The 115343-nt window shown below is 38.6% G+C and carries 102 protein-coding genes, 1 pseudogene and 1 riboswitch (2 of these 104 running past the window's edge); of the genes and pseudogenes, 74 read left to right on the top strand and 29 right to left on the bottom strand.

Annotated elements, in window-relative coordinates:
• From IGJ14_RS07085 to IGJ14_RS07025, 13 genes are all read left to right on the top strand, one after another.
• Window positions 1–369: the 3' end of a LytR/AlgR family response regulator transcription factor gene (locus IGJ14_RS07085; RefSeq protein ID WP_066025052.1), read on the top strand. It extends 384 nt beyond the left edge of the window; 369 of the gene's 753 nt are visible here — the last part of the coding sequence; its start codon lies off the left edge, out of view; the stop codon is at window positions 367–369.
• A 102-nt stretch (window positions 370–471) separates the two neighbouring features.
• A complete protein-coding gene (locus tag IGJ14_RS07080; protein ID WP_065096370.1) occupies window positions 472–1038 on the top strand; it encodes an accessory gene regulator B family protein in 567 nt (188 codons plus the stop codon).
• A 2-nt stretch (window positions 1039–1040) separates the two neighbouring features.
• Complete coding sequence (locus IGJ14_RS07075; RefSeq protein ID WP_010735382.1) at window positions 1041–1205, top strand: cyclic lactone autoinducer peptide; 165 nt, start codon at window positions 1041–1043, stop codon at window positions 1203–1205.
• A gap of 695 nt (window positions 1206–1900) precedes the next feature.
• Complete coding sequence (gene amaP, locus IGJ14_RS07070; protein WP_019724484.1) at window positions 1901–2467, top strand: alkaline shock response membrane anchor protein AmaP; 567 nt, start codon at window positions 1901–1903, stop codon at window positions 2465–2467.
• 12 nt (window positions 2468–2479) lie between these two features.
• Complete coding sequence (locus tag IGJ14_RS07065) at window positions 2480–2668, top strand: DUF2273 domain-containing protein (RefSeq protein WP_065096371.1); 189 nt, start codon at window positions 2480–2482, stop codon at window positions 2666–2668.
• Window positions 2669–2680: 12 nt separating this feature from the next.
• Complete coding sequence (locus IGJ14_RS07060; RefSeq protein WP_019724584.1) at window positions 2681–3235, top strand: Asp23/Gls24 family envelope stress response protein; 555 nt, start codon at window positions 2681–2683, stop codon at window positions 3233–3235.
• A gap of 34 nt (window positions 3236–3269) precedes the next feature.
• The gene (locus IGJ14_RS07055) at window positions 3270–3512 is read left to right on the top strand and encodes a GlsB/YeaQ/YmgE family stress response membrane protein (protein ID WP_010735387.1); all 243 of its coding nucleotides are present in this window, start codon (window positions 3270–3272) and stop codon (window positions 3510–3512) included.
• A 551-nt stretch (window positions 3513–4063) separates the two neighbouring features.
• Window positions 4064–5134 carry an ABC transporter ATP-binding protein gene (locus IGJ14_RS07050; protein WP_430608460.1) on the top strand — a complete coding sequence of 357 codons (1071 nt, stop codon included), beginning with the start codon at window positions 4064–4066 and terminating at the stop codon, window positions 5132–5134.
• Window positions 5134–6021: a carbohydrate ABC transporter permease gene (locus IGJ14_RS07045; protein ID WP_019724472.1), complete on the top strand. Its 888-nt coding sequence runs from the start codon at window positions 5134–5136 to the stop codon at window positions 6019–6021. The genes IGJ14_RS07050 and IGJ14_RS07045 overlap by 1 nt, the downstream gene beginning before the upstream one ends.
• On the top strand, window positions 6018–6836 hold the full coding sequence (locus IGJ14_RS07040) for a carbohydrate ABC transporter permease (RefSeq protein ID WP_065096374.1): 819 nt from the start codon (window positions 6018–6020) through the stop codon (window positions 6834–6836). The genes IGJ14_RS07045 and IGJ14_RS07040 overlap by 4 nt, the downstream gene beginning before the upstream one ends.
• Complete coding sequence (locus tag IGJ14_RS07035; RefSeq protein ID WP_019724212.1) at window positions 6820–8100, top strand: MBL fold metallo-hydrolase; 1281 nt, start codon at window positions 6820–6822, stop codon at window positions 8098–8100. Before IGJ14_RS07040 ends, IGJ14_RS07035 begins: the two co-directional genes overlap by 17 nt.
• 17 nt (window positions 8101–8117) lie before the next feature.
• Window positions 8118–9401, top strand: a complete 1284-nt coding sequence (locus IGJ14_RS07030; RefSeq protein ID WP_430608457.1) for an extracellular solute-binding protein — start codon at window positions 8118–8120, stop codon at window positions 9399–9401.
• A gap of 22 nt (window positions 9402–9423) precedes the next feature.
• Window positions 9424–10977, top strand: coding sequence for a bifunctional metallophosphatase/5'-nucleotidase (locus tag IGJ14_RS07025; protein WP_430608455.1), 1554 nt, complete (start codon window positions 9424–9426; stop codon window positions 10975–10977).
• A 79-nt stretch (window positions 10978–11056) separates the two neighbouring features.
• On the opposite strand, the gene IGJ14_RS07020 is transcribed toward IGJ14_RS07025, so the two are convergent.
• On the bottom strand, window positions 11057–11824 hold the full coding sequence (locus tag IGJ14_RS07020; RefSeq protein ID WP_104776657.1) for an ankyrin repeat domain-containing protein: 768 nt from the start codon (window positions 11822–11824) through the stop codon (window positions 11057–11059).
• Window positions 11825–12261: 437 nt separating this feature from the next.
• On the opposite strand from IGJ14_RS07020, the gene IGJ14_RS07015 reads away from it, so the two are divergent.
• From IGJ14_RS07015 to IGJ14_RS06995, 5 genes are all read left to right on the top strand, one after another.
• Window positions 12262–13605 carry a lytic polysaccharide monooxygenase gene (locus IGJ14_RS07015; RefSeq protein ID WP_104776656.1) on the top strand — a complete coding sequence of 448 codons (1344 nt, stop codon included), beginning with the start codon at window positions 12262–12264 and terminating at the stop codon, window positions 13603–13605.
• Between the two features lie 149 nt (window positions 13606–13754).
• The gene (locus IGJ14_RS07010; protein WP_104776655.1) at window positions 13755–14369 is read left to right on the top strand and encodes a flavin reductase family protein; all 615 of its coding nucleotides are present in this window, start codon (window positions 13755–13757) and stop codon (window positions 14367–14369) included.
• Window positions 14370–14534: 165 nt separating this feature from the next.
• A riboswitch (M-box (ykoK) riboswitch) is annotated at window positions 14535–14701 on the top strand.
• 319 nt (window positions 14702–15020) lie between these two features.
• The gene (locus IGJ14_RS07005; RefSeq protein ID WP_104776654.1) at window positions 15021–15902 is read left to right on the top strand and encodes an LCP family protein; all 882 of its coding nucleotides are present in this window, start codon (window positions 15021–15023) and stop codon (window positions 15900–15902) included.
• Between the two features lie 175 nt (window positions 15903–16077).
• Window positions 16078–18111 (top strand): penicillin-binding transpeptidase domain-containing protein, encoded by a 2034-nt coding sequence (locus tag IGJ14_RS07000; RefSeq protein ID WP_430608452.1) that lies wholly within the window; start codon window positions 16078–16080, stop codon window positions 18109–18111.
• Between the two features lie 102 nt (window positions 18112–18213).
• Window positions 18214–18498, top strand: coding sequence for a hypothetical protein (locus tag IGJ14_RS06995; protein ID WP_019724042.1), 285 nt, complete (start codon window positions 18214–18216; stop codon window positions 18496–18498).
• A 68-nt stretch (window positions 18499–18566) separates the two neighbouring features.
• On the opposite strand, the gene IGJ14_RS06990 is transcribed toward IGJ14_RS06995, so the two are convergent.
• The 4 genes from IGJ14_RS06990 to IGJ14_RS06975 form a co-directional block, all read right to left on the bottom strand.
• A complete protein-coding gene (locus IGJ14_RS06990) occupies window positions 18567–19718 on the bottom strand; it encodes a cation:proton antiporter (protein WP_019724041.1) in 1152 nt (383 codons plus the stop codon).
• A gap of 174 nt (window positions 19719–19892) precedes the next feature.
• Window positions 19893–20420, bottom strand: coding sequence for a DUF308 domain-containing protein (locus tag IGJ14_RS06985; RefSeq protein WP_019724040.1), 528 nt, complete (start codon window positions 20418–20420; stop codon window positions 19893–19895).
• Between the two features lie 69 nt (window positions 20421–20489).
• Window positions 20490–20840 carry a DUF2200 domain-containing protein gene (locus IGJ14_RS06980; RefSeq protein WP_019724039.1) on the bottom strand — a complete coding sequence of 117 codons (351 nt, stop codon included), beginning with the start codon at window positions 20838–20840 and terminating at the stop codon, window positions 20490–20492.
• A 143-nt stretch (window positions 20841–20983) separates the two neighbouring features.
• Window positions 20984–22516: a helix-turn-helix domain-containing protein gene (locus IGJ14_RS06975; RefSeq protein ID WP_108144123.1), complete on the bottom strand. Its 1533-nt coding sequence runs from the start codon at window positions 22514–22516 to the stop codon at window positions 20984–20986.
• 129 nt (window positions 22517–22645) lie between these two features.
• Here IGJ14_RS06975 and IGJ14_RS06970 point away from each other — a divergent pair, with 129 nt between their 5' ends.
• Window positions 22646–24154: an LPXTG cell wall anchor domain-containing protein gene (locus IGJ14_RS06970; RefSeq protein ID WP_108144122.1), complete on the top strand. Its 1509-nt coding sequence runs from the start codon at window positions 22646–22648 to the stop codon at window positions 24152–24154.
• A gap of 69 nt (window positions 24155–24223) precedes the next feature.
• On the opposite strand, the gene bsh is transcribed toward IGJ14_RS06970, so the two are convergent.
• The 5 genes from bsh to IGJ14_RS06945 form a co-directional block, all read right to left on the bottom strand.
• Window positions 24224–25198, bottom strand: coding sequence for a choloylglycine hydrolase (gene bsh / locus IGJ14_RS06965; protein WP_019723927.1), 975 nt, complete (start codon window positions 25196–25198; stop codon window positions 24224–24226).
• A gap of 116 nt (window positions 25199–25314) precedes the next feature.
• The gene (locus IGJ14_RS06960; protein ID WP_019723926.1) at window positions 25315–25755 is read right to left on the bottom strand and encodes a MarR family winged helix-turn-helix transcriptional regulator; all 441 of its coding nucleotides are present in this window, start codon (window positions 25753–25755) and stop codon (window positions 25315–25317) included.
• Window positions 25756–25810: 55 nt separating this feature from the next.
• On the bottom strand, window positions 25811–26221 hold the full coding sequence (locus IGJ14_RS06955) for an organic hydroperoxide resistance protein (protein ID WP_019723925.1): 411 nt from the start codon (window positions 26219–26221) through the stop codon (window positions 25811–25813).
• Window positions 26222–26384: 163 nt separating this feature from the next.
• The gene (locus tag IGJ14_RS06950; protein WP_019723924.1) at window positions 26385–27233 is read right to left on the bottom strand and encodes a YitT family protein; all 849 of its coding nucleotides are present in this window, start codon (window positions 27231–27233) and stop codon (window positions 26385–26387) included.
• 237 nt (window positions 27234–27470) lie between these two features.
• Window positions 27471–27830, bottom strand: a complete 360-nt coding sequence (locus tag IGJ14_RS06945) for a PaaI family thioesterase (RefSeq protein ID WP_019723923.1) — start codon at window positions 27828–27830, stop codon at window positions 27471–27473.
• Between the two features lie 121 nt (window positions 27831–27951).
• On the opposite strand from IGJ14_RS06945, the gene menB reads away from it, so the two are divergent.
• From menB to IGJ14_RS06855, 18 genes are all read left to right on the top strand, one after another.
• Window positions 27952–28767, top strand: coding sequence for a 1,4-dihydroxy-2-naphthoyl-CoA synthase (gene menB / locus IGJ14_RS06940; RefSeq protein ID WP_010735416.1), 816 nt, complete (start codon window positions 27952–27954; stop codon window positions 28765–28767).
• Window positions 28742–30226: an o-succinylbenzoate--CoA ligase gene (menE, locus tag IGJ14_RS06935; protein WP_195339291.1), complete on the top strand. Its 1485-nt coding sequence runs from the start codon at window positions 28742–28744 to the stop codon at window positions 30224–30226. The genes menB and menE overlap by 26 nt, the downstream gene beginning before the upstream one ends.
• On the top strand, window positions 30207–31565 hold the full coding sequence (locus tag IGJ14_RS06930; RefSeq protein ID WP_430608447.1) for an isochorismate synthase: 1359 nt from the start codon (window positions 30207–30209) through the stop codon (window positions 31563–31565). The genes menE and IGJ14_RS06930 overlap by 20 nt, the downstream gene beginning before the upstream one ends.
• Complete coding sequence (gene menD, locus IGJ14_RS06925; RefSeq protein WP_195339285.1) at window positions 31562–33271, top strand: 2-succinyl-5-enolpyruvyl-6-hydroxy-3-cyclohexene-1-carboxylic-acid synthase; 1710 nt, start codon at window positions 31562–31564, stop codon at window positions 33269–33271. Before IGJ14_RS06930 ends, menD begins: the two co-directional genes overlap by 4 nt.
• Window positions 33271–34107, top strand: coding sequence for a 2-succinyl-6-hydroxy-2,4-cyclohexadiene-1-carboxylate synthase (menH, locus tag IGJ14_RS06920; RefSeq protein WP_195339284.1), 837 nt, complete (start codon window positions 33271–33273; stop codon window positions 34105–34107). The genes menD and menH overlap by 1 nt, the downstream gene beginning before the upstream one ends.
• Window positions 34098–35210: an o-succinylbenzoate synthase gene (gene menC / locus IGJ14_RS06915; protein ID WP_195339289.1), complete on the top strand. Its 1113-nt coding sequence runs from the start codon at window positions 34098–34100 to the stop codon at window positions 35208–35210. The genes menH and menC overlap by 10 nt, the downstream gene beginning before the upstream one ends.
• 158 nt (window positions 35211–35368) lie before the next feature.
• Complete coding sequence (locus IGJ14_RS06910; RefSeq protein ID WP_019723258.1) at window positions 35369–37135, top strand: glycoside hydrolase family 13 protein; 1767 nt, start codon at window positions 35369–35371, stop codon at window positions 37133–37135.
• A 98-nt stretch (window positions 37136–37233) separates the two neighbouring features.
• Window positions 37234–38493: an extracellular solute-binding protein gene (locus IGJ14_RS06905; RefSeq protein WP_065095839.1), complete on the top strand. Its 1260-nt coding sequence runs from the start codon at window positions 37234–37236 to the stop codon at window positions 38491–38493.
• A 144-nt stretch (window positions 38494–38637) separates the two neighbouring features.
• Window positions 38638–39936 carry a carbohydrate ABC transporter permease gene (locus IGJ14_RS06900; protein WP_010735424.1) on the top strand — a complete coding sequence of 433 codons (1299 nt, stop codon included), beginning with the start codon at window positions 38638–38640 and terminating at the stop codon, window positions 39934–39936.
• Window positions 39937–39938: 2 nt separating this feature from the next.
• Entirely contained in the window at window positions 39939–40790 is an 852-nt protein-coding gene (locus IGJ14_RS06895) for a sugar ABC transporter permease (RefSeq protein WP_010735425.1), read from the top strand.
• A gap of 12 nt (window positions 40791–40802) precedes the next feature.
• Window positions 40803–41624 carry a maltodextrose utilization protein MalA gene (locus IGJ14_RS06890; protein ID WP_195339283.1) on the top strand — a complete coding sequence of 274 codons (822 nt, stop codon included), beginning with the start codon at window positions 40803–40805 and terminating at the stop codon, window positions 41622–41624.
• Window positions 41625–41800: 176 nt separating this feature from the next.
• Window positions 41801–42967 (top strand): SAM-dependent methyltransferase, encoded by a 1167-nt coding sequence (locus IGJ14_RS06885; protein WP_195339282.1) that lies wholly within the window; start codon window positions 41801–41803, stop codon window positions 42965–42967.
• A gap of 180 nt (window positions 42968–43147) precedes the next feature.
• On the top strand, window positions 43148–43789 hold the full coding sequence (locus tag IGJ14_RS06880; protein ID WP_430608443.1) for a PepSY domain-containing protein: 642 nt from the start codon (window positions 43148–43150) through the stop codon (window positions 43787–43789).
• 83 nt (window positions 43790–43872) lie between these two features.
• Window positions 43873–44814, top strand: a complete 942-nt coding sequence (locus tag IGJ14_RS06875) for a dihydroorotate oxidase (protein WP_195339280.1) — start codon at window positions 43873–43875, stop codon at window positions 44812–44814.
• A 146-nt stretch (window positions 44815–44960) separates the two neighbouring features.
• Complete coding sequence (locus tag IGJ14_RS06870; protein ID WP_195339279.1) at window positions 44961–46418, top strand: amidase; 1458 nt, start codon at window positions 44961–44963, stop codon at window positions 46416–46418.
• A 266-nt stretch (window positions 46419–46684) separates the two neighbouring features.
• Complete coding sequence (locus tag IGJ14_RS06865) at window positions 46685–47374, top strand: hypothetical protein (protein ID WP_066025015.1); 690 nt, start codon at window positions 46685–46687, stop codon at window positions 47372–47374.
• 7 nt (window positions 47375–47381) lie between these two features.
• On the top strand, window positions 47382–48344 hold the full coding sequence (locus IGJ14_RS06860; RefSeq protein WP_065095832.1) for a sce7725 family protein: 963 nt from the start codon (window positions 47382–47384) through the stop codon (window positions 48342–48344).
• A 13-nt stretch (window positions 48345–48357) separates the two neighbouring features.
• The gene (locus IGJ14_RS06855) at window positions 48358–48864 is read left to right on the top strand and encodes a GNAT family N-acetyltransferase (RefSeq protein ID WP_195339278.1); all 507 of its coding nucleotides are present in this window, start codon (window positions 48358–48360) and stop codon (window positions 48862–48864) included.
• A 30-nt stretch (window positions 48865–48894) separates the two neighbouring features.
• On the opposite strand, the gene IGJ14_RS06850 is transcribed toward IGJ14_RS06855, so the two are convergent.
• Together IGJ14_RS06850 and IGJ14_RS06845 are read right to left on the bottom strand one after the other, a co-directional pair.
• Window positions 48895–49455: a guanylate kinase gene (locus IGJ14_RS06850; protein ID WP_195339277.1), complete on the bottom strand. Its 561-nt coding sequence runs from the start codon at window positions 49453–49455 to the stop codon at window positions 48895–48897.
• A gap of 169 nt (window positions 49456–49624) precedes the next feature.
• Complete coding sequence (locus IGJ14_RS06845; protein ID WP_065095829.1) at window positions 49625–50806, bottom strand: NupC/NupG family nucleoside CNT transporter; 1182 nt, start codon at window positions 50804–50806, stop codon at window positions 49625–49627.
• Between the two features lie 136 nt (window positions 50807–50942).
• Between IGJ14_RS06845 and IGJ14_RS06840 the strand changes: the two genes are divergently transcribed.
• Window positions 50943–51077 carry a hypothetical protein gene (locus tag IGJ14_RS06840; protein WP_019724499.1) on the top strand — a complete coding sequence of 45 codons (135 nt, stop codon included), beginning with the start codon at window positions 50943–50945 and terminating at the stop codon, window positions 51075–51077.
• A gap of 138 nt (window positions 51078–51215) precedes the next feature.
• Here IGJ14_RS06840 and IGJ14_RS06835 read toward each other — a convergent pair whose 3' ends face one another.
• Window positions 51216–52718 (bottom strand): DUF1846 domain-containing protein, encoded by a 1503-nt coding sequence (locus IGJ14_RS06835; protein ID WP_010735436.1) that lies wholly within the window; start codon window positions 52716–52718, stop codon window positions 51216–51218.
• A 159-nt stretch (window positions 52719–52877) separates the two neighbouring features.
• Here IGJ14_RS06835 and IGJ14_RS06830 point away from each other — a divergent pair, with 159 nt between their 5' ends.
• The 12 genes from IGJ14_RS06830 to IGJ14_RS06775 all read left to right on the top strand — a co-directional run bounded on the left by IGJ14_RS06830 (window position 52878) and on the right by IGJ14_RS06775 (window position 65630).
• Window positions 52878–53069, top strand: a complete 192-nt coding sequence (locus IGJ14_RS06830) for a hypothetical protein (RefSeq protein WP_010735437.1) — start codon at window positions 52878–52880, stop codon at window positions 53067–53069.
• A 191-nt stretch (window positions 53070–53260) separates the two neighbouring features.
• Window positions 53261–54139 (top strand): hypothetical protein, encoded by an 879-nt coding sequence (locus IGJ14_RS06825; RefSeq protein ID WP_019723217.1) that lies wholly within the window; start codon window positions 53261–53263, stop codon window positions 54137–54139.
• Window positions 54139–55215 carry a hypothetical protein gene (locus IGJ14_RS06820; protein ID WP_019723216.1) on the top strand — a complete coding sequence of 359 codons (1077 nt, stop codon included), beginning with the start codon at window positions 54139–54141 and terminating at the stop codon, window positions 55213–55215. Before IGJ14_RS06825 ends, IGJ14_RS06820 begins: the two co-directional genes overlap by 1 nt.
• A gap of 116 nt (window positions 55216–55331) precedes the next feature.
• A complete protein-coding gene (locus tag IGJ14_RS06815) occupies window positions 55332–55724 on the top strand; it encodes a DUF4430 domain-containing protein (protein ID WP_019723215.1) in 393 nt (130 codons plus the stop codon).
• Between the two features lie 30 nt (window positions 55725–55754).
• Window positions 55755–56729, top strand: coding sequence for a cation diffusion facilitator family transporter (locus IGJ14_RS06810; RefSeq protein WP_019723214.1), 975 nt, complete (start codon window positions 55755–55757; stop codon window positions 56727–56729).
• A gap of 267 nt (window positions 56730–56996) precedes the next feature.
• Window positions 56997–57776 carry an AzlC family ABC transporter permease gene (locus tag IGJ14_RS06805; RefSeq protein WP_019723213.1) on the top strand — a complete coding sequence of 260 codons (780 nt, stop codon included), beginning with the start codon at window positions 56997–56999 and terminating at the stop codon, window positions 57774–57776.
• On the top strand, window positions 57769–58086 hold the full coding sequence (locus tag IGJ14_RS06800; RefSeq protein ID WP_019723212.1) for an AzlD domain-containing protein: 318 nt from the start codon (window positions 57769–57771) through the stop codon (window positions 58084–58086). The genes IGJ14_RS06805 and IGJ14_RS06800 overlap by 8 nt, the downstream gene beginning before the upstream one ends.
• 128 nt (window positions 58087–58214) lie before the next feature.
• Entirely contained in the window at window positions 58215–59807 is a 1593-nt protein-coding gene (locus IGJ14_RS06795) for a polysaccharide biosynthesis protein (protein WP_019723211.1), read from the top strand.
• A gap of 264 nt (window positions 59808–60071) precedes the next feature.
• Window positions 60072–60920, top strand: coding sequence for a DegV family protein (locus tag IGJ14_RS06790; RefSeq protein WP_019723210.1), 849 nt, complete (start codon window positions 60072–60074; stop codon window positions 60918–60920).
• Between the two features lie 155 nt (window positions 60921–61075).
• The gene (locus IGJ14_RS06785; protein WP_019723209.1) at window positions 61076–61555 is read left to right on the top strand and encodes a DUF6530 family protein; all 480 of its coding nucleotides are present in this window, start codon (window positions 61076–61078) and stop codon (window positions 61553–61555) included.
• A gap of 22 nt (window positions 61556–61577) precedes the next feature.
• Window positions 61578–63809 carry an AAA family ATPase gene (locus IGJ14_RS06780; RefSeq protein ID WP_195339275.1) on the top strand — a complete coding sequence of 744 codons (2232 nt, stop codon included), beginning with the start codon at window positions 61578–61580 and terminating at the stop codon, window positions 63807–63809.
• Between the two features lie 180 nt (window positions 63810–63989).
• Complete coding sequence (locus IGJ14_RS06775; protein WP_195339274.1) at window positions 63990–65630, top strand: glycoside hydrolase family 13 protein; 1641 nt, start codon at window positions 63990–63992, stop codon at window positions 65628–65630.
• Between the two features lie 64 nt (window positions 65631–65694).
• Here the strand turns inward: IGJ14_RS06775 and IGJ14_RS06770 are convergent, their stop codons facing one another.
• From IGJ14_RS06770 to IGJ14_RS06755, 4 genes are all read right to left on the bottom strand, one after another.
• Window positions 65695–66243 (bottom strand): TIGR01440 family protein, encoded by a 549-nt coding sequence (locus IGJ14_RS06770; protein WP_029594172.1) that lies wholly within the window; start codon window positions 66241–66243, stop codon window positions 65695–65697.
• Window positions 66244–66259: 16 nt separating this feature from the next.
• The gene (locus IGJ14_RS06765) at window positions 66260–66757 is read right to left on the bottom strand and encodes an ECF transporter S component (protein WP_065095821.1); all 498 of its coding nucleotides are present in this window, start codon (window positions 66755–66757) and stop codon (window positions 66260–66262) included.
• Window positions 66747–67553, bottom strand: coding sequence for a bifunctional hydroxymethylpyrimidine kinase/phosphomethylpyrimidine kinase (locus IGJ14_RS06760; protein ID WP_019723946.1), 807 nt, complete (start codon window positions 67551–67553; stop codon window positions 66747–66749). The genes IGJ14_RS06765 and IGJ14_RS06760 overlap by 11 nt, the downstream gene beginning before the upstream one ends.
• Window positions 67554–67729: 176 nt before the next feature.
• Window positions 67730–69259 (bottom strand): AMP-binding protein, encoded by a 1530-nt coding sequence (locus IGJ14_RS06755; protein ID WP_430608435.1) that lies wholly within the window; start codon window positions 69257–69259, stop codon window positions 67730–67732.
• Between the two features lie 505 nt (window positions 69260–69764).
• On the opposite strand from IGJ14_RS06755, the gene IGJ14_RS06750 reads away from it, so the two are divergent.
• Window positions 69765–79061: a QWxxN domain gene (locus tag IGJ14_RS06750; protein WP_195475959.1), complete on the top strand. Its 9297-nt coding sequence runs from the start codon at window positions 69765–69767 to the stop codon at window positions 79059–79061.
• A 254-nt stretch (window positions 79062–79315) separates the two neighbouring features.
• On the opposite strand, the gene IGJ14_RS06745 is transcribed toward IGJ14_RS06750, so the two are convergent.
• The 3 genes from IGJ14_RS06745 to IGJ14_RS06735 form a co-directional block, all read right to left on the bottom strand.
• Window positions 79316–80314 carry a tyrosine-type recombinase/integrase gene (locus tag IGJ14_RS06745; RefSeq protein ID WP_066025005.1) on the bottom strand — a complete coding sequence of 333 codons (999 nt, stop codon included), beginning with the start codon at window positions 80312–80314 and terminating at the stop codon, window positions 79316–79318.
• 248 nt (window positions 80315–80562) lie between these two features.
• Window positions 80563–81873 (bottom strand): sensor histidine kinase, encoded by a 1311-nt coding sequence (locus tag IGJ14_RS06740; protein ID WP_066025004.1) that lies wholly within the window; start codon window positions 81871–81873, stop codon window positions 80563–80565.
• A gap of 4 nt (window positions 81874–81877) precedes the next feature.
• Window positions 81878–82552 carry a response regulator transcription factor gene (locus IGJ14_RS06735; RefSeq protein WP_195339272.1) on the bottom strand — a complete coding sequence of 225 codons (675 nt, stop codon included), beginning with the start codon at window positions 82550–82552 and terminating at the stop codon, window positions 81878–81880.
• Between the two features lie 141 nt (window positions 82553–82693).
• On the opposite strand from IGJ14_RS06735, the gene IGJ14_RS06730 reads away from it, so the two are divergent.
• The 7 genes from IGJ14_RS06730 (at window position 82694) to IGJ14_RS06700 (ending at window position 89454) form a co-directional block, all read left to right on the top strand.
• The gene (locus IGJ14_RS06730) at window positions 82694–83419 is read left to right on the top strand and encodes a polyphosphate polymerase domain-containing protein (RefSeq protein ID WP_019723345.1); all 726 of its coding nucleotides are present in this window, start codon (window positions 82694–82696) and stop codon (window positions 83417–83419) included.
• Window positions 83409–84083, top strand: coding sequence for a DUF4956 domain-containing protein (locus tag IGJ14_RS06725; protein WP_019723346.1), 675 nt, complete (start codon window positions 83409–83411; stop codon window positions 84081–84083). The genes IGJ14_RS06730 and IGJ14_RS06725 overlap by 11 nt, the downstream gene beginning before the upstream one ends.
• Before the next feature lie 13 nt (window positions 84084–84096).
• Window positions 84097–85941, top strand: a complete 1845-nt coding sequence (locus IGJ14_RS06720) for a carbohydrate-binding domain-containing protein (RefSeq protein WP_019723347.1) — start codon at window positions 84097–84099, stop codon at window positions 85939–85941.
• Window positions 85942–86224: 283 nt separating this feature from the next.
• The gene (locus tag IGJ14_RS06715; RefSeq protein ID WP_019723348.1) at window positions 86225–87298 is read left to right on the top strand and encodes an ABC transporter permease; all 1074 of its coding nucleotides are present in this window, start codon (window positions 86225–86227) and stop codon (window positions 87296–87298) included.
• A gap of 7 nt (window positions 87299–87305) precedes the next feature.
• Window positions 87306–87986, top strand: coding sequence for an ABC transporter ATP-binding protein (locus IGJ14_RS06710; protein ID WP_019723349.1), 681 nt, complete (start codon window positions 87306–87308; stop codon window positions 87984–87986).
• Between the two features lie 18 nt (window positions 87987–88004).
• Window positions 88005–88616, top strand: a complete 612-nt coding sequence (locus IGJ14_RS06705; protein WP_019723350.1) for a TetR family transcriptional regulator — start codon at window positions 88005–88007, stop codon at window positions 88614–88616.
• Window positions 88617–88875: 259 nt separating this feature from the next.
• Window positions 88876–89454: a histidine phosphatase family protein gene (locus tag IGJ14_RS06700; protein WP_019723351.1), complete on the top strand. Its 579-nt coding sequence runs from the start codon at window positions 88876–88878 to the stop codon at window positions 89452–89454.
• A 97-nt stretch (window positions 89455–89551) separates the two neighbouring features.
• On the opposite strand, the gene IGJ14_RS06695 is transcribed toward IGJ14_RS06700, so the two are convergent.
• A complete protein-coding gene (locus IGJ14_RS06695; RefSeq protein ID WP_019723352.1) occupies window positions 89552–90424 on the bottom strand; it encodes a MurR/RpiR family transcriptional regulator in 873 nt (290 codons plus the stop codon).
• 213 nt (window positions 90425–90637) lie between these two features.
• Here IGJ14_RS06695 and IGJ14_RS06690 point away from each other — a divergent pair, with 213 nt between their 5' ends.
• The 12 genes from IGJ14_RS06690 to IGJ14_RS06635 all read left to right on the top strand — a co-directional run bounded on the left by IGJ14_RS06690 (window position 90638) and on the right by IGJ14_RS06635 (window position 102296).
• Window positions 90638–91675: a Gfo/Idh/MocA family oxidoreductase gene (locus tag IGJ14_RS06690; protein WP_019723353.1), complete on the top strand. Its 1038-nt coding sequence runs from the start codon at window positions 90638–90640 to the stop codon at window positions 91673–91675.
• A gap of 215 nt (window positions 91676–91890) precedes the next feature.
• On the top strand, window positions 91891–92934 hold the full coding sequence (locus tag IGJ14_RS06685) for a LacI family DNA-binding transcriptional regulator (RefSeq protein ID WP_195339271.1): 1044 nt from the start codon (window positions 91891–91893) through the stop codon (window positions 92932–92934).
• 147 nt (window positions 92935–93081) lie between these two features.
• Window positions 93082–94416, top strand: coding sequence for a PTS sugar transporter subunit IIC (locus IGJ14_RS06680; RefSeq protein ID WP_019724024.1), 1335 nt, complete (start codon window positions 93082–93084; stop codon window positions 94414–94416).
• A gap of 12 nt (window positions 94417–94428) precedes the next feature.
• Window positions 94429–94866: a DUF3284 domain-containing protein gene (locus IGJ14_RS06675; protein ID WP_019724025.1), complete on the top strand. Its 438-nt coding sequence runs from the start codon at window positions 94429–94431 to the stop codon at window positions 94864–94866.
• 92 nt (window positions 94867–94958) lie between these two features.
• Entirely contained in the window at window positions 94959–97205 is a 2247-nt protein-coding gene (locus IGJ14_RS06670; protein ID WP_019724026.1) for an alpha-galactosidase, read from the top strand.
• On the top strand, window positions 97202–99250 hold the full coding sequence (locus IGJ14_RS06665) for a beta-galactosidase (RefSeq protein ID WP_195339270.1): 2049 nt from the start codon (window positions 97202–97204) through the stop codon (window positions 99248–99250). The genes IGJ14_RS06670 and IGJ14_RS06665 overlap by 4 nt, the downstream gene beginning before the upstream one ends.
• 83 nt (window positions 99251–99333) lie before the next feature.
• Window positions 99334–99627 carry a hypothetical protein gene (locus IGJ14_RS06660; RefSeq protein ID WP_010735475.1) on the top strand — a complete coding sequence of 98 codons (294 nt, stop codon included), beginning with the start codon at window positions 99334–99336 and terminating at the stop codon, window positions 99625–99627.
• Between the two features lie 162 nt (window positions 99628–99789).
• The gene (locus IGJ14_RS06655; protein WP_019724541.1) at window positions 99790–99981 is read left to right on the top strand and encodes a hypothetical protein; all 192 of its coding nucleotides are present in this window, start codon (window positions 99790–99792) and stop codon (window positions 99979–99981) included.
• A gap of 35 nt (window positions 99982–100016) precedes the next feature.
• Complete coding sequence (locus tag IGJ14_RS06650; RefSeq protein ID WP_019724540.1) at window positions 100017–100361, top strand: hypothetical protein; 345 nt, start codon at window positions 100017–100019, stop codon at window positions 100359–100361.
• A complete protein-coding gene (locus tag IGJ14_RS06645) occupies window positions 100358–100882 on the top strand; it encodes a hypothetical protein (RefSeq protein WP_195339269.1) in 525 nt (174 codons plus the stop codon). Before IGJ14_RS06650 ends, IGJ14_RS06645 begins: the two co-directional genes overlap by 4 nt.
• A gap of 114 nt (window positions 100883–100996) precedes the next feature.
• On the top strand, window positions 100997–101941 hold the full coding sequence (locus IGJ14_RS06640) for an L-lactate dehydrogenase (RefSeq protein WP_019724600.1): 945 nt from the start codon (window positions 100997–100999) through the stop codon (window positions 101939–101941).
• A gap of 115 nt (window positions 101942–102056) precedes the next feature.
• Window positions 102057–102296: a hypothetical protein gene (locus IGJ14_RS06635; protein ID WP_010735480.1), complete on the top strand. Its 240-nt coding sequence runs from the start codon at window positions 102057–102059 to the stop codon at window positions 102294–102296.
• Window positions 102297–102371: 75 nt separating this feature from the next.
• On the opposite strand, the gene IGJ14_RS06630 is transcribed toward IGJ14_RS06635, so the two are convergent.
• Together IGJ14_RS06630 and IGJ14_RS06625 are read right to left on the bottom strand one after the other, a co-directional pair.
• Window positions 102372–102545 carry a hypothetical protein gene (locus tag IGJ14_RS06630; RefSeq protein WP_010735481.1) on the bottom strand — a complete coding sequence of 58 codons (174 nt, stop codon included), beginning with the start codon at window positions 102543–102545 and terminating at the stop codon, window positions 102372–102374.
• A 745-nt stretch (window positions 102546–103290) separates the two neighbouring features.
• Window positions 103291–105830, bottom strand: a pseudogene (locus IGJ14_RS06625) (cation-translocating P-type ATPase).
• A gap of 261 nt (window positions 105831–106091) precedes the next feature.
• Between IGJ14_RS06625 and IGJ14_RS06620 the strand changes: the two are divergent.
• Window positions 106092–106580 (top strand): GNAT family N-acetyltransferase, encoded by a 489-nt coding sequence (locus IGJ14_RS06620; RefSeq protein ID WP_019723858.1) that lies wholly within the window; start codon window positions 106092–106094, stop codon window positions 106578–106580.
• Between the two features lie 37 nt (window positions 106581–106617).
• On the opposite strand, the gene IGJ14_RS06615 is transcribed toward IGJ14_RS06620, so the two are convergent.
• Together IGJ14_RS06615 and IGJ14_RS06610 are read right to left on the bottom strand one after the other, a co-directional pair.
• On the bottom strand, window positions 106618–106932 hold the full coding sequence (locus IGJ14_RS06615; RefSeq protein ID WP_010735484.1) for a hypothetical protein: 315 nt from the start codon (window positions 106930–106932) through the stop codon (window positions 106618–106620).
• Window positions 106933–107008: 76 nt separating this feature from the next.
• Entirely contained in the window at window positions 107009–109180 is a 2172-nt protein-coding gene (locus tag IGJ14_RS06610) for a DNA topoisomerase 3 (RefSeq protein WP_430608427.1), read from the bottom strand.
• Between the two features lie 418 nt (window positions 109181–109598).
• Here IGJ14_RS06610 and IGJ14_RS06605 point away from each other — a divergent pair, with 418 nt between their 5' ends.
• Window positions 109599–111479 (top strand): RNase A-like domain-containing protein, encoded by a 1881-nt coding sequence (locus IGJ14_RS06605; protein ID WP_195339267.1) that lies wholly within the window; start codon window positions 109599–109601, stop codon window positions 111477–111479.
• Between the two features lie 70 nt (window positions 111480–111549).
• Here the strand turns inward: IGJ14_RS06605 and IGJ14_RS06600 are convergent, their stop codons facing one another.
• A complete protein-coding gene (locus IGJ14_RS06600; protein ID WP_019722813.1) occupies window positions 111550–112131 on the bottom strand; it encodes a hypothetical protein in 582 nt (193 codons plus the stop codon).
• Window positions 112132–112145: 14 nt separating this feature from the next.
• The gene (locus tag IGJ14_RS06595; protein ID WP_019722814.1) at window positions 112146–112712 is read right to left on the bottom strand and encodes a hypothetical protein; all 567 of its coding nucleotides are present in this window, start codon (window positions 112710–112712) and stop codon (window positions 112146–112148) included.
• Between the two features lie 393 nt (window positions 112713–113105).
• Between IGJ14_RS06595 and IGJ14_RS06590 the strand changes: the two genes are divergently transcribed.
• Entirely contained in the window at window positions 113106–113723 is a 618-nt protein-coding gene (locus IGJ14_RS06590; RefSeq protein WP_019722815.1) for a hypothetical protein, read from the top strand.
• 17 nt (window positions 113724–113740) lie between these two features.
• Window positions 113741–114358, top strand: a complete 618-nt coding sequence (locus tag IGJ14_RS06585) for a hypothetical protein (RefSeq protein ID WP_019722816.1) — start codon at window positions 113741–113743, stop codon at window positions 114356–114358.
• Here the strand turns inward: IGJ14_RS06585 and IGJ14_RS06580 are convergent.
• Entirely contained in the window at window positions 114336–114809 is a 474-nt protein-coding gene (locus IGJ14_RS06580; protein ID WP_430608425.1) for a hypothetical protein, read from the bottom strand. The two genes, IGJ14_RS06585 and IGJ14_RS06580, sit on opposite strands and share 23 nt — an antisense overlap.
• Window positions 114810–114863: 54 nt before the next feature.
• On the bottom strand, window positions 114864–115343 hold the 3' portion of the coding sequence (locus IGJ14_RS06575) for a hypothetical protein (RefSeq protein ID WP_019722818.1). It continues 99 nt past the right edge of the window; 480 of the gene's 579 nt are visible here — the last part of the coding sequence; the start codon falls outside the window, past its right edge; its stop codon occupies window positions 114864–114866.

Raw genomic sequence — 115343 nt, 5'->3', positions numbered from 1 at the left:
ATCGAACGCTATATGAATACTGCGTTGTCTACCAGGGAACAGATCTGGCTAAAAAGCGGTGCCGTCGATGTAAAATTATATGTGGATGAAATCCTCTTTTTTAGTTCAAGTCCAACACCACATAAATTGATCGTACACTTGGACAATCGCATGATTGAGTATGCGGGGAAAATCAAAGAAATCGAAAAATTAAGTGATTCTTTGTGTCGCTGTCACCAATCGTTTGTCGTCAATTTGGCAAATATAGCAGAAATCAATAAAAAAGAGCGAAAAGTGATCATGACGAACGGGGAAGAATGTTTAGTCTCTACCAGATATTTAAAAAAATTAGCCACTCGCTTTGAAAATGAGTTTTCGCCCAAAGCATAAATGCATCGATTTTTGCACTTTTGACAAAAAAAGAAGCACTTTTGATAAAATAATCCATAGATTTGTAAAATAGGTATAATAAACTGCGAAGGAGCGTGAAAGATGACTGAAGAGTACATTTCAATAGAGGAAAAATTATCAAAGAAAATAAGTGGACATTTCGCTTCACAATTAGGACTTTCACCGATTGAACAAGCAAAGGTGGAATATGGGTTATCGATCCTATTTGTTGATCTGTTCAAGATGATCGTGATGTATGGGATCGCGTTTCTCTTACATATCGTAGGAGCAGTATTCATCACACATCTTGTATTCATCTCAGTTCGTTTTACAACAAAAGGATTTCACGCAAGTAACAGTGCTGTTTGTACAATACTGAGTGTACTTTTCTTAGTTGTTTTACCTTGGATCGCCGCTTCGATTGATTTTGAACTGACTCGTCCTTGGTTTATTCTCGGAATCCTAGTCGTTGGTTTGGGTATATTCGTGAAAGAGAGAACGATCAATCAAGCAAAAGGACCCTTCCAATTAAGAAAAACGTTTCTTATCATTCTGTTCATCACAACGATCGGCTTGCTTTTACCTAGTGACAGTATTCGTACATATCTCTTGTTAGGTCTAGCAATTGCTACATTGTTGATGTTTATTAAAAATAAAGGGGTAGAATAAATATGTTAACAAGTCTAAAAACAAAAAAATTACAAATGATGCAAGTCATCTCAACAATGGCGATTGCTATCGCAACTTATGCAATGGGAACGATCGGTGCAGACTGCACATTCGTTATCTACGAACCAAAAATGCCTGAAGCATTAAAAAATGAAATGAATAAATAAAAATAAAACAGCGATTTAGGAAAAATCTAAATCGCTGTTTTATTTTTTGATGTACATTCCAATTTATTTCTTTCGATAATTTTGTAGCAGAAGAACGAATAAAAAGAAAAACAACGATTCCCACAACGTAGTTGTCCAGCTAAATTCTTTTGACACCCCAAAAAATAGATTGCCAGCATTGGAAACAATCAAGTAAATAATCGTTATTATAAATGCGTATATGGATTTTTTTAACATATGACACCTCTTTCTAAGAATAATAGCTTAACTAAATCAAATGACTATTATTCTAACATTTTCCTTCAACTTATTATAAAATACTTTAATGCTTTTTGAAAAGGGTATCATCCTTTATAATAAAAGATTAAAACATTTAGTTCGAAAATGGAAAACTATAGTTGCTAGTTATGTTTTGTCATTTATATTTTTTATTTTGTAATATAAATGAGCATTATCTTTGCAATTTTTAATCTTGAATACTATTCTTGTAGTATAGCCAGCAAGAAACAATGGAAGTTATATAATAATTGTTTCTGTTATTTAAGATTTCTGTGAGGGAAGAAGTACCAAAGTTATTTTGAGCCTACACTTTTTGGTAGCGCTTACTAATAGAAGGTATTTTGCAGTTTCCTCAAGGGGTGGACTTGTTGGTCAGGTGTTTAAAACAGAAAAATAAGATAATTAGGAGGTGGAAAATGAATAAGGGGGTAAAGATCATCGGTGTAATTGTAAGCATAGTATTACTTTCAGTACTTTTGGTCATCGCTCTAGTTAATGCACCATATGTCTTACCTGAACAATTGGAACGTTTTCGCTTTTTTACGATAACAAATTATTATATGCAACAATATATTTTCTGGGCTGCTGTCGTATTTGCAATTGTTGTCGTTCTCATCTTATTATTTGTTCTTTTCTATCCAAAATCGAAAGGAACTTTCGTATTAAAGCACAAAGATGGAAAATTGACGTTGGATAAAAAAGCAATTGAAGGACTTACTCGTTCATATTTACATGAAGAAGAGTTCATTCAATCACCAAAAGTCAAAGTACGATCAACAAAACAGAAAATCAATATTCATGTAAAAGGCGATCTAAAACGTACTTCTTCTCTGATTGGCAAAACAGAAATGTTGATGCAAGAAGTCAGAGATCAAGTAGCCAATGTCCTTGGTTCAGAACAAGAGATCAAAGTAGCTGTCAATTACAGTAGTTATCAAGAAGAAAAAGAACATGAAGACAACCAGCACTCACGAGTAGAATAGGAGGGCACACAAATGAAAGAATTCTTTTCACTATATAAGCTCCCTATTATCTTTGGGGGTCTTGGCTTACTATTAGCCGTTTTATGGTTAACAGTTGGATTTTTCAAAACTCTTTTAATACTGATCATGACCGCTATTGGTGTGGGTATTGGTTTTTATTTAAAAGAAACAAGATTATTAGATGAATATTTCAAATCATAGGAGGAATTTAATATGGAAAACAAAGATTTCAAAAACGTGAACACTACTACAGGTACAAATCCAGTTGCTGATACTGCAGCAAAAGGTGAATTGACTTATGAAGACAAAGTCATTCAAAAAATCATTGGTTACGCATTGAAAGACGTTGACGGTTTGTTGACTCTTGACGGTGGATTTTTCTCAAACATTGCTGAAAAATTAGTTAACACAGATAACGTAACTGCTGGAATCAATGCAGAAGTTGGTAAAAAACAAGTAGCTGTTGATTTAGATGTAGTTGTTGAATATGGAAAAGATATCGAAAACATTTACGATCAAATCAAAGAATTGATCAGCACAGAAGTAAATGAAATGACTCATCTTGATGTTATCGAAGTAAACGTAAATGTTGTTGACATCAAAACTCAAGCAGAATACGAAAAAGATCAAGAAACAGTTCAAGATAAAGTAACTGATGCAGCAAAATCAACTGGTCAATTTGCTTCAAAACAAACTGACAAAGCAAAATCAGCTGTTGGTAAAGGTGCGCAAAAAGTAAAAGAAAACAATGAACCACGCGTACAATAAACTTAATTTTTTAGAATTTTAGGAGGAAATAATCATGGGATTTATTTGGTCATTAATCGTTGGTGGTATTATCGGAGCAATTGCAGGAGCAATCACAAATAAAGGATCTTCAATGGGCATCATTGCGAATGTAATCGCAGGTCTAGTTGGATCAGCTATTGGTCAAGCACTATTAGGTACTTGGGGTCCAGTGATTGGTGGAATGGCAATCGTACCATCACTTATCGGAGCAATCATTTTAGTATTGATCGTTTCATTCTTTGCACGTAAACTTTAAGCAAAGCGTGCTTTCTCAAATCATAGTATTTGAGAGAAAGAAACAGATGGACTGAACAATTTAACCGACCACAGAGAGTAGTAATACATACTCTCTGTGATCGGTTTATTTTTTTACATATTTCCCAAGAACGATCATTCTTTTTTTATTATGTTTTCTAGCTGTCACCTAAATAGTATACTATATAAATAATATGTAAACTAAAGTTTTTTTGATATTAAAAAAATAACTAAATGTTTTATTTATAGTAACTTTGAATGTTTAACTGATAGACAAGTGTTATTTCTAGTCTTGGTGTTGAATTTTGCTATAGATAAAGCTTTTTTTCTTTGTTATCCTTTTATTGAAATATTACATAAAAGAGTTTCGCTTGCTCTATTTTATAACACTTATTCAATGTTCTATGGAACAAAAACAAATAAACAAGTAGTTAAGAATATTTTCAAGATATTTACAAATAATATATGTAATCTAAATATTCGAACGTTAAGATGAAGATATGAAAGAAAACAACTGTCATAAAAAATATAAGGAAGAGCGGAGGGTCACTTATGATTGAGGTGATCGGATTACAGAAAACTTTTGATAATGGCTTTGAAGCATTGAAAAAAGTTGATTTTTCGATAAAAAAAGGAGAACTTGTTTGTCTTTTAGGTCCTAGTGGCTGTGGTAAATCGACGATGTTGAACCTCATCGCAGGACTGTTACAGCCTACAGATGGAGATATTCGCTTTAATGGAGAATCGATCATCAAAACGGAGCCAAAAGACCGAAATATCGGATTTGTTTTTCAAAATTACGCGTTGTACCCACACATGACTGTCTTAGAGAATATTATGTTTCCTTTGTTAGTTGGAGATAACAAAAAGAAAAAAGCCGAGGCAAAAGTCATTGCTGAGAAATATATGGAATTAACGAATATCCAAGAGTTGCAGAATAAGAAACCTGGAACTTTATCTGGTGGGCAACAGCAACGTGTAGCGATTACAAGAGCATTAGTGCAAGAACCAGAAGTCTTATTATTGGATGAACCTTTAAGTAATCTAGATGCTCGACTACGCTTGAAGATTCGCGAAGAAATTCGAAGGTTAGTGAAGGAAGTCGGGATCACGACGATTTTTGTCACCCATGATCAAGAAGAAGCTCTATCGATCAGTGACAAAATCATCTTATTGGAAGATGGTAAGATACAACAAGAAGATGATCCTCAAAATCTCTATTTAGAGCCAGAAAATTTATTCGTTGCAAAATTCATCGGTAATCCGATCATTAATTTTTTACCAATCGAAGTCATCAGTGATAGGGTCAAACATGCGTCGTTTGACTTACCGCTCAGTCGGTTTCTTGATCAGCGTTTCAAAGAATTGATGACAGATGGAAAATACTACTTAGGTATACGTCCGGAAGATATCTTACCAAGTGATAAGGGTCCCTTGAAAGGGAATATTCAAAGTGTTGAGTTGATTGGTCGAGAACGAATTTTACACTTTGAACTTGCTGGGGAACGAATAAAGTCGATCGTGCGTGTAGAAAATGAAATCAGTGAAGGAACTGTGATCACCTTTGACTTGGCCTATCATAAAGTGTTCATATTCCGCCTTGATGGAGAGAGGATCTATTGATGGTAAAGAAAAATTATAACTCTGAAAATCAACTAAAAGCTTGGTATTTTTTACTTCCAGCATTACTTGCAATTTTCGTATTCAATATCTATCCGCTTTTTCGTGCTTTTTTTATGAGTTTTCAAAAAGGGACATTGATCAATCCTCGCTTTGCAGGATTTGAGAATTACCAACGTCTGTTTAGTGATCCAGTATTTTTTCGCGCATTGAAAAATACTGCGTTCTACAGTTTCACCGTCGTACCGATTGCTTTGATCCTTTCACTAGGGATTGCGTGGGTGATTTTTGAAAAAGTAAAGTATAAATCATTTTTTGAAGCGATTTTTTTTATGCCTTATGTTACGAGTACGATTGCGATCGGTATTGTTTTTCGCTATTTTTTCAACGGGTCATACGGGCTCATCAATTATTTACTCGAGTTCGTTGGGCTTCCACGAGTGAACTGGTTAGATAGTGTTTCAATGAGTATGCCCACTTTGATCATCTTTGGTATTTGGACAAGTCTAGCTTTCAATATCATCATATTATTAGCGGGATTACGTAATATCGAGAAAGAGCATTACAAGATCGCGAAGATGTTTGGCGCAAATGAATGGGAGATTTTTGTGAAGATCACACTACCACAATTGCTGCCTACACTTACGTTTCTCCTAACAGTCAATCTGATTGGCGCGTTTAAAATCTATACGCAAGTCTACGCACTATTTGGGGGTCAAGCAGGGATTGCTAAAAGTGCGATGACCGCAGTGTTTTACATTTATGATAAGTTCCATGTTGCAGGTAGACCAGGTCTAGCTATGGCAGCGACACTTGTTTTATTCTTGCTTATTCTGAGTATTACTTTCTTCCAACAGTTGATTTTGAAGAAGGTGGGGAGACAAAGATGAAAAAAATGGTTACGTTGCTCTCACTTTTATTTTTGACAATATTAGGAATCATTACTGTGTTTCCATTTATCTATATGATACTCGGTGGATTGATGACGTATCGAGAAGCAACAAGTATTCCACCAACTGTCTTACCTGAATCTTTTCAATGGGTGAATTATTTCTCAGTATTCGAAAAAGCGCCATTTGTCCAGTATTTCATCAACACGGCATTTGTATCATTAGTGACTACATTGGCAACAGTCATCACTTCACTGTTTGCAGCGTTTGCTTTAGCGACATTGGAATTTCGATACAAGAAAATCGTGATGCTAGGATTGATTTCTTTGTTGATGATTCCTTACGAGTCGATCATTTTTACGAACTATAATACGATTGCACGTTTAGGCTTGTTGAACTCTTACACTGCTTTGATCTTGCCGTTTTTGACGAGTATTTTTTATATTTATTATTTGACTAATTACTTGAAAAGTATTTCGCGTTCTTTTTATCAAGCAGCTAAGATCGATGGAGCTTCTGACATGGAATATATCAAAAAGATCCTTATTCCTATGTCCAAGCCAGCACTGGTCACAGTAGGGATTTTGACCTTCATTTCGAGTTGGAACTCCTTTTTATGGCCGTTATTGGTCACTAATGACAAAAGATTTCGATTATTGAACAACGGCTTGTCGGCATTTACCAGCGAAAGTGGCAGTGACGTTCACTTACAATTAGCAGCGGCCACCTTGACCGTATTACCAATCGTGCTTATTTACTTTATTTTTAGAAAAGAAATCATCCGAGGAGTGGCAAAAAATGGGATCAAAGGCTAATCAAAAAACCAGCATTACCTTTCACAGTGGACTTTTGACAATTGGTGGGACAGTCATTGAAGTTGCTTACGGCGACGATAGAATCTTTTTTGACTTTGGGACAGAATATCATCCTGAGATCAAATTGCCAAACGAAGAGCTATCGACTTTACTAGATGTGGGATTTATTCCAGCAATCGACATTTATGATCCACGATTGACCACGAACAAGAAGGAATCTAATTTTGTAAATACCGCAGTATTCTTATCGCATGTTCACTTGGACCATACAAAAATGATCAATTATCTTGATCCAGAGATCCCATTATATACATTGGAACCGACCAAAAATTTATTGGAGACCTTAAATCGTAACGGGACATTCTTGTTGCCTTCACCTTATATAGAAGGAAATACACGAACGATCAGAACGATTGCGCCTTGTCAGGATCTTCACATCGGCGAATTGATGATTCGTTTGTTTCCTGTGGATCATGATGCATATGGTGCAGCAGCCTTTCTTATCGAGACGCCAACTGCCTTGATTGCTTATTCTGGTGACCTTCGGCTACATGGATTTGATCGCCATTTAACAGAGGAATTCTGTGAAGCGGCACAGAAAGTCGATGTATTGATGCTTGAAGGAGTGAGTATTAGTTTCCCAGAGAACGAGAAGAAAAATGAGATATCACCAGACAGCGAACGAGCGTTAACGGAGCAACTGGTCAAGTTGATCCAAGAAAACGAGAATCGTCAATTGACTTTCAATTTTTATCCAGCGAACATCAAACGCTGGGAAGCTTTGATCGATGCTTCCCCACGACGAGTAGTTGTCGAAGCAGAAATGGCTTTGCTTTTACAAGAAGTCGCTAAACGAGAAGTTCCTTATTACTACGCTGAGAAGAAAGAGCGGATCGGTACATTAGACCCCCAACTTGAGTATTCTTACGAAACTTTATTAGCAGATTCGACGGATTATTTCTGGCAATTTGTTGGTGAAGTTGATTCATTACAAAAAGGAGGTCTGTATATACACAGTGATGCCCAACCATTAGGCGAGTTTGATCCACAGTACGCGATTTTTAGAGGAGCTTTTGAAAAGCAACAAGTGGAATTTAAGCAGTCATCATTATCAGGTCATGCAAAACCAGCGGATCTAGCAGAAATCATCGATCGGATAAAACCTGCTACGTTGGTCCCCATCCATACATTAAAACCTGAAAGCATGCACAATCCATATGGAAGCAGAGTATTAGTAAAAAGAGGCGAAACCATTCAACTATAATTGGAGGAAGATGAAAAATGAAATGGACAACTATTAGTAAGTTTTTGGTAGCATCAGCAGCTGTAATGACTTTAGGCGCTTGTGGGAACACTGGCTCGAATGCCTCTTCATCTAGTGAAGAAATCGTCACTGATTTAACAGAAGAGACGACGATCACTTTTTGGCACGCAATGAATGGTGCGCAAGAAACAGCGTTACAAAAAATGACCGATGATTTTGTCAAAGCAAACCCAAATATCAAAGTCGAATTACAAAATCAAGCCCAATATTCTGATCTACAAGCAAAGATCAATGCTACTCTTCCATCAGCAGGAGATCTTCCAACAATCACTCAGGCCTATCCTGGTTGGTTATATAACGCGGCTCAAGATGAGATGCTCGTCGATCTACAACCTTTGATCGATAATGACACGATTGGTTGGCAAGACCAAGAAGAGATTCGTAGCTCTTTGATGGATGGCGCCAAGATCGATGATGTCCAGTATGGTATTCCTTTTAATAAATCGACTGAAATGCTCTTTTATAACAAAGATATGTTGGAAAAATATGATGTCGCTGTGCCAACGACATTCGCTGAACTCAAAGAAGCATCCCAAAAGATTTATGAAGCAACGGATGGCGAAGTTGTAGGTGCCGGCTTTGATTCTTTGAACAACTATTATACGATCGGTATGGAAAACAAAGGGGTTGAATTTAACAAAGAGTTAGATTTGACCAGTGACAAATCAAAAGAATTGATCAACTATTACGCGGAGGGTGTCAAAGATGGATACTTCCGGATCGCGGGATCAGACAACTATTTATCAGGGCCTTTTGCCAATCAAAAAGTAGCTATGTTTATCGGATCGATTGCAGGAGAAGGATATGTGAAGAAAGATACGGAAGGTGTATTTACGTATGATGTTGCTCCACGCCCTGAAAAAATCAATTTACAACAAGGAACGGATCTCTACATGTTCAGTAGTGCCACACCAGAAGAACGGACAGCTGCATTTTTATATATGAAATTCTTATCAGAGCCAGAAAACCAATTGTATTGGGCAACCATGACTGGTTACATGCCAACGATCGAATCAGTATTAGAAAGTGATGACTACAAAAATTCATCGGAAACAAAAGTCCCACGACAGTTAGAAGAGGCAACGAAAGAATTGTTCTCGATTCCAGTCGTGGAGAATAGTGACAATGCGTTCAACGAAATGCGTACGATCATGGAGAATATATTAGCTAACACAAATCAAGATACAGATCAATTGATCACAGATTCAGTACCCCAGTTAGAAGATGCTTGGAACCAATAAAAACGACTGAGAGGGTGAAATAATGGAAGTAACGATCCTTGCAACAAGTGACATGCACGGCTACGTTCTGCCGACGAATTATGCCAATGACTTAGAACAACCATTTGGTGTGGCGAAGGTAGCTGGAAAAGTGAAGGAATTAAGAGAAGCAGCGAGCGGTCCGGTATTCATGATTGAGAACGGTGACTTTATCCAAGGTTCGCCACTAAGTTATTTTGTTGCAAAACAACCGGAGTATTCTGTCTCGACGTTAACAAAGCTTCTAAACGGCATGAACTATGATGTTGGTGTATTAGGGAACCATGAATTCAACTATGGCTGGTCATACTTGAATGAAGCAATCCAATCCTATGATTTCCCAATAGTCGTAGCCAATATGTTAAGGAAGAATCAACAGGAATCGGTGTTACCTCCGTATCAGATCATTGAGAAACAAGGGATCAAAGTGGCGGTCTTGGGACTAGTGACCCAGTATATCCCAAACTGGGAAAATCCAGAAACAATCAAGGATCTTCACTTTGTGTCGGCTGTGGAAACGGCCAAAAAGTACGTGCCACTATTACGTGAGTTAGCAGATTTAGTCGTCGTTGCATACCATGGTGGTTTTGAAAAAGATCTAACAACAAACGAGCCGACTGAAGCAATGACTGGTGAAAACGAAGGAAGTCAATTGTTACAAGAAGTACCTGGGATCGATGCGTTAGTCACAGGGCATCAACATCGTGAAATTGCTGAAGTCGTTAATGGTGTACCAGTGATCCAACCAGGATATCGTGGGGCTTTTGTAGGAGCAATCAAACTAACTGTCAAAAAGCAAGATAACAAGTTTATCATCTTAGACCACTCATGTAAACTTTATCCAACGAAAGAGGCTTCTCCAGATCCTATCGTTCTTGAACAAGTTGCCCCGGTTTCAAAAGCATTAGATGTGTGGCTGGACCAACCAGTGGGAGAAGTACTGGGCGATTTAAGGATCATTGATCCTATGGCAGCTAGGGTCAATGAACATCCGTATATTGAATTGATCAATCGAATACAGATGGATGCGACTGGGGCAGAGATTTCAGGAACAGCTTTATTCAATAATGAAGTGACTGGATTCCCACAATCTGTCAGTATGCGTCATATTCTTACGAATTATATTTACCCGAATACACTGGCTGTTGTACGTGTGACTGGACAAGAGCTGAAAGCAGCGCTCGAACAAACGGCTGGTTACTTAACGGCAACCGATGAAGGAATTACGTTTGACCAAAAGTATATCCAGCCCAAACCTCAATATTATAATTATGATATGTATGAAGGAATCAATTACACGATCGATTTAAACCAACCAATCGGGCACCGCGTGACACGCTTTGAAAAAGAAGGGGAACCGATTCCCTTAGATAAGTCACTAGAAGTGGTGATCAATCAATATCGAGCAGTAGGCGGTGGAAATTATAAGATGTTTTCAGCGGAGAAGATCGTTAAAGAATGTCCGATCGATATGACAGAATTGATTGCCGAATATTTCAAACGAAAAAAAGTAATTGAAGCAAAAGTGGATCATAATTTCATTGTGATTGGAAAATAAAACGAATAATAGCATGAAAAATCTCCTTCGAATGAGTGTACGTCGCTTTCGGAGGAGATTTTCAGCATTTATATGCATGTTAAGATTTAGTCAGTTGTGCCAATAACTCAGTATAGCCTAGTTCTCTTGCGTAATCTTCTGCGGTTTTTCCTTGATTGTCACGTAACGTTTTGTCTGCCCCATGATTCAACAGTTCTTGAACGATTTGTTGATAGATTTCAGATCCATCTCGTAAGGCAACTGCTTCGATCAATGCGGTATAACCATAATTATTTTGATGATCGATGTCCACACGTGCGTCGGTTAATAGAAGTTTCACATTATCTAAATGGCCTTTTTCAGCTGCTGGAATCAAAGCATTACCACCAAAACGATTGACGATTTCTTGATTTGGTTCACGATGTTCCAACATATAAGATAGAATCTCTGTTTTCCCTTGTGCTCCAGCATAAAGGTAAGGGCTGTCCTGGATCATATCTTGGATGTCGATTGACGCACCGTGATCAATCAGAAGTTTGGCGATCTCGACAAAATCATGATGTGTGGCAATTAGTAAAGGTGTTTCGCCTTTGTCATTTTGTTCATCGATTGAATACTCTGTTTGTAAAATATCCTCAACTTTCTTTCGATCGTTGGCTTCAACTGCGGCTAATAAACTGCCAGATGGGTAACTCACAAGCGATTCCTCCGTTTCTTCGATTAAATGATCGGTTTGTTCAGTGGTTGTTTTTTCAACAGTAGAACTAGTGCTTTTCGTTTGTTCAGGAATAGGCATCTGCTGTGGCTCTTCACAACCCGTTATTAAAAACAATGAAACTGCAAAGGGCACGATCAGCCAAGCTCTCATAAATACGACCCCCTTTCTATCATCATATGATGAAGCAATCAATACCGCAAATGAATGAACTTACACTAGTAAAAGAATAAGGAATCGGTTGTTATTACACTTGAAGTTATAGTTTTTTTTATAAAAAAGAAATAACGGTAATTAATTAATTCTAATCCTGTAAATTTATAATAAAAAAATTAAGAATAAAAAATGATATTTTTTTAAAAAAGTTCAATACTAGGGTGCATCCATAAAATATTGTTTACACAACATTTTGTACGGTACTTTAACAAATTTTTCGTGTTTTTTTATTACCTTGCTTGCGGTAATTGCTGGTTAGATTTAATCTTATCTGTCTGTTATTCTTAATTTAAGATAACAAAAGCAAATACATAATATACATTTTTTCGAAAAGTTGATGTTATCTATATTAATCGTTAATTACGGAGGGAAACATGAAAAAACAAATTTTAGGAACCATTTTATGCTCAAGTATTTTATTTGGAGCAAGTCTAGCTATTGGTGGGAATGAAGCATCTGCACACGGATATGTACAGTCTCCTATCAGTCGTGGGTACCAAGGACATTTAGACAGAGACACAAACTGGAATGCTGCTTTCCAAAAATATGGAGCGGTTATCAACGAACCTCAATCTTTAGAAGCCTTAAAAGGATACCCTCAAGCTGGACCAGCTGATGGACAAATTGCATCAGCAGGTGGTTCACTTGGTGATTTCAATCTTGATCAACAAACTTCATCACTTTGGACAAAACAATCGATTGATCAAGGAGCAAACTTATTTACATGGCGCTATACTGTTGGACATGCAACAACAAAATGGCATTATTACATGACAAAAGCAGATTGGAATCCAAACGATAAATTAGAACGTTCTGATTTTGAATTGATTGGTACGATCAACCATAATGGAACACCAGCAACAACGACACCACACGCAATCAACGTACCAAGTGATCGTTTAGGTTACCATGTGATTTTAGCTGTTTGGGATGTAGCGGATACAGCTAATGCATTCTACAACGTGATTGATGTTGATGTGAAAGGTGATTCAGCTATTCCTGTGAAACCACAAGCACCTCAAAATGTACGTGCTGCAAATGTGACTGCTTCTTCTGTAGAATTAGCATGGAATGGCCAAGCCAATACTGTATCATACAACGTTTACCGTGACGGTGAATTAGTTGGAAATACAAATGATCCAGAATTTAAAGATGCAGGACTAAATGAAGAAACAACATACAACTATGAGATCGAAGCAGTTAGCCAAACTGGATTGACATCTGACAAAACAGCGATTTCAGTAACAACTAGAGCGACAACTGCTGAAGAAAAACCAACTGCTCCTAAAAACTTACATTCAATGGGTGAAACGACTTCAAGTGTGTCATTGATGTGGGGAGCTTCAACCCATACACAAGGTATCAAACAATATGATATCTATCGTAATGGTCAGTTAGTGGCTTCAACGCCATCTACTAGCTACACAGATGAAAACTTGGCTTCTGGCACAACATACTCATACGTGGTACGTGCAATCAGCACAACAGACGAAGTTTCAGATGCAAGTAACACTTTATCAGTGACAACGAAACAAGATGAAACAATCGAAGGAATCCGTGAATGGAAAGTAGGTACAATGGCTTCACCAGAACGTTATTCTATGAATGAAGAAGTAAGACACAATGGAAGAGTCTATATCACTATTGTTCCACATTTCAACTTTGGTGATGTTACTTGGGCACCTGACCAAGCACCAACATTATTCCGTTTGAAATAATCAATTTGACACTCAGCGCATGAAACTGCGCTGGGTGTTTTTTTGTGAATAAAGGTTGCAATAAGAACGTTTAGTTGACAATGAAGGAGATTGTCCGATACCATGACTATCATCAGGAATGATCATTCAACCAGAAAGTAGGAAAGCAAATGTTCAAACGAGTACCTTCAGAGTTAACAGAAAGAGAAAATTATAAACTGTTGATTGGCTCAGTTATCCCCCGACCGGTGGCAGTGGTTGCGACAAGGTCTTCAAAAAGAGTGACCAATGTAGCACCATTTAGTTACTTTAATATCGTCAGTTCCAATCCGCCGATACTTTCTTTAGCTATCCAAAGAAAAAACGGGGAATGGAAAGATACGGCAAAAAATCTTCTCGAAACAAAAGAAGCCGTGATCCATGTTCTAGACGAAAGAATACTTGTAGATGCGAATCAGACAGCTGCTAGCTTATCAAGCGAAGAAAGTGAATTGACCTTGACTTCTTTCAGCGTTTCCAAATCTGATACCATCGATGTTCCAAGGATCAATGAAGCTAGTATAGCTTTTGAGACCACACTCTATCAACATGTACCAATCAAAAAAGGCGAAGAAACAACAGCTGATTTATTTTTATTAGAAATAGCTGCTTATCAGATGAGTGAAAGTGTCTACGATGAACAAACAGGCTACATCGATCCTAAAAGTTTACAGCCAATCAGTCGCTTAGCTGGAAACGACTATGGGAAGCTTGGTGAGATTATTTCAATGTTACGCCCGAAATAATTGCACTGTGGACGAACTCGTTTTTCTAAAGACAAAAGAAGTTTCCTTACTTGTCATCAAGTCTTAAAATTTATTAAGTAAAGTTTAATTTAGTTATTTTATTCTTTTTTTTATTGATTATCGATTTGAAGAGGAATAAGATGGATTTTGTAAAAATCAAATAAGTACTAACCTTGTTAGGTGAGGCTCCTATACAAACATAGGCTATTGCTCAGAAACGTCGAAAGACGCCAATGGGTCAAACAGGAATTGTCGGATTAAGGCTTTTTCAAATAGCTAAGAATGCGTTCTTTACGTTGTATAGTGCTAAAACTCGGACGATGAGATGATGCCAGGTCAGAAATCTTGTTCGAAAAGGTTTCTGACCTTTTCTTATGCTTTCTATTTCTTTTTACCTCGCTTTACCTAACTTGTGTCTGGATGAGAAAGGGGGATGCGTTGGAAAAGCTATTTGATTTTATCACTAGAGGTATTCATTTCATTACAAAGAATGCCGAACGAAATAAAACAGAGAGACAAACAAAAAAGGTCGACGAGTTGCAGCTCAATCGACCCAAAGACATGTAAGAGAATATACTCTTTACTTGATTCATCATAATAGACAAAGGTCCTCGTTTCAAGTAGAAGAGTTTGAAAGGAAGAGGCAACTGAATGAAACCATTTCAAAAAATCGTATTAAGTATCTTGTTAGTGCTTGCAATGGTCATTGGCTTTTTTTCTTTTGAATTTATCCAAGGGTTCTCCTCAGTGAAACAATCTGCAACAGTTGAGAAAGTCGATGCACAAGATGTTCCATCGATCATCAATGTAGCATTGATTGGTTCTGATGCACGATCAAAAGAAGAAAATGGTCGTTCTGATTCTTTGATGGTCGCCCAATATGATCAGAAGACGAAACAAGCAAAATTGATTTCTATCATGAGAGATTCTTACGTCTCTATTCCTGGTTATGGAATGAATAAGATCAATGCCGCATATTCTTATGGTGGTATCGACTTATTGGACCAAACCTTACAAGATAATTTCAAGTTAGAGACCCCTTATTATGCAAGTATTACGTTTCAAGATTTTGTTGATTGTATCGATGAATTGTTTCCAGATGGTGTGACGATCGATGCAGAAAAAGATTTGGATTTAGATGGGGTAGCTATCAAAAAAGGAAAGCAAACAATGGACGGAAATACCTTGCTGCAATATGCTCGTTTTCGTGAAGACGAAGAAGGTGATTTTGGACGGATCCGTAGACAACAACAAGTCGTTGAGGCGGTAGCCAGTCAATTGAAAGATGTCACATCGATCATCAAATTACCCAAGGCGATCGGCAAACTTTTAGGTAGTATCCAAACCAATCTACCGGAAAGCGTACTGTTAGATTGTGGGTTAGATTTCCTAGATGACGAGAAGAAAATCGATACATTGTCCGTGCCCGTTGATAAAAGTTGGGACTTCAATGATCATACACCAGCTGGTAGTGTCTTGGAAATCGACTTGACTAAAAATCAGCAAGCGATACACGAGTTTTTGGACAAATAACCATATAACCCTATTGATAAACCAGTTCCTAAAACGAACTGGTTTATTTTGATTAAAAAAAAGTTAACATAAGAACAGTACTGGTTAAGAATCATTTGGGCTGCTGTTCTATTTCCTCTTCTATGTGTTAGAATATCTTTGATTCGTACTTTTAATAAAGAGAGGTATTCAAAACATGAAGAGGAGTGGCAGACAAAAGAAAAAATCGACCGGCATCTATATCGGAGCGGGAATCGTCGTCTTGCTTGCAGCAGCTGGTGGTGGCTTCTTTTATTATCAACACGTTCAGGAACAACAAGCAGTAAAAGCTGGAGAACAAACGATTGAAGGATTTATTGACTCCCTGAATCAGGAAAATTATGAAGAAGCGGTAAAATCACTTCAAGTAGAGAAGGATAGTGATCTTACTGAACAAGATATTTTGGAAAAATATCAAAACATTTATGGTGCAGCAGAGATCAGAGGGATCAAACTCTCAGACTTATCCGTGACAAAAAAAGCGAATGATACGTATGAGTTTACGTATAAAGCTAAAATGAATACGACGCTAGGTGAATTGAAAGACTTAGCATATGAAGGAACCTTGTCCAAAGAGGGAGACCAAACCAAAATCAATTGGCAACCTAATTTGATTTTTCCGCAAATGGAAGGACAAGATAAAGTCAGCTTGAGTACAGATGTAGCGTCACGTGGCGAAATCTTGGACCGTAATAAACAGCCGTTAGCGACAACTGGGAAATTAAAACAATTAGGTGTCGTACCTGCGAAATTAGGTGAGGGTGAGGAAAAATCAGCGAATATCAAAGCAATCGCTGAAGCATTCGATTTGACGGAAGCCAGTATAGAACAAGCGATTTCTCAAGGTTGGGTCCAACCGGATTACTTTGTTCCTTTAAAAATCATTGATGGGGAAACATTAGAACTTCCCAATGGAGCAACGATCCAAGAAGTTGACGGTCGTTATTATCCACTAGGGGAAGCCGCTGCCCAATTGATTGGATACGTAGGAGATATCACCGCAGAAGACATTGAGAAAAATCCTGAGTTGAGTAGCACAGGAAAAATCGGGCGTTCAGGCTTAGAAATGGCTTACGACAAAGAATTAAGAGGTACGAATGGCGGGAAGTTAAGTGTCACAGATGAAGAAGGAAATGAAAAAGCTGTCTTACTCCAACATGAAGTGAAAAATGGACAGGATATCCAGTTGACGATCGATGCCAATGCGCAAAAAACGGCCTTCGATAGCTTAGATGGAAAAACAGGTTCTACTGTGGCGACAGCCCCTAAATCTGGAGATTTGTTGGCACTTGTCAGTTCACCTAGCTATGACCCAAATAAAATGACGAACGGTATTTCCCAAGACGATTACAAAGCATATGAAGAAGACCCAAATCGTCCATTTATCAGTCGTTTTGCCACAGGTTATGCGCCGGGTTCAACATTCAAAATGATCACCGCAGCCATCGGTTTAGATAATGGCACATTGAATCCAGATGAAGTCTTGACGATCAATGGATTGAAGTGGCAGAAAGATAGCTCTTGGGGTTCTTACCAAGTGACGCGTGTGAGTGATGTACCACAAGTCAACTTGAAAAATGCTTTAGTTTATTCTGATAATATCTATATGGCACAAGAAACATTGAAAATGGGGGAAGAAGCCTTTAGAAAAGGACTTAATCAATTTATTTTTGGTGAAGATCTTGATTTACCGATCCAAATGAATCCTGCGCAGATCTCAAATGAAGACTCATTCAATTCGGAGATTTTGTTGGCAGATACAGGATATGGACAAGGACAATTGTTGATCAATCCGATCCAACAAGCAACGATGTATAGTGTTTTTGCAAATAATGGTAGTTTAGTCTATCCACGACTAGTCATGGATCAGGAAACAAAAGATAAGAAAAATGTTGTCAGTGAATCAAGTGTCCAAACGATTTTGCCGGATTTAGTCGATGTCGTGCAAGATCCGAACGGAACTGCACACTCGTTAGCTGCACTTGGCATTCCGCTTGCAGCAAAAACTGGCACAGCTGAAATCAAAGAAAAGCAAGATGAAAAAGGACAAGAAAACAGTTTCCTTTATGCAATCAATCCTCAGACAAATGGCTACTTAGTGATCAGCATGTTAGAAAACAAAGAAGAAGGCGATTCTGCCACTAATCGAGCGCCTGCTTTATTACAATATTTGAACCAAAATTACCAATAAATATAGAGTTTGAAATCGGATACAAAACTATTGGTTATTTTCCTTTTCTAGTGATACACTAGTCTATAGAAACGAGTGTAAATAACAAGAGGAGGAGATAAGATGACTGATGTTCCAAGAGCAGTAAAAGCGGAGATGGCAGCTAGCATGTTGAAGATCCAATTTGATAATGGTGAAATGAGATATTTAAAATCACATTTAGCAAAAGAACATGCAGAAGCTTTTTCGATGAAAAATGGCAAGAGAAAGAATAGTTTATTGGCTTCACAAACAACCTGGGTAGGCTCGACTATTGAAATTCAACCAGATGGCACTCTTGTTCTGAATGAAAATGATTATTACTCTCCAGAAGAGTTATGGAACGATAGCAAAGAGCATATTATTTGATCAAAAATAGAGCCTTTCTATTAGATTCGAGAAATCTAATAGAAAGGCTCTATTTATCTGAGAACGAATCACCCGTGATACACTTTTCTAGTAAAGTATTTAAGAATCAATGGAGAGATCAAGGTACTTAATAAGATTACGATCACAAGTGGAGAATAATATTTTGCTTCAATCAATTGGCTTTGTTGTCCAATTTGCAAGATGATCAACGCCATTTCACCACGTGAGATCATGCCAGCTCCTACCATAAAGGCACTATTCGTTGAAAAACCGGCTACTTTCGCCCCTAGATAACCACCACCAAGTTTAGTCAAGACTGCAACAGTCGTTAGGATCAAGATAAAAATCAATTGTTCCCCAAAGTTGGAAAAATCGACTTCTAGTCCAACACTGACAAAAAACACAGGGATGAACACTGCGTAACCTAATGCTTCAACATTATGGTACACCTCTTCTTTGACGGTCGTTTGACTCACAGCGATGCCTGCAAAAAATGCGCCAATGACTGAACTTAGTCCGATCAAATCAGCGATGTAGGACATACCTAGACATAAAACCAACGAAACGATGATGATTGCAGAGTTGGCATAGATTTTTCCAGCTAGTGACATCAAAAATGGGGCAATCCATTTGACCAATAAAAAAATAAAAATAAAGTAGATCACTTGCTCCAATAATAGAAGCGGTAAAGGGAGGCTACTGCCAGATTCTCCTGTCAAAAAAGATAAGCTGAAACTTAACACTAATACGACAAGGATATCATCAACTACCGAAGCACCTAAGATAGTCGAACCTTCTTTTGTGTTGACTACATGAAGTTCTTTCAATACTTCAACGGAGATACTCACAGAAGTGGCGGCAAGAATGATCCCAAAGAAAATAGCTTCATTCCTTGATACTTGAAAAATTTCACCCGTCAGCCAGCCAAATAATACGGGGAGTATGATCCCTAATAAAGCAACGAACATTCCTGGCCGAAAGTATTTTTTCAACAAAGAAAGATCACTTTCTAGTCCAGCTAAAAACATCAGTAAAATGACACCTATTTCTGAAAAATCATGGACGAGGATGTTGGGATGCACCCATCCAAGACCCGCACCACCAAGTAACACGCCAACGAGTAGTTGACCAATTACCGCAGGAATGCCAAACCTCCGTGAGAGATGAGAGCCAATGGTTGTCGCTATCAAGATCAAACAGAGAATACCTATAAATTCCATTCTTTTCATCCTTCCTTTCTCAAAAAGAATTTAGTTTATTCGTGTCAAATGACCTCCTAAACAGGATAACATAAATAACGTTATTTATGTAGTATCGTCCATTGAAGGAATAGATGAAAGCGTACAACAAAAAAGGTCAGGCATTTAAGCCCAACCTCGAAGTTAAATAACTAATCAATTGACATACATATTTCTTACTTTGAAGTAGTTGATGATCTCAGAGATTCCCATAAAGATCAAGATACCGCCAAAGATTTGGAAAAGGATCATCAAGCTTTGGAATGGATTAAATAGCAAAATCAATCCACCAATCAGTAAAATCACGCTGTATAATGACCAGCCTTTTGATTTCGTATTCAAACTAATGAACAATTGAAATGCGCCATTTGCTAAGATCATTAATCCTAAAAGAATCGGCAAGATAGAAACGATTGCTGATGCAAATAAGAACACGATCAGTCCGAAAACCAGAAAAGCAATCGCACTGAAAAGTCCAAACCCCCAAACGCCCGTTTTTTGCTTGTTTTTATAGGCTTCAAATAAATTGATCAGTCCCAGTAAAACAAAATAAGCAGTGATAAGATAGCCGACAAAATTAAATACGGCAGTCGGATTGATGACTATTGCGATACCGGCAATGATATAAATTGCTGCTCGTAAAAAAGCATGTCTTTGAAAATTGCTTCGAATAAGTTCATACATTATTATAACCTCCTTTTTTTTATTTTAACGGTTATTGATGTATAAACCAACTAATAACTAGTGATTCCATTATTTTCTAAGGATTTTTTCCATTTTCTTTCCTTTAGCTAATTCATCGATCAGTTTGTCTAAATAACGGATTTCTTGCATCAAAGGTTCTTCGATATTTTCTACTCTGACACCACAAATAACTCCGGTGATTAATTTACGGTCAGGATTCAATCTTGGTGCTTCAGCAAAGAAAGTTTTGAAATCCTTTTCCAATTGAATCTGTTCCTCTAATTCAGTTTGTCCATAGCCGGTCAACCAATGAATGATTTGGTCAACTTCCTCCTTTGTACGATTTTTTCGTTCTGCTTTCTTTATATAAAGAGGATAGACAGAAGAAAAAGTCATAGTAAAAATACGATGTTCAGTCATAGAAAAGCTCCTTTTTTGATTATTATATAATGAACTGTTCGAAAAGAATAGCTGTAGCTTCAAGTCACGTGAAAAATCAATGAACAGAGGGATATAGATATTAAGATCGCTACAAGAAACATAGGCATCTGTATCTGTGAAAATCAATGGAAGTCAGCATAATCACGTTCTTGTTTGATCTCAAAAATATAGATAGCTAACTGTGCAATCATCTTTTTCCAATCATCTGGACGAACGATGCCGTTTAACAAATAAATCTTTTTGATACTCTCAGGTAGCTGGTTTAGCGGGCAATCACTAATGACGATATCACATTGTTCCATATAGTAACGTTGGATGACGATCGCCTCTTTTGAAAAAATTTGTTCGATTTTAACAATTAAATCTTTACTGATATAAAAGTCTTTCGTATGATTCACACCGATGATGATCGGTGGTTGCTTTTTGAAACGGTCGTAGAAATGTAGTAATTCTTCGACTACCCAAGAAACATTTTCTTTTTCTAGAAAATCTGGTAAGTAATGCCAATTTTCTTGCCGGAAGTTCTCATAAAATTCAGCTACGACTGTTCTTAAGTGTTCATAGTTTTTCTGATCCTTATAAAGCAAGAAAGTCGGTAAAGGTGTATTCGGCTGTTCGCTATCCAAAAACGTATTGTGAAGTTTATTGATCGTAAAGGACAGTGCATATAATTTTTTTTGTTTTTCAGGTAGCTCTAAAGCGAAATGCTGACTGAATGCTTCAACTAAGTTCTTGGAATAAATCAAATAAGGGAAATCGATCGCTAACAGTCTTTGATAGTGCGTCAAACTTTGCTCTTCACTATCCAATTGAGAAATCGTTAGGCGTGCTAATAAATTGAGTATGATTCGTTGTTCCCGACAAATCGGTAGATCAGGATTCAAAATATCCACATCAGGTTCTATCAAAAGATCAATATACTTAAACTGGCTTAACTCTTTTTGAACATTTTCTAATGATGTCATGGGAAAATTATCTTGGCAAAGTTTCAAGAGAAGATACAGCTTATCCAAGACACCACCATTCATCCCATCCAATAAATCTTTTTTAAAGAAGGCATGGAGTGTGTACTCGATTTTTTTTGGCTCTTCCTTGTGATAGGGAAGGGAGGTATTAGCAAAAATCGTCCAATAGACATCTAGGAAACAATATTGGATTTGAATCTCACTACCGGTGATTATTTTCTTTCCCTTACTTGAAAACTTAAAGGAGATTCCATATAAAGCCAAAAATTGGTTGATTGCCTTCATTTTAGAATAGAGATATGAAGGACTGTAATTTGTCATTTGGCTGATCGTGACCATAGAGTTGACTTTCTGACGAAGTAAGGCAGCAATGATTTGGAAATTAGTTGATTCAAAACAATATTTACCAAATAATTCGTAATAACACGTCGCAAGGTCAGCATCGTTCAAAGAAATTTTGACGAATTTCTTGTTTTTCACTACTTCAACACTACTCAAGCCTAAAGATTGAAAATCCTGTTCGATTTCATGGAGATATAAAAGAAAGTTCGAATCAGACATCTTAAAGTAATCCGCTAGATAGTGCGTGGTGATAAAGAACTGATGCTCAGTTAAAAAAAGAAAAATCTCAAGTTTTGTTACATTTTTCTTCTTTAATAAAAACGTTTTGATTGCTTCTTGTGTTTGCATTGAAATTCCTCCGGTTGAAAATTTTACTGAAAATTTCTTTATTTTACACAAAAAAACAGTAAATCTTCCGTATCAATCTATATTATCTTATGTTTAACATGATAATGATATTAAATAGGAGGAATTCTCATGAAATATTTAAGTCTTCTCTTTGCTTCTGTTTTACTGAGTAGTGTTTCTGTATCAGTCGAAGCTGCACAGACAGATGAACAGCCTAGCAATGATGTGGCACAACTAGCTGCACATTCAGGCTGGGCAAATGTGAATCAAATCAAATTTTTAGAAGAACATGCTTCAGCAAACTCAGGTATCATGAAACTTAGTCTAGGAGAGACGATCACGGTGAAAGCACTGGTGACTTATTCAGGGGATATCCAACCGATTTTACAGTCTGTTGTTCAATTTGAAAACGTTGATCCAGCCTTAAAGATCGAACATGATCCAGCTTCACTTGTATTCAATAATAAACTAGCAACTTTTACGTTTAATATTACATTAACACAACCGATCAGTAGACCTGCTTTATTCTCTGTAAAAGTGGCAGATGGTCAACCTGGAGATAGACATCACTTGACACCATATAGTCAACGTCAAACAGTTGAACAAAAAGCTGGAGGAACAGGTGGCGTGACTGAGCCAGATCCTAATCCTAAACCGGATAATCCAGACGAAAACCCAGACGTTACACCGGATAACCCAGATGAAAATCCAGATGTAACACCAGATAACCCAGATGAAAATCCAGATGTAACACCGGATAACCCAGACGAAAATCCAGATGTGACACCGGATAATCCAGATGAAAACCCCGATGTGACACCAGATAATCCAGATGAAAATCCAGACGTGACACCGGATAACCCAGACGAAAATCCAGATGTAACACCGGATAATCCAGATGAAAACCCCGATGTAACACCAGATAATCCAGATGAAAATCCAGACGTGACACCGGATAATCCGGATGAAAATCCTGATGTGACACCGGATAATCCGGATGAAAATCCTGATGTGACACCAGATAATCCAGATGAAAATCCCGATGTAACACCGGATAATCCAGATGAAAACCCAGATGTGACACCGGATAATCCAGATGAAAATCCAGATGTCACACCAGATAATCCAGATGAAAACCCAGATGTGACACCGGATAATCCAGATAAAAACCCAGATGTGACACCGGATAATCCGGATGAGAATCCAGATGCAAAACCGGATAAACCAGAGGGCAACAATGGAAACTATGAAGGAGATAACGGGGAAGATGGAAATGGTGGACATGGTGGTGGAGAAGTGATTGAACCACAAATCCACCCCGAAGGCAAAAATCCAACGATCACAATACCTGAACAAGTAAAACCATGGTCTCAAATTCGAAAACAATCAATTCCACATATTGATACGACAGATGTACTGGTAAATAAAAAATCGTCTGAAAGTGCGAAAGAAATTCTGCCAGTGACAAAAATAGCTCACTCATTAAATCAAGTAGCTAATGATAAGAATTCTGCAACATCAACAGAGGAAACAACGAAGCAATTACCTAAAACGGGAGAGCACAATCGCTTCTTTACATGGATGTTTGGTCTACTGATCACAGGAATGAGCATGGTTACTTTTAGAAAAATCAATTAATGATTGTAATAGGTAAAAAACGCCTTGAAACGGAATGTTTCAAGGCGTTTTTGCGTATAAAATGATTGATCAGTTAACATAGTTGATTTGTTCTTCTTCAATCAAAGGATAGGTGAGTAATTCTGTACTATCTAAATCTTCTTTCGTCATATCGACTGCATTGATTTGGCTGTTTGTGTAAGTCGTGTAGTAATAGATTCCTTTGTCTACATTGCAACATGAAGAATAGATCGTATACTCAAATTTTCCATTTCCAACATCACAGAGGCCTTTTTGTTGTTCGACCGATTTTAGGATATGGAAGAATTGACTAACGCTTTCCTGTTCCGTCGTTGCTTTGACGGAATTTAATTTTGTAAATGCAACTTTAACAAAACGAGAAGCAGATGATAAATCTCCAGGTAAGCCTAATCCACCCATGCCGCGAGAATAGACCGATAAATCAAGTTCATCGGAAAAATGGTTTTTAGGGGTAGTCGGTGAGACTGATCGATAGTTATTCAAGTTAAACAATTGATAGTCAAAGGTTGGATTATTTGTTAATACACCGATTGGATTATCATAAATTTTTAAGCCTTCGGCAACTGATTCGATAACAATTGATGTTTCTTGATCCGCTAATATCCAATGAAGAGGAGATAACGGTAGTTCTTCACTGAAATTGATGTTGACTAAATTGATGTCTGCTAATAACGTACGAGCTTCTTCTACATTTTTACATTGACTCAATATCCATGGAATAAATTCAAATGGTGTAATATTGGTCTTTTCAGGATCTTCATCAAAAAAATGGGCATTCCCAGGGAAATTCAAACCAGCCATACTCAAACCTTTTTCATTTGTTGCATCATAATAGAGGGGGTAGTTATCTACAACTGCTGCCATACCGATGATCGCATAATGAGACTCTTGCTTTGGGACTTTTCGATAAACAAAAGGATAATTTCTTGGAGTGATCGTCACCTGTTCATTATAAGAAACCTCTAAATCCAAATTCCGTCCAAAATAATGATCGTTAGTTGTGTAAGTAATAGATGTACACATTATAATAACCTCCTTTTTTTAATTCTATATTAAGACGATAAAAGGAAAATTACTAATAAAATGATTTCGGCTTCTTATAAGTTGTAAAATCAATCAAAAAAAACTCGGTAATTGAATTACCGAGCATCTTGTTCTTTATTAAAATTTTTAAGCATTTTTTTAGTCAAATGAAGCAACATAGATAATTCTTCTTCATCTAAAGGTAAAAATTCAAGGATTTTTTCAGGGATGTCTTTTGCTTGATCTTGCAACAAAAGTCCTTGTTCAGTTAGAGATAGAATAGTTACCCGTTCATCTGAATCAGCTCTTTTACGAGTGATGTACTGCTTAGTAGTTAATTTCTTTATTACAGGAGTCAAAGTTCCTGAATCCAAACACAAGATCTGGCCTAATTCCTTCATGGTGATTTGTTTTCTCTCCCATAAAACAAGTAAAACAAGATACTGCGTATAAGTAAGATCCAGTGGCTTCAACAAAGGTATATAGTAACGAGTAATTTCTTTAGAGGTGGCATATAAAGGAAAGCATAATTGATTTTTTAGTAATAACTCCTCCAAATAGACCACCTCCTAATGTGCTACTTCATAGCATACTTGTTTTTTCTAAAAAAATCTAGTTCTCTACGGCTGTCAAAGTAACTTCAATATTGCCAGCTGTTGCTTTTGAATAAGGACAAACTTTATGTGCAGCTTCTAGTAATTCTTGTGTTTCTTCAATTGATAAACCTTCAACTGAACCTTCGATCTCAACACCTAAAACAAAACTCATTTCACTTTCTGCATATAGAGATACTTGAGCGCTGATCGTTGATGCACCGTCAATATTTTTTTGTGTTTTGATCAAGTCTAGTGCGCTATTGAAACATGCACTAAAACCAGCGGCAAACAATTGTTCCGGATTTGTTGCATCGTCTACACGTTTACCTGGAGCTGCAATGTTAAGCTCGAATGAGTGATCTGGACTGTGTACTTCCCCAGAACGTCCGCCAGTATTGATCATTTTTGTTGAATACATTTTTTTCATTAAAAAATCACTCCTCTTTTTATATTTGATACAATTAAATTGTACACAATTTAATTAGGTAGAGCAATTAACTTGCTTGTAAAAAAGTCTACTCCTGATTTATGAATAAAAACCAAGAGTAGACTTTATTAAAGGAATAGGTCCGTTCATTTTAATTGTGACATCATTCGATCGGATGGTACGTAAATCCACTACCCATGACTTCTGCTACACTATTGACGATGACAAAAGCATTCGGATCGATTTCTTCAATTATCGGTTTGACTTTAGAAAATTCTTGATCAGTGACAACCATCAATAAAACTTCTTTTGATAGATTACTATAACCGCCTCTAGCTTCTAGGATCGTGAACCCACGTCCAATCTCTTGACTTAAACGTGTATGGATTTCTAAAAGATGATTCTCGCTTAGAACCATGATCGATTTTTGACGATTGGTTCCTGTTTCAATGTAATTCATTACGATGGATGTAATTACGATCGACAGAATCGCATAGAGAAATTCATCAAATCCAAAAACAAATAAGGTTAAGGAAACAACGACAGCGTCGGTCATCAAAAGTCCAATGGAAGGACTCAAATTGAAGTATTTTTTGAAGATCAGGGGAGGAATTGTGGTACCGCCACTAGATGAATTATTCTTGTATAAGATAGCTACACCTAAAGCAAAGATCGCACTACCGAAAATGACTGACAAGAGACGATCAGGCGTGATCATATACTCTGGAACGATCTCAATGATCGCTGGGAAGACTAAACTACCAAATAATACTTTAAAGAAAGGTTTCTTGCCTAAAAAGACCAAGGCTAAGACTAACATGATGATGTTCAAAACCAGTATGACTGTTGCTCGGTTCAACCCTAAAGCTGACTCAAGTAAAATACCAAGTCCACTTACGCCACCAGCTGCAATGTGATGCGGACCTAAAAACATGTTGATACTGATAGCTAAAATAGTTAAAGCAAACACTATTTTAATGTATGTCCAAATTATATTTCTACCGTGTTTCATTTATCCACTTCCTACTATACATTTATTTCCAACTATTCTCATTATACATTAATTTTGTATAAAAGTTAACAAAGTTGAAAAAGAAAGTTAGATAAACCTAACTTTATGATGGATCGTTAAAAGATAAAATGGGTCGAAATGGTGGACAACAATTAATAAAAACAATTATGAAATGGAACAAAGTGTGTATTTTTTGCTTCATACTGACTCGATATTTATAGAAACTATTTATAAAAGCTAATTGACCAGCAATGTGCATTGACCTGTAGCGATTTTCAAATCATTATCTAAATAAACCGTTGCCTGCCAAAAGTGAATAGTTTTCCCGACTTTTTCAGGATGTGCGACCACTTTCAAGGTACCTGTAGAGGCTTTATTCAAGTGTTGGACTTGCAGATCGATCCCTACAGCAAAGTGGGGGGCTTGTAAATATTCGTTAGCCCCAATGCTACAAGCCGTTTCGATCAATACAGCATTGATTCCCCCATGCAAATAGCCATAAGGTTGGTGATGCTTTTCTTCAATTGCTAAAGTCAATTGGACTTCTTTAGGTGTGACTGACAGTATTTCGACTCCAAGATGTTGTAATAGATCCATAATTCTGCTCCTATCTAGTTTTTTTTAGTATAACAGAAATTCTAAATTTATTTTAAGATACTCAAACGTTTTCTTTTTTCTTGTGTATAATAAATTTAATGAATTTTAGGAGGAGATAGAAATGAGAGAATGGAAAACGATCAAGGAATACGACGAAATCTTATTTGAACAATATGGGAAGATTGCTAAGATAACAATCAATCGTCCAGAGGTTCATAATGCTTTTACACCAAAAACAGTCTTTGAGATGATCGAAGCTTTTACAATCAGTCGTGATCGTCAAGATATCGGTGTTATCATTTTGACAGGAGCTGGTGACAAAGCATTTTGTTCAGGTGGCGATCAGAAAGTTCGAGGAAATGGTGGGTATGTTGGTGAAGACCAAATTCCGCGTCTGAATGTACTAGATTTGCAACGATTGATCCGAGTCATTCCTAAGCCAGTGATTGCGATGGTAAAAGGTTGGTCGATCGGTGGTGGAAATGTCTTACAACTTGTGTGTGATATCACAATCGCAGCCGAAAATGCGAAATTCGGTCAAACAGGGCCTAACGTTGGGAGCTTCGATGGTGGCTATGGTTCGGGTTACTTGGCTCGTGTCGTAGGGCATAAAAAAGCGAAAGAAGTTTGGTTCATGACGAAGCAGTATAGTGCTGAAGAAGCGTTGGCAATGAATTGGATCAATACGGTCGTACCGCTCGAACAAGTAGAAGATGTGACGATCGAGTGGGCAGAAGAGATGTTGAAGAAAAGCCCACTAGCTCTACGAATGATCAAAGCGGCAATGAACGCAGATACAGATGGCTTAGCAGGTATCCAACAATTGGCAGGGGATGCGACGCTTTTATATTACACCATGGATGAAGCACAAGAAGGACGTGACGCATTTAAAGAAAAAAGAGAACCTGATTTTGACCAATTTCCTAAGTTCCCTTAAACCTCAACCTAATAGCTGGTTGCAAAAACAAGCAATGCTTCATCCAGATGCACCAGCCTGTCAGTGGAACGATCATCATTTGTCTTTTCGCGAGCTGACATCACACGTTCAAAGTTTTGCAGAGTATTATCATCGAATATTACCCAAAGCGAGTGAACGAGTTGCCTTGTATTGTGAAAATGATTTAGATGCCTATTTATCGATCTTGGCATTATGGGAGTTAGGAAAAGAAATCCAGTTTGTCAATTCACGCTTGACGACGAATGAGATCAGTGAACAGATGGCAGATGCTGGGACATCCACTCTTATTTCTGCCAATAAATTAGCAGTCAACGAGCGCATCACTTGGTATTCATTTCCCGATCCTTCGGAATTACACGTCCTACAGCCGAAGGATTGGTTTGATGAAGGGTACGGAGAAAAGGCGATCGCGTCAATCATGTATACGTCTGGAACGACAGGTAAACCGAAGGGCGTACCGCAAACATTTGCCAATCACTATGCGAGTAGCCAAGCGACTGCGCTAAGTTTAGAAGTAGATCGTTCAGATAGCTGGATCTGCTGTGTGCCACTCTATCACATTAGTGGCTTGTCTATTTTATTACGCTCACTTGCTTTAGGCATCCAAGTGATTCTGTTGCAGGGATTCTCTCCTCAACAAGTCCATCAACTTTTAGCAAATGGAAGTGGCAACTATATTTCTTTGGTCAGCAAAATGTTGAAAGACCTTGAACCATTGATCCCAGAAAGTGGTTATGCTCCCTCATTCAAAAAAGTATTATTAGGGGGAGGGCCGGGAGAAGGACGAGTCATGCAAGCATGTATGGAAAAACAGGTGCCTGTGATGCTTTCTTATGGCATGACAGAAACCTGTTCACAGATCGTCGCCCTTTCTCCAGAGTCATTCGAAGCAAAAACCGGTTCTTCTGGTAAAGCTTTGTCTGAGGTATCGATCCGTATTCAAAAAGATAAGAAGTCAGATCAAATGGGAGAGATTTTAGTCAAAGGACCATCGATCACCGACCACTATTTGAATAGCGTCAATCCGGATTCTTGGACAGAGGATGGCTGGTTTCACACTGGCGATTGGGGGTACCTTGATGAAGAGGATTATCTTTATATTGTCAGTCGCATGAGTGAACGCATCATTTCGGGGGGAGAAAATATTTTCCCAGTTGAAATCGAGCGAGTACTTTTAACTTGCAATAAAATTGCGGAGGTCGCTGTCGTAGGGGCTTGGGATGAAACATGGGGACAAACACCTGTTGCTTATGTGCGATTAGATGAACCACTTACTGATAGAGAAATCACTGAGCTACTAGCGCCATTAGCACGTTACAAGCATCCAACTAAAATCTACTGTGTCTCGGAAATTCCTAAAACGGCGACTGGAAAACCAATCAAACGTCTTTTAATGACAGAAGAAAGAGTGAATTACATTGAATATCAAATTAGATAGCTCAATCGATGATCAGCTTTTAAAAAATCATCTTTATTTTACTTATAGCTACGAGCTTGGTGAACAAACGGTAAAAAAACTCTTACCTCTTGTCCCATCTAAAGGAGATCGCTTTTATTGGTGTCCTCCTGATGAGGATTGTGAGCTATTAGGAATAGGAGAAAATTTATTTGATGGACAACAGGATGATATGCCCAGTGCTATCAGAGGATTTTCTCTTGAGTTTTCTAAAAGTTTTTTAAACGTATCAAGCCAGAAGGGTAGACCTTTGCTTTTTGGAGGCTTTCCCTTTGATCCAAACAACTTAAAAGAAAAGATTTGGAGTGAGCTTGAATCTGGCTATTTCATTCTACCAAGTATTCTTTTCAAGCGAATAGGTTCAAAGACTCAAGTTGTTTTGACAATCAGAAAAGAAGCGGCAACAACCAGGAGTCTTTTAAAAGATTTTTCGTATTTAGATAGTCTTGTGAGTGAATTGTTAGATGGCAAAGAACAAGAACAATCAGCAAATGTTCTTGTGTCGTCCGAAGAGCTGGCAGTTCCAACTTTTCTATACAATGTAGATGATGCGCGCAAGGAAATCATACACAAAGCTACTTCGCTTAAAAAGGTCGTCTTAGCAAGACAATTGGCAATACACGGATCTTTCCAGTCGCTCACTCAAATTCTTCATCGTTTAGCTGAACAACAACCACAGACTTATTTATTTCTTTTAGCATCGGATCAACTTGCTTTCATTGGTGCAACTCCAGAACGATTGATTCAAGGAACGAAAAGTCATTTTATGACTGCTGGGATAGCAGGTTCGGCACCTAGAGGATCTACTATGCAAGAAGATGATGAAATCGGTAAAGAACTTTTAAAAGACTCTAAAAATACACAAGAACACGGAATTGTTGCGCAACGATTAGAGGATCAATTAGCAAATATTGTCGCAGGGGATGTCGCTGTTTCTTCCCGTCGGTTATTGAAAAACCGTGATATTCAACATTTAGCGATGACTTTCTCTGGAGAACGTAAACAGGGAGTCTCATTGATCGATGCGGTTGAACTGATCCATCCTTCACCGGCTTTAGGTGGTGAACCTCAAGGATTGGCGTTGCAATGGATCAAAGATCATGAACCTTTCGGTAGAGGGTTATACGGGGCACCAATCGGGTGGGTGGACCCGATCGAGGATGTCGGTGAGTTTGCTGTAGGCATCCGCTCAGGCATCTTGACTGAAACCGAAGGAATATTATATGCAGGTTGTGGCATTGTTGCGGATTCTAATCCTGAGGCAGAACGCCAAGAAACATTGCTGAAATTCCAACCAATGCTTAGAGGAGTGAAAGGATGACGAGACAACAAGAGATGACCGCTTATTTATTGGCATTCATCAAAGGAATGAAAGAAGGCGGGCTTAAAAATGTCGTGATCAGTCCTGGTTCACGATCGACCCCACTTGCCTTGTTACTTCATAGAGACCCAGAGATCAATACAACAGTCAATGTTGATGAGCGATCGGCGGCATTCTTTGCATTAGGTATGGCAAAAGCATTGAAACAACCAGTCGGGGTTCTTTGTACGTCTGGTACTGCCGCAGCGAACTTCTTTCCAGCGGTTTGTGAAGCAAAAGCAACAAACATTCCTTTACTATTGCTAACAGCAGATCGTCCACCAGAAGCACGTGGCGTTGGTTCGCAACAAACGATGGACCAACAAAAGTTATTTGGTTCGCATATCAAAAAGTTTATTGAATTAGCACTTCCTGAAGCCAGTTCGGAAATGATACGGTATAGCTACTGGCATGGTGCCAATAGTGCCTATGAAGCAACACGCGTGCCTGCTGGCCCTATTCAGATCAATTTGCCTTTTAGAGAGCCATTATTGCCTGATTTAACTTTTTCTCTTGATGGATCTTTTCATCCAAAAAAACTGGTTACTCAAATTGTGTCGAAGCAAGTACCGGAGCTTGTTCCTTGGCTATCAAAAAAAGGGTTGATGATCGTCGGTAAAGAATTGACACCTGATGAGGCAAAAGCGTTACTTACTTTAGCAACAGCTTTACAATGGCCAATCATTGGCGATCCTTTAGCAAATCTAGGTGCTTGTCAACAAATGAGCGATGTCTATCTTCCGCACGCAGATTTGATTTTTTCTGGACCGGTTACTGAAACGCCTGAAGTCATTTGGCAATTTGGTAATCTTCCTGTAGCTAAAAATGTGATGCTTTATTTAAAAAAACATCACGAAGCTATTTCTGACTATGTTTTGATCGATGAGGAAGAATGGCGTGATCCATTACATTTAGGAACGAGTTTTGTTCAAATCAGCGTGCTTGATTTCTGTAAACTAGTACTGGAAACTTTGGATGCAATACCTACGCCAACCCCTGACGAATGGTTGGCGCAATGGAAAAGAGCTTATAAAAAAGCGAGAGAAGTCATCACTAAAGAATTGTCTATCGATGAATGGAGCGAAAGCAATGCTAGTTGCCAGTTATTGCAAGCGATAAAATCAGAGGAAGCTTTATTTTTAGCAAATAGCAACGCGATCCGCTTTGTTGATCGTTTTGCTTCGCCTACTGGAGAATCATTTCCAATCTATGGGAATCGAGGGATCAACGGGATCGACGGGTTGATTTCTACAGCGGCAGGAATCGCTTTGGTAAGGAACAAGCGGATGTTTGTCTTGATCGGCGATCTTGCGCTGTTTCATGACATGAACGCGTTGGAGCTAATTCGACGTTATCACTTACCTGTTACTTTAGTCGTATTGAACAACAATGGTGGTGGAATTTTTTCTTTTCTTCCTCAAAATCAACTTTCAGAGACTGATTTTGAACCATTGTTTGGTACACCACTTGATTTAGAATTAGAGAAAGTAGCAGATTTATATAATGGTCATTATATACAACCAACTTCAAGGAAAGAGTTTGCGCAAGCGATTGAAAAAAGCCGGAGTCAAGGGGATTGGACAATGATTGAAATCAGAGGGCAACAACAAGAACCTGTTCAATTATGGGAGCAGATGAAGCGTCGTTATCAGGAGGAAATAGACTGATGCCAGTTGAGACTGTACGTGGGGCGGCTTACCATTACCGTTGGTTACAGCAAACTGATCCAAAGCAGCCAACGGTTATTTGTTTGCATGGCTTTACCGGTAGTACACAAACCTTTATGTTTGAGAATCCTCAGTTTAATTACTTAGCCATCGATTTGATCGGTCATGGAAAAACAGCGGTTTACCTGCATCCTTATCGCTACCAACTTTCGTCACTAGTAGCTGACTTGGCGAGTTTAGTCTCATTATTAGAAATCCCCTCTTTTTATGTATTAGGCTACTCGATGGGCGCTCGAGTAGCACTTGCTTGGGCGCTCGAACAACCACAAGGGATCAAAGGACTCATTTTAGAAGGTGGAACTGCAGGAATTGCAGATGAACAGCAACGAAACCATCGTAAAAAAGCTGATCGAAAACTTGCTTTACGTTTATTGAGAGAGCCTTTGATTGATTTTGTTGATGATTGGGAGAAGTTGCCACTATTCGCTTCACAACAGGCGCTATCCTTGGAACAAAAAAGCAGAGTAAGAAACGAGCGACTTGCTCAAAATAAGCTAGGTTTAGCATTAAGTCTTTACTATATGGGAACTGGCGCGCAAAAAAATTATTGGCCAGATTTAGCGAGTATCGAATGCCCACTATTGTATCTTGTTGGTCAAAAGGATGAGAAGTTCCAAAAGATCGGTAAACAAATGACAAACATTAAAGAGATTTTTCGTTGCCAGATCCTTGCGAATTGCGGGCACTGTTGTCACATCGAGCAGCCTAGGCTATTTGAAACAACTGTCACTACTTGGATCAGTGAAATGGAAAGGGAGTGGACGCCATCAAAATAGTCAACATCCAACAGTACTGTTTGCGATTACCCTTAGTGACACCTTTCAGAACGAGTTATAGTCGATTGGAAACAAAGGCTTTTGATTTGTTGATCGTGGAAGATGAGCTAGGGAATCAGGGGATCGGCGAGTTGGTCGCTTTTGAACGTGCAGATTACATCGAAGAAACGATTGATATGAGTCGGTCAGTATTACAAAAAGAACTGATTCCTTGTTTATTCGAACTTGACTTCTCACATCCAGAAGAAATTTGGTCAGCTTTCAAACATACGCAAGGGAATTTCATGGCAAAATCAGCGGTCGAAACAGCGGTTTGGGATCTTTATGCTCGTCGAATAGGGCGCCCATTACAAAAGTTGTTTTCTGCCGAACGATCAGCGATTCCCGTAGGTGTCAGTATTGGTGTCCATGACAACCCGATAGATTTACTTGCGACTGCAAAAACTTATGTTGATCAAGGATACCAACGAATCAAGTTGAAAATCACTCCTGGCAATGACTTAGTGCCACTGCAAGTGTTGCGTGAACAATATCCAGAGATCCAATTGATGGCTGATGCGAATTCTGCTTATACGATCAGCGATCTGCCGTTATTCAAGAAAATGGATGCCTTGAAGCTTGCGATGATCGAACAACCTTTTCACCCTCGTGACTATGTTGACCATGCCATACTTCAAAAGGAAATCAAAACAGCAGTTTGTCTTGATGAGAATATTCGAACACTGGAAGACGTAAAAACAGCTCATGCACTGGGAAGTTGTCGAGCAATCAATTTAAAGATTCCCAGAGTCGGAGGAATCACTGAGGCTTTAAGAATCGTCGATTTTTGTCAGGAAAATGATTTGCTCGTTTGGTTAGGTGGTATGTTTGAATCCGGAGTCGGTCGAGCGATGAATCTGCATTTTGCAAGTCAAGATTGCTTTACTTTTCCAGGAGACTTGTCTGCTTTTGATCGCTATTTCTATGATGATATCGTCGAACCCAAAGCACGAATCACAAATGGACATTTGAGGATTCCTGGTCAATCAGGGATTGGTGTCACATGGCAAGAAGAGCAGTTGTTAAATTATGCATATGATCAGAAAACCTATGTAAATAAATAGCGTCAAGAAGATGAATCACGCATGTTTTGTAAACAGTGTGCTATTCATCTTTTTTTTGCTAAAAATCTTGTTACCGATAACAATGATGTAAGCGTTGTCTTTCGGTTAGTTATCTTTTATAGTTGTTTTTGTTAACTGAAAGACAAGGGAGGACTGAAATGAATACTGCAGCAATTTATCATCGACCCGAAAGTGAATTTGCTTATTTATACAGTGATACAACGATGCGGATTCGCTTACGTACAAGTAAAGATGATGTCAAACAAGTTTCTGTGATCAGCGGAGATCCATATACGATTTTCTCAGAAAATTGGTATTTAAAAGAACAACCAATGAAAAAAGGATTAAGTACACTTCTTCATGATTACTGGGAAATCGAGTTGACGAGTGATACTAGACGATTGCAATACGGTTTTCACATCGTGGGAATTGATGGGATGGATTGTTTTTACGGAGACCAAGGAATATTCCCTTATCAAGAAGAAACATTGGCGAATGCAAACTATTATTTCCGTATGCCATATTTTCAACAAATCGATCGCTTCAAAGTACCTGAATGGGCAAAACAAACGATTTGGTATCAAATATTTCCTGAACGCTTTGCGAATGGTGATCCAACAAATGATCCTAAAGGTACGTTGCCTTGGGGAAGTAAAGACCCCGATCGAGAAGATTTCTTTGGCGGAGATCTTCAAGGGGTGATCGATCATCTCGATTACCTAGCTGATTTAGGAATCACAGGGATTTATTTCTGTCCTGTTTTTGAAGCAACCTCGAATCACAAATATGACACGATCGATTACTATGCGGTCGATCCACAATTTGGTGATAAAGAGTTATTGAAAGAGTTAATCACAAAAGCGCATGATAAAGGAATCCGAATCATGCTGGATGCCGTGTTCAATCATATGGGTAGTCATGCACCACAATGGCAAGATGTGATCGAAAATGGCGAGAAATCCCGCTACAAAGACTGGTTCCACATCCATTCATTTCCAGTGGATGCCTATCAAATGACAGATGTTCCTGAAACAGCCGAAAATCTGGCATATGATACGTTTGCTTTTACGCCATTTATGCCTAAGCTCAATACAGCAAATCAAGAAGTACAAGATTATTTATTAGATATTGCCACGTATTGGGTCAAGGAATTTGATATCGATGGGTGGCGGTTAGATGTAGCAAATGAAGTGGATCATCATTTTTGGAAGAAATTCAGAGAAGCGGTCACTACGATCAAACCTGATATTTATATTTTAGGCGAAATCTGGCATTCTTCTCAAGCTTGGTTACAGGGCGATGAATTCCATGCGGTGATGAACTACGCCTTTATGGATTCGATCAAAGACTATTTCGTCCATAAAAAAATCACACCCACTCAAATGGTCAGTGGCATGAATCATCAGCAAATGCTTTATCGTGATCAAGTCAATGAAGGGACATTCAATTTATTGGATTCTCATGATACAGCCAGAATCTTGACTTTGTGTAAAGAGGACAAGGAACTGATGAAATCAGTGTTAGCTTTCATGTTCTTACAAAAAGGAGCGCCTTGTATCTACTACGGAACAGAAATCGGCATGACAGGTCATGATGATCCTGACTGTCGAAAATGTATGGTCTGGGAAAAGGACCAGCAAGATCTTGAATTGCAGGGGTTCGTCAAAGAATTGATCTGTGTGCGTAAACAAGTGCAACAAGTGTTGATTGAAGGGGATCTGACTTGGCGCTCGGTCGACGATAAAAACGAACAAATTCACTTGACTCGTCATCTCGATCAGCAAACCATTCATGCTTATTTCAATCAAGGAACAGAACCGTACTTGGTCGATTTAGAAAATGATGTTTTATTCAGCCAAAATTGTGACATCTTAAAAGACGGCAAAGCTGAAGTCCAAACGAATGGATTTTTGATCCTTTGTTAAGTTGTTATCGGTAACATAGAGAAAGCGTTTGCAAATCAAGCTTTTGTAAACATATAATCAAATTGTAAGAGGAATAGAATAGAATCGGAGGAAAAAAAATGAGTAAACAGTTGCTAAAAAAAATCGGGTTAGGTGCATTATCTTTAGGGTTTATCGGGGGACTTGCTGCCTGTGGTAATGGCGGGTCTTCAACTGCAGCAAATGAAGAAGATGGAAAAACATTAACGATTTCTGTCGATTCTGGCTACAAAGATTATGTCAATGAGATCAAAACAAAATTTGAAGAAGATAACGATGTAAAAATCAAGTTAGTCGAAAAAGACATGTTCGAACAATTAGAATCGCTTGCGTTAGATGGTCCTGCAGGAAAAGCACCAGATGTCATGATGGCAGCTTATGACCGGATCGGAGCATTAGGACAACAAGGACATTTGGCAGAAGTGAAATTGGGGAACGAAGCAGATTACAATGATACGGATAAAGCTCAAGTAACGTACGAGGATAAAATCTATGGAGCTCCGGCAGTTATCGAGACACTAGTTTTATACTATAACAAAGATCTAGTTGACACTGCACCGACAACTTTCAAAGATTTGGAAGCGTTAGCAAAAGATGAACGTTTCAATTTTGAATCTGAAGAAGGAACGAATACAGGATTTTTAGCAAAATGGACTGATTTTTATTATTCATATGGCTTGATTTCTGGTTACGGTGGATATGTATTTGGTGAAGATGGAACAGACCCATCTGAAATTGGGTTAAACAATGCAGGAGCAGTAGAAGGAATCACTTATGCTACAGATTGGTTCCAAAATGTTTGGCCTAAAGGAATGCAAGATATCAAGAGTGCTGGCGACTTTGTCAACCAACAGTTCATGTCAAACAAGGCAGCAGCGATTATCGATGGCCCATGGCAAGCACAAACTTATCAAGAAAACGACCTCAATTATGGCGTATCAAAAATCCCAACATTGAATAATGGTGAATCTTATCAACCATTTGGTGGAGGAAAAGGTTGGGTCGTAAGTAACTACTCTAAGAATAAAGAAGTGGCTCAAAAATGGTTAGATTATGTAACCAATACAGAAAACCAAGAAAAATTCTTTGAGATGGTCAACGAAGTACCAGCCAATCAAGCGGCTCGTGAAACAGCAAAAGGCACAAATGATGAATTGACGACTGCAGTTATCGAACAATATGAAACAGCACAAGCAATGCCAAATATTCCAGAGATGGCAGAAGTTTGGACAGGCGCAGAAAACTTGATGTTTGATGCTGGTTCAGGCAGAAAAACACCAAAAGAATCGGCTGACGACGCGGTGAAGACGATCAGCGAAGCAATTGAGCAAAAATATTAATTAGATCATCAAAAAGGTTGGAGCTGTGAAGGAAATTGCTTCTCAGCTCCATGTTTTACCTTTGATGAACGTGAGATGATTTTATAGAAAAGGCGCTTCAACATACAGCACCTGTTTTTAGTATCAAGAGGGGGGAACAACACCATGCAACAAGAAGATACAGCGGTCAATGTCAAAGGCACGATGTTACGTTCGATCATTCCAGGACTGGGTCAATTTGCAAATGGTCAAGTATTTAAAGGGGTCGTATTTTTAGCACTATTTATCGGATTTATCATCCAAATGGTTTTAGGTGGTTTTCAATCCTTAATAGGTTTAGTTACCTTAGGGAGTGTCCCAATGGAAGATCACTCATTATTTATGTTGATCCAAGGAACTTTGCAATTGATTGTGACAGCCTTGTTTTTATTTTTTTATTTCATCAATCTAGTAGATGCAAAACGTGTCGCAGTCATGAGAAAAGAAGGGAAAAAGATCAATCGAACAATGAAGGAAGTCATACATAATGTGGGTGATGAAGGCTTTCCTTATCTCTTGACGCTTCCAGCGTATCTATTGATGATTTTCACGATCATCTTTCCGGTTCTAGTGACATTATTTACAGCATTTACAAACTATGATTTCCAACACATCCCACCAGCAAGTTTGATCGACTGGGTGGGAGCAGAAAACTTCTTCAGTATTTTCTTTTTAAGTTCTTATCGAAATACATTTGTTGCTGTGTTCTCTTGGACCGTCATCTGGACGCTTTGTGCCACTACTTTACAAATCACGTTAGGCGTATTCACAGCAGTGATCGCGCACCAGAAATTTATCAAATTCAAACGTGTTTTTGGAATTATTTTCCTTTTACCATGGGCAGTCCCAGCATTTATCACGATCATGAGTTTTTCAAACATCTTTAACGATAGTGTGGGAGCGATCAACACGCAAGTTATTCCATTCTTGAATAATATCCCCTTTGTAGATATTGCCTCCGTTCCTTGGAAAACTGATCCGAACTGGACAAAAGTCGCAATCATCTTGATACAAGGCTGGTTAGGTTTTCCTTACATCTATGTGATGGTCACAGGGATCTTACAATCGATTTCTGAAGATCTTTACGAAGCAGCAAAAATCGACGGTGCGAATGCTTGGCAGCGCTTCTCAAGTATCACGTTGCCAGCAATCTTTCTTGTAGCAGCACCAACGTTCATCACACAGTATACAGGGAACTTCAATAACTTCTCCATGATCTACCTCTTCAATAATGGGGGACCGGGAAGTGTCGGTGGTGGTGCAGGATCAACAGATATCTTGATTTCGTGGATCTATAAATTGACCACGGGGACCTCGCCACAGTATTCGATGGCTTCTGCGATCACGCTGATCATTTCGATGATCGTCATTGCCGTTTCTCTGTTGGTATTCAAGAAAACTAATGCGTTCAAAATGGAGGACTAGTCATGAAAAAATTTAGTACAAGTGCTAAGTTCCAACGGAGACTTTCGCATTTCTTTACTTATGTGTTTTTGATCCTATTGTCGATCATTATCATCTATCCGTTATTGATCACAGCTAGTACTGCTTTCAAACCAGGGAATATTGCTGCTTTTAGTTTGGATTTCTCCGGTGATTGGACCTTAAATAATTTTTCTCGCTTATTCAATGAAACCTTGTATGGCACGTGGTATAAAAATACGTTGATCATTTCTGTTTTAACGATGGTCATTCAAGTAACTGTTGTGACACTTGCTGGTTATACGTATAGTCGTTATCGTTTCATCGGAAGAAAATCAAGTTTGATGTTCTTTCTAGTGATCCAGATGGTACCAACGATGGCAGCATTGACCGCTTTTTATGTGATGGCCTTTCTATTAGGTGCATTGGATCGTTATTGGTTCCTGACAATGATCTATATCGGTGGGGGAATCCCAATGAACACTTGGCTGATGAAAGGATACTTCGATACAGTCCCAATCGATTTAGATGAATCAGCTAAATTGGATGGTGCAGGACACTTTAGGATTTTCTTGCAAATCGTCTTACCATTAGTCAAACCAATGATCGCAGTCCAAGCGCTTTGGGCATTTATGGGACCATTTGGTGACTTCATGTTGGCACGTTTCCTACTTCGTACGCCTGAAAATCAAACAGTCGCAGTTGGATTACAAACCTTTATTTCTGATGTAACCAACCAACGCGTTTCTCTGTTTGCGGCGGGAGCAATCTTGATTGCTGTACCAATATGTTTATTGTTCTTCTTTTTACAAAAAAACTTTGTGACCGGACTGACATCAGGCGGGACCAAAGGTTAGGAGTCGTTTGCTATGGATAAATTCCCACTCAATTACTTTTCAAGCTTAAGAAGTCCAAAACAGTTGTTTTTAGGTAGAAAACAACTCACTTGGCCAAAATTTATCGTGATCTTTCTGTTTCTAATTTCTTTTATGGTCATGCCGATTACTTTATTTTATACGAATCAAGTCTCGGCGATCCCGATGGAACAATTCTTATCGGTGAATACGTTGATCGATCAGGAAGGGGTGGCACGCTTACGTGAACTACAACTTACGAACGGTCGCTTAACAGCTGACTCTGAGATCATCAGTGTAACAAACGATGTCATCATCGGAACAGCACTGACGCCAGAAAAAATGGCAGAAAGAGGAGCCGCAATCAATTTTGAAGAGACCAGCTGGACGATCCGTCAAGAAGAGGATGGACAAACACGAGAATACAATATGTCATATCCCTCCTCATTTGATTTTATGAGAATAACAAGTCCTAAAGAGTTTGAACAGTTTTTAGAGAATGAATTTTATGCGAGTAATCGACCGATGATCATTTTATCTTACAGTTTGACGTTAGGTATTTTATTGTTTATCATGACTGGCTTGATTTTGTTCGGCGCTGCCTTCTTTTTATGGCTAACAAGAAAAAGCAAATTCTCTTCTATAAAAAACTTTAAAGAGAGCGCAAATTTGATGTTGAATGTTCTAGGTGTGAGTTCGATAATTGCTGGTTTTGTCGGTTTTATCCATTTTGATTTTGTCTTGATGATGGGCATCCAGTCGACCATAGCCGTTTTATTGTTACTATGGATTTTCGCTAAAACTGGCTTCAAAGATTCAAAAGCGATCCAAGTCTGATCGAATCAAAAAATGAAGAATGTAAGAGGGAAAGCAGAAATGTCTTCCTCCTTACATTCTTTATTTTTGTGTTTCTGAAATTTTCAAAAAGCTTTTATTTATTACCTGTAATCTGTTGATTCTTTGACGAAATAGGTATAACGTAATAGTGTAATTTTTGTTTTAGGAGGATCATTATGTTAGAAAAAACAATTTATCATCAACTATTTTCGCACTCTTTTTCACTTCCAGTAGAAGTCACGTATTGGGATGGAACGACGAAGCAGTATGGGGATACCGATAACCCTCCACAAATCAAAATCACGTTCAATGAAGAGATCCCAATCAAAGAGTTGACGAAAAATGCTTCTCTTTCTTTAGGGGAAGCTTATATGGATCATCGCATTGAAATCGAAGGGAATATCCAATCATTGATCAACGATGCATACAGTCATACCGATAGTTTCTTGCGTAGCAAAGATTATCTGAAGTGGTTACCAAAAAAAGAGAAACACACAAAGCAACAAAATAAAGCGGATATCCATGCTCATTACGACCTAGGTAATGATTTTTATCGCTTATGGCTTGATTCAACGTTGACGTATTCTTGTGCTTATTTCAAAACTCCAGAAGATAGTTTGGAGCAAGCACAGATCAATAAAGTCCATCATATTTTAGATAAGCTATTTATCAAAGAAGGGGAATCCCTCTTGGATATTGGTTGTGGCTGGGGAACGTTACTATTTACTGCGGCAAAAGAATATCATGTCAAAGCGACTGGTATTACTCTCAGTGAAGAACAATACAACTTCATCACCAATAAAATCAAAGAAGAGCATCTAGAAGACCAATGTCGTGTGTTTCTAATGGATTACCGTGAGTTGAAAGGGGAGACTTTCGATCATATCACCAGTGTGGGGATGTTCGAACACGTAGGGTCAGAAAATCTACCTGAATATTTCAAAGTAGTCAAAGATTTGTTGAAACCTAAAGGAACTGCTTTGATCCATGGAATCAGCCGACAACAAGGTGGTGCAACGAATGCGTGGATCAATAAATATATTTTCCCTGGCGGTTATGTACCAGGTGTGACGGAACTGATTAAGGATATCACGGAAAACGATCTACAAGTGATCGACTTAGAAAGTTTACGTCGTGATTACCAATGGACATTACAACATTGGACGCAACGTTTCCATGTGGTTCAAGAGCAGGTGACTCAGGAGATGGGTGATCGGTTCTATCGTATGTGGGATCTTTATTTACAAGCCTGTGCCGCATCTTTTGAATCGAGCAATATCGATGTGATCCAGTACTTGTTAGTCCATCCAGGGAACAATTCGATCCCAATGCATCGGAAATAACTAACTAATATTTGTTTTTTTATTTAAATGAAAAGAACCTGTTTTTACTTTTTTACGTAAAAACAGGTTCTTTTTTAGTTGTAAAATCAGACTATAGACTGATTTTTCATGGTATCGGCTGACAGTATTCACTCTTTTCGTTATACTGAGAATAGATACCTAATAAAAAGGAGAATTGTTATGAAATCAAAAGTTATTTTTACAGGCTTATTTTCTTTACTACTTTTGGCGGGGTGCCAGCCAAACCAAACAACTTCCCCATCAAGTACGACCAATCAGTCGTCAGAAACAACTGTAACCTCTACGAACAAGTCAGAAGACTCTAGCACATCCACTGGTTCTACGGATTCATCCTCTTCACAAACAGCAAACCCTGATATTCAAGTTTCTGCGGATCGTGCGATTGAATTATTCCAAAACAAATACCCAGATGCAGCCATCACTAGCTTAGAACTCGATAGTGATTGGGGAAGCTACTTCTACAAAATTGAAGGTGTCGATGATCAAAACGAATATTCAGTGAAAATCAATGCGATGGACGAAAAACTTGAGGCAGAGAATCCAGAGCAATTAGATCGTGACGAACAAAACGGCAAGAAAAAATCAGAAGACGGCTTAGATGTCAGCAATCTGATCTCGATCGAAGAAGCTGGGAAAATCGCGGTTGAAAAAGTTGGCGCTGGAACTGCTACAGATTGGGACCTTGATAAAGAATTAGGAACTACTTACTGGGATGTTAAAGTGAAAAATGGCAACCAAACGACAAATGTAAAAATCAATAGTCAAACAGGAGAAGTATTGTCTTCAGAAATCGATGATTGATCGAACATTCGATAAATTTTTGTTGATTTTGTTCGCTTAAATGATACACTAGAAAAAACGCTTTATTAAAAGGAGAGAATAACTTGAGCTTAACGACTACTTTCTTAAATCATTCTTTTGAAAATCCCTTGATGAACGCTTCTGGTGTCCATTGCATGACTACAGCGGAATTAGATGAACTTGCACATTCGAATGCGGGGGCGTTCATTACAAAAAGCTGTACCATCAATGAGCGAGCAGGAAACCCTGAACCTCGTTATTATGATGTGCCACTGGGGAGTATCAATTCAATGGGCTTACCAAACTTAGGTTTTTCCTATTATCTGGATTATGCATTGGCCTACGAGAAAGAGCATGGACAAGAACAACCATTGTTTTTCTCGATTGCCGGTATGAGTGCAGAGGAAAATCTGGAAATGTTGAAGTTGATCGAAGAAAGTGATTACCAAGGGATCACTGAGCTGAATCTTTCATGCCCGAACGTTCCAGGAAAACCGCAGCTAGCTTACGATTTCGAGGCAACAGCAGCTTTATTGAAAGAAGTCTTTCAAGTGTTCTCAAAACCGTTGGGAATCAAACTTCCTCCTTATTTTGATTTCGCCCACTTTGATCAAATGGCGGAAATCTTGAATCAGTACCCGATCGCCTATGTGAACTCGATCAACAGTGTGGGAAATGGCCTTTATATCGATACTGAGAGTGAAACAGTCGTCATCAAACCAAAAGATGGTTTTGGTGGACTTGGAGGCGAATATATCAAACCTACTGCGTTAGCGAATGTCCGGGCATTTTATACCCGCCTGAAACCAGAGATCAAAATTATCGGTACTGGCGGTATCCGCAATGGACAAGATGCTTTTGAGCATTTATTATGCGGCGCAAGTATGTTACAGATCGGTACGGAACTTCACAAAGAGGGAGTAGCTATTTTTGAACGTATCAGTAAAGAATTAGAGACGATCATGGCGGAAAAAGGCTACCATTCAATCGACGAATTTAGAGGGAAATTACGCTCGATGTCGTAATACCTCTTTCATTCTTATAACTAGAGTAGAACACTTGAAGCATTCAGCTGCTTCAAGTGTTTTTCTATTTAGAATAAGAGACTAAGCGTAAACATTGTTGCTTTTTCTGTCATATGAGAAAATAACCGTAACTGAGGAGGGAGAGCATGAAAGATGCAACATATCTTGCGAATGGTTTAAAAACTAAGCAATTCAGCTCGGAAGAACTTTTTACAGAAACAAAGCGAAAAATTGAAAAGCTCAATCCAGAAATCAACGCATTTGTCACACTTGAATCACTTGATTTCCAATCAAATGTAAAACCACCACGATTGGAGAGTGATTCGCTATTAGCAGGAATACCATTTCCTTTAAAAATGCTAGGACAAGAAAAAAAAGGCTGGTTGGCAACTTCTGGTTCACGGATTTTTGAACAACACCGAGCGTCTAAAAATTCGAATTATGTCCAAGCAGTTGAAAAAGCTGGTTTGGTTCCATTTGGACAAACGAATGCACCTGAATTTGGCTTTAAGAATATTACCGATCCACAATTATATGGCCCAGCACGAAACCCATGGAACTTGGCATACTCTCCAGGAGGATCAAGTGGCGGAGCTGCAGCGGCAGTTGCGGCAGGGATCGTTCCTATGGCAGGTGCCAGTGACGGGGGTGGTTCGATCCGTATTCCAGCCTCATTTTCTGGCTTGATCGGCTTGAAGCCATCAAGAGGAACAATGCCGGTTGGTCCAAATGCTTGGCGAGGCTGGCAAGGAGCGGCAATTGATTTCGGACTAACGATTTCCATGAGAGATACAAAAGCGTTGTTCCAAGCACTACAAGGAATCAGTAGTGGGGCGCCCTATCAAGTCACACCAGCATTTTGGCAACAGCATCCAGTGAAGGAACGGTTGAAAATCGCTGTCTGTGTTGATTCACCGATCGGCTCGAAGGTGAGCGAAGAAGCTCAAATCGCTATTAAAAAAGCGCAGCAGTTTCTAGAACAATCAGGACATGAAATCGTTGAGATTCCTTATCCTTTAGATGGACGTACATTGATCAACTCCTATTATCAAATGAATGGTGCTGAAACGGCAGCAATGATCGAGTCGATCGAAAATGGGTTGCAGCGGGGGATAGAAAGCAACGAGCTAGAACCAATCTCATGGACATTATGGCAATATGGTAAAAAACTTTCTGCAGCAGACTATGTGCAATCATTGCACGTATGGGATCATGCAGCTGTCACAATGGAAAGCTTGTTTGAGTCCTTTGATTTGTTTCTTTCGCCAACCACTGCGGATACTGCGCCTAAAATCACAGCTGACTTACAAAGTGACTTGATCCGTCAGCAGATGGCTGATGTCCCTCATTTATCGGCAGATGAAGGGTTGGCAGTCGTGTCAGCGATGTTTGAAGAGAGCTTGACAATCACTCCTTATACACAATTAGCGAACTTAACTGGGCAACCTGCAATCAGTCTGCCTACACATGTTAGTGAACAAGGATTGCCACTAGGGATTCAGTTTATGGCTGCCAGAGGAAGAGAAGACTTACTGTTTCAGATTGGTGAATTATTTGAAAAACATGGTTTGTTTTATCTTCCGTCAGGAATCGAGCAAGCGTAAGAGATCAACAGAACAAATGAATCGTGCGATTTTTAATACGGAATAGCAAACAGGTAGAAGAATTTATCGTTAAGTCGATCGATCAATAAAAAAACGAGTGCAATTGAAAAGACGAAAAATGTGATGTTTGAGCTGCATTTTTCGTCTTTTCTATGTTGCTTTTTTTATTGTTAGACAAGTAGCATACAAAAAAATAAAATGGTAGTTGGATTATCTTGGCTTTTCAGGTAGAATGAAAAGCGAAAGTATGTTCGGAGGTGAAATGTATGAAAACTCCTTTAACGATCGAGCTGGAATCATCGTTGTATCATTATTGTATCGAACAGGGAGGGATCGTGGTCGAGGAAGTGACAATGCCTGAGGATCATGGAATCGTGGATACTTTAAGTTGTCTGATGAAATTTGACGGAACAAGAGAATGGCGCTGTTATGAATTAAAAGTCACAAAAGCTGATTTTCGCTCAACTGCTAAATTATCCTTTGTCGGTCACTATAATTATTTTGTTTTACCAAAAAACTTATATGAAGAAGTCAAAAGTGAGATCCCACCAGAGATTGGTGTATTAGTTTATCGTTCGTATGCACTAGAAGAGGAAATGCCTGTTCCTGGAACTTTTATTATTGCAAAAAAAGCAATGCGTCGTGAGTTAGGTGTAGCAGAAGAGGCATTGACTAATCGTTTTATGGCTTCATTGTTTAGAGAAGTCAGAAAGGCCAAACAAATGGAACGGGGAGTAAAATATTTCCCTTCAGATCAGCTGTACAAAGAATTAAAAAAACGCTCAGAAACACAAGATCCCTTCTCAAAAGAACGCTACTATGAACGGTTTATTGAAGAAATTGAAAGTCAAGCAATCCATGATCTGCAAGAAGAAAATCGTGCCTTGCGACAAGAACAGGACTGGTTGCGCCAGCAACGTCATATTCGACGTCTGCCAACAGAACCATTGGAGTGAATAATATATGTATTATCCTTATTTACGTGGCAAACAATTCGATCTACTTGCATTAAAGGAAAGTTTGAATCGTGGACTTTTATCCACTAAGATTCAGCCAATCATCGAGCCAGTACGTGATTCGGCGACGCTAAAAAATGTTATCGAGTTGTTTCAAAAAAAGAATCATCCGCTGATTATCATAAATAATCCGCAAGTGGGTCAGTTCAAACTGTTCGATCAACCGATTCACACATGGGTGACCAGTGAAGATAGCTCGTTAGCAGAGGCAGAGATCATTACGCCGAGCAATTATGAAAGAATGATTGAATCACCCCCGCCATTCATTATTTTTGATGGACAACATCAACCTAGAGAAAATGCGATTTGGCAAGCTTTGAACAAAACTAATGCGACATTTTTCATTCCTGATTCTAGTCGCTTACGCATGCAATTGCCTGAGAATAAAATCATTGTCCGTGATCAATTTCAAACGAGACGGCATGTGGAAAATTATGCAGAAAAAAATGATGATTTTTTTAGCGATGATCATCTTTTCTTTCAAATGGATGGCTATCATGGGTTTTCCGATTTTACGATCGAAGGCAGTCGTTACTTCGATAAAGGATTTCCCAGTCGAGCGTTGGCCTTGCATATTACATACGTCGATGCTTATGGGAATATGCGAATCAAACACTTCGTTTCAGATACCAATGATTCCGCAAAAGATCAAGCATTGAAATTTATGGAAGCAGCCAATAAAATGTATGGTTGGTTGATGAGGAACCATCAACAAATTTATATCACGGAAGGATTACTTGAGCTTGTCAGCTTGTATCGCCAACAAAAATTCCCTGGTCTGGGAGTTTTGAAGAAATGGACATTGTTACATCATCTTGAATTAGTTAGTCAGCTCTTAGATCATCCGACAGACTGGTTACGCAGTGGTTCAAGAATAGACAAGCTATACAAATTGATCACAGATCAATAAAAGGAGCAGAGATATGTATCTTAGAAAAACTACATTAGATGATTTGCCGAGAGTGTTGCAAATCATCGATCAAGCTGCAGCATACCTTGCTGAGCAAGGATTGCCTCAATGGCAAGGAGATCAAAAACCATCAAAAGAACGAATCATCGAAGACATTGAAAGGCAGGAAAGCTTCGTCTTGATTGACGAAGAAGACATTGTTGGCACTGCGGCGCTTGTTGCAGGCATTGATCCGGTCTATACAGCAATTGCCGGAAATTGGGAGGGGAGAGAGCCGTATCTTTCCATCCATCGAGTTGCTCTTGATCAAAACGTAAGAGGGAAAAGACTTGGAAAACAATTATTAGAACATTTATTGACCGTTGCCACATGTCAAGGAATCAAGGACGTTCGGATCGATACGTTTCCCACTAATCACCCAATGGAAAAAACGATATACTCGGCAGGTTTTCATTATCGTGGCATGATTGAATTTCCATTCCCACACGGAGAAAGAAAAGCTTATCAAAAATTATTGTGAAGTGCTCAAAACTAAAAGCAAGCCAACTGTTCAGCGATGATCCGCTGCATGGATGGCTTGCTTTAAATTTTTTGTTTCGATTTCTAACGTCTGATTATTTTCAAATGAGATCAAGGTAGGTATAAGTGTTAATTTTTCAAGTTCTTTTTGATCTTTTTCAAAGAGAGCGAGCCGTTGCCTGATTTTATCTGGTGAGTCGCCGCGAAATACAAATCGTTCATACAACTTTTCTTTTGCTACTGTGATGAAGACAGGGACGATACAACGACCAAATTGTTCATACAAGTGCCAAAAACCTGGGGCTGTAAGGACCGTGAAGCAGTCACCCTGTGTAAGCTTCGTTGAGATCTCTTGTTTACTTGAGCCATAATAGTGATCGGCGTACCGATCCCATTCGGCAAATTCCTGATGGGCGATCATTTCTTCAAAGGTCTCTTGAGAAACAAAATGGTAATCAAGGTGATTTTTTTCATTTTTTCGTGGGGGGCGGGTCGTATACGTAATGATCTTTTGTTGTGGAGAAAAAATTGCATGAGCGAGTGTCGTCTTTCCGGAACCAGAAGGCCCAATAAATACATAACATTTATTCATAGGAAATATTCCTTTCTATAGTGACATGATCAAAGACATGTTTATAACTAATATATACCGAAAAGTGGAAATCTGACATTTAAAGTAAAAAAACTTAACTAATTTAAACAGGCCATCTGTTCAAACCAGCCAAGTTCAGTATACTTAAGACTCTAGATAAAAGATAGCTTTACACCAGTATTCCGGTAACAATTGCGCTTAAAAAGCTGACTAATGAAGCGGTGAACAAAATTTTCAATCCATGTTTTGCTACAAGATTACCTTTTTCTTCATTCAACCCTTTCATTGCCCCTGAAATGATCCCAATTGAAGAGAAGTTCGCAAATGATACTAAGAAGACTGATAAGATAGCGGTGGTACGTTCTGTAAATTCAAAAGTCCCAGTCGATAATTCAGTCATTGCTACAAACTCATTTGTCACAAGTTTTGTTGCCATGATACTACCGGCATCAACCGCTTCTTTCCAAGGAATCCCACTGATAAATGCAAATGGCGCAAAAATATACCCTAAAATCTGTTGGAATGTAATCCCAAAAATCCCGTTGAACAAGGCATTGATCATAGCAATCAAAGCAACAAAACCGATCAACATTGCAGCCACTGTGATTGCGACATGGAAACCATCTAAAATATATTCGCCTAACATTTGGAAAAATGTTTGTTCTTTGTCTTCTTCAATCACTAATTCATCTTCTTTTTCGTCCAACTCATAAGGATTGACGATCGAAGCAAGAATATACCCACCAAAAAGATTCAACACTAAAGCAGTGATCACGTATTTTGAATCAATCAATGCCATATAGGAACCAACGATGGACATCGAAACTGTGGACATTGCGGAAACACTCATCGAGAACAGACGCTTTTCTGTTAAGAAAGGCAGTTCCTTTTTGATGGAGATAAAAACTTCTGATTGGCCTAAAATCGCTGAAGCCACACCATTATAAGATTCTAATTTACCCATTCCGTTGATTTTACTCAATCCTAAACCGACTGCTTTCATAAATAAAGGAAGAATCTTGATGTAACGCAAAATCCCAATAATTGCAGAAATAAAGACGATTGGCATCAACACATTCAAGAAGAATGGGGCACTTCCAACGTTTGCTACACCCCCAAACACGAAATTGACACCTTCACCGGCAAATGCCAATAAGTGATCAAATAGCTTGGCTAGCATCGCAACAACCGCTGTACCAAAAGTCGTACGCAGTAAAACAAACCCAAACGCAAATTGCAAAACGAGCATGATGATCAATGGTTTGCGTTTGATGGCTTTTCGATCGCTACTGATCAAAACCGCCAACCCAAAAATTAAAAGTAAACCTATTATTCCAATAAACTGACTCAAAAAAATCACTCCTTACCAAATTCCGTTTAATTCTACATGTTATTTTTAAAGAATACGAATCTTTTGAGAGAAATTTCATGAGATTTTTAGACTAAAGCGTATACATGTAAGAGAACGGAGAGATAGGTGTCTTATAATGAATAGAAGTCGCTCTGGGAATCCTAAATTGTTGATTTATCTAGCGGTTGTGGCATATACGTATGTTTACTTGGAAGATGTATATTATCAGGACTTGTTAGACGAGCAACAACTTTACTTTATTTATTTTTAAAACAGGAAAGTCTGACACAGAAGCTGCTTCTCCAAAAAACAAAGGGTACCCACAAAAATTGGAACAATTTTCATGGATACCACCTTATTTATCGAGGTAACTTCTATTTTTCTATTTTAGCTATCATCGAAGAATTATTTATTGATAATACAAGTTTTCTGAAGGGTAAACAGGCGCACTAGTGATGTCGATACCTAATTGTTTCAGGTTTTGTTCATCATTCTTATTGATCATCACAGTTGAATGTGCTTGCGCACCTTCAAGTTCTGCTAATTTTTCATAAGCAACTTGTGCAATTGGATTAGTCACTGCACTGATTGATAAAGCAATCAACACTTCATTGAGATTGAGTGTATCGATCGAAGAGTGCAATGCCTTGCTTTTAAGTCCTTGGATCGTTTCCAAGACAAGCGGCGATAACAACGGAATGTCATCAGAGATATGGGCGAGATATTTGATCGCATTCAAGACAACAGCAGCCGAAGCATCCATTAATTGACTTGTCCGACCTGTAAGGATCACTTGATCAGGAAGTTCGATCGCGATCACTGCCATCGGTTCAGTACTTGCCGCTTGGCTAGTTTTTGCATACTCATGAGCAGGGGTCACGACTTTACGGTCTTCTGGACGTAAACCGACTTCCTCCATGATCAATTTGATACGATTGACGGCATCTTCATCTGTCAAACCTTTTTTAAAGTCACAAGCCGTTTGGAAATAGCGTCTGATGATCTCTTGTTTCGATGCTTCCTGTACGACTTCATCATCCGTGATACCGAAGCCTACGCGGTTGACGCCCATATCAGTAGGAGACTGGTAGACCGATTCCTTACCAGTGATTTTTTCGATGATCCGTTTAATGACTGGGAAAGTCTCCACATCACGATTGTAGTTGACTGCCACCTTATTATAGGCATCAAAATGAAAAGAATCGATCATATTGACATCTTTCAAATCGACTGTTGCTGCTTCATAGGCAATGTTCAAGGGATGTTTCAATGGAACATTCCAAACAGGGAAAGTCTCAAATTTAGAATAACCTGCTGCATTGCCTTTTTGGCTTTCGTGATAGAGTTGATTCAAGCAAGTAGCTAATTTACCGCTACCTGGACCTGGTGCTGTCACGACAACGATCGGTTTGGTTGTTTCGATGTATTCGTTCTTGCCGAAACCATCTTCTGAAACGATCTTTTCGACGTTGATCGGGTAGTCCTCGATTTCAGCGTGTTTATAGACTTTGATATTGCGACGCTCTAATTTGTTGATAAATACTTTAGTTGCTGGCTGTCCGTTATACCGGGTGATTACTACACTATTGATCGATAATCCATATCCTCGTAATTCATCGATCAAACGTAAGATATCCATATCATAGGTAATCCCATAATCACCACGAATCTTATTCCGCTCGATATCACCGGCATACACACAAATCAAAATCTCCGCTTGATCACGTAACTTTTGTAATAATTTGATTTTAGCATCTTCTTCAAATCCAGGTAAGACACGTTTGGCATGCTTATCATCGACTAATTTCCCACCAAATTCTAGATACAACTTATCATAATGATGAACGCGTTCAAGGATATACGCAGATTGCTCTTCGATATACTTTTCTGAGTCAAAACCTATTTTTTTCACTTGTTTCCCTCCTTAGCTACTCTCGCATTTTTTCATTTTTTGAAGGTTTCGTCAACTATCAATTAAGTATATAAAGAAATTTCAAAGAAAAAACAAAAGAAACATGCTTGTCTCAGAAGGCATTCATTGGTATGATAGGTTTGATAAGGAAGGTGTCCTATGAAAAAAAGACAAAAAAAGAAAAACGCGTACAAACAGTATATACGCTCAATTTTTACAGGATATGAGCATATGCTAGAAGATAGTGAACTAAATGAATTAAAGTTCTCTTACTTAAATGAAGAAACATTACTTACACGAGATGAAAACCAACGCATCCATTTTACAACAAGAGATTTACCCAAAAAATAAAACTAAGAGCGGGGAATCGCTGACCCGCTCTTTTATGTTTTCTAACTTTCAATTAATACGAGTAAAAGTAATTTTTGTTCTAAGTCAGCGCATACTTAGTAACACTTTTTTCTTAGAAAATGATACTATTGGATTACATAGAATAATTGATGGAAAATTGATGCGTTCAAAAGCAAGAGGAGGCCAGTAAGATGATAGACCCACAGACGAACGAACATTATGATGAAAACGAACAAGAGGAAGCATCTTCGTTTTACGATATCAAAGAAAAAGCAAGTATGAATCTTTCACAATTATTAGAAGATCTGCAAGCTTTTGAACAAGCTGTCCGCGAGGAGAATATTCCCGCAATCTATCAGTTATACAATGGACGCTTGAACGATGAGCTTAAAAAAAGCTCAAATGAAAATCATGAGATCGATCAGCTGTTGATGCGGAAGATCCATGACCGTTTCTTGCAAGAATTTCCCTTTATGAAACATACAGAGACCATCTCTCCGACGATGTGTTATTACCAGATCGGCACCTATTTTCATGAACGAGCAACGATTGGGATCGATGCCAGCTTACCTGAAATCTTTGTATTACCGCAAATCGATGAAGAATGGGAGAACTATGCGACGCAACAAACCCATGATTTTGATAAAAAAATCAATGAGTTAGAGGCAAAAGTGATCACTGCAAAAACAGAGATCGAGCGTTTAGAAGAGGCCATCAAAGAGATCGATCAGCAAATCACTGACTTAGATGATACGAAAGGTTTCTTGAATCGTAAAAAAATAGACGAAGAAATCCAAGCGTTAGAACAAAAGAAACAAGCACTTGAAAATGAAAAATTAGGTTGGTTGCCTTATATCGAAGAACCAGAAAAAATCCAAAAACAAAAGCAAACCTTATTACATGAAGAAAAAGCGGACCAGCTACGCGCTGCGATCGTTGAAAAAGAACAACGTCAAATCAAAAAATATTTTGGTGACATGGAAGGTTTCAGACAGTCGATCCATCGTTTCTTGATGTCGTATCTTGGCAGTGAAAACCCTGAAATAGTAGAAGAGGGAGGGGACGAGTGATGACAAAACAAGAAGAGTTAGACCTACAAGAAGTAACAGCTGAAAATCATGGAACGACCGAGCCAGTAGAAGAAACATCAAGCACCGACAAAGAGTTGGCGAATGAAGTAGAAGAAATTCGCGAAGAAGCCAAAATCCACGAAAAAGAAAAAGTCGTCCCAAACTCGACGAATCAAACAGATAATGAACGTTCAACGATCGAGCAAGCGGTCAATGAAAACCAAGCATATCTTTCTGGTAAACAAAATGATCACGAAGACATCGTTGACTTGATTGCAGCCGCAGAAGAAGAGTTGGCCGATTTACGATTACGTAAATATTTGATCGAAGCGGATTTCAATGAGTTATTGGTCGCCTATCATCGCTATGTGTTAGAAGATACACCGATTTCTGCCATTGCTAAGACAAGTTTGATCGAATACTTTGCCTACGAGATATTAAAACCATTGAATGATATTGGCTTGGAGTTATCCAAACAAGCATATGATGTATGGGAAACAAGATATTTTTCAATCAATTATAGTTTGACCCCACAAAAAGAATTGTTGTTCTCCTTTGTGTTACCAACGATCGACCAACGATACCAAGTAGAATCCATCAATTTGATGCGAGTATCCCCAGAACAAATGACGATCGAGATCGATGATGACCGAGTGTTAGCATTGATTCGTCATTGGTCTGTTGAACGCGTGTTCTCGGCTAGTCAGATCACGATTTTCAATCACAAGTTGAATCAATTATTTGCCTATGCACGTAAATTAGGTTTTACGGTGGATCAAACCTTGTTAGACAATACGAAGCCACTAAGATTAGATATTGCAAGTAAGTTTCCAGCTACGCAAGAAGTATTAGATGATATTTTTATTGTCACAATGAAAAATCCGCAGTATGATATGGAAAAATTGGATGACACGACTTATAAGGTGTTGCTGGATAAAGGTCAGTCGCTCCAAATTTCTCTTAAAGACACAACACAGACAGATCTAGCGATTTCTTCTGGTGACTATCATCGTTCAGTGATCGATTTCTTTATCAATTATGAATTTTTAGTACCTTTGATGGTCCGCAAAAATTGATGAAAAAGAGCAATCATGCCTTATATGCTTCAGAATGATCCATTCAGATGATCGATGAAAAAAGAGCCAAGGAATCGGGTTTCTCCTTGGCTTTTTTTATACTTAGGAGGGGGAAAATGAAAAGGATAGGAACCAGTTTACTCATTGTCTGTTCGATGTTGCTTTTCTTTACCGGTTGTACAAATCATGAGACAAAAAAAGCTGACCCAAAACCGTTATCCATGGTGACGAATGAAACAGCAACTATCACCTTGCAAGAAGATGGGGTTGATACCTTAGTAAAAAAAGTGACGTTCCATACAGGAGAAAATTTACTGGACGTGCTGGAACAAAACTTTAGTGTGGAAGAAGACAAAGGATTTATCACCTCGATCAATGGTCAGAGCCAAAATACCGAAGAGAAAAAATATTGGATGTTCAGTGTGGATGGTAAAAATACAAAAGTAGGCGCAAAAGAAACGATATTAAAAAATAATCAAACCGTCATCTTTAATTTAGATACTCTTTGATGTTGTTAAGAATGAAGGGAAGAAAAAGCAATGGAGAATTTGAAGAAGAGCGGAATGTTTTCTGTATTGGCAGCGTTAGGTGCCAACCTCTTAGTTGCGTTTAGTAAATTTATCGGTTATGCCATCAGTGGCAGTGCCGCTATGTTGAATGAAAGTATCCATAGTATCGTTGACTGTAGCAATCAGGTATTACTACTAGTCGGTGATAAACGTGCGAATCGTGGTCAAAGCGAATTACACCAATTTGGCGAAGGACGAGCAAAGTATTTTTTCAGTACGATTGTTGCCATGATGTTGTTTTTTGGTGGGGGCGCGCTAGGTGTGATGGAAGCTTTTGAAAAACTTACCCATCCCGCCCACGAAGTTGGTAATCCTTGGATCGTCATCCTGATTCTATTATTTGGTCTAGCTGTAGAAGGTAGTTCATTACGGATTGCGATGAAAGAAATCCGCGAATTGAACACTGAAAACCTTTCAACCATGCGCTTTTTACGCGAAAGTCGCCACAGTGAAATCCTCGTGATCTTCACCGAAGATCTCTGTGCTGTAATTGGTCTTGTTCTTGCTTTAGTCGGCACCGGATTGACCATGGTGACAGGGATTGCAGCTTTTGATGCCATCAGTGGACTATTGATCGGCTTTCTATTGATGGGTGCTGCTATCTTTCTGGCAAAAGAATTTTATAGTTTGATTATTGGCGAGAGCGTGACTACATCAGATTTGAAAAAGATCAAATTTGCTTTTGAGCGAAATGAAGTGAATCGCATCATTGATATCAAAACGGTGCATTTAAGTCCGACAGAGATTTTAGTTGCGGCAAAAATCGATCTATTTGAGAGTAAAGAATATCAAGTACACATGATCATCAATGATATTGAACGGACGATCCGTGAACAATTAAAGGATAAAAAAATCTATATTTACATTGAAACAGATAAATATGATCCAAATTATTCGCAAATAAAGAAAACACAAGAAAATATGATAGAGAACGTCGAGAAATAATTTAGAAACTATTGTTATTTTTTTACTTATAAAAAAGTTTGATGTCAAAAAAACAACTCGTTTATTTATAGTGTAAAATCATCTGAAAGGTAGGAGGAAAATGAATTTCCTCTTATCTTTTTCGATGATTTTTATTTTTTTTAATCGTTCTCCTTTGAAAATGAGAAAAATATCATGTTGTTTAACGATAAAACGGCTACATTTTTATTTATTTATGTTACAATTAGTCCGCTATTTATTTGTTGTAAATTGAAGGAGATATCGTTAATGAATAAACAGAAACGGGCGCCTTGGCAGGATTCGCTACATGCTTCGTTGCCACTTTGCCTTAGTTATATCCCAGTTGGGTTAGCTTGCGGAGTCTTACTGCAACAAGTTGGTTTTGATCCACTCTTAGCTGGTCTATTATCTATCTTAGTATTTTCTGGTGGCGCACAATTCTTAGTTGCCTCTATGTTAGCCACACAAGCGCCATTTTCAACTACACTTTTGATGGTTTTTTTCTTAGAACTACGGTATATTTTGCTAGGGTCGAGTCTTTCAGGCTTTATGAAGAAAGAAAAGCGATTCTTTTTAGCTGTGTTCTCTCAATCATTGAATGACGAAAATTATGCCGTCAACTATTTGAAGTATTCCACTGATCCCACTTGGGACAAGCGAAAAGCTTTATATGTCAATTGGTTTTCAATGGGGGCTTGGGCGATCAGCAACATGGTCGGAAATATTTTTGGATCAGTGATCCGCGTGGATACGGATTTGGTGCATTTTGCCTTAACTGCTATGTTTATTTTTATGTTCATCATGCAAATGAAAAATGCTTTACTCATCTTCACAGGGCTCTTTTCTGGGATACTCAGTGTCATATTCATGGTACTTTTCCAAAACACTTTCGGTTTGATCGTTGCAACATTGATTGCTTCTTCAGCAGGTTTTGTATTAGAAAGAGCCTTCAAGAAGGAAAAGGAAAAGAAATCCAGCAAAGAGACCCAACCTTTGAATGAGCCATTGTTCCATTTCCCAGAACAGGAGGTGCAACATCATGACTGAGTGGTACTTGTTGTTATTGGTGATCAGCTTATTTGTCGTTGCCTACATTCCACGAGTTTTTCCTATGCTTTATTTTACACATCGAAAAGTGCCTAAATGGTTTAGCGAATGGATGAAATATGTACCAGTTGCTTTGTTTGCAGCGTTAGCCTTCAAAGATGTTTTTATCACGCATGAACATTTAGATATTGCGTGGAACATCAAAATCGTTGCGATGCTATTTGTCGCAGGTGTTGCTTATAAGACTCGCTCAATGGCTTTGTCTGTCATTACAGGACTTGCTTCTGTGTTTTTATTATCAATGTTATAGAATTTCTTAAGCTTCTCCAAAAAATCGGGAAGCTTATTTTTTTGTTTTCCTGAACGAGTTGTCCTCCAAGTTTTTTTTGTTATAATAGGGAAGATGTTTATTCTAATAGAGATAGTTGAGGTTGACATATGAATAAGAAATTGATGCAAGGGACATTTTGGCTTACCTTTGCCAATCTACTCTGTAAAGTTTTAGGTGTCGTTTATTTGATTCCTTGGTTGAGCATGATGGGGAACAATCAAGATGGCATGTTAGCAACAACCCTTTATAATGTGGGCTATTTACCATATGGCCTTTTCCTGATGTTAGGTACAGTCGGGTTTCCAAATGCGATAGCAAAAAAAGTCGCGGTGGCGACGAAAAATGGAGATGAACAGGCTTGTCGGGTCATTTTTCGCAGTACGATCAATATCATGTTTGTTATCGGGATCATATCTGCCGTATTGATGTATTTGTTTGCTCCCGCTTTGGCGAAAATCAGTCCGATCTCGAATGTCGATAATGGTATTTTGGCGATTCGTAGTCTCTGTCCTTCCTTAGTAGCGATCCCAGTATTAAGTGCGATGCGAGGTTACTTCCAAGGGAAAAATCATCTTCGCCCTTACGGTACTTCCTTGATCATTGAACAGGTGATCCGTGTGATCGTGATCTTAGCTGGTACGTATTATTTGCGTGTGTTGACAGATGGCACGATTGTGCAAGCGGTATTGATCAGTACTGTTGCTTCTTTCTTTGGTGGACTAGCGGCTATTGGTCATATGTTTGTTGTCGGACGGCAAAACGATTATTTCCGTTTAAAAGATTTCTGGATCTCAAGTCGCTATTTCAAAAAAGACAATCGTTCTGCGTCTGTTTCGATCATTCGAGAAACCTTACCCTTCATCTATGTTGGTTCGGTGATCACGATCGTGCAAATGATCGATCAGGTGACGATGAAACCATTCTTACATTTATTCAGACCGGAAATTGCAGACCAACAACTCGAATTTTTGTTTAGTCGTGCATCAGTCAATCCGAACAAATTGACACTGATCTTGATTTCAATGGTCGGAACGGTCGCAATCAGTAGTCTGCCAATCCTAAGTACACTAGGAAAAAAAGACCGACTACAGATTGAAAAAACAGTCGGGGACAGCTTCTCGATTGCTTTATTGATCCTTTTGCCTTCTTTAGCAGGGATGTCCTTATTAGCAGGACCGTTATACACCTTGTTTTTTGGCTATGATCCAGAGAGTGTCGGCTACTTCCAAATGGCGCTTCTAGCTTCCTTGTTCTTCTCGTTGTTTACGATTTTATCGACGATGCTCCAATCATTGAATCATCATTTAGTTGCAATCAAACTGACAACGGAAGCCATTATTTTAAAAGTCGTATTCCAAGCGATTGGGTTAGCTTTATTTGGCGGATACGGAATGAGTTTATCTAATACAGTGGCTTTTGCTTTTGTGTTTGTTCGTGGGTATCTTTATTTATCAAAAGAATACCGCATCTCGCCATTCGCAAAGATCAGTCATTTCTTCTTGAAGACGTTTCGTTCGACAATGGCCATGTTGCTTCTGTGCTGCATTCTTTTCTTCGTTTTGAGTCTTTCCCTATCCATGACATCAAAAACGCATGCAGTCATTTATTGTGTGGTAATCGGAGGTGTCGGCGGCTTGACGTTTGCCTTTGCCCAATTTGGAAGAAACGCCATGCAAATGGTCAAGAATTTTAGACGATAAGGGGATACTGTGGCAAGTACCAGTGGTTCTATAGGTAACTAAGCGTGCAAGCTAATTTCAAATAGTAAGTCAGGACTTGAGAAATTTTTTTCTAGTCCTGGCTTTTATTTGTTCTAATAAACAATGAAAGTGATAAAAACCTTAGATTTTAATAAAAAACATGGGTTGCTTTTTCTATAATCCGGACAAAGGTTCAAATCTTTTCTTACTTATGATATAGTATTAAGGACTGGTAAAATTCTTTGAAACGAGGAACTTAAATAAATGAAATTAGCAATCGTAACTGACAGTACAGCTTTCCTGCCAACACGTATCAAGAACCATCCTGATTTATATGTGATTCCTATCCCTGTGATCTTGGATGGAAAAATTTATAACGAAGGCATTGACATCGAAGCAGACGAATATTACGGACTATTGAAAAACAGTAAAGATTTTCCAACAACTTCCCAACCTGCTGTAGGTGAAGTTTTGGCACTATACGAAGAACTGAAAGCCAAAGGCTATGATACGATCTTAAGCATACACTTATCAAGTGGGATCTCTGGATTCGTCAATACATTATTTGCGATGAAAGACGACGTCAAAGAGATGACGATTGTTCCTTATGATTCGAAAATCACCAGTATGCCAATGGGGCATATGGTGGAATCTGCTTTAGACTTGAATGATAAAGGTTATTCACTTGAAGCCATTTTAGCTCACATCGATCGAATTAGAGACAATACATACGCCTATTTGATCGTTGACGACTTGAACAACTTAGTCCGCGGAGGTCGCTTGACTAACGGAGCTGCACTGATCGGCGGACTATTGAAAATCAAACCGATCCTGACTTTTTCAGAAGGTAAGATTATTTTATTCGAGAAGATCCGTTCAAGCAAAAAAGCTTTTGCCCGTGCAGAGCAAATCATTGGCAAACGAAATGAAGAAATTAAGCCACCAGTAAAATTATATGTGATCCATGCAAACAATTTAGAAGTTGCCGAAGAAGAAAAAGCAAAACTTCAAAAACAATACCCACAAGCAGAAATCGAGATCGGCCATTTTGGTCCAGTGATCGGTAGTCACTTGGGTGAAAAAGCGATCGGTATTGCGATCTCTGCACAATAAATAGGGCAGAAAGCAAAAACACAAAGAAAAGAAACAGTTTGAGCAATGACTTGCTTGGACTGTTTTTTTGCATTTCTACCCTAATTATTTTATACTATCTTTAATTATCTAGTAATTTACTAAATCACTAAATTACTAAAAAGGAGTAGAGAAGGATGGAAATACCAACAAATTTGAAACATAAACCAGTGATCGTCGTTGAAGATTACGATAAAGTTGATGGCAGAAAAGCCTTGCATACAGATGCAAAAGGATTGTCTTTAGGATTAGCTCAGTGGAATGATCGAGGCAAAGTCGATATCTCAGGAAAAGTGTGGCGTCATACAGGTGAAAAGTGGTCACGTCAATCGGAAGAATTACCGATCACTCGTATCCTTGACTTAGCGATCTTAGTGGCGCAAGGAAGTGTATACTTCCAGGATGCCTACCGCCATGAAAAATTTTACGACCCTGAAAATCCTGTCGTTGATATCATCGGTTTGCAAGGAAACCGGATGACGGTGGAAGTGGACACGAAAAATCCTAAAATCGATGAAGATATCATGTTATATTACGATGCTTTACAAAAAGATGGCGAATTACTTGGTGAACGTTTTCGTATCTTGAAACGTCTATTAGATGATCTAGGGTATTAATGTTATAAGGAAGTGTTTAAACATGGAAAACTTTTCACTCACCGACCAGCGAACGTTTACGCCGATCGAAAAACAAATGATCTGGAAAAAACCGACAAGTCATCAAACAAGTGCTGAAGAGCTGCGTATTGCAACTGAAATCAAAGCAAACTGGCTAGATCCGGAAATGAAAATCAGCAATGTGCTATTGGAAGGAGATGCAGGTTCTGGGAAAACGCAATTAGCCAAAGCATTATCCTTTGATTTGCAGTTACCTTATACGAAAGTAACATGCTTTGCTGATATGGATAAATCAGATGTCTTTGGTGCGTTACTACCTGTCATTGATTCAGACCAAGAAGAGGATCAAGAGTTATTGACCGCTATTTATCAAACGGATACATTATCTGCGGTATTGACGTTGATCGAACAATATTACTCCGTCGATCAACAAACAGCCAAACAGAAATTAGCCGATCTCGTGCAACGAATCGAAAACAACGAAGAAAGTACGATCCACTACAAATACTATCCGTCAGAAATCGTTCGTGCGATCGAAAAGGGTTATCTTTTAGAAATCCAAGAACCAACGGTGATACGTGATGCTTCGGTTCTTGTTGCCTTGAACTCTGCCTTAGAAACGAACGGTTTGTTGAACTTACCTACTGGTGTGATAAAACGCCACCCTGATTGTATCATCATCATTACAACCAATCGCAACTACCAAGGAAACCGACCGTTGAATGAATCGCTTCGAGATCGTATGCAACATGCTGAGAAAATGGACCTGCCAGAGCTTTCAGTCATGGTGGAACGCGCTATCAGCAAGACACAAGTCGAAGAGCCGACACTTTTGTTGAAAATGGCAGAAGTGATCCGTTTGTTAGATGAAACTGCCAAAGCAAATGCTATCAAAGGTGTGGCAGGTATGCGTTCTTATTTTTATTGGGTCAATACAATGAAACAAAATCAAGACATTTTCGTATCGCTCTATCCCAAAGTCTTATATAAACTGACGACTGATCCAGATGAATTACACATTTTGACGACTGCACTAACTGATAGTGGGCTTTTAGATGAACTCAGAGAATTGCTTCGACAAAAGAAATGGGGGGACTTATCAGACGAATCCCCACGAATCAAAGGACGGACAATTCGTGCAGAAGAAGCGATAGAACGTCAAATCGATCAGTTGGCAGAAGAAACAACATCCCTTGCTGAACAACCCTCAGAAAAAGAGGAAGTGTTACCAGAAGAGCAGACAAAGGAAGCAGCGGCGAAAGAAGAAACCCCGATTGACACGTTGCCTTTATCGGAAGAGCGGAGTCAAGAAGTCGAAGGACGAAGTCAACAGCAATCAGATGATGAATCCCAAGAGATGTCAGCTTCAGATATGGAAGCCTTAGACAAGCAACTCAAACGTGAACTCAATAAAGAAGCGCGACAGCTGATGAAAGGTACGATCCATGAAAAAGAAGGAATGATCGTTCATCGCCCTAAGTTTGCTGTCATAAATCCTGAAGTAGCGACTATTCGACAAGAAATCGATCCAATCGTGGATTCATTGAGTCGGCAAATCCTTGATCTTTTGGAAAATGAACAAAGCGAAACTTATCAAAAAGGAAAGTACGAAGGCCAACGTTTTAATGCTAGTCGAGTAGCTTATGGGGATTTACGGCAATTTGATAAAAAAAATCCCCCTCACGAACAACCTTCTTTGGCAGTGGCTCTACGAATCGATGAATCTGGTTCGATGGTTCGTGAAGACCGCATGTTAGCTGCAAAAAAAGCTGCATTTGCTATTGCCGCATTTGCCAAAAAAGTACGTATTCCTTTATTGATCTACGGGGATACAGCAGATGTTTCGACAAGAGAAAAAACATCTGTCTTTTCGTACAAAGAATTTTCAGATTCATTTGAGTGGTTGGAACAGAAATTAGTGACTATGAAGCCAAGACAAAACAATCGTGATGGCGCAGTGTTACGTCTGATCGCTGGAAAGCTGGCAGAACAACCTGCAACAACCAAACTGATCGTCAACATCAGTGATGGCCAACCAAAAGCGTTACCTGATTATACAGGCGCTAAAGCAAAAAAAGATATCCAAGAAGTGTTGACCGAATATGAACGCCAAGGTATCGTCTTTATTTCTGCGGCAATTGGACAAGATAAGGAAGAAATCAAAGAAATCTATGGCGCAAGTCGCTTCGTCGATATTACCGATTTATCGACATTTCCCAAACAATTGATCCAATTGATTTCTCGTTATTTATAAATAAATATTAAGCGAATATCAAAGATGATGCGTCACTCATGGTCTTTGATGTTCGCTTTTTTGAGTTCTTTCATTTATGATAAGCACTACTCCAACTGATGTAAGCATGAAAACAGTTAACGGTAACAAATATGTAACCGCTTGAAATTGAGCTATAATAAAGAAAAAAGGGGGATAAGCATGAAGCAGTCAGAAAAGTGGTGGAAAGAAGCAGTTGGGTATCAAATCTACCCAGCGAGCTTTAAAGATAGCAACAACGACGGTATCGGTGATATCAACGGCATTCGCGAAAAACTTAGCTATTTGAAAGAGTTAGGGATCGACTTTATTTGGATCAACCCTATTTATCAGTCACCATTTGTCGATAACGGCTATGATATCAGCGATTATCAAGCAATCCTTGAGAAGTTTGGTACAATGGATGAGTTTGATGCTTTATTAGCTGAAGCCCATCAGATGGGGATAAAGATCATCATGGATCTCGTCATCAATCATAGTTCTGATCAGCATGAATGGTTTATTGAATCACGTCAGTCGGTCGATAATCCTTACCGTGATTACTACATTTGGGTCGATGGCACACCTGATCAAGCACCAAATGAATGGCAGTCGATCTTTGGCGGTTCAGCCTGGCAATACGATGAACAAACTGGTCAATACTACTTACACATTTTTGCAAAAGAACAACCTGACTTGAACTGGGAAAGTGACAAGTTAAAAGCTGAACTCTTCACGATGATCCGCTGGTGGTTAGATAAAGGGATCGATGGATTCCGCTTAGATGCCATTTCTCATGTAAAAAAGGATGAATACTCTGTCCAGGCAACTGAGAACCCATTTTCTCCTTTTCAAAATGTCTCCGGTATTGAAGATCATTTGACAGAATTAAAAAATGTCTTTGATGAATACGATATTATGACGGTAGGAGAAGCGAGTGGGGTATCTGCAAACGAAGGACCTGAGTGGGTAGGTGAAAATGGCTATTTTGATATGATCTTTGAGTTTGATCATATTTCGATCTGGAAACATGAAAAAGATGGAGATCTAGATGTATTGAGTTTGAAACAATCCTTGAGCGCTTGGCAACGAGCACTGGATGGCAAAGGTTGGAACGCTCTTTATATGGAAAACCATGATGTACCAAGATGTGTGTCTGTCTTTGGAGATACGTCTCCTGCATATTGGCAAGTTTCTGCAAAAGCAATCGCCATGATGTATTTCTTTTTACAAGGTACGCCATTTATTTATCAAGGACAAGAAATCGGTATGACGAATCTACCATTTTCCTCTATTGATGAGATTGATGCAGTAGATTCGAAACGCTTGTATCAACAGTTGCTTGATGAAGGACGTTCTGAAGAAGAAGCATTGGATATCGTAGCCAATACCACAAGAGATAACAGTCGTACACCGATGCAATGGAATGATCATTTGTATGCTGGTTTTTCTGAGGTTGCCCCTTGGTTGCTCGTCAATCCGAATTATCAAATGATCAATGTCGCTAATCAAACCAATGACCCAGAATCGATTTTATCTTTTTACAAAAAAATGATTACCCTACGTCGAGAAAACAAAGGGTTGATATATGGTAGTTTCAATGAATATCTACCTGATAATGAACAGCTCTTTGTATACGAACGAGTCCTAGATGAAGAACGTTATCTGATCATCGTCAACTTGACTGATGAAGCAGCGACTTATACCTTACCAACGGAAATCGAAACAAATTGGGAAGTATTATTGGAAAATCAACCCGGTCAAGAATTTCAATCAGGTGGTACATTCGCCCCTTATGAAGCGCGTCTTTATCGAAAAATTTAGCTGACATGAAAAAACTACGAACAGTAAGAAAGGGAACACTCTCTTATTCGTTCGTAGTTTTTTCTTATTCGTATTGCGCGCGAGGTCCGCCAATGTATTTAGGGCGAGACCGTAAAGCAGTGACATGCGCATGACCTAATGTGTTAGAACGAGGACGTACAGGCACTTGAACATGCTTGATGTGCATTCCGATCGCAGTATCGCCGATGTCGATTCCTGCTTGAGCAACGACATGTTCCACTTCGACAGGATCGCTGAATTGTTCAAATGCTGCAACTGAGCAGGCACCTCCTGCATGGAGTGCCGGAATGACAGAGACGATCTCAAATTGTTTCTTTTCCGCTACTGGACGTTCGACGACTAATGCTCGATTAAGGTGTTCGCAGCCTTGGACTGCTAACGAAACGTCAAGAGGGTCTAATTGTTCTTTCAATGTTTCGATGACCCATTGTCCGATTTCTGCATTTGAGTTTTTACCAATATGTCCACCAACAATTTCACTGGTACTGCATCCTACAACGAATAGATCGCCTGCTTTAAGATGGGCTTCATTGAGAACGTCCGAAACCATTTCAGATAATTGCTGTTTGAAACTGTCTTTTGATACTTCCATTTTCCATTCATCCTTTTTACTTATTTTTTACCGTTGATTGTTGCAGAGGTAAACGCATCAATGCCTTTGTAAGTGGGATTGCCACCACGATACCGACAATGTTTTGGACCAAATTACTTGGTAGCGATGCGACACCGACTGGCCAGTCATAAAGCAACCAACTGGCAAAGAAGTAGCCTGCAACCATGATGATCGTTCCAAGGGATAAACCAAAGCCCCAACGCACAGAACCTTTACCCGCAAAATAGCCAGCAACCAGTCCTTGTAAGCCGTGGATCAATAAAGAGAAGATCGCCCATTGGGGATAGCCGGATAATAAATCAATAAACAAGCCACTTCCTGCACCAACAATCAATCCACCCATCGGACCAAAAAGGGCAGCTGCCGTATAAATCCCAACTTCACATAAGGTGACAAATCCGTTGGTTCCAGGTATTGGGATCAAGATGACTAAAGAGATCCCCACAGTTAAAGCCGTCAGCATGGCATAAATTGCAATTTTTTTAGTATTCATTCGTTATTTCCACTCCTTTTCCTTTTGACCAAACACTTCCTGTTTGATCCTTCATCATGACACCATTCAAGATACAGTCATAAACAAAAGCCTTACTCCGAGCAACAGCATCCGTCAAAGGATAATCTAAGACCAGATTTGCAGCAATCGCGGAAGCAAATGTACATCCTGCACCGTTGACAGTCTGTTCGTCTAACTTTTCCCGCCTAAATGAGATTGTCTCATTTCCGTTGAATAAAACATCCAATGCTTCGTTACCGATAATCCCAGTACCACCTTTGATCACTACGTTCTTAGCACCCAGTGAATGGATATATTTTGCACAATCAGTCATTTGGAGAAATGTTTGAACGGGTTGGCCATAAAGCAGGGAGGCTTCTTTCAAATTCGGGGTCAATACATCCGCAAAAGGAAATAACTCCTGTATCATTTTTTGCATATAAGCTTGATTCAAGGTATTTGTTGTTTCCTTAAAGGCAAACACAGGATCGATCACAATGGGAACATCCTCAAAATATGTAAGGAAATCCTTCACAACGTCGATGGCTTCCAATGAATGTAATAAGCCAATTTTTATCCCATCTAAATCTGTCATACGTCGAATCGAGTCTAGCTGTTTGGCTAGCCATTCAGGCGGGATCGTCTCTAATATAAACGAACCATCTGAGTCAAGCATTCCGATACAAGTCAATGCACTCATCCCAAAAATATGATGGTTTTCAAATGTCTTTAAATCGGACTGTATGCCGCCACCAGCAAACGGATCAGATCCTCCAATCGTTACTATTTTTTTCACTTTCATCCCTCCACAAAAAGAGTATACCTTGTTCGAATAAAAAGAAAAACAGCCAATTGGCAGATTATCAAGTCAGCCACTTTATGCAAAAAAGAGAAAAGAAATCTATATACAAAAAAAACAAGCACTTTCCTAACTACAGGAAAAGTACTTGTCTGGACTATTGGAGCAGATAATTATTGATTTGCTTCTTTAAATTCTTTTTCAATTTGTAACCGTTGGACTTTCATCGTTGCTGTTCTTGGAATATCTTCGTAAGCACGAATGATCGGTGTGTTCAAACGTGGCAATTCATGGACTTGGTTCCACCAACGATCCCAATCCATCTCTTGATTCGGCGCTAAAGCAATGATTGGTTGTGGTGAATTATCTTTATCACGAACGATGACGACTTCAGCTAAAAATTCCAATGAATCCAACAAATAATCTTCGATCGCTAATGTACTATTGATCGTATCGATCAAATCAACTTGACGATCTTTCAAATGTAGATGGCCATTTTCATCGATACAACCATAATCGCCGCTATCCCACCAAACACCATACACATTTTCTTGAAAACGAGCATCTTCTTTATAATAAGTCAATGCACGACCTTTTGATAACAAGTGGATGTGACCATCTGTGTTCGCCGGTAGTTCATTGCCTTCTTCATCCGTGATCCTTGCTTTGGTCAAATCACCTAAACCGACACCCATATCACGTGCGTCACTTGTTTTTAAGCTCTCCAACGTATGAGCTTTCAATATCATCGGTCCACATTCACTTTGTCCGTAGACTTGCAAAAAGATTGCTTCTTTTGTTGCTGACGTTTGAAGGAATACTTCCATTGTCTGATTGTTGATGGCATCAAATGTAGAGTGGTAGTAGCGAATACCTGAAAAAGCTTCTGGATGCTCTCTAGCAGTGAAACTCCACTGAACAAAGTTATTTGGATGTGTCTCTAAAGCAATTGGCGGATTCTCTAATAACAGTTTTACCACATGTTCCCCTTGAGGATCTGCGATTGGCATCATCGGAAAGCCCATCGCCATAAGAGAAGAGATGCCGATGTTGAATCGTGAATGAACCGGCGAAATATGAAAAGCGACTAATTTCTTCTCGGCGATCTTAGTAAATACCGTTTTTTGCCACTTTGTCCGCCAGCCCATTGAATGTGCAGAGTGGCAAATCAATTTAGGAATGCCGGTCGTGCCGGAAGTGTGAGTCATATAAGAGATTTCATCATTATCTAATTTCTTTTGTTCCACAGGAGTTGCGGGTTGTTTGAGCAAATCAGCGACAGCCAATTGTTTGCTCTTAGTGCCGTTAGTGATGCCTGCAACGCGTTCACTTGTCACTTCGTCGAATAAGATAAAAGGGTCTTCCAAACGATCAACAAATACTTCTAAAGTACTTGTTGGTAAATGGTAGGAAGGCATGACAGGAACTGCACCTAGATAAGAGGCAGCAACGGCAATCAAGTAGGTATCAAAAGCAGAGCTTTTGTAGATCATGATCTTGTCACCAAGTGTCACACCTAAACTAGCCAGTTGATAGGCACGTGTTACTACTAATTCATGACATTCGCTGTAAGTGCTTTTAAAACCAAGCTCCGGAAAAGCCACTAATGTCTGATCAAAAATCATTGGGACATCAGGTGTGCGTTCAGCAGCTTCTTGAAAATTCGTATAAAGATTAAGTGGGGTATAGTCGATTGTTTCCATCTTTCACGCTCCATAAATAAATTTGTTAATAAATGTACAAAGTCTTAAAATATGATAGCATATCCACAATCTAAATAACAGAAAAACCTGAATGTAAAGTTATCTTTTGAATTGAGAGGGAAGATTGGATGAGAAATGCGCAACATCCACATGATGTGACGTAAAGGTTTTTTTTGAGAAAATGCTTGCCCACTCGCTTTTCCAATTTTTTATTTTTTTAGTAGGAGATACTCATACAAATGAATTTTCATACTCATGAATATACCATAACCTTCTATACCTTTCATATTTACCCACTGAGATAATTAAATGGTAATTTTGAAAACACATAACAATTTTCTATTCTACATAAATAATAAAAGCTTTTAATAAAGGATTTATTAATCATTTTTTTATTTTTTTCAAAAAAATAGTACTTAGAATCGGTTATTTTTTTAATAAGATAAACTAAAATAATAGATATACCATTTGAATTAATCAGCTGTATTGAAAAGGAGCGAAAAAAATGCCAATCGAAGAGCATCGTAAAGCAGTCGGTACATTTGAGAATAAGCGCAATAAAAAGTCTGATCAAAATGCTAGGCAAGAAGCAGTCAATTTCATCTCCAGCACTGCAAATAACCAGCTAACGGAACGAATTAGATGGTCTCCATTACTTTTCCTTCAACTATTAGTCATCACTGATTCTTTAGCTGTGAGAGGGGAACCCCCAAGGACGCTTCGCACAAGTCGGCCTGCCTTTGAAGCTGACACGTATGTGGATATTGGTCCAGCAAAAACTGACGTGAATCATATTATGATGGATCAAACCCCTACGAATCAGACCGAGATATACCAGCCGACGATCCATTCTCTTTCTTTTCGTTCGAGTGTGAATACGACCCTCGTTCAACCCGCTCAACCGATCAATGCTTCTGAATACCTTTCTGATCCTGTAAAAAACGCGACCTTACAAGAACCTGTTTCTTTAGCTGAATTTACACATCATTGGACACTACATGTACATAAAACTATTCATAATCTGGAAAAAATCGATAAGTGTAATACTACCGTCACGCCTATGTCCGTACTTGAGTATGGATTATGGGAGAAGAAAAACCATACGCTTTATCATTTTAATACGATCTGTGAAGAAGCGAAATCAAAATCCCTTCAATTAAGAGAACAAGCCAAAGACGATCAACAAGAAATCCACCATTTTTCTTTTAAAAATAAAGATTCCAAGAATAAAGTAGATCTAGGTAAAATCCAACGTGAGGCAAAAAATATTGCTCGTATGGTCCTATCCTCTTACTATGATTATGAAGGGGAACCTTCAAGTAGTCACAGCGAAAACAATCATACTCGACCGTTCCTGCCAACCTCTTTTTTGGAAAACCTAACGGATACCTTCACTTCTTTTTTTCACGAATACCAGAATACGAGTCACACGACTGGTTCAGGTGAACCACCAGTAGAAAGCGTATTATCAAAATTTTTTACAGTGTTAACTCGGACATTCTCAGCGGAACATTTGGCAACTGAACATGTGCACAAAGAAAGTAGTAGAGGTGCTGGGGCAGCTTATTTCCCTCAAGCACCCCAGGAATCCAAGAACGAACGACCGAAGGCATCCAAGAGCTACCAGACTCAGACAACTAAGAACGACCAAGCAACTGATAGACCGATTTTGGAGGAAGAAGAACATTTAGCAGCGCCATTGTTAGAATTAGCCAAAAAATTCAACGAACGGATCGATCAATTCTTTGAAAAGATCAACTTTCAGATACTCCCTGGAGCGGAAGCGTTACCGACACCTCAAAAAAATCTGAATGTTCCGATCTTACCTTATGCCTCCAGTATGAGTGTTTCAATGAATTATCTGGAAGACGAACCTTCTCTTGAAATCCAAAAAACAGTCAATAAGGTAATGAAGCGTTACATAAATATTGAACCTTCACTTCCAATAACTACCAAATTCTTAACCCCATTTTGGTTTCATTTAGTGCTATTTCAAAAGAGACATAACGTAGGTGTGGCAATGGAAACGATCAGAAAATCACTTTGCGAGTTGTCTGATGACGTTTGCTTCTCGAATAGTGTCTCCACAAAAGAACTGTTTCATGCTCTTTATAACTGGGGGACTTCAAAGGACCCAAGCGATCAGGAGCTAGTATTAGAAAGAAGACGTCAAATTGCGCAGATCATTTTAGAGGCTTATGGCGTAAAAGATGAGCAAATTTCAGATATCCAAGCGATAAAAATATTTCTACAAGCACGTAATAACCATGCCTTCATGAACTATAAATTTCAACTTCCAGACACATTGAATCAAGTGACACCACGCATTGATACGCCTGCCGCCTCAGCGGATGTGCCCCCCTACGATGCGAGTAAAATACCACTGAATTCAGTAAAAGAAATCACACAAACTACTCGAGCCTTTATTAACCAAAGAGTGGATATGTATACAAAAGGTCAACCATTACCTATGCCAAAAACCGAAGCAATCGACGCTTTTTGGCTCGACTTAGATGTCTTTCAACAGCGCGTGGAAACAGAAGTGGCAACCAATCGAATCAAAGAACGTGTGTGTGAATACCTAGGTTTCTGTTTGATTGATGATTTGTCTACAAAAGACTTTTTCCTCGCTCTACTAAAGTGGGTGGATAACGACATATCAAGTGTTGCCATCCTGGAAAAAAGACGCCAGGTCGCTAAAGTTATACTTCAAAGCTACGACATAAATGATGACACCATTTCAGATGACCGAGCCATAGCCATTTTCTTTCAGTGGATTTACAATGATGTGTTTAGCGACATCCAGTTCAATGAACCGAGCCTAACAGACATTCAACACTTGAAATCATCTTCGCCAACACAAAAAAAACTATTGCCTTATGACATCAGTTCGCAAGTCGCTTTGAACTCCTCTAAAGAACTTTCACAAGAAGAACACGATGCCGTAAATAAAATCGTCACGGCTTATTTGAAAAATCAGCCTTTGCTTGATAAACCATCATTGACTTTGCCGCCAATATGGTTTGATCGAGAATTGTTTGATCGAAGAGCAGAGACGGAGAAAGTCAATAAGCAAATCATCGAGGAACTTGTTGATGAGTATGAAGAATTAAAAGGATCATCAAGACTAGCGTCAAATGATTTTTCACTTGTTTTGCAAAATTTTGCCAATAACGGAGGCTCAAGTGCGGTAATTATCGAGCGGAGAGTACAAATTGCCAAAACGATTCTAAAAGAACATGGATTACCTGCACATAACTTATCAGAGGAGCGAAGCATCGCAATTTTTTTGCAGTGGCGCTATAACAACGCGTTTAATGGTTACATATTTAAAAAAGAACCTGATCATTTGGTTCAGAAAAGGGCAGGAGAACATATCCCAGGCACCGAGTTGTATGAAAGTGCTAAAAGTTTACAAGCGCCATTATTGTCATATGAGGAGCTAACTCTGGAAGTTGAACATGAATTAAAATTACGGCTCATATCCTATCTTGATATCAAGCACTTATACACGAACTTGAAATTAGATGCCGTGTTAACACCCTTCTGGTTTCAATTTGAGGTTTTTAAAGATCGATATCATACAGAAACAATCAATGAAGCCGTAAAAGAGTATTTAGCCAATGAAGACGGTCGTTTTAGGGAATTGAAAGGATCACTCATACGCTATATCTTTATTGAGCTGGCTAAATTAGAAAATGAAGAAAGTGCGAGTCAATCACTGCTTAGAAGAAGAAAGATTGCCCATGTCATACTTCATACGCTAGGTCGCCCAGCGACAAGATTGTCTGATGCAGAAGCAAATGCCATTTTCCTACAATGGCGAGCGAATAATGTCTACCATGATGCTAAATTTCTAGACGTAAAAACAATTCCTTTTTTTGAATCTCCTGAGTATACTGAAACAGCAACGACCAATCAGACGGAGAAAGTGGTTCCTTCAGATCTGGAAAATGATTTGACACAAATCAAAAAAGTTGTGCAAGCAGTCATCGATAACAAGCAACCTTTAGAAGCCGATATACATGATCTGCCAAATTTTTATTTTGTTGGCTCTATTTATCAAAACAAACAGAGAACAGCTAATGTCAATAAGAAAATAAGAAATTATCTTGTCCAGCAAAGAATTGTGAAAAAGCTAGACACGCCCGAGAATCTAATTGAGCAAGTTGAAAAATGGATAGGTAAAAACTGGCAAACTGAAAATAGTGTTGATGCAGAAAGAATGCAATTTTTTGCATACATGATCTTGAAAGAATACGATGTACCACTGATAAGATTGGGTGAACAGTTATCAACAAGAAAATTGGAAGCAATTTATATGCAATGGAAACTGAATACTTTACTAGAAGGAGCAATCTACCGATCAACCAATGAAAAAACAACCTATTATAAAATATCTCCAGATGAATCACCCTACGTGATAAGTAAATTTCAGCAGAAGCAGGAAAGTGACTACATCTATAAGAAATATAATAAGGGCATGGTAACCAATACCAGTATTTTCAATGGAAAATTACTCGTTCCATATGTGTATTATCTTAATATTTTTAATAAAGTAGAGAGAACATTCTCGGTTGATCGGAGTAAAACATTCTCTGCTAATGAGATAGTTAGGAGATATTTACGTTCAAAAAAGGTCATACTGAAGCGTTTACAAAACCGCTATCTAACCCAAGCAGTGGAAAACTGGATACTCTCTGAGAAAAGATATCCTCTAATGGTGGTACGGGTGTATAAAGTAGCCAACATCATCCTTAGTGCATACAATGTCAATGAGGAAAATTTGACTCTTGAAAAAGCATATGCAGTGATCCTCCAATGGATAAATAATAATGCGCAAGTTGATTTCACTTTTGATATGGAACACTTGAATTTTGCCTATGGAAATGATGAGGAAAGCAAAAAGCAAGAAATGAAGGAAAAAGTCAAAGCATTTATTTCTGAGAATGGCATTAATAAAAGTAATAAAAAAATCAGTGATGTAGAGATTGATAAATTTGGAAGTTCTTTAATACAGGTTGAAGAAACATTACAAAAAGTAGCCGATTTTTTAACTTCCTATGGCCATCCTTGCAGTCCTGACGATAAAAATAACTTAGTTAAAGTGGCCACCCACTGGACGCTTCAAGAGGGAACATCCACAGAAAAAGTTGATATGAACAAAGTCAGAAACTTATTAGTTCTGTTTGTCGGAATCTTTAAAGTTCGGGAGCTCTCAGATGAAGAGGCACACCAAATGTTTCTTAAATGGGCGATGGATACACTAGAACTAGCCGCTGCACCGACGGAGGTAAAACCGGCACCATCGCGAAACGATCGATCATTCGTCATCACTGAAGCTGGTCGCTGGCGAGATAAAAATATTAGGAATCAAATCGAAATATTCTTTCAACAGAAACAGCTACTGTCTACAAACCCAAGTAAAGAAGAATTGTTGGTTGCTCTCGGCAAATGGTTTTCTCAAGATAGCGCAGGGTTCGTCCTCATGAATGATAAAACGCAACCTATAGCAAAAATCATTCTGAAAGAAATGAATCGATATGGTGGGGAAGCAAACGAAAAAATCAGTGAAAAAAATGCAGAATTAACAGTGACCAAATGGATCTTTGAAACGGTATTAGAAAGCTCGATCGAAGCTTATGTCACAAAAAATATTCTCAACGCAGAAGATCCATCAATATTTACTATTGGACAACTTAGAAACCTATTTGAGGTAGATGAATTAGCAAAAGCAGGTGTGTTCAATTTGTCCAAAACAGATGCGAAAATATCAGAGGACTCCTTAAGCACCTTAAAAAAAATCTGGATTCTTCTTGTTCAAAAGACCTTACCAAATTATTTCCTTGAGACGAGTCAAATTTCCGACGATTTACTGATATCAGATTTTGGATCGGTGATACAGCTGGTCGGGTCGAAAATACTTGAAAACGTAGGTTATCGTACGAAATTTGATCAAACTGAAATTCGCAAGTTAGGCGCTCTGTTCTGTGAGACGATCAGTACCCAAGGAATCACAACCATTGATGAACTAAATCATTTGTTGATGCCCGCATTGATCACTACGGCGCAACTCGATCCAGAAGGACTACGCAAAGCAGGAAAAGAAGGGAAATATAAAGAATATGCGTTGCAAACCTTTCTGGGGTATTGGAATAGGCGCGATGAAATCCGCTTGGACATTCAAAAAGAAATAGAAAAAAGATTTTCACCCTACCAAAAAGCAACCATCAATTGGCGCAGAAAACAAGCGATAACAAATGATGTCGTACAAGAGTGTGAGCGGCTTGGTGCCACCTTTACTTTTGGAATGGGGGAAATCTATCTAGGTGGTGGAAATCCATGTCCTAGCCTATTTACTCCCATCAATATTGAGGTCGCCTATAAAAGCTTGACAAGAGCTGTTTCTGATAGTTATTTTGATTTAGATCAAAAAATAATTGAACTTTCATTATATTCGTTGAATATGGAAGATCAGCATTTTATCTTTTCTCCGGATACTACTGTCTTTTTAGCATCTGCTAAATTATCCAACAAGGTCCATTACTATGGTCCTTCTGCACCTGGTTCGATGCCTATGATCTTTTTTAAACATGATCCATGGTTAGACACCATTCTTGAACTTGAGCAAACGGATCTATTTGTGGCAAATAATGGAAAGGAAGAACGAATATACGCGTTAAAAAGACTGGCAGATGAAGGTGGGTATGTCATCCAACGAGTCGATAGAGACCCCTTGCTATTCCTTGAGTATGGTTTGTTTAATAACAAGCATCTTTTGAAAGAAGGCTATTCAAAGGAAGGCGATCGGATTAAAATAGGCAAGAAATTATTTACCTTTACCATTGACATCAAAAAAGATAAAAAGCTATGTCAGGGATATGATACAAAGCCATTTATCGATCAACTTGCACGTCATCACAGTGATTTGCTTTATAATATCATGTATGAACTCGGCAATGATAAAACAGTCACTGAAAAAGTCTGGAATGTAGTCAAACATTTTATTCCATTTTATGATTGTGTTGTAGGTATCATTGATCAAGATATTGGTGAAGCGGTGACATCTTGCACGATTGATGCCGTTATGATGATTCCTATTTTTGGTCAAATCTCGGCACTCAATTGGAAATTTGCGCTAGGTGCATCTAGAGCGCTGGCGAAAGGTGGCTTAAAATTAGTAATCAAAAATACTACGTATTTTCTTCCTAGTATGACTGACATAAAAGTCTTGATGAAAAGTGTTGCACGATCTGTCGATCCAGGATTTGAATTGTTAGTTGGCGGAGCAAATTTGATCATCAAACGATTGATCAGTTTTAAATACAGTTCACTGGTTACAAAAGAAATGAAACTACTATTAAATAAATTAGAACGCTTTGACAGTGCAACGAAAGCGCGATTAATTGAAGAAGAGGTATTGCTTGCTAAGCTATCAAAGGATGGACCACATATCTTTGTCAAGCGTGTAAAAGACAATTTATTTTTACAGGTGACCGATATAGAAACTGGTGATGTCTTTGGGAAATATTATACGTTGCACGGCGATCAGTTAAAACCCTTTGAAGGCCCTATTTCCTTCAATTCAGAACAAAAGGAATTAATCAAACACTTAGCAAGTACAGTTGCTGTATATAAGTCTTTTTCTGATGAAAAGAATTTAAACCCAAGAGGGTACGGAGATGGTCCAATCTTAGCAATCAAAAAAACAGATCTACCAACAGAGTATTACATCAAGCTAAACGGTCATGTAGTCCCAGTCAGAGCGACAATTATCGAAGGTCAAGGCATCCGATATGACGTATGTAACGGAGACAAAATATTTCCGGTAAAATATAATGGGATCGAGTGGGGATTTGAGCCACCATCATCACCATTGGTTACAAAAGAAGTAATCGTAACAACCACAAAACAGTTGCAAAAAACAGAAACGATAAAAGATCCAAGTACGCTTTCACCACCAGATGAAAATGGTTTGATGTGGAATGCTTATGGAAAGTCCTATCTCAAAATCAATGATCAGTATGTGACAACCGTACTACTAGATCGAGAATTTAATCGCTACGGTATATTGAATAAAAGCGGGAATGATCTGCTAACGATTTTACGCTTTGATTTAGAAAATAATTCTTTCCGCTTGGAAACCTCCGAAGAAAAACGACTGTATGAACTGGAAAAATCGATCCGCAGAGCTGGAAAAAAAGAAATTCCCTCGCACGATCTCCCAGGTACTTCGAATGCAGGGACGTCAGCTGGCGCATCGAGTTCACAAACAACAACTACAACCAAAGAACCAGACTACTCTATCTTCCCGAAAAATCCTGGAAGAGAAAAAGAGTGGAATATGATTCGAGATGCTATTCCTTACTTTGAGATTGATGCCATCAGATTTGTGGATCATAGCGTACAACTTCCTCCTTTAGATGCGCTTATTCCACTACCTAGAAACCGAGTCAGAATAGACGCAGAAAAACATTTGTTAAGTGATCTGGCAGAGATCGTCCAACTATATTTACCTAAAACGCCCGAGCTTCCCTACAAAGTTTATTCTGGTCTTGAACCGAGTAAGTTACCGGCTTCTCTCAGACCGTTTGCAAAAAAATTCATAGAGGAGGTTCAGGAAACGACAGCGATCTTCGAAACTTATATAAAATTAGCTGAATTCTGGCTAAGTCATGACAAAATAGAGGATACAGATGCAGCCAAACTTTTTATGCCGCTATTTGAACTACAGAACGTTGAAAACAAGGAAGAGATTATGCGAGCAGCACTAAAAAGGTTGTTATTTATCTCTAAAAAAGGACTCCAGTTCGTTGAACAATCCGCTACTTTTGGCTTTGAAAATATTTGGCTGATTTCTACTGATTTGGTTTATCAAAAAAGTACCAAAAGTTATTTTTCTCAATATACAACGCGCCCCCGTGCAGACGCATTTATTATAAGCAATGATCCGAATTGTCGCATCCTTATTTTTGCTGATACTTTTCATATGGATTCAAAAATAGATTTGAATCGACAAGTACGTCCGGGTATAAAGGAAACCTTTATTCATGAAATCACACACACTGTGGCAGGCACAGAAGATTGGATATGTTACACCTTACCCCCTCGAGGAGTATTCATGAACAGTCTGGAAGAGATACGAGATTCCTTTAATAAAAATAAAGATAAGCTTATAGGCACTCCGTCATTTCAAGAATTCGTCAAGCAGGCAGCAATGTGTTACGGTTTACCAGAACTATCACCAGAAAGTGTCTTGGTATCTATACGTACAGATCCATTTTTAAGTGCAAATATTAAATTGACTGATGCAGAAACTGTAATGAACCTGATCGTCAGTCTTGTGAAAGGACTTCCTTTTTCGCGGGCTAAAGTACAAAAAAGAGAAACAAACAGTATGGATCTAGGGAGTGGCTATCTTATGATGGCGATTGCCTTATCAGAAATATGGGACTTTAAGGCAAATGAGATGGAAATTCCATTGGAGAATGTTCATACGATCCTAAATAATAAAACAGTCACTGCTACTCCGGAAAGAGCCACTGGTCATAGAGAAAAAAGAGGGATCGAAAGCATCATTAACGAAGGAAAAGAAAATAGTGAAAACGTGAATGTCTTCGGCTTGACCGGCAAGACTGAAAATAAACGGAATGTCTTGGATCCGTTTGGATTGATCAGAAGACAAAAAATGAAGAAAAAACAAAGAGCAGGCCAAAAACAAAGTCCTTTAAATCCCTTTGGACTAGGAGGGAACAACGATAAAAAAATGAAGCGAAGTGATTTAAATGTATCACAAAGATAAGTTAGTCACGGTGATTGAATGGCTTCTTTATCAGTCAAGTGCAACGGATCATGTTCTTAGAGAATGAGCAGTTACGACATAATTACTTCATTTCAAGAAAGCAGACAAAATCAACTGGATCGTTTTTTCACACTTGAAGTGAGGATACTTGGCAGCTAATAAAATCAGCAACAAGAAATAAATCGCATAGAAAGTGAAGAAACAGGAAGATGTAGCGAACTTTCTATGCGATGATTTCATGGATCATTGGAGGTTCAACGATAGGAGAAGTCACGCATTTTCTCATAGATTTCTTCAAATGAGTGTGGACGTACGTAGCGATTACCACAGAGATAATTCACTGCATCTTTGTCGTCTAAGTATAATTCAGTGTAGTAACGAAAAGTTTTCCGACACAATTCCGGTGAAACGTTTTTGTACACCGTGATCCGATCGAGGATTTGGCGAATCGTACGAGGCGAGATTTGTTCATCATGTGAAGAGCGGAAAACATAGGATTCACCAGATGCGCCATTTTTATGTTGGTTGGCATAGTTCGCAAGTATCGGAAGTGCTTCATTTGGAATAGGTACTCGCTCTAAACGATTCGCTTTCCGATCTACAACCAAAATCTGTTTCTTCAAATCAAGGTTTTTCCATTTTAATTCAACGACTTCATGGATCTTCAAGCCACAATAGAGGAGAACAGCCACGATTGCCAGATTTCTTGCACGATTTTTTTGTTCAAAAAGTGCTTCCCGTGGAGAATTAAAACCTTTTTCAGGAACGAAAAGCGAGTCAAAATCACTTAATAAGGAAGCGTCGATATAACGTGGAGCGGCAGAGGTAGTTTCTGGTAAACTATCCCCTAATAAGGAAATCTCTTTTTCAACAAGGCCTTTTTCATACAAAAAGCGTAGAAAATGATTCAAAGCATATTGCTTGCGAGAGATCCCGTAGTAACCATTTTTGAATTGCTGTTGCGTTTCTTGTGCAGCAGCTGTATGGAAAGCCCGCGTGTGAAGGTAAACTTCACTTAAAAAATTAAGATAGACTTGTTTTTCCAATTGGATGATCAACTGATCATTTATTTCTTGTTTATGTGTTTTTCGTAAGTAATCTGTAAATAAATGGAAATCTTTTGCATATTCATAGCGACTAGCTAATGATAATTTTTTTGAGTTCGCCTGCAAAAATTCATTGAAGATCGGTGGTAACTGGAGCATTCGTTGTTTCAATTTTTCTTGTATCTGTTTTCTTGTTTTGGCATCCATGCAAAAAACCTCCATTTCTTATCTGATGTCATGGGAACAGGAACTAGTGTATTTTCTCGAAAGATTGCTTCTGCACCTCCAATGTATTAGCCTGATAGGGGGAGCGATGAAAAGCAACTGTTACTTGTTATCCTCGTCTTATTTTACTACAATCATTCACTGAATACTAAAAACTAAATCAATAAAAAAGACACTTTGACGTAGCACCAGCTATGGTTCAAAGTGTCTTTTCACGTGTCACTAAATGATTATTTGATGGGTAACTGAATCTTGAAATCCACCCCCACAGGCAGGTGATCTGACACAGTCAATTGTCCCTTGTGTTGCTCGATCAATTGTTTTGCGATTGCTAAGCCAAGTCCATAGCCACCCGTTTCCTTTGATCGAGCTTGGTCTTCGCGATAAAAACGATCAAAAATCCGTTTTTTGTCTTCGTCACTGATCGCAGGACCTGTATTTTTGACATGGATCACCCAGTCTTTATTGGTGCTAGCTGAAGTGACAATGATCTCGTCGTGTTCACTCGTGTACTTGAGTGCGTTATCTAGCAAAATGACTAATACTTGATGGATTTTTTTCGGATCAACTAAAACACTCATGTCTGCTTGGTTCTCGACTATAAACTCTTTTTGATCAATCGTTGCCATCTCTTGGAAAGGTTTGATCAATTCAGCGATAAATCCTTTTGTTTGTAGTTCTTGCTTTGCGAGCGTATCTTGACTCGAATCGCTTCGCGCTAAGGTCAATAAATCAGCAGTCAAGCCAGTCAGGCGTCTTGTTTCAGACAATGCTTGCGCAATACTTTCAGATTCTTCGATGATCGTATGATTTGGTTTAGTGAAGAGGTGTTCCAAACTGTTTTGGATGATTGTTAAAGGTGTTCGCAATTCATGGGAAGCATTTTCCACAAATTCTCTTTGTCGGCGCCATGATGCTAAGATCGGACGCATGTTGAGCTTAGACAAATAATAGCTAACGCCAATAGAGCCTAGCCAAAAGACGATCATACAAAGAATCAAAATCGTTTGGAATGTTCGCAGAGAAGAGTTGATTTGATTGGTATTTTCTAACACTTGGACGTAGGCAACTTCTCCTTGGTTTGTTGCTTTTTTTGTAACGGATCGAAAATAAAGGGGCGTTCCTTGGTCAGCTTGCGCCAGTTCAATGTCTTGGATCGTATCTAACTTACTCGTATCCAGCTTGATTCCTTCGATTTGATTAAAACGACCACCAATGGTTTCTTTATTCAAGACTTCACCTGATGCAGACCACAAGATCACTTGAGTATTGAAACGATCGCCTTCAGGTAGTGACTCTGTTTGACGCGGAGGGATCTGGGCGTTGAAAAAAGGATCTCCCTGTTGATAACGTTCGATTTCTAATTGCACTATATGGGCGTTCAATGAGACATTCTTCAACATCAGGTCGGTCTCACGATAGGCTGACTGATTCAATAATTGGAGAATGATTCCTCCAAGCAAAAGAAAAATCAAGGCAAAGGCGGTCACATTGGCTGCAAATAGTTTTGTGCGTTGTTTATTGAAAATGCTGTCTGTCATCGGCTCACTCTCCCTGTAAGATATAGCCGACATTACGCAACGTTTTGATTTCTTTATCCAAGCCAGTCTCGCGAAGATGTTTTCTAAGATTGCTCATATAGACTTCTACGACAGTGATCGTCGTGTCAGAATCAAAGCCCCAGATACGGTCGAAAATCTGCTCTTTCGTCAAGATGATCCCTTTATTTTGCAAGAAATAAACAAGCAACTCAAATTCTTTACCTTGAATCGGAAGTAGTTGTTTCTTGTATTCGACGGTATTTTGTTGTAAGTCACAGATGATCCCTTGATACTCCAACGTATGTTCACTGAAGAGTCCGAGTGAACGTTTCAATAATGCTTTGATCCGCATCAGTAATTCTTCACGATAAAATGGTTTGGTCAAATAGTCATCTGCACCACGTTCAAAGCCTTCAATTTTGTCTTCTAAGCCATCTTTTGCGGTCAAGATCAGTACCGGCGTCATGATGTTCTTTTTCCGAAGATGCGCTAATACTTCATAACCGTTCATTTCAGGGATCATCAAATCAAGAACTGCTAGATCATAAACACCAGATTCCAATTCATATAAGCCTTCGCTGCCATCATAGACTTGGGTCACTTCACCGATTTCAGAAATGATCTCTTTGATATTATCCGACAATACGTGATCATCTTCGACCACTAATAATTTAATCATACATTCCACCTCTATTGTTTTCACCATATAAGTTGATTTTACCATGATTAGCATAAACAAAACTTAAATTTCGGATTAAGTTCCGTTTAAGCTAACCTTTGTATGCTAGATGACATCACTTGATACGACAGGAGGAAGAAAATGAAATTAAAAAATGTATTCCAACGCAAAGAAACAAAATATCTGGTCCCAACGACACAATTCAATTCTTTTTTTAAAGACTTGAAAAAACAGATGCAGATCGACGAATATGGGCTGCATACTATTTTATCCTTGTACTTTGATACACCAGACGATCGTTTCATTACCAATTCTATGACGAAACCAAAATACAAAGAAAAATTCAGAGTAAGAAGCTACGGCATCCCAAAGGAGACATCGATGGTCTTTCTAGAAATCAAAAAGAAGGTCAACGGAATCGTCTATAAAAGAAGAATGCCACTCACTTATGCTGAGTATCTGCAATGGCTAGATCAAAAACATTTTCTCAAGAATGAAGACGAACAAATCCCACAGGAAGTGAACTGGTTGTTCAAAAGAAATCCAGATTTGTCGCCTAAAACAATGATCATGTATGAACGAATGTCGCTATTTGGCACGTCAGATCCAGATTTTCGTGTGACGTTTGACCAGAATATCCGTTTTCGCAGTACCAATTTGGATCTATCAATCACAGGGGAAGAAACTTTGGTTGCGCCTGAGATTGGCGTATTGATGGAAGTGAAAGCGCTAGGGGCGTATCCCTTGTGGTTTGTGGAGCTACTAAACGATTATCAGCTAAGAAAAGGGAGCTTTTCAAAATACGCAGAAACATATCAGCGACATTTATTCGTTCAGACAAAGGAGGGAAAGAACCATGCTATCTAGTTTGATCGAATCAGGGACAACCATTCAACCTAAAGAATTATTGATTTGTATCGCCACTTCATTAGTTTTAGGGTTATTAGTTGCAACTATCCATATGCAACGTAACGTCTATACGAAAAGTTTTGTTGTTACCGTCGCTGTCTTGCCGATACTGGTTCAATCAGTCATCATGTTGGTCAATGGCAATCTTGGAACAGGCTTGGCGGTCGTCGGTGCCTTCAGTCTGATTCGTTTTCGTTCGGTTGCCGGTGGTTCAAGAGAAATCACTAGTATTTTTTGGTCGATGGGTATCGGGATTGCTACAGGGATGGGCTACGTTGCGTACGTGGTGATATTCTCAGTTATCGTCGCACTCTTTTTACTACTGCTTTATCTTTCACCTTTTGGCAATCAGAATAATGTAGCCGAGCGAGAATTGAAGGTAACGATTCCAGAAGATTTGGACTACCCTGAACTGTTTACCGATATTTTTGAGGAGTATACGTATACGCATCATCTCAGTTCTGTTCGAACAACGACCATGGGGAGCTTGTACGAGTTACGCTATATTCTTCTATTGAAAAATCAACAGCAGGAAAAAGAAATCATTGATCAAATACGTGTTCGCAATGGTAATTTACCAGTCGTACTCGGTAAAGTAGCCACGAATCGTGAAGAATTATAAAGGAGGAACTCGCATGAAAAAATTCTATTCATTGATCGCTACCAGTCTCTTATTAACAGCCTGTTCCTCAGCAAATTCAGCTTCTTCGGGTAAGACTAGCACAGAGGAAACAGATACAAGTACAGTGACAAATCTCTCGACAGATACGACATCGACGGAATCAGAAACGACGTTCGGTAATTATGAGACAGAAGATCTAACAACTAGCTATGAGGAAAGTTCCGCTGTCGACATCCAATTAGGGAAGGAGACAGAAGTGACAGGAGAAGGTGTTGAAGTTTCTGATAAACAAGTAACGATCACAAAAGGAGGGACTTATGTCATCAGCGGAACATTGACTGACGGTCAATTGATCGTGAATGTGCCGAAAGAAGAAAAAGTCCATCTGATTTTCAACGGTGTATCGATCACCAATTCTAACGGACCCGCAGTGGATATCCAACAAACAGAAAAGGCGATAGTGACTTTAGCAGACAACACTGAAAATCACTTAGCTGATGGAGAGACATATACACTTGCTGAAAACGAAACTGAGCCAGATGCCACCTTGTACAGCAAAGAAGATTTGACGATCAATGGTACTGGCGCATTGACTGTCGATGGCAATTATAGTAACGGGATTCGTAGCAAAGATGACTTAGTCTTGATCTCTGGAACCTATAAGATCAATGCAAAAAATAACGGATTGAAAGGAAAAGATGCGGTATCGGTCAAAGATGGAAGCTATCAGATCACCACCGAAGAAGGGGATGGCATCCAAGCAAATGGAACAGAGGACGAGACAAAAGGTGCTGTTGCGATCGACGGCGGGACTTTCAATATAAACAGTGGAAGAGACGGCATCCAAGCAGAAACATCCATCCGTAGCCAAGGAGCAGAAATCACGATCCAAACGGCAGACGGAGCCGATAGCACGAACTTAGATACAAATGAAAGTTACAAAGGCATAAAAGCCGGGAATAATGTGTTGATCAGTAGCGGAAACTATACCGTCAATAGTGCCGATGACAGTATACATACCAATAACAGTGCGGAAATAACAGGCGGGACACTCACATTAAGCTCTGGAGATGATGGGATTCATACAGACAACGAATTGACCTTCAATGGCGGCACAATTGACATCCAACAATCCTATGAAGGCATTGAATCAGCAGTCATCGCCTTCAATGACGGAGAGATACATGTCACTGCTAGTGATGACGGGATCAATGCCGGCGGTGGGAGTGACACAGAAACGACGACTGGACAGTTTGGCGCTGACAGCTTTGGCGGGCCACCGGATGAGGCGGATGATAGTAAAGAAGTATTGATAAACGGTGGCACGATCTATGTCAATGCGGAAGGGGACGGTTTAGACAGCAATGGGAACATTGAGATGTCTGGCGGTACGATGCTGATTGACGGCCCCGTAAATGGCGGTAATGGCGCATTGGATTATGGTGGCGCGTTTACTTTAACAGGTGGGACATTTGTCGCTGCTGGCTCAAGTGGAATGGCGCAAACCGTCAGTGATAGTTCTACTCAAGCGACAGTAGCAATCAGCTATGACACTGTTCAACAAGCAGATACACTAATGAGTCTGCAAACAACCGCAGGGGAAGCAGTGATTGCGTATCAACCTGCTAAAAATTATCAAACAATCGTAGTCTCGTCACCGCAGCTTGCAGTTGGGGAAACGTATACGATTGCTACCGGTGGCACGACTCAAGCTGAACTTACGAATGGCTTTAGTGAACAACTATCAATCAGTGATGCAGAAGATTTAGGCACGTTCAGCTTCGCAGATACGTCAATGACGATTTCTCAATCCGGGGAAGAAGTTTCCTTTGGTCAAATGGGGCCAGGAGGTTTTTAGTTCCATCAGCGAAGAGAACGAAGGATAGTGATCCCAAGAATAGCGTGCGAACAAGCGCCATTTTTGGGATCATTTTTTTGTTCATCACTACTTTCGTAACAGATCGCAAACGCTTGTGTCACATAGAATATGGCTATCTAGTGTGTTTTTTTTCTTAAAAATACTAATATTATGAACGAATTTATCAGACGAAGCAATTGACTTATTGGATGCACAAGCGCTATACTTTTATCCAGTGACACTTTGTCACTCACGAAGAAACCGAAATGGAGGAATCAAAAAAATGTTTTTAGCGATAAAAGAAATGCGCTATGCCAAACTACGCTATGGGCTGATTATTGGAATCATGTTCTTGATCGCTTATGTTGTGTTTATGTTAACTGGTTTAGCAAGTGGACTCTCCGAAGAGTTCAAAAAAGCAATTGTTGACTGGCAAGCACAAGAAATCGTGCTATCAGAAGATGCCAATAAAGTCTTTGCTGCCTCTCAATTGACGAGAGAAGATCTGGATCAAGTAGACGCAAAAGACAAAGCGCCTATTGGCTTATTCAGCGGAGCAGTCAAAGCAGAAGAAAAGGAAAATATCACTGTATTTGGGACGACACGCGATGCGTTCTTATTGCCTGATTTATTAGAAGGCGAGATGTTCAAACAAAAAAATGAAATCATTATTTCCAAAAATATGGCAGATCTAGGTTTTTCGATTGGCGAAAAAATCAAAATTGGTAGCTATGATGAAGAACTAACAATCGTTGGGATCTTCCCTGAAACTTATTACACGGTGGGTCCGGTCGTTTACACAGATCTCGATACATGGACACAGTTGAAATTTGGCGATCAGCCTTTTGCTTCGGATGAGAAGAAGCCGATCAATGCCATTGTCACGAAACAAGCTGCCACTATCCAATCGGATGGGGCATCAAAAACATTACAAAAATTGTCGATTGACGACTTTATTCAAAGTCTCCCAGGTTATTCTGCACAAAACATGACATTGAATGCGATGATTTATTTCTTGTTTGTCGTTGTTGCAGCAGTTGTAGGCATCTTTATGTATGTGATCACCTTACAAAAAACAGCGATTTTCGGTGTGATGAAAGCACAAGGGATCAGAAATTCATTTATCGCCCGTTCCTTACTAGCACAAGCATTCATCGTAGGAGTGGTTGGTGTAGCATTCGCAGTAGGGCTTGCTTTCTTGACTAGTTTGATCTTACCGACTGCCATGCCTTTCGCGATCATGTGGCCTCAGTGGCTTTTATATAGTGGGATATTGATACTCGTAGCAATGATCGGTGGGCTATTCTCCATTCGGACAGTCGCTAAAGTTGATCCAGTTATTGCGATAGGAGGGTAATAGAAAAATGAAAGAAATCTTGACAATGAAAAATATCGTCAAAAAATTCGGCAACGGCCGAACAGAAGTGACTGCACTAAAAGAAATCAATTTTTCAGTGAAACAAGGAGAATTTGTCAGCATCATCGGCCCTTCTGGTTCAGGGAAAAGTACATTTTTAACCATCTCTGGTGGTCTTCAAACACCTACTTCAGGTGAAATTCACATTAACGGTCATTCGTTTTCTGAATTAAATGAAAAAAAACGAGCAGACTTACGCTTTAAAGAAATAGGCTTCATTTTACAAAGTTCAAATTTGATTCCTTTCCTAAAAGTCAAAGAACAGTTTTACTTAGTCGATCGTGTCGCTAAGAAAAAAGCCGGGGATGAGCGAATCGACGAATTGCTGAAATCATTGGATATCTATGAGTTAAAAGACAGTTATCCAAAAGATTTATCTGGTGGAGAAAGACAACGAGTAGCGATCGCAAGGGCTTTATTCAATGACCCAAGCTTAATTTTAGCGGATGAACCAACAGCAAGCTTAGATACGGATCATGCCTATGAAGTTGTCAAATTGTTAGTCAAGGAAGCCCATGAGAAGCAAAAAGCGACCGTCATGGTCACGCATGATTCTCGGATGATCCAGTGGAGCGACCGTATCTATCGCATGGAAGACGGCTATTTAAAAGAACAAGCTAAAGCTTAAGCAGTAAGGAGAGTGTTTATGCCAAAAGAAACATTTTTCAATATTTCCAAAGAAAAGCAGCAATGGATCTTAGAGATTTTATTAGATACATTTTATGATCAGCACATCAGCCAAGTCAAAGTTTCAGAAATCGTTGAAGCAATGGGGATGTCTCGTGGTGCGTTTTATAAATATTTTCAGGATTTAGAAGATGCGTATACATTTACTGTCCGAAACTATTCCAATCAAGTCCATGGAGATATCATCGCTTCGATCAATCGAAATCGAGATCATTTTTTCTTAGGAATCGAAGAATATCTCGCCTGGTGTGGACAGCTAAGTAAAGATAGTTCTTATTGGCGATCCATCAAATTACTCACACGTGCAAACGATCTAGGTTCAGCGAAGCGTTCAAATGATCAAGGTAACACATCGATGGTTGAACAATGGCTTGATTTGTTGAAAATCAACCAGATCGTCATGGCTACGACAGAAGAAGCCATCAGCTTTTTATATTTCGTGATGGCTCTTGTCATGAATTCTTTGACAGATTATATGATCAACCAATGGACAGCGGAAGAACTAGTAGAGGATTTTCGCTATAAAGTCAAATGGCTAGAGATAGGGGTAAAGAGTAAGGCTAATAGTTAGACAAGTCTATAAATAAAAAGAAGCATCTACTTCCGCATCATTCTTTGTAATTGGGAGTAGGCGCTTCTTTTTTAGACAGTCGCTGAATAACCATGATTAAAGCTTGATGGTAAACATCTGGAGCATTGATCATTTCAAGTCAAGAAAACTTTTATCCCCACTTCATCGAAAAAAATAGGTTTTCTATTGACTTGGAGTTTACTCCAGAAACTATACTAACTAATGAAGATACATAGCCAAATCGACAGGAGGTCTTTAAATGAAAAAACTTTATCTCATGCGTCATGGTCAAACCTTGTTCAATCAATTAGGGAAAATCCAAGGGGCTTGTGACTCTCCCTTGACAGAAGCTGGGATCAGACAAGCAGAGGTGGCAAGAGACTATTTTGAAACCAATCACATCACCTTTGATGCGTATTATTCATCCACGCAAGAACGGGCTTCTGATACGCTCGAAATCATTATCGGGGAAAAAGAATATCAGCGATGTAAAGGGTTAAAAGAATGGAACTTTGGCCGATTTGAGGGAGAAAGTGAAGCGTTGAATCCTAAACGAACAGTTGGCGAAACTTCCTATGGTGATTCATTTGTTCCTTATGGCGGTGAGTCGGCAAAAGAACTCCAACAAAGAATGAACACGACCTTGATCGATATCATGGAAAAAGAGCACCAAAGCGTGTTAGCAGTTAGCCATGGTGGTGCCATGTATTTATTCATTCAAAAATGGTTGCCTTATGAGCAAGTAGCCAAGCTGAAATTTTCAAATTGTTGTATTTTAGAATTCGAGTATAGCGATCGTCAATTTTCATTCATCCAGGCGATCAATCATCAATTTTAAGTTTTTTTGATAAATGAAGTTTTATACGCCTAGACTAATAGCCCAAAGACGAAACGAAGGTTTCAGTCTTTGGGCTATTTCTTTGTTGCTACAACGCTTACTTCTTGTATTCCTTTAACAAGCCTTTTTGGATCAGCTCTTGTTTTTCTTTCAAATTCAATAAATTTTCTTGGTAGTTTTGCGTATACATCAAGGAGTACAAGGTATTCAAGACATAGTCGAAGGCAATTTGAGAAGAGAATGTAGCAACTTTCGCAAAATCATACTCTTCTTGGGACACGACCAACCGCATGGCTGCTTTCTTTGCCATTTCAGACTGTTCATTTCCTGTGATCAATAAACTAGGTGCGCCAATATGTGCCAGATAGGTAAGAATACGTTCGTAATGATGGATGCGTCCACTATAGCTAATAAAAATCCCGCAGTCCTTTTCCGTCAAATTAGCTGCATTCCAGGACGAATCGCTATATTCTTCGGCTAAGATCAAGAACTTATTTAGTTTAACTAATTTGTTTTGGAATTTCCGAGCAGTTGTTTGCGAATCACCTTTTGCAAATAAGAAAATGCGCTCTGCTTTGTTTAAAACAGTCGCGATGGTTTCTAAGGATTGATCTTCCATTTGAAATTGCGCTTTTTTGATGGCTTGAATGGATAGATCTGCCATTTTTTTGGCAATCATCTTCGCATCATCATCAACGGTAAAAGGAAAATTAGGATCGATGACTTGATTGAACTGAGCAACCAGTTGGTGGACTTCTCGTCCTAATTCAAAGCGAAATTCTTTAAAGCCGCTATAGCCGATTTTTTTACAGAATCGGATAATAGCGGAATGGGAGGTATAGGTCTCCTTTGCCAGCTCTTCAATCGTCATATAAACTGCTGCTTCCAAATTCATCCGCAGATAATCGGCGATCCGTTTTTCATTTGTAGTAAATGTTTCTTGTTGGGTTAATTTTTCTTCGATAAGCATCCATCACACACCTCCAAATCTATCTTACTGAATAACTAGAAAAATAACCACTTCTTTTTACAGTAGTCTAAGATTGAACATCTTTTTCAAAAATATCGTCATTCTTTCAATTTCTTTGAACATTTCTACCAAAAAAACTAGAATCGGTATTCTTTTACCTATTGTGCGCTATACTCAAGAAAAGAAATCATTTAAAAAGCAGGAGGAAACGACATGTTAACCATCGCATATTTAGGTAATGGCAAAAGTACCAATCGCTATCATTTACCCTTCTCAAGAAGGCTACCAGACAAAATCAACGTCAAAAAAATCTACTCTCCATCAGCACCCATTTGGGAAACTTTTGATGAGATCGAATATACCGATCAGTTGTCTGATCTGTGGAATGATCCTGAGATCCAATTAGTAGTCATTACGACACCAAGCCAATTTCATGCAGAATACGCCAAACTTGCTTTGGAAAATGGCAAGAACGTGTTAGTCGAAAAACCTTTTGCAGAAACTTCAAAAGAAGCAAAAGAATTATTCGACTTAGCAGCGGAAAAAGGACTATTTATCCAATGTTATCAAAATCGTCGCTTTGATTCGGACTTTTTGACTGTCCAAAAAGTGATCGAAAGTGGGAAGCTTGGTGATATTTTAGAAGTGGAAATGCACTATGACTACTTCCGCCCAGAAATCCCAGAGGGTACTAAGGAATTTTCAGTTGCCAACAGCTACTTATATGGTCATGCCTGTCATACAGTAGATCAGGTTCTTTCTTATTTTGGTGAACCAGATGATATCCATTACGATGTCCGTCAATTACTAGGCACCGGTCGAATGAATGATTACTTTGACTTAGACTTTTACTACGGTCGAATGAAAGTTTCGATCAAATCAAGTTATTTCCGTATCAAAGAACGTCCTAGTTTTGTCGTCTATGGCAAAAAAGGGATATTTGTCAAACAAACAAAAGACCGACAAGAAGAACACTTAAAAATGTTCTATATGCCTGAAAATGCGGACTTTGGGATTGATCAACCTGAACACTATGGTGTATTGACCTACATTGATGAAGAAGGAACTTATCATGAAGAGAAAGTTGTTTCTGAAGTCGGAGATTATCGCCGAGTGTACGAAGGAATCTACGAAACGTTGATCAATGGTGTAGAAAAAATCGTAAAAGATGAAGAAACGTTGTTACAAATGAAAATATTAGAAACAGGTATCCAACAGATTGAAGAAGCAAAAACTGCATTTGAAAATTAAGGATGTTGTTACATTCAGCAGGGGATACTCTTTTTCCAAGTAATGAAAGAATCGAGCCGTAAATCTAAAGGATGATTTACGGCTTTTTCGTTTATTCTACCCACTGATTCACACAATGCAACAACAAATCCTCAAAGGGCAAACGCTAAATTTTCATTCGCCTTTTGTTTAATCTTCTGTTACTATTTAGTAAACAGTAAACAAGAGGTGAGTAAATGGCATCTATACGTGATATTGCAAAAATCGCTGGGGTTTCAGCAGCGAGTGTTTCCCGTATCCTGAATGAAGATCCCACATTTAGCATCAACGAACAAACGAGGATACGTGTGATTGAAATTGCCAATCAATTAAACTATTCTGTCGATAAAAATAAACGTGGTAGTCGAAGTCTAGGAGATGAAATGACGATTGCCTTGATCGTTCGTCATCAAGAAGAAGCAGAATTAGATGATCCCTATTTTCGCAAAATCCGTGGTGGCATTGAAAAAGAAGCAGCAAAGTGGCGTTTTCGCACGATCCGTGCTTTCCATATGAGAGATGCCCATAAAGAATGGAAAGAGTTAGCGAAATATGGTGCGGTGATCATGATCAGTGAAATGACGATTGAAGCAACAAAAAAAATCGCTACGATCAATCCCAACTTGATCTTGGTCGATAATTACTCGAACTCTGAAGAATTTGACTGTATCCAAACCGATTTCCAACAAAAAACCGTGGAAGTATTAGAAGTTCTCTATAAGAAAGGCCATCGAAACATCGCATTTATCGGTGGCTACAGCAGTCAAGTAGCTGAAAACGGTGACGTTCATAAAAACAAAGAGGAGATTCGAGCGGAATCTTACCTGAAATGGATGAAATTAAATGGCCTGCAACATTATGCAAAAACATATCAAGGAAACTGGAAACCGGAAGATGGCCTTCGTTTAGGCAAAGAGTTATTGGCGCAACCATCCCCACCGACAGCAGTCATCGTGGCTAGTGATCCGATGGCAGTAGGTGTTTATAAAGCAATCAGTGAAGCAAATAAAAAAATCCCTGATGATATTGCTGTCGTGAGTTTTGATGATATCGAAATGGCTCAATTCATGACACCAAGCTTATCAAGTATCAAGGCAAACCCGGAAGAAATGGGGCGCTTAGCTGTACGCTTAGCGAAGGAACGCATGCTAAAAGAACGAACGATGCCGATCCGTGTGATCTGTCGCAGTGAACTCGTGTTACGAGATTCCATCGGACAGGACAGCGCGCTTTTAGATTAACTCATTTTACACATTTATTCCTTGAAAAAGTTCGAGAATCTCTCTTTCTCGAACTTTTTTTGTTTTCTCACTTGTGTAAACATTAAGTAAACAATTATACTCACCAAGTAAACGTTTGCACATATTAAATAAAAGGAGTTATCACACATGAAATTTGTCGATAAATTAGCTGAAAAAATGGTGCCCGCTGCAACGCTGATCGCAAATAATAAATATCTACTCAGTCTCCGAGATGGTTTTATGATGGCTTTTCCTGCAACAATGTTTGCTTCCATCATGATCATTATCCAAAATTTGCCAACAACATTTGGCTTCGCTACTTTTCTGCCAGAAGCATTCAATACCTTTTTAAATGAGTTCTTTGGACCTGTCGGCAATGCGACAATGAGTATTTCAGCACTTTTCATTGTATTTGGGATCGGTTATCAATTGGCTGGTCACTACAAACAACCACAAATCTTTGCTGGTGCCATTTCACTTTCTTGTTTCATCATGCTGTTACCGTTTGGGAGCGATGAAACCATGGGTACGTTTATTCCTTTATCGAAACTAGGTGCTGAAGGGATGTTCGTGGGTATCTTGACAGCGATCGTCGCTACAGAAATCTATAGTCGGATCAGTCGCTCAGGGTTTACGATCAAGATGCCAGAATCTGTACCGCCGATGATTGCTGAATCTTTTGTGGCCATCATCCCTGGAGCTGCTCCTTTGTTTTTATTCAACATCATCCGCTATCTATTTACTTTTACCACCTGGGGAAATGCAGTCGATTTCGTTTATCAGATGTTGCAACAACCTTTGATGGGACTTGGCGGAACTTTACCAGCTGTATTGATCGCTGTTTTCTTTACGCAACTTTTCTGGTGGTTCGGTATCCACGGCACGTTAGTCATCAATGCAGTGATTGATCCAATCATGGGTGCTTTAGCCATCGAAAACTTTGAAGCATATAAAAATGGCGCTGAGCAGTTGCCACATATCATCAATACGACCTTTATGGGGGTGTTCGTCAATCAAGGAATGCAACTTGGTATTTCGATCACGATGGCGTTCTTTATTGCTCGCTCCATCCGTATGAAAAAGACGATGAAAACGATCATGGCGCCAGCGATCTTTAATGTATCAGAACCAATGACTTTTGGACTGCCCGTCGTGCTGAACCCTATAGCATTCATCCCTTGGATTCTAGCGCCACTAGCTTCTACCACGATTTCATACTTTGCGATTTACTTTGGCTTCGTTCCTCGTCCAATCGGGGCAACGGTTGTCTGGACGACGCCAATTTTACTGTCAGGTTGGTTAGGAACTGGTTCGATCACCGGCGCACTTTTGCAAATCGTAACAGTAGTTGTGATGACACTGATCTGGGTGCCTTTCTTAGTTGCAATGGACCGTGAATATTTGAAGGAAGAACGCCAACAAGTGAAACAAGAAAAAGAAAACCAACTGATGGATGGAAAAATCACCATAGAAGAACAGTAGGGAGTGATTCGTATGCGGATCGATACCTTGAACTACCGAAAGAAAATACCGACACACCCCGCACATTTTTACCAAGTACTTCTTGAAGAACAATTAAACTATTTTCACAGCAAGGACTCTTCAATTACCAAACTGACAGAAGGAGCAGCCATCACGACTGCGCTTCAAACAAAACTAGGGCAAGCGACTGTCGAAAGTACGCTAACGATCCAACGTTTAGTCAAAGATGAACTACTTGAAATGACTACTGATTACTCCGGTGGAAAAATCATTCAAACCTACCAACTGAAACGTCAAGATGAGCAGCAGTTCACATTGCATTATTCTGAAAGAAATGAACTGGTTGATGCCAAAACGCAGCTGAGTTTGCTTTTTGTCCTGCCATTTTATAAATTCTTTTACAATCGTCAGTTAGCCAAAAGAGTCAATTATTTGATACAAAAGCTCTGATTTCTCCACAAACAAGGAATGGAGGAACAAAACGTCGTTCTCTTCATTCCTTGTCTGTTTTACTAACTAAAAATTAAGAGGTGTTGCCTTCCATGATTGAACAATTAAATAACCGCATATTTCACATGAATAATTCGCAAGTTAGCTTTATTCTCCATGTCATGCAAAATGGACAGATCGAGCAAATCTATTACGGTAAACCTTTACATGGCTTATCTGTCGAAGAAATCGACTACTTGGTCACAGATCAAAATAAATCTGCTGGAACAGTCAAGTTTTTTGAAGATGACCCTAACTTTACGTTGACTGATCATCCACAAGCATATCCTGTGTATGGTTCTTCTGATTTTAAAGAAGGCGCGATCGAACTTTCAAGTAACCAAGCGCCTTACTACACAGATTTCCGCTTTGTCGAAGCCACGACTAAAAAAGGCAAGAAAAGAACCTTAAACTGTCCGGCTACCTATGGGAATGAGGAAGAAACTGAAACACTCTCATTGCGATTAATGGATCAGGAACGTCAGTTAGAACTAATACTTCATTACACCTTATTTTACGATTCCGCTGCCATTGTACAAAGTCAGACGCTGATCAATCAATCTGAGGCAGATTTACAGATCCATCGCATGCTTTCAGGCGTCTTGAACCTTCCTACCAAAGCATATGATTTCACTCATTTTTCAGGTGCTTGGTTAAAAGAACGGCATGAAAAGAAACGACCGCTTGAACAAGGAGTCGTAGCGATTGGCTCACTAAAAGGTGCAAGTAGCCATCAGCATAATCCCTTTATCCGGCTAGAACATCAAAACTCAACGCTCGATCAAGGAGAGGTCTATGGAATGAATCTCGTTTATTCCGGTAATTTTCTCGCTCAAGCAGAAGTGGATGAATGGGATAAAACGCGAGTGATGATCGGTATCCATCCGACACAATTTACTTGGACATTAGCGCCTAAGGAAAGCTTTACGACACCAGAAGCAGTCTTGATGTATAGCGCTGCAGGTACGAATGGTCTTGCCAAACAATTGACACATTTTATCGAAAACTACCTGATTGATCATCAATGGCAAGACACGCCACGACCAATCGTCTTCAACAACTGGGAAGCAACGTATTTCGATTTTACTGAAGAAAAACTCTTATCCCTTGCGACCATTGGAAAAGAATTAGGGATGGAATGTTTTGTCTTAGATGATGGCTGGTTCGGCAAACGAAACAATGATCGTTCCTCATTAGGTGACTGGACGCCTGATAAGCAAAAATTCCCACACGGTTTGGCTTCCTTTGCAACAAAGCTCAAAAACATGGGTCTTCAATTCGGCATGTGGTTCGAGCCTGAAATGATCTCTCCTGATAGTCAGTTATTGGAAAAACATCCAGATTGGGTGGTGAAACATCCCTATTCACGTATCTCGGTGGGACGTGGGCAATATGTGCTTGATTTTGCGAATCCGGCGGTTGTTGAAGGAATCTATGAGCAAATGGCAAAGATCATCGAAGAAACGAATTTAACTTATATCAAATGGGATATGAACCGCAATATCACTGAAGCCTATTCCGCTTATTTAGAAAAACAAGGGATGCATCAACAGGAGTTTTTCCATCGCTATGTCCAAGGCGTCTACACGCTTTACGGTAAATTATTGACCAGCTATCCTGATCTCTTAATTGAAGGTTGTGCTGGCGGGGGAGGGAGATATGATTTAGGTATCCTATTTTATAGTCCGCAAATCTGGCCTAGTGATACCAGTGATGGGTTGGAACGCTTAAGTATTCTTAGCGGAACAATGGCAGGATACCCCCTTTCTAGCTTTAGTAATCACGTCTCTGCTTCTCCGAATCATCAAGTATTACGTGAGACTTCTTTATCATTCCGCCAAGATGTAGCCATGTTTGGACCTTTAGGCTATGAATTAGACCTATTGACTTTGACAGAAGCAGAAAAACAACAGATCAGTAGCCGAATCATTTTTTACAAAGCCCATCGTCAGTTGCTGACTCACGGTGAATTTCTCCAGATCATGCCAAATCATCCGTATGATAATGAAATTTGTTGGGGTGTGTTTAGTCACGATCGGTCAGAAGCAATCATTGGTTTTTATCAAAAATTAGGACGTGCAAATCCAGCTGCACAGGCATATTTACCACTTCCAGAATGCCTGAATAAGGATAGTTATTATCAAATCAATGAAAAAGAAACGATTAGCGGTCATTTCCTGATGAATGTCGGTCTGAAAAAACCACGTTTGTTCAATGGAGCGAATCATACCACTTACCAACTTGCAGGAGACTGTCAATCGTTCATCTATCATCTGGTAGAAAAGAGGGAAATGAAGTGAAGACTTATAATGACACACGTTTACTCCATGGTGGGGATTATAATCCGGAACAATGGTTGAATCACCCTGAAGTGTTGAAAAAAGATTTTGAGTTGATGGACAAAGCACATGTCAATACTGTAACTGTCGGGATCTTTTCATGGAGTTCATTAGAACCAGAAGAAGGGGTTTATCACTTTGACTGGTTGGATAAAGTGTTTGAAGAGATGCACAAACGTCAAGGTCGTGTGATCTTGGCCACACCAAGTGGCGGACGACCGCAATGGCTGAGTGAAAAATATCCAGAGGTGAATCGAACGAATGCAAAAGGACAAAAGCATCATCATGGTTTTCGCCATAACCATTGCTACACATCCCCAATTTATCGGGAGAAAGTCCAACAAATCAATCGGCGTTTAGCTGAACGATATGGTGACCATCCGGCATTATTGCTGTGGCATATCAGTAATGAATACTCAGGAGAATGCTACTGTCCACTTTGTGCAGCCAAATGGCGTGAGTGGGTCAAAGCGAAATATCAAACCTTAGAAGCGGTGAATGACGCTTGGTGGATGACATTTTGGAGTAATGATTATTCCAGTTGGTCACAAGTTGTACCACCTTCGCCTCTTGGAGAACATAAAGTACATGGCATGGATCTAGACTGGAAACGATTTGTGACAGATCGGACGATCGATTTCTTTTTACATGAAATCGAACCGATCAGAGAACTCACACCAGCAATCCCAGTAACGACCAATTTTATGGCAGAAGGCCATGATCAGCATGACTTTATTCCCCTGGAAGGTCTTGATTATTCCCGATTTGCTGAAGTTGTAGATATCGTCAGTTGGGATAGCTACCCCGACTGGCATAACCCGTACGAATCCTTACATGTGACCGCCATGAAATCAGCTTACGTCCACGATCAATATCGTTCATTGAAGAAACAACCGTTTCTCGTGATGGAATCGACACCTAGTTACGTGAATTGGCACGCATTCAACAAGGCGAAGAAGCCAGGGATGCACCTGCTCAGTGGGATGCAACAACTGGCACATGGGTCAGATAGCACACTCTATTTTCAATGGCGGCAATCACTAGGAAATTCCGAAAAATTCCACGGGGCGGTGGTCGAACATGACAATTCAGAAAACAATCGAGTCTTCCAAGAAGTAGCGGCTTACGGAAAACGATTAGACACTTTGTCTTCGATCAAAGGTACACAAACAGAGGCAAAAGTCGCTATTTTATTTGACTGGGAAAGCAATTGGGCATTAAAAAGAGGCGGTGGTTTTGGTCGTCCAACTCGTCGTTATATCCAAACACTACAAGAACATTACCGATTCTTTTGGGAAAGAGATATCGCTGTTGATATTTTGACGCCAAATCAAGACTTCACTAATTATGCTTTAGTCGTTGCACCAATGCTCTATTTGATGCGGGAAGAAACAATGGTTGCACTCTCAGAGTATGTCAAAAATGGTGGTACGTTGATTGGCAGCTATTTTACCGGAATGGTCAATGAACACGATCGGTTACATCTTGGAGAATGGCCACAAGTATTGCAAACACTTTTTGGTGTCTTGCCAAAAGAGCTTGATACGCTTTATCCTGGTGAATACAATCAAATCCTTTACAAGGAACAAACGTATCAAACAAAAGACTACTGTGGTATCGTCAAAGAAACGACAGGGAAGGTGAGGGCTACTTACCAAAAGGACTTTTATACTGGTACGCCAGCTTTAGTTGAAAATCGCTTAGGGAAGGGGACTGCTTATTACTTAGCGGCCCGTACCGATCTGGATTTTTTAGAAGTATTTTACCAACCAATCATCGAATCATTACAATTGCAACAAGGAATCGTTAAGGCATCACATCCAAAAGTATCGATTCAATCGCGAACAGATGGGAAACAGAGCTATTACTTTCTAATGAATTTTTCTGAAGAGATGCAACAACTTGAGTTACTTGATCCTCACTTGGCTATCGAAACAAATCAAACGCTTACTGGTATACTAACGTTTGCACCTTACGAAGTGAAAATTCTAAGGAAAGAAAATTAATATGAATGAACACGCCTTTATGTTTTGACAGTTATTTTATTCTTGTTGTAGGATAGAGACAGAGCAACAAGGAGGACGAGAACATGACAAATTATGATGGAGAAAAAGAAAAACGCTTAAGAGGGTCAATGGCGCCTAAAACAGATGATGAAGTTGCGTTAGCCGGAACTAATTCAGGTGAAACAACAAATAAAGAAGAGGCGTTAGCTGGGACCAACTCCGGTGAAGAAAAAGAAGTCGCGATGTCTGGTTCAAATGCTGTGGAAGAAGAGTCTGAGCATCCAACAAAGAAACATCATTTGAAGGACGAACTAGAAGAAGTGGTAGAAGAAGCGAAAGAAAAATTTGACGCTTTTAAAACGAAACACAAAGAATAAGTAATCAAAAAAAGAACTTGTATCCACATGAGCCATGTTGAAGGCTGACGGATACAAGTTCTTTTCTATTTTTTCAAAATAAGTCAAAAAGAGTTTTTTTCGGACCAGCCTTTCATTATAAACTATGATTGCTTATTGTATGTCTAAAGGAGGTGAAACATAGTGGTTGGTCAAACAGACATCATTCAATTATTGACAAAATATTTTATCAATAACACATCTATGATCATCGGTATCACAAGTTTTGTTATTGTTTTGTGTGTTTTTATTTCTGTAAAAATGGTTGCACAACCTAAAATGGAGAAACCATCTAAACAAGCACTCGCCAAAAGTCGGTATAAAAAGAGTAAGTAATCACTGGAACAAAGAGGAGTAGGGGGAAAAAGAAAATGGGCATGTTCTGGGTTTTAACATTTATTGCGCAACAGCAGGAAAATTTTCCATCAGCTAGTCAAGCAGGTAAGCTTGCTGCTTTTCTTATGTCGTTTATTATTCAGTTTGGTTTTTCTGGCTTTTTTACGGTTTACTTACTTGTCGTAATTATTTGGCAAATATTCAAATATATAAAAAGAGTGACTCGTAAAGATCGCAGACACTTTAAAAAAGAAGTTGCGGCTTCTTATAAAGTCCAAGAAGAAAGAGTGAAGAGCAATATAGAAAAAGAAAAGGCCCGAGCAAGTAGACAAAGAGATGTCTTTGAGCCATGGCACCAGAATGAGGAGCAAGAAGATTGAAAGATTTTATACTGTATCAGTTTCATCGATTATTCAATACAAATACATATCGGGAAATGCTATTCGAACGAATCAACGAAGCCATCTATTCGACTTATCATGCTGCAAACTATCCTAAATATACTGGTGAAAATGAAATGGAGCGGTTAACTAACAAGCTCAAGCGCAGTGAAAGAAGAAAAAACTGGATTCCTAAACTTGGCGATCCACTCTATAAAAAACCTTCTTCAAGAATTTATGTCGAAGATCTACAACTAAAAATTTCTCCTACTCGTTTGGAAGGAGATCCTAATTTTAGCTATCTCTCACGACAATCCAGTACCAATTCTTTACCTGATGAACATCAAGCGGATCAATCAACAAAACCTGAACCTATGTCTTTACGATCTAAAGTTACAAACCTTTCACCGCAAATGACTGCTTTAGTAAAAACAAATGATCCATCAATGAAAGGCTTGCCCACTTGTCGTAAAGAAATACCAAGAGTGAGAAGAACACAATCCGACTATGGACGTTATTGATTTTCTATAAAAAATTATTATAGTATATATAATTTCTATATTATTGAAAAATGATAGCAACCGATTTATAATTTTCATGAAAATAACAAAGAACGGATGAAAGGTGTGTTAGACATGAAAAAAACAAGTCGTAAAGTTGTAATCGTAGGTACAGGATTTGTCGGTACAAGTATTGCTTATGCGATGATCAATCAAGGTGTTGCCAATGAACTTGTCTTAATCGATGTCAACCAAGAAAAAGCAGAAGGAGAAGCTTTGGACTTACTAGATGGAATGGCATGGGGCGAAAAAAACGTTTCCGTATGGTCTGGCACGTATGAAGAATGTAAAGATGCAAATCTAGTGATCTTAACTGCTGGCGTGAACCAAAAACCTGGTCAAACTCGCTTAGATCTAGTGAAAACAAATGCAGCAATCACTCGTCAAATCGTTAAAGAAGTCATGGCTTCAGGTTTTGATGGTATCTTCGTGGTTGCTTCAAACCCAGTCGATATTTTAACTTACTTAACATGGCAAGAATCCGGCTTACCAGCTTCAAGAGTGGTAGGAACAGGAACAACTTTAGATACAACTCGTTTCAGAAAAGAAATTGCTTTGAAACTTGCAGTTGATCCACGTAGCGTACATGGTTATATCTTAGGTGAGCATGGGGATTCAGAAGTAGCTGCTTGGTCACATACTACAGTCGGTGGTAAACCAATCATGGAATACGTTGAGAAAGATCATCGTTTAGAAGAAAATGATTTAACAGTACTTGCTGATAAAGTAAAAAATGCAGCTTATGAAATCATTGACCGTAAAAAAGCAACTTATTACGGTATTGGTATGAGTACGACTCGAATCGTCAAAGCCATTCTAAATAATGAACAAGCTGTACTACCAGTTTCAGCTTACTTAAATGGTGAGTATGGTGAAGAAGATATCTTTACTGGTGTGCCATCGATCGTTGATGAAAATGGGGTAAGAGAAATCATTGATCTATCGATCACACCTCAAGAAAAAGCAATGTTCCATCAATCAGTCAGTGAATTAAAAGCCGTACTTGATACTGTACGCTAACATCAGCAATGAAATGAACAAAAAACGGGAACAATCGGGATAGCAAAAAAATTATTTCCGATTGTTCCCGTTTTTTTTGATGATAGAAGAGTATATAGAAAAGAAAGGAGCATTTATGGGTATAGCTATTATTAATGAAAAAATAATGCCTTTAGTTGGTATTGCGTTTCTATTATGGATCGTGATTCTCAGTTTATTACTTATCTCTTTACTATGGAAGAATAAGAAAGCAAAGTACAGCTGGGATAAAAAAGGAGCCAAGGTTGTTCCGTTAGTTTTTGCTGTTGTTTTACATATTCTATTTGGAGTATTTATCGGGATTATTTTTTATCATATTTCTGTGATCCGTTTTTAGTGAATTATAAGAACATTTGAACGGAGAAGAGGGCATTCGTAGATAGAGAAAAAAGAGGCTATAGGGCTTAGACTCTTACAATTTGTTGAATTTATCAACGATTTTCTTCTTCTCCATTGCGATTTTTTCTAAGTCTAAAATCGCTTTCTTTGCACGCATCAACTCGATCATTTCAATCATATCTTGTTCATTGGCTTCATTTAATATGTACTGTTTGATTTTTTCTTTCTCTAGTTTGACAATTTTCATTTTTTATCACCTCAGTTATTATTCTATAGATAACATATCACATTAAACTTGGCCTAAGAGAACCAAAAAAGTGATTTTCGAGGAAAATAAGGAACTTAAATAGCTAAGTTATTTAAAGTAATAATAATAGAAAAAGATCGTTAAATTGATCGTTAAGATACGATTCATGAATAAACATATAGAATTAGTAAAACATACTATTAGAATGGCTGATATAGATTAGTTGATGATAAATACATAAATTGACGAAGTCATAAAAAATTCTTGAGACCAACTTAAATCTGATGCAAGAATGTCAATCTGATATTTTGTAGATTGTAGGAATATAGATTTAAAATTTAAGTTTTCTGTAAACAGATGGTTGGTAACTAATAAGAGAAAATAAACAAATCAAGTGCAAAATAATTTTAAAATTTTGCAAAAGAGTCAAAAATCGTTTTCGTGGTAAAATTCGGATTAATTCTGGTTGATAACGGTTCATACTTCATTTGAATCTACTTTGTATAATATATATTATGTAAACTAGAATAAATGAAAAATGATTACCTTCATAATTCCTTGTTCTAACCTCTCTCACTAATCGTAAATTCCCATAATTCTCTAGTTTTTTTGTTATCTGTATTTATTTTGATCATTTGCGCTTTTTTAAGTCATTTTAAGAAAAGTTCGTCCGTAGCTTCGGGAAAAATAAACGACAGACGAACATAATTAAACTTAACTAAGAGAAAATCCTTCAGGTAATTCTTTAAAACAGATGTGTCCATTTTTTCACTTCGATATAGGCTACTGGAATAAAAGATAAACCAAGAACCCATAGCCAGTTGGAAAGTCCAATCGTAACAAATCCAAAGATATGTTGTGTCAGAGGGATTGTCACTAATAAGACAATGATCAATGCACCAATTGCTGTAGTTAAGACTAACAGTGGATTGCCCAAAAATTTCAATCGTAAAATAGATACTTCACTGCGACAATTATACATATGGCTGATCGTGGATAACCCTAAGACAATAAATGTCATTGTTTCAGCAATCGCTACTGATTGTGTACGACCAATAACTATAGCCAATAATGTGACGACGGTAAACACGACAGAGATTTCAAGGATCTTAAAGGTCAATCCTCGTGAAAAAATGCTACCGTATTTATGGATCGGTTGTTTTTCCATATTTTTTTCCTCTGCAGGTTCGACACTTAAACTAAAACCAGGGATGCCATCTGCGACTACTTTGATGATCAACAATTGGATCGCTGTGACTGGCGCCCCCCAACCTAAGATCAAAGAAATCAATACGATCGTTAAAGCTGAAATATTACAACCTAACATGGCATATAGAGATTTACGGATATTTTGATACACTCTTCGCCCCTCTTCTACCGCTTGGACGATCGTTGCAAAATGATCGTCTACTAAAACCATATCAGAAGCTTCCTTCGCCACTTCCGTTCCACTCCCCATAGCAATGCCGACGTCCGCTGCTTTTAATGCCGGAGCGTCGTTCACTCCGTCCCCTGTCATGGCGACAATTTCGTCATTTTGTTGAAAAGCTTTAACGATTCGTATCTTGTCCTCAGGTGACGTTCGAGCAAACACTCGATACCTATCGATAGTTTCGGCTAACTGTTTGTCACTCATTCTTTTCAGTTCCGCCCCTGTCATTGCCTGGTCTCCTTCTCCCATTATCCCTACTTCTTTAGCAATACGTGAAGCTGTTAATAAATGATCGCCAGTGATCATAACGGTTTTGATTCCTGCTTTTTTGCTATTTCCACTGCTTTTGCTGCTTCTTTCCTCGCTGGATCGATAATGCCGATAAAGCCGACAAATGTCAGCTCCTCCTCTAGTTCTTCCTCTGATAATTCTTCGATTGATTGTTGAAATACCTTGTAGGCTACCCCTAATACACGGTACGCTTGATCAGCAAGTTGAACATGTTCCGCTTGGTAATCTTCGTTTAGATTCACCAAGTGTAGTCGATCGAATGCTCCTTTTGTGACTGAAAAATATTCTTGACCCATACGATAGACGACAGTCATACGTTTTCTTTTTGAATCAAAGGGCAATTCTTTGATTTTTTTCAAATCAGAAAGAGATTCCTGTAATTCTTTCTCCGAAAATCGATCTTTTACAGCTTTTTGAATCGCTAATTCCGTTGGATTGCCCCCTCCTTCTTTCTCAGAAAAACCACTCGCAAGATAAAACAGTAAAAGTAGATTTTTTTCCTTGTCTTTAGTGAAGTCTATAAGAGTAGGTAATTCTGTTAGAGGAACGATTTTTTTCAAGGTCATTTTATTTTCAGTAATCGTACCCGTTTTATCTGAACAAATCACAGAGACACCGCCTACTGTTTCAACCGTTGAAGGTGTTCGGACAATGGTTTTCTTAATTGCCATATTCCCCATTCCCACAGCTAAAGAGATGGTTACGACAACCGGTAATACTTCTGGTATTGCTGCAACTGCCATTGAAATTGCAGTCATGATACTTGATTCTAGGCTCAAACCTTTTACTAAACCAATTACAATTGCTAAGAAACCAGCAGTGATTGCGACTATCCCTAGTACTTTACCCAGTCTTTGCATTTTGACTTGCAGTGGTGCGACATGCGTTCCTTCATTCTTGATCAAATGAGAGATTTTTCCGATTTCTGTAGCATTGCCAGTTTTTTCAACTAAGACTGTCGCTTTACCTGTCACAACCAATGAACCTGAAAATACTAGGTCTTTACGATCACTCAATGCTTCATTATCAGTAGGTTGATAAGAAGCGTCTTTTTCACTCGGTTCACTTTCTCCAGTCAAAAACGATTCGTCAACAAAGAAATTAGTACTTGTAATTACTTTCGCGTCAGCAGGGACACGATCACCCAATTTAAGTTGTACAATATCACCAGGAACGATCTCAGAGCTGTTGATTTCTTTGATGGAACCTTCTCTCAAGACACGGCTAGATGGCGTACTCATTTTTTTCAGTTGATCCATTGATTTTTCCGCACTTTTTTGTTGCCGTATTGACAAATAAAGATTTAATAGGACAATCGAAAAGATAACGATTGGTTCTGTAAAATCATCCGGATGCGTTTGATAAGCAATAAACGTAGACAGTCCTGTGGCAACAAGTAAAATCAAAATCGTGATATCTTTCATTGCTTCTTTGAGATAAACAATAAAAGATTTAGTTGACTGAGTGTCAATCGAGTTTACACCGTAGTATTCTAATCGATCGTTTGCTTCTTGTTCTGTTAATCCTTTTTGTCTATCTGTCTGTAAGTTTTCTATTTTCATTCTGCCTATTCCCTCCCAAAACAAAAAGGAGCCAGGCAAACGAACCATTAAAGCCTACGGTTCGTTTGTCTGACTCCTACAAGATCGTTCCGGCGAACGCTCTTAAGTCATAAATTTTTTATGAAGTTATTATTTCACAGTTCAAGCAATGGGTCAAGGGAGATGTTGATAAAAGAATGTTCCTCTGAGTACAAAGTAAATTGACCCTTCCGTTCATTTGTATTACGATAAATAAACACGATAGAAAAGGAGCCTTGTCCGATGCTGATCCGAGAAATCAAACCACAAGATGATCCAATCATCAAAGAAATTATTCAAACTTCCCTAGAAACACTCGATTTAGCGATTGAAGGAACTGCCTATTTCGACCCACAAATAGACCATTTAACAGACTACTACCATGCTCTACCCTGTGCTGCTTATTGGGTGGTGGAATTAGAAAATAAAGTAGTTGGCGGAATCGGAATCGCACCTTTCGACGAGCAAAAGCAGATATGTGAATTACAAAAATTGTACTTAGCCCCAGAAGCAAAAGGTTTAGGAATTGCCAACCAATTGATGGAAACAGCATTGTCTTATGCCACTCAACATTACCGTCAATGCTATTTAGAAACGATGCATTTATTAAAGCCTGCTTGTAAACTGTATGAAAAGTTCGGCTTTCACTTGATAGCTGATCCACTAGCAGGTTCTGAACACTCGACGATGGACGCTTGGTATATTAAAGATTTAAAAAAAGACGGCGAATAAGGAAATTTTTCTCTTATCGTCGTCTTTTTTTATCTATTTATATGAACTGTTGAATAAATTGCGTAATCACCGGTAAGAAATAAACAACACCCGCCGCAGCTAATACGAAAAGCAACTGTTTCCGTTGTTTCTTTCTTTTCAGTAGACTACTCGTTGTATGCAACAAGTATGTGCCACTCTTGGCTGCTGCGGTCAAAGTTGTCAAAATGACCGTCGGTGAGTAGCCAGTCGGATGTTTTGTAATAGCTAATAATTTGGTTCCGTATTCTGGATATGCGATGACCGCCTGATATAGAGCAACCAACGTTAACAACCCCATCGCATAATTCAAAAGCGAATTGATTTTTTTCACGTACAAGTACTCCTCTAACAATGATTACTTTAGTATTTTTTGGTTTAGGTATTTTAACTTTTCGGAATAAATATACCTACTCTTGTTTTTCCATCCAAGGAAATGAAAAGCCGATCGTTAAATCTTCTTTCAAAAAAAGGACAGCATCAAACTTTCCTTTTTTCCCAGTGAATCCTTTGACCACTTTACTAGTCTTACCTTTTGATAGCAACTCTCTAAGATTTGTTTTGGTCAATTTCTTCTGAGCAATCGTAGGCCATAATTTAAAATCACATTCCTTGTTCGTACATGTCGCGATTTTTGGATACAACATCACAATGCCTTTTTTACATTTGGGACAACGCCCGACTTGGTCATTCTTCTTCTCCATTGCTTCGATTTGCATCAATCCGCTTTGCTCTTCCGACAAGTCGACTGTTTTTACTTGTTCTGGGACGACTTCTAATAAATGCAGAATAAATTTTTTGATATTTTCTAAAAAGACTTCCGGCGTTCCTTGCCGTTCACCGATTTTTTTCAAATAACTTTCCCACCGCGCCGTCATCTCAGCGCTTGTCAGTAAAGATTCTCCTGCTACTGCTTTACACAAAGTGATACCTTTGGCAGTCACTTGAATATCATTTTTATTGACTTCGATATAGTGCCTTTGTTTCAAGTTTTCAATAATGCTCGCGCGGGTAGCTTCCGTTCCGATCCCTTCCACTTCTTTCAGAATCTCTTGCGCTTCTTCATCGTCTAAGGTCTTTCCTGCGGTTTTCATCGCAGTGATCAGCGTTCCCTCATTGTAGGGCTTAGGTGGTTGAGTCTCTTTCTCAAGGCTTCTCAGATCAACAGCCACTACCTCTTGTTCACTAACTTTAGGCAAAAGCTGACCATCTGATTTTTTCTTGCTTTTTACGGTCAAGATTTGTTGCCAGCCTTCTGCGATCGGACGTTTCCCTACACTCTTCAAACGTAATTGTTCCACTCCTGTAAGGATCACGGTTTCTTCATAGCGATAATTTTCTGCAAACATTGCTAAAGTCGTACGCATCACCTGCAAATAGATCGCTTGCTCTAGCCGGGAAAGCTTCGCAAAACGTTCCTTCGTCGGTATCGTTTTTGTCGGAATGATCGCATGATGCTCTTGGACTTTTTTTGCATCCACATATCGTTTTTTAGGAAATGTTTCAGGTGTCGCTACCTCTGTGATCCCTAAAAACGCTTTATAGCGATCAAGATTTTGGACAAGATACTGGTGTTCGCTTTCTGTGATGTAAAAAGAATCTGTTCGAGGATAACTCAAAAACTTACTTTCGTACAAGCCTTGGACTGCATCAAGTGTGGCTTTCACACTGACTTTCATCAGTTGATTCATTTTCGATTGTAAACTTGACAAAGAAAACAAACGTGGACTACTTTGTTGTTTTTCTTTTTTCGTTACTTGTAAGATCGTTCCTTGTTGTTTTCCTAAATGCACACCTTTTGCCTCTATCGCAGCAACTAATTCGTTCGCAGTCTTAAAGGTTTGTTTCGGCTCGATTTTACCGACAAACTGTCCATGTTGACTTTTGATCTGCGCTTCTCCTTCGAAATAAGGTTCTTTTTTAAACTTTCTAATTTCTTCTTGTAACTGGTAGATCATATAAAGCGTTGGTGTTTGCACACGCCCTAAGGAGAAGCTCCCTGAGATTCCTTTTTGTTGCAGCAGCAAACTATACAGTGGACTGCCATTCATCCCGATCAGCCAATCTGCATGTTGACGAGCTTGGGCTTCTTTATATTTCGGATAAAATTGTTCCGCAGGTTTCAGTTGTTTGAACCCTTGATATATCGCTTCTTTTTCTAATGAATTGATCCATAAGCGAAAGTACTGTTTTTGCTTCGTAAATGCGTTAGCTTGCTGAATGATCGACCAAGCAATCGCTTCACCTTCACGGTCACTATCTGTTGCGATAATGATCGTATCAGCTGCTTGTAATTGTCGTTTAACGATCGCAAATTGGGCCCGCTTCTCTGGAGGGACCGTATATTTGAACTGATCTGGAAATATCGGCAAGTTGGGCAATGACCACTTAGCCCAGCGTTCTTCATACTCTCCAGGAGGAACCATTTCCACTAAATGACCAAACCCGTAAGTGATCGTTACTTCACCTGTGAATAGTGGATCGCTGACTTCAAAATAACCTTCCTGCTTTTTCCTTTTTTTGAACGTTTCCGCATACGCTTTTGCTTGAGAAGGCTTTTCAGCAAGTATCACTGTTTTCATGTTTTCCCTCCTCTTCTTGATAAAATAAGAATTCTTTAACAGTTTACCAAATGGCTTTCAAAAAGAATAGCGAAAAAATTGAAGATGTTTTTGTTGAATGGAAAAAAGCGTTACAAAAAAATAACTATAATCACCTAAAGAAGAACATTTATCTTTTTATTATTATCATGCTGTTATTTTTAAATAAGGGTATAAACATTGATAAAAGAACAGCAAGGCTTAACATATAATTAGTATTTGCAAAGAAAATAACTATATAAAAAAATGAGTTTTTTTATAATTATAATTTTAAATAAACTTGAATTTTGTTGTTATATTTTGGAAAATATAATTAAGCAACCTACGACACAAATAAGGAGGTTTTTGGTAGTTGAACTGTTGGTAGTCACTCAAGTCATTTGATAAAAAGGAGTAAAAAATGAAAAAATTTTATCGCCTATTACTTGTTGGTCTGTTGCTCGCACCTTTTGCCACTTTGCCACTTGATGTCCACGCCCAAGAAGCGATCGCTGGCGAAATCACCCAACCTGACGAAACCATCGTTCCGATCGATACCACCTCAGCGATTCCTTCGTCCGCAGAACCACAAAATGCAGCAGTTGCCTTAAACGTTTTTAATGGAATCAGCATGTCTGCTTATGCATCTGGTTTATCAGGTAGTACACTTAGCGCTGGCTTACTGTCGACCGCAGCCTCCGCTGTTCTTGCCCCCGCTCTGCTAGGGATTGGTCTAGGGGTCGGTTTTTATCAACTCGGTGCCTCTTTAGGCGTCGCAACAGCTGATTTAGCGAAAACAAACAGTGGCTTATTTGAATCGATCGGTAGCAGTGCCTCCACTCAAAATGAACTGAACGCTTTTGCAATGTCTGGAATCGATTCGACAACAAATACCTACAATTTCTCCGCAGCCTTACAAAACCGCTACGCACAAGATGTAACAAGCAATGCGTTGATGCGTGAGTACTTGACTGGCGAGAGCGACCACGGAATCTTTACTTTCAGCGTCAGTGACCGTGTTGAACTTTATCGTCGCTACATCAACTACACCATCCCTTGGACACTACGGGAACAAGCAGCGGTGGTCGGACGTAACACGTCACTAGCCGATTCTCTCTCCCAGAATGAGTTTTTCGTTTTAGAAAGCATCCAGTATGGCGAATCCGTTCGAGGAGCAGATGATGCTATCTTGAACATCACCGGTTCTTCTTACTACGGCTATGATTTCCCAGAACCTTTCAACTATCAAGTCAAGCTGGACACGAGCATCTCTACGCTCTTAACAGAGATCACAACAAAAGAACAATTGCTCGACTACGTCCAAGCAACCACACCATTTGAATTCGGGGTCGTCAATGAACCTTCTAAAGCCTTAGCTATTAAAACTGCCCAAGAAATGGCTGTCGCATATGATGAACGAACCAGCCAAATCAGCCAAAGTTTAAGCGAAGCCTTAGCTCCAAACAACAATGGATTAGACTTTGACCCTTCTGGAATGATCGCGACACTATACGGTGCGGCAGTCGTATTGGATCGTGCTGGAAACTTCATCTATGCTCAAACCCAGGAAGCAGTTCCATCGCATTTAGTTGGAGCGATTGAGTTTTCTTATAGTGATGAGGCAGTACCAAATGATGATTCAATCACTATTGATAGAAAACGTGGGGTGTTGGATGAAGAGACTGGAGATATAGTTGAGGATGGCACAGAAAATATTTTAGTTAAAAGAGCTATGGGCACAACGTGGAGTTTAGCGGCCTCATTAATAATTGCAAATCTTATAGAATCCTTAACAGAAGATGATGAGGAGGAAGATGATTATTGGTATACTCCGTTAGATTTATATTATGACGAATATTTTGCCTTAGGTGGTAGTAAGGGTCATACTATGGGTAGGCACATCGCAAAAGATAAATCATATCTAATGGATCGTATCATTGAGGATGGTCTAGAATCGGCGAGTACTTACCATGATATTTCAGGAGCAATAATAACAATTAACTATGGACTCTCCACAGCCAGAGCTCAAGGATATATTCCAGGAAAAAAAGATCGTTCAAAATATAAAGATCTCGGCAAAATAAATGACATTCCCAATCATAATATGATAACTTATACATCTATAGATAATTTATCGCCAAATTTAGGCTGGGGGTTTCAAGAAATAGATAATATAGGAATCATTGAGCATAATCAAATTGACGAAGGGTATGTAAGTTTCCAAAAGAAAAGTAAATTTATAAAAAATAATAGGAACTTTTATGTTAAGACATCTCATCCCTATATAGAATCTCTTAAATAATTAATGTAGAAAAAGCACCAATTAAATTGGACTATTTACAAATTTAATTGGTGCTTTTTTAATATTAAAATCAATCTGTCATAGAAGATCCTATGACAGTCAGTTTATTCGATGCAGTATCGTAAATCGTCCAAAGAAAGGCATCCATCCATTCTCTCCCAGGAGAAAAGTAATTCGACCAATTGTTATTCCAAGCATAAATGATCAACGCACTTTTCTTAGGGAATAATAATTTATTCAAGGAAATAAAATCTTCTTCGTTCCCACTATATGAATATGGTGGGAAAAGAAATGTTTGTGCATACCAATTTAAATAGCTTCCAGAAGCTGTTTTTTCAACAGAAAAGAAAACATCTGTCTTCATCTGTTTTCCATACATTAACTCTGGATTTACGGCATAACTCAACTTAATTGGGCTACATCGTATGGGTAAGTGATCAAAATAATGTAAATCTGTATATAGAAGACCTGGAATATTTCTTTTTTCATTCATTACTTTGATAAATTCAAGAGCGGCTTTGCGATGACTGGAGTATCCACGATAACCTGTTTCTTCAAAAAATACATAATCGAGTAAAAGTCCATTGATTGGAAATTTTTTTAAATAGAGTTTTTTTTTAAAATGATACGTATCTTCTTTTAATAACTTCATTCTGTCCTCCTCATTCAACTCAATGTTGATGCCCCACATACCGTAAATCTTTTTCTTGTTGGATCATAAATCGTCCAAAGGTACGCTCCTTTTCCGGAATGTTTTCCATAAGCGAAATAATCTGACCACGTGTTGATCCATTGATAAATGACTAATGTTTCCTTCTCGGAAAACAAGTAATTGTTCAGTTCAATGAAATCTTTCTTACTTCCTCTATAAAAAAAAGGAATTTTAAAAAAAGCGTAGGCATAATCTGAAATATAATGACCTTCTAAGTCGCTATGTGTAGAAAAAAAAGTATCGACTGGAATTCTTGTTGCTTCCATTAAATTGAGGTTTATGGAATAGGTTGCGAATATATTGACTGGAAATTCAAGTTTATTCGTATACTCAATTTGATCATGTCCTCTTCTTTGATTGAGGAACGTAACAAATGCCAAAGCTGCTTTTTTGTGACTTTCGTATCCTTGATTATTCTTTTCTTGGAAAAACGCATAGTTGATTGCTAAATCTTTCATCCAGATATTTTTTTCAACCATGGTCAGAACAAATCGATTTGTTTCCTTTTCTAAAAATTTCATTTTTCCCTCCTCTAGAAATGTTGTATGTACTCAATAAGTATAATTCCTATACTTTACAAAAAGACCTATTTATCTTTGGACCACCAAACGTATACTTAAATTTCATAATCATCCTCCGAACCTCTAAAAAATTAAACATAAAACCTAATATTTTTTTAATAGTTATTTTATATATATTCAAGTAGAATAACCATCTTTATAAGTTTATATTATCGCATGATAAAGAAATCGACAAGTTCCCCCGATTTATTTATCTTGTTTTTTTAAAGTCATATCTGCGAAACAAAAATTTATGTTTTTAAGAAATAAAAGTAAAAAACAAGCTCATGAAAACTGTAATATTGTTAATAAATTCAATCTGAATAATAAGTGGATTTTTTTGCGGAGGACAAAATGGAGTTATTGGAAAAAGAAACACTAGCATGCCGGGATAGGAGTGGAGAAAATATTCCAATTTATGTTAATTATGCCTTCTTTATTGAAAATAATGATCAAGGAATTCATAGTCACCAGCAAGCCGTATTAGGATATCTAGAATTTCTAAATCGCATCGTGCAATGTAACCGCTGGGCATCAGACCTCAGAGTGAAAACTGGGATACCGATCAGCAGAGAGAAATTCAACGAATATTTCTATTCAATAAAAGCTACCTCACTTATTTATATCAATCGAGATCCCGATTACTTAAGTTGGGAAACAGCCCCAATTTATGTCAATAAAAAAATGATGAAGGCAGAAGAAGTCAATCCCGATATTCTATTTAAAAATAGAGGAATCTATGAAAAAACTTTTTTCCATGAAACTCAAACAATCAAAGTGACTAAAGAGCAATTTTTAGCTCTCAATCAACAATTCTTTCCTGAAAGAGCCCAATTAAAAGTGTACGAGTGGGATACATCCTTTTCCAATCATTATAATCGTGCACGTGATTGTTTCGGTGCATATTTATGGAGTATTTATGATGAGAAAAAGCACCGTTTTACAGTTATCAGTATACTTTTGGAACCTTAGTAAAAGGAGACAAATAGATGGAACTATTAGAAAAAGAAACACTAGCATGTTGGGATTGGAGTGGTGAAAATATACCAATTTATGTTAATTATGCCTTCTTTATTGAAAATAATAATCAAGGAATTCACAGTCACCAACAAGCCATTCTAGGATATCTAGAATTTTCGAATCGAATTGTACAATGTAATCATTGGGCATTCGACCAAAGAGAAAAAACTGGGAAGCCTACAAGCATAGAACAATTTAACGAATATTTTTGTTCAATTAAAGCTAATCCGCTCATCTATATCAAGCGAGATCCTGATTACTTAGGTTGGGAAACATACCCAATTTATGTAAATAAAAAAATGATGAAGGCAGAAGAAATCAAACCCGATAGTCTATTTAAAAATAGAGGAGCCTATGAAAAAGCCTTTTTCCATGAAACTCAAACAACTACAGTGAGTAAAGAACATTTTTTAGTGCTTAATCAACGATTCTTTCCTGAAAGAGAGCATTTAAAAATCTACGAGTGGGATGCATCCTTCTCCAATCGCTTTAATCGTGCGCGTGATTGTTACGGTGCCTATTTATGGAGTATTTACGATGAAAAAAGAAAACGATTTACAGTAATCAGTGTATTTTTGAATCCTTAGTATTGTTCCATTGATAAATAATCAGTTTGGCTCTATTTCCAAAGATATGATTGTTCAATTGAATAAAATCTTTCTCCTCTCCTTTATAAGATGAAGATAATTTAAAGAAAGCAGTGGCATAATCGGAAGTATATTTCTTGTCCGAATCATAGGCTGTAGAAAAGAAAACATTTCCTTCGATTATAAGCCCTTGCATCAGTAGTTGATTGATGGAATAAGTTTTTCTCAGATTGACAGGGAAATTTACTCTATCCGTATACTCAATTTTTGTATGTCCTCTCTTTTGATTGATTGCTGTCACAAAGGCAAGTGCTGCTTCTTTGTGACTTTCTTCTCCTTTGTAATTTTCTTCATGGAAGAAGCCGTAAGTGAGTACGAGCTCTTTCATCCAGATATTTTTTTCAACCATAGTCAGTACAAATCGATCTGTTTCCTTTTCCAAAAATTTCATCTTTCCCTCCACTAGAAATGTTGTATGTACTCGATAGTATTTTTCACGTAGTATTCAGTACCTCATCGAAGCACCTATCACCGTAAATTTTTCAGTTTCCCTCTCATAGATCGTCCATAAATACGCACCATATTCCTCTCTACCTATTGAAAAATAATTTGACCAATCATTGTTCCATTGGTAGATTATTAGGTTGTCTTGCATAGGAAATAGATACTCATTGGCTTTTAAAAAAATCTCTTCTCGCTGAGGTTTATATATCTGTGAGAGTATGGAATAAGCATAGGAAGATTCATATTTACCATTCTCACATTTAGTAGAGAAAAAGGCAGGGGGCAATACTGATTTCGCATACATCAACTCTGGGTTCACTGCATAGGGATAAGCCAATGCCTTAATAAAAATAGGTAAATCATCAAAACAATGTAATTCTGTTGAATGAACACATGAGTACCCTAGACTTTTTTCGTTCATCACCTTTATAAATTCAATCGCTGCTTGTTGATGACTCTCCACATTTCGATAATTCTTCTC

Source organism: Enterococcus sp. DIV1304_2, assembly GCF_050555445.1.
In the GTDB taxonomy this organism is placed as follows: Bacteria; Bacillota; Bacilli; order Lactobacillales; family Enterococcaceae; genus Enterococcus_B; species Enterococcus_B pernyi.
The sequence above is the reverse complement of the archived record's forward strand: the minus strand, read 5'-3'. Positions and strand labels throughout refer to the sequence as shown.

Excerpts from the sequence above, each read along its gene's own strand:
- IGJ14_RS06585 (WP_019722816.1), top strand. The coding sequence starts at position 113,741 with ATGGAACTATTAGAAAAAGAAACACTAGCATGTTGGGATTGGAGTGGT.
- IGJ14_RS06635 (WP_010735480.1), top strand. The coding sequence starts at position 102,057 with ATGGGTATAGCTATTATTAATGAAAAAATAATGCCTTTAGTTGGTATT.
- IGJ14_RS06850 (WP_195339277.1), bottom strand. The coding sequence starts at position 49,455 with ATGAATAAATGTTATGTATTTATTGGGCCTTCTGGTTCCGGAAAGACG.
- IGJ14_RS06900 (WP_010735424.1), top strand. The coding sequence starts at position 38,638 with ATGCAACAAGAAGATACAGCGGTCAATGTCAAAGGCACGATGTTACGT.
- IGJ14_RS07010 (WP_104776655.1), top strand. The coding sequence starts at position 13,755 with ATGTTCAAACGAGTACCTTCAGAGTTAACAGAAAGAGAAAATTATAAA.
- IGJ14_RS06620 (WP_019723858.1), top strand. The coding sequence starts at position 106,092 with ATGCTGATCCGAGAAATCAAACCACAAGATGATCCAATCATCAAAGAA.
- IGJ14_RS07055 (WP_010735387.1), top strand. The coding sequence starts at position 3,270 with ATGGGATTTATTTGGTCATTAATCGTTGGTGGTATTATCGGAGCAATT.
- IGJ14_RS06855 (WP_195339278.1), top strand. The coding sequence starts at position 48,358 with ATGTATCTTAGAAAAACTACATTAGATGATTTGCCGAGAGTGTTGCAA.
- IGJ14_RS06795 (WP_019723211.1), top strand. The coding sequence starts at position 58,215 with ATGAATAAGAAATTGATGCAAGGGACATTTTGGCTTACCTTTGCCAAT.
- IGJ14_RS06805 (WP_019723213.1), top strand. The coding sequence starts at position 56,997 with ATGAATAAACAGAAACGGGCGCCTTGGCAGGATTCGCTACATGCTTCG.
- IGJ14_RS06640 (WP_019724600.1), top strand. The coding sequence starts at position 100,997 with ATGAAAAAAACAAGTCGTAAAGTTGTAATCGTAGGTACAGGATTTGTC.
- IGJ14_RS06630 (WP_010735481.1), bottom strand. The coding sequence starts at position 102,545 with ATGAAAATTGTCAAACTAGAGAAAGAAAAAATCAAACAGTACATATTA.
- IGJ14_RS06595 (WP_019722814.1), bottom strand. The coding sequence starts at position 112,712 with ATGAAATTTTTAGAAAAGGAAACAAATCGATTTGTTCTGACCATGGTT.
- IGJ14_RS06715 (WP_019723348.1), top strand. The coding sequence starts at position 86,225 with ATGTTTTTAGCGATAAAAGAAATGCGCTATGCCAAACTACGCTATGGG.
- IGJ14_RS07025 (WP_430608455.1), top strand. The coding sequence starts at position 9,424 with ATGGAAGTAACGATCCTTGCAACAAGTGACATGCACGGCTACGTTCTG.
- IGJ14_RS06880 (WP_430608443.1), top strand. The coding sequence starts at position 43,148 with ATGAAATCAAAAGTTATTTTTACAGGCTTATTTTCTTTACTACTTTTG.
- IGJ14_RS06720 (WP_019723347.1), top strand. The coding sequence starts at position 84,097 with ATGAAAAAATTCTATTCATTGATCGCTACCAGTCTCTTATTAACAGCC.
- IGJ14_RS06800 (WP_019723212.1), top strand. The coding sequence starts at position 57,769 with ATGACTGAGTGGTACTTGTTGTTATTGGTGATCAGCTTATTTGTCGTT.
- IGJ14_RS06995 (WP_019724042.1), top strand. The coding sequence starts at position 18,214 with ATGACTGATGTTCCAAGAGCAGTAAAAGCGGAGATGGCAGCTAGCATG.
- IGJ14_RS07000 (WP_430608452.1), top strand. The coding sequence starts at position 16,078 with ATGAAGAGGAGTGGCAGACAAAAGAAAAAATCGACCGGCATCTATATC.
- IGJ14_RS06885 (WP_195339282.1), top strand. The coding sequence starts at position 41,801 with ATGTTAGAAAAAACAATTTATCATCAACTATTTTCGCACTCTTTTTCA.
- IGJ14_RS06985 (WP_019724040.1), bottom strand. The coding sequence starts at position 20,420 with ATGTATGAACTTATTCGAAGCAATTTTCAAAGACATGCTTTTTTACGA.
- IGJ14_RS06910 (WP_019723258.1), top strand. The coding sequence starts at position 35,369 with ATGAATACTGCAGCAATTTATCATCGACCCGAAAGTGAATTTGCTTAT.
- IGJ14_RS07045 (WP_019724472.1), top strand. The coding sequence starts at position 5,134 with ATGGTAAAGAAAAATTATAACTCTGAAAATCAACTAAAAGCTTGGTAT.
- IGJ14_RS06840 (WP_019724499.1), top strand. The coding sequence starts at position 50,943 with ATGAATAGAAGTCGCTCTGGGAATCCTAAATTGTTGATTTATCTAGCG.
- IGJ14_RS06770 (WP_029594172.1), bottom strand. The coding sequence starts at position 66,243 with ATGGAAGTATCAAAAGACAGTTTCAAACAGCAATTATCTGAAATGGTT.
- IGJ14_RS06785 (WP_019723209.1), top strand. The coding sequence starts at position 61,076 with ATGGAAATACCAACAAATTTGAAACATAAACCAGTGATCGTCGTTGAA.
- IGJ14_RS06735 (WP_195339272.1), bottom strand. The coding sequence starts at position 82,552 with ATGATTAAATTATTAGTGGTCGAAGATGATCACGTATTGTCGGATAAT.
- IGJ14_RS06895 (WP_010735425.1), top strand. The coding sequence starts at position 39,939 with ATGAAAAAATTTAGTACAAGTGCTAAGTTCCAACGGAGACTTTCGCAT.
- IGJ14_RS06740 (WP_066025004.1), bottom strand. The coding sequence starts at position 81,873 with ATGACAGACAGCATTTTCAATAAACAACGCACAAAACTATTTGCAGCC.
- IGJ14_RS06975 (WP_108144123.1), bottom strand. The coding sequence starts at position 22,516 with ATGCAAACACAAGAAGCAATCAAAACGTTTTTATTAAAGAAGAAAAAT.
- IGJ14_RS06825 (WP_019723217.1), top strand. The coding sequence starts at position 53,261 with ATGATAGACCCACAGACGAACGAACATTATGATGAAAACGAACAAGAG.
- IGJ14_RS06710 (WP_019723349.1), top strand. The coding sequence starts at position 87,306 with ATGAAAGAAATCTTGACAATGAAAAATATCGTCAAAAAATTCGGCAAC.
- IGJ14_RS06970 (WP_108144122.1), top strand. The coding sequence starts at position 22,646 with ATGAAATATTTAAGTCTTCTCTTTGCTTCTGTTTTACTGAGTAGTGTT.
- IGJ14_RS06730 (WP_019723345.1), top strand. The coding sequence starts at position 82,694 with ATGAAATTAAAAAATGTATTCCAACGCAAAGAAACAAAATATCTGGTC.
- IGJ14_RS06690 (WP_019723353.1), top strand. The coding sequence starts at position 90,638 with ATGTTAACCATCGCATATTTAGGTAATGGCAAAAGTACCAATCGCTAT.
- IGJ14_RS06755 (WP_430608435.1), bottom strand. The coding sequence starts at position 69,259 with ATGGAAACAATCGACTATACCCCACTTAATCTTTATACGAATTTTCAA.
- IGJ14_RS06830 (WP_010735437.1), top strand. The coding sequence starts at position 52,878 with ATGAAAAAAAGACAAAAAAAGAAAAACGCGTACAAACAGTATATACGC.
- IGJ14_RS06660 (WP_010735475.1), top strand. The coding sequence starts at position 99,334 with ATGACAAATTATGATGGAGAAAAAGAAAAACGCTTAAGAGGGTCAATG.
- IGJ14_RS07040 (WP_065096374.1), top strand. The coding sequence starts at position 6,018 with ATGAAAAAAATGGTTACGTTGCTCTCACTTTTATTTTTGACAATATTA.
- menH (WP_195339284.1), top strand. The coding sequence starts at position 33,271 with ATGCCAGTTGAGACTGTACGTGGGGCGGCTTACCATTACCGTTGGTTA.
- IGJ14_RS07060 (WP_019724584.1), top strand. The coding sequence starts at position 2,681 with ATGGAAAACAAAGATTTCAAAAACGTGAACACTACTACAGGTACAAAT.
- IGJ14_RS06780 (WP_195339275.1), top strand. The coding sequence starts at position 61,578 with ATGGAAAACTTTTCACTCACCGACCAGCGAACGTTTACGCCGATCGAA.
- IGJ14_RS06605 (WP_195339267.1), top strand. The coding sequence starts at position 109,599 with ATGAAAAAATTTTATCGCCTATTACTTGTTGGTCTGTTGCTCGCACCT.
- IGJ14_RS06685 (WP_195339271.1), top strand. The coding sequence starts at position 91,891 with ATGGCATCTATACGTGATATTGCAAAAATCGCTGGGGTTTCAGCAGCG.
- IGJ14_RS06905 (WP_065095839.1), top strand. The coding sequence starts at position 37,234 with ATGAGTAAACAGTTGCTAAAAAAAATCGGGTTAGGTGCATTATCTTTA.
- IGJ14_RS06860 (WP_065095832.1), top strand. The coding sequence starts at position 47,382 with ATGTATTATCCTTATTTACGTGGCAAACAATTCGATCTACTTGCATTA.
- IGJ14_RS06610 (WP_430608427.1), bottom strand. The coding sequence starts at position 109,180 with ATGAAAACAGTGATACTTGCTGAAAAGCCTTCTCAAGCAAAAGCGTAT.
- IGJ14_RS06790 (WP_019723210.1), top strand. The coding sequence starts at position 60,072 with ATGAAATTAGCAATCGTAACTGACAGTACAGCTTTCCTGCCAACACGT.
- IGJ14_RS06870 (WP_195339279.1), top strand. The coding sequence starts at position 44,961 with ATGAAAGATGCAACATATCTTGCGAATGGTTTAAAAACTAAGCAATTC.
- IGJ14_RS06815 (WP_019723215.1), top strand. The coding sequence starts at position 55,332 with ATGAAAAGGATAGGAACCAGTTTACTCATTGTCTGTTCGATGTTGCTT.
- IGJ14_RS06675 (WP_019724025.1), top strand. The coding sequence starts at position 94,429 with ATGCGGATCGATACCTTGAACTACCGAAAGAAAATACCGACACACCCC.
- IGJ14_RS07015 (WP_104776656.1), top strand. The coding sequence starts at position 12,262 with ATGAAAAAACAAATTTTAGGAACCATTTTATGCTCAAGTATTTTATTT.
- amaP (WP_019724484.1), top strand. The coding sequence starts at position 1,901 with ATGAATAAGGGGGTAAAGATCATCGGTGTAATTGTAAGCATAGTATTA.
- IGJ14_RS06680 (WP_019724024.1), top strand. The coding sequence starts at position 93,082 with ATGAAATTTGTCGATAAATTAGCTGAAAAAATGGTGCCCGCTGCAACG.
- IGJ14_RS06600 (WP_019722813.1), bottom strand. The coding sequence starts at position 112,131 with ATGAAGTTATTAAAAGAAGATACGTATCATTTTAAAAAAAAACTCTAT.
- IGJ14_RS06950 (WP_019723924.1), bottom strand. The coding sequence starts at position 27,233 with ATGAAACACGGTAGAAATATAATTTGGACATACATTAAAATAGTGTTT.
- IGJ14_RS06990 (WP_019724041.1), bottom strand. The coding sequence starts at position 19,718 with ATGGAATTTATAGGTATTCTCTGTTTGATCTTGATAGCGACAACCATT.
- bsh (WP_019723927.1), bottom strand. The coding sequence starts at position 25,198 with ATGTGTACATCTATTACTTACACAACTAACGATCATTATTTTGGACGG.
- IGJ14_RS07080 (WP_065096370.1), top strand. The coding sequence starts at position 472 with ATGACTGAAGAGTACATTTCAATAGAGGAAAAATTATCAAAGAAAATA.
- IGJ14_RS06955 (WP_019723925.1), bottom strand. The coding sequence starts at position 26,221 with ATGAAAAAAATGTATTCAACAAAAATGATCAATACTGGCGGACGTTCT.
- IGJ14_RS06820 (WP_019723216.1), top strand. The coding sequence starts at position 54,139 with ATGACAAAACAAGAAGAGTTAGACCTACAAGAAGTAACAGCTGAAAAT.
- menD (WP_195339285.1), top strand. The coding sequence starts at position 31,562 with ATGACGAGACAACAAGAGATGACCGCTTATTTATTGGCATTCATCAAA.
- IGJ14_RS07030 (WP_430608457.1), top strand. The coding sequence starts at position 8,118 with ATGAAATGGACAACTATTAGTAAGTTTTTGGTAGCATCAGCAGCTGTA.
- IGJ14_RS07050 (WP_430608460.1), top strand. The coding sequence starts at position 4,064 with ATGATTGAGGTGATCGGATTACAGAAAACTTTTGATAATGGCTTTGAA.
- IGJ14_RS06945 (WP_019723923.1), bottom strand. The coding sequence starts at position 27,830 with ATGGATCTATTACAACATCTTGGAGTCGAAATACTGTCAGTCACACCT.
- IGJ14_RS06765 (WP_065095821.1), bottom strand. The coding sequence starts at position 66,757 with ATGAATACTAAAAAAATTGCAATTTATGCCATGCTGACGGCTTTAACT.
- IGJ14_RS07020 (WP_104776657.1), bottom strand. The coding sequence starts at position 11,824 with ATGAGAGCTTGGCTGATCGTGCCCTTTGCAGTTTCATTGTTTTTAATA.
- IGJ14_RS06695 (WP_019723352.1), bottom strand. The coding sequence starts at position 90,424 with ATGCTTATCGAAGAAAAATTAACCCAACAAGAAACATTTACTACAAAT.
- IGJ14_RS06650 (WP_019724540.1), top strand. The coding sequence starts at position 100,017 with ATGGGCATGTTCTGGGTTTTAACATTTATTGCGCAACAGCAGGAAAAT.
- IGJ14_RS06980 (WP_019724039.1), bottom strand. The coding sequence starts at position 20,840 with ATGACTGAACATCGTATTTTTACTATGACTTTTTCTTCTGTCTATCCT.
- IGJ14_RS07075 (WP_010735382.1), top strand. The coding sequence starts at position 1,041 with ATGTTAACAAGTCTAAAAACAAAAAAATTACAAATGATGCAAGTCATC.
- IGJ14_RS06865 (WP_066025015.1), top strand. The coding sequence starts at position 46,685 with ATGAAAACTCCTTTAACGATCGAGCTGGAATCATCGTTGTATCATTAT.
- IGJ14_RS06750 (WP_195475959.1), top strand. The coding sequence starts at position 69,765 with ATGCCAATCGAAGAGCATCGTAAAGCAGTCGGTACATTTGAGAATAAG.
- IGJ14_RS06700 (WP_019723351.1), top strand. The coding sequence starts at position 88,876 with ATGAAAAAACTTTATCTCATGCGTCATGGTCAAACCTTGTTCAATCAA.
- IGJ14_RS06810 (WP_019723214.1), top strand. The coding sequence starts at position 55,755 with ATGGAGAATTTGAAGAAGAGCGGAATGTTTTCTGTATTGGCAGCGTTA.
- IGJ14_RS06725 (WP_019723346.1), top strand. The coding sequence starts at position 83,409 with ATGCTATCTAGTTTGATCGAATCAGGGACAACCATTCAACCTAAAGAA.
- IGJ14_RS06590 (WP_019722815.1), top strand. The coding sequence starts at position 113,106 with ATGGAGTTATTGGAAAAAGAAACACTAGCATGCCGGGATAGGAGTGGA.
- IGJ14_RS07035 (WP_019724212.1), top strand. The coding sequence starts at position 6,820 with ATGGGATCAAAGGCTAATCAAAAAACCAGCATTACCTTTCACAGTGGA.
- IGJ14_RS06580 (WP_430608425.1), bottom strand. The coding sequence starts at position 114,809 with ATGAAATTTTTGGAAAAGGAAACAGATCGATTTGTACTGACTATGGTT.
- menB (WP_010735416.1), top strand. The coding sequence starts at position 27,952 with ATGAGAGAATGGAAAACGATCAAGGAATACGACGAAATCTTATTTGAA.
- IGJ14_RS06745 (WP_066025005.1), bottom strand. The coding sequence starts at position 80,314 with ATGGATGCCAAAACAAGAAAACAGATACAAGAAAAATTGAAACAACGA.
- IGJ14_RS07065 (WP_065096371.1), top strand. The coding sequence starts at position 2,480 with ATGAAAGAATTCTTTTCACTATATAAGCTCCCTATTATCTTTGGGGGT.
- IGJ14_RS06890 (WP_195339283.1), top strand. The coding sequence starts at position 40,803 with ATGGATAAATTCCCACTCAATTACTTTTCAAGCTTAAGAAGTCCAAAA.
- IGJ14_RS06705 (WP_019723350.1), top strand. The coding sequence starts at position 88,005 with ATGCCAAAAGAAACATTTTTCAATATTTCCAAAGAAAAGCAGCAATGG.
- IGJ14_RS06775 (WP_195339274.1), top strand. The coding sequence starts at position 63,990 with ATGAAGCAGTCAGAAAAGTGGTGGAAAGAAGCAGTTGGGTATCAAATC.
- IGJ14_RS07005 (WP_104776654.1), top strand. The coding sequence starts at position 15,021 with ATGAAACCATTTCAAAAAATCGTATTAAGTATCTTGTTAGTGCTTGCA.
- IGJ14_RS06670 (WP_019724026.1), top strand. The coding sequence starts at position 94,959 with ATGATTGAACAATTAAATAACCGCATATTTCACATGAATAATTCGCAA.